The organism is Mycobacterium sp. M23085 (genome assembly GCF_045343915.1).
Taxonomy (GTDB): Bacteria; Actinomycetota; Actinomycetes; order Mycobacteriales; family Mycobacteriaceae; genus Mycobacterium.
This window is the reverse complement of record NZ_CP174280.1, coordinates 288,358-403,700: the sequence shown is the minus strand read 5'-3', so window position 1 is coordinate 403,700 and position 115,343 is coordinate 288,358. Positions and strand designations below refer to the sequence as shown.

The window sequence follows — 115,343 nt, the reverse complement described above, 5'->3', positions numbered from 1 at the left end:
CTGCCCACGGGGTGGTGAAGTGCGCGATCAGGTTGGTCAGTACCAACACCGCTACGACGACGGCGATGTCGAGGTGGATCCGGAACCGGTGCACCGTCGAAAGCTGCGACACCGCGGGGCGAATGTCGGCTGTCCCCGCGGCGTCAAACATCCGACCAGTTTACCGGTGCCCGACGGCGCGGCCGCGTCACTCGACTCTCAGTCCGACGCCTCGCTCGACCCCCAGGTCCATCCCGCGATCGCCGGGTCGTCCTCGCCGTGCTCGCGGGTGTAGGTGCGCGCGGCGAGCCGCGCGTCGGCCATGCGCTGCCGCAGCATGGCGGCCCGGCTGGCCAACCCGTCAACCCGGTCGATGACGTCCATGACCAGGTGGAAGCGATCCAGGTCGTTGAGCATCACCATGTCGAACGGCGTCGTGGTGGTGCCGCGCTCCTTGAAGCCGCGCACGTGCATATGTGCGTGATTGGTGCGGCTGTAGGTGAGCCGGTGGATCAGCCAGGGATAGCCGTGGTAGGCGAAGATCACCGGCCTGTCGCGGGTGAACAGCGCGTCGAACTCGCGGTCCGGCAGGCCGTGCGGATGCTCGGAATCCGGCTGCAGCCGCATCAGGTCCACGACGTTGATCACCCGCACGCGCAGCTCCGGCAGTTCGCGGCGCAGGATGTCGGCGGCGGCCAGCGTTTCCAGCGTGGGGACGTCGCCGGCGCAGGCCAACACCACGTCGGGTTCGTCGGTGGCCGTGCTCGCCCAGGGCCAGATGCCCAGGCCGCGGGTGCAATGCGCGATCGCGTCGTCCATGTCCAGGTAGGCCAGCGCCGGCTGTTTGCCGGCGACGATGACGTTGATGTAGTCACGGCTGCGCAGGCAGTGGTCGGCCACCGAGAGCAGCGTGTTGCCGTCCGGCGGCAGGTAGACGCGGGTCAGCTCCGGTCGCTTGTTGGCGACGAGGTCGATGAAGCCCGGGTCCTGGTGGGACGCGCCGTTGTGGTCCTGGCGCCAGACGTGCGAGCTGAGCAGGTAGTTGAGCGACGCGATCGGCCGGCGCCATGGCAGTTCCCGGCTGGTGGCAAGCCATTTCGCGTGCTGGTTGAGCATCGAGTCGACGATGTGCACGAACGCTTCGTAGCAGTTGAACAGCCCGTGCCGCCCGGTCAGCAGGTAACCCTCCAGCCAGCCCTGGCAGAGGTGCTCGGAAAGCACCTCCATCACCCGGCCGTCGGGCCCGAGATGCTCGTCGTCGGGCTCAACCTTCGAAAGCCACACCTTGTCCGTCGCACCGAACACGGCGTCGAGCCGGTTGGAGGCCGTCTCGTCGGGCCCCATCAACCGGAACCGGTCCCGGTTGCGGGCGATCACGTCGCGCAGGAACCCACCCAGCACCCGGGTGGCCTCATGCGTGGCCGTCGCCGGCCGCTCCACCGCCACGGCGTAGTCGCGAAAGTCCGGCAGGTCCAGATCGTGCAGCAGCAGCCCGCCGTTGGCGTGCGGGTTGGCGCTCATCCGCCGATCGCCGGTGGGCGCCAGCGCCCGCAATTCGTCGCGCAGCCTGCCGTTTTCGTCGAAGAGCTGCTCGGGCCCGTAGCTGCGCAGCCATTCCTCCAACTGGGCGCGGTGTTCGGGGTTGTCGTGCGTCTCGGACAGCGGCACCTGATGCGAGCGCCAGGTGCCCTCGACCTTCTTGCCGTCCACCACCTTGGGCCCGGTCCAGCCCTTGGGGGTGCGCAGGACGATCATCGGCCACACCGGTCGCTCTGCCTGACCGCCGCCGCGGGCCGCGCCCTGGATGGCCGCGATGTCGTCGAACGCGTCGTCGAGCGCGGCGGCCAACTGCTGGTGCACGTCGGCCGGGTCGTCACCGGCGACCGTGATCGGCCGGTAGCCGTAGCCGCGCAGCAGCGACTCCAGCTCCTCGTGCGGGATCCGGGCCAGCACCGTCGGGTTGGCGATCTTGTAGCCGTTGAGCGCCAGGATCGGCAGCACCGCGCCGTCGGTCACCGGGTTGAGGAACTTGTTGGAATGCCAGCTGGCGGCCAGCGGCCCGGTTTCGGCCTCGCCGTCACCGACGACGCAGGCCACCACCAGGTACGGGTTGTCCAGGGCCGCGCCGTAGGCGTGCACCAGCGCATAGCCGAGCTCGCCGCCCTCGTGGATGGATCCCGGCGTCTGGGCCGCGACGTGGCTGGGGATGCCGCCGGGGAAGGAGAACTGCCGGAACAGCTTGCGCAGCCCTTCGGTGTCCTCCTCGATGCCGGTGTACACCTCGCTGTAGGTGCCTTCCAGGTAGGCGTTGGCGACCAGCCCCGGTCCGCCGTGACCCGGTCCGGTCACATAGATGACGTCGGCGTCGCGGTCGCGGATGATGCGGTTCAGGTGCGCGTAGATGAGGTTGAGGCCCGGCGTGGTGCCCCAGTGCCCCAGCAACCGGGGTTTGATGTGCTCGCTCGACAACGGCTCGCGCAGCAGCGGGTTGTCCAGCAGGTAGATCTGCCCCACCGACAAGTAATTGGCGGCACGCCAGTACTTGTCGAGGAGAGCGACTTCGTCGTCGGAGAGCGGAGATTGCGCGGGCGCGGGGGTTCGGGTTTCTAGGCTCACTCGGCCGATTGTCCGCGCCATCGGCGAACAATGCTCGTACGGGCGATTACTCTTCGCCGCGGGCGCGCGCCTCGTACGCCTGGCGCTTCGCGACGTCGACGTCGTCGGTGAAGACGTGGTCGCCGCCGAGCATCCGGTTGAGGCCCTCGGCGAGGCGGCGCGGCCAGAACTTCTGGGACACCACCATTGCGCCCGCCGCCTTGGTGATCCGGACCCGGGGCTTGGGGTGGGCCACCAGGTTGACGATCGCGTCGGCGATCTCGGTGGGTTCGGCGTTGCGGAACCCCTTCATGCCGGGAGTCCCGGCGACCAACTCGGTGTTGACGAACGTCGGCAGCACCGTGGAGAACTTGACCCCGGCCGACCGGTACTCCAGCCGCGCCGAGTCGGTGAACGCCACCACCGCATGCTTGCTGGCGCAGTAGGTGGCGAGCCCGACGATGTGGAGCTCGCCGGCCAGCGAGGCGACGTTGATGACGTGCCCTTTGCCCCGGGGCACCATCCGCTGGGCGGCCAGTTTGCTGCCCAGCATCACGCCGTAGACGTTGATGTCCAGAATCCGCCGGGTGACCGCGTCCGGCTCGTCGACGATCCGGCCGACGGGCATGATGCCGGCATTGTTGATCAGCACGTCGATCGGCCCGAGCTGGCGCTCGACCTCGTCCAGGAAATCGGAGAACGAGTGCGGGTCGGTGACGTCGAGTTTCCCGTAGACGTCGAGGCCCAGGTCGGCGCCCGACTCCTTCACCCGCGTCTCGTCGACGTCGCCGATGGCCACCTTGGCGCCCAGGTTGTGCAGGGCGGTGGCGGTGGCCAGCCCGATGCCCCGGGCGCCGCCGGTGATCACGATGACTTTGCCTTTTAGCCGGCCGCTACCCTGCTGGCCAATCGAAGCCGTGTCTGCCATTCGGCCCCTCCAGGTTCTTGACGGGTGTCAATTGGACATCGGGCTAAGCACAGCACCCGACGTCGCCCCGCGCAACAATCCCAGACTGACCGGCGCTCGCCGGCTCAGCTCAGGGCAAACCAGACCAGGCTGGCGCCGCCGGCCAGCGCGCAGTAGATGGCGAACGGCGTCAGCGTGCGGGTCTCGAAATAGCGCGTCAGGAAGCGCACCGCGAGATAGGCGCAGACGAAGGAGGCGACGCTGCCGGCCAGCACCTGGCCACCGATCCCGGCGCCGAGCGGCCCGAATAGTTCCGGGATCTTATAGACGCCCGCGGCCAGGATGATCGGCGTCGCAAGGAGGAAGGAGAACCGGGCCGCGTCTTCGTGCGACAAGCCGCGCCACAGGCCGGCCACGATGGTGATTCCCGAGCGGCTCACGCCGGGCAGCAGCGCCAGGATTTGCGCCGCACCGATCACCACGCCGCGCGGCAGGGGGAGTTGCGCGAGCCGGTGATCCGAGGCCTCGTCACCGTGTTCGGGCTCCTGGCCGGCTTTCCCGGCCTCAGCCGGTGCGGGCGCGATGCGCCGGCGCAACACCTCGCCGACGTACAGGGCGATGCCGTTGAGCAACAAGAAGGCCGCCGCGGGGACGGGCTTGCCGAGCGTGGTACGGAACAGCTGTTCCAGCAGCAGCCCGGCCAGGCCCACCGGGATGGTGCCCGCCACGATCAGCCAGGCCAGCCGTTCGTCGGGCGTCTGGATCCGCCGATGGCGCAGCGAGGTGCAGAACCCGGTCAGGATGCGCACCCAGTCGCGCCAGAAGAACACCAGCAGGGCGGCGGCGGTGGCCACGTGCAGGCCCACGATGAACGCGAGGTACGGCGATTTGGGCGCGGACACGCTGAGGTCCTGGGCCCATCGCCCACCGACGAGCGCCGGCACCAGCACCGCGTGCCCCAGGCTGGAGACCGGGAACAGTTCGGTGACGCCTTGGAACGCGCCGACCACTATGGCCTCGACGTAGCTCAAGTGCGCGGTCATAGTGCTGCCTCCATGAGACGACGGATGGGCCTGGCGGATCGGCCTGTGACGATAGCCGACGGCGCGGAGCCGAATCAGCTTGCCCACCCGGCACTTTGGCCGACGGCTCGGGCGATGAGCGCAGGCAACGTCCGGCGCGCAGCGGCCTGACCAGGCAGGTACCGTGTCCAGATGGCCGACGGGTTGCTCGATGCCGTGCGCGTCCTCGACTTGTCGAGCGGTGGCGCCGAAGCGGTGACCCGGCTGTTCGCCGACCTGGGTGCCGACGTCCTCAAGGTGGAGCCGCCGGGCGGTGGGCTGGGCCGCGATGCGCTGCCCACGCTGCGCGGGGCCAGCATTCCGTTCGCCGTGCACAACGCCAACAAGCGCAGCGCCGTGCTCGACCCGTTCGATGACGAGGACTGCGCGCGATTCCTGGACCTGGCCGCGGAGGCCGACATCGTCGTGGACACCGGCGCCGACGAACGCGGGGCCATGTTCGGCACCTCGGGCGAGGAGCTGGCGGCCCGCTACCCGCACCTGGTGGTGCTGTCGATCACGGATTTCGGCGCGACGGGTTCACGCTCGTCCTGGCGTGCCACCGACCCGGTGTTGTACGCGATGGGTGGCGCGCTGTCGCGCTCCGGACCCACCACCGGCACTCCCGTGTTGCCGCCCGACGGTATCGCGTCGGCGACCGCCGCCGTTCAGGCAGCGTGGGCCGCGCTCGCGGCGTACTACAACCGATTGCGTTGCGGCACAGGCGATTACATCGACTTTTCTTGGTTTGATGCGGTGGTGATGGCCCTCGATCCCGCGTTCGGCGCACACGGGCAGGCCGCCGCCGGTGTCCGTCGCAGCGGGCGCTGGCGGGGCCGGCCGAAAAACCAGGACGCGTACCCGATCTATGCATGCCAGGACGGCTACGTCCGGCTGTGCGTGATGGCACCGCGGCAGTGGCGCGGGCTGCGGCGCTGGCTGGGGGAGCCGGCGGAGTTTCAGGACCCGAAATACGACGCGATCGGCGAGCGGTTCGCTGCCTGGCCCCAGATCAGCGCGCTGATTCGGGAGCTGTTCGCCGAGCAGACGATGAAGGACTTGGTGGCCGCCGGCCAGGCGAACGGGGTGCCGATCGCCGCGGTGCTGACGCCCGCACGGATCCTGGGGTCCGAACACTTCCAGTCGGTAAGCGCCATCACCGAGGCCGAACTCGTCCCCGGCGTGCGCACCACCGTGCCGACCGGCTATTTCGTCGTCGACGGCCGTCGCGCGGGTTTCCGGACACCGGCGCCGGCCACCGGGCAGGACGAACCGTACTGGCGCGGCACTCCGTCGGTGGTGCCGTCATCGTCGGGCCGGCTCGGCGACTACCCCTTCGCCGGGCTGCGGATCCTCGATCTGGGCATCATCGTCGCCGGTGGCGAGCTGAGCCGGTTGTTCGGCGACCTGGGCGCCGAAGTCATCAAAGTCGAAAGCGTCGACTACCCGGACGGGTTGCGGCAGGCCCGGGCCGGCGATGCCATGAGCGAGTCCTTCGCCTGGACGCACCGCAACAACCGGGGGCTGGGCCTGGATCTGCGCAGCGCCGAGGGCAAGAAGATCTTCGGCCGCCTGGTGGCCGAGGCCGACGCGGTGTTCGCCAACTTCAAGCCCGGAACCCTTACGGCACTGGGCTTCTCGTACGACGAGTTGCGCGCCATCAACCCGCGCATTGTGCTGGCCGAGAGCAGCGCCTTCGGCGACACCGGTCCGTGGAGCGCGCGGATGGGCTACGGGCCACTGGTCCGCGCCACCACCGGGGTGACCCGGCTCTGGACGTCCGACGATGCGGGCGAAACCGACACCGGCAGGCACGGGTTCTACGACGCGACAACGGTGTTCCCCGACCATGTGGTGGGGCGGGTCACGGCGATCGGGGCGCTGGCCGCGCTGATCCACCGCGACCGGACCGGCCGGGGAGCCCACGTGCACATCTCGCAGGCCGAAGTCGTGGTCAATCAGCTCGACACGCTGTACGTCACCGAGGCCGCGCTGGCCGCGGGCGTCGCGCAGATCCGCCTGGACACCAGCCTGCATGCGGTCTACCCCTGCGCGGGTGACGACGAATGGTGCGTCATCTCGATCCGCTCCGACGATGAATGGCGCCGCGCGGCATGGGTTTTCGATCATGCCGGGTGGGCTGACGATCCGCGCTTCGCCACCGGCGAAGCGCGACTGGCCCATCGCGGGGAACTGGTGGACCTGGTGTCCGGCTGGACCCGCACGCGCACCCCGCTGCGGGCGGCCGAACTGCTGCAGTCGGCCGGGGTGCCGGCCGGGCCGATGAACCGTCCGCCTGACGTACTCGAGGACCCGCAGCTGGTCGCGCGAAACGTCTACTGCCCGATGACGCATCCGCTCATCGACCATTCGCTGCCGGCCGAGACGGGACCGGCGCCGTACCGCCACATACCGGCGGCCCGGCAGGCGCCGGCGCCGCTGCCCGGCCAGGACACGGTGGAGATCTGCCGGGACGTGCTGGGCATGAATCCCGGGGACATCCAGCGGCTGATCGACGACGGCGTCCTGTCCGTCCCGGCCGGCACCGGGTAGCGCGCGAAACCGCGACCCTCCGCGCGGGTGCGGGCCGCTACCACGGACAGATCCGTAGCCACGCTAAATTCGTCCCATGAGCGTCGACCCCAGGACCCCGGTGCTGATCGGCTACGGCCAGGTCAACCATCGCGACGAGATCGACCCGGAGGCCCGGTCGGTCGAGCCGATGGACCTGATGGTGGCCGCGGCGCAGCAGGCCGCCGATGCCGCGGTGATCCAGGCCGTGGACTCCATCCGCATCGTGAACATCCTGTCGGCGCAGTACCGCGACCCGGGCCTGTTGCTCGGCCAGCGAATCGGCGCCTCCGACTTCAGCACCCTGTACAGCCCGGTCGGCGGCAATGTGCCGCAGTCGTTGGTCAACCAGGCCTGCCTGGACATCCAGCGGGGCAACGCCAAGGTGGTGCTGCTGGCGGGCGCCGAAACCTGGCGCACCAGGCGGGCGCTGCGGGCCAGGGGCGCCAAGCTGACGTGGACCGAACAGGACCACTCCGTCCCGATGGCCGAGATCAGCGGTGACGACGTCCCGATGGCCGGTGAGGCCGAGATCAGGATCGCCCTGGACCGGCCGGCCTACGTCTACCCGATGTTCGAGGAGGCGCTTCGTGTCGCCGGCGGGGAGTCGATCGACGACCACGTCAAGCGCATCGGAGCGCTGTGGGCGCGGTTCAACGCCGTGGCCGTGAACAACCCGAACGCCTGGATCCGCAAACCGTCGAGCGCCGAGGACATCAGCCAGGCGGGCCCGCAGAATCGGATGATCAGTTGGCCCTACACCAAGCTGATGAACTCCAACAACATGGTCGACCAGGGCGCCGCGCTGGTGCTGACCTCGGTCGGCGAGGCGTCCCGGCTGAAGGTTCCGGCCGAGCGGTGGGTCTACCCGCACGCGGGCACCGACGCCCACGACACCCCGTCCATCGCCGAGCGCCACGAGCTGCACCGGTCTACCGCGATCCGGATCGCCGGGGCGCGCGCGCTGGAGCTCGCCGGCCTGGGCATCGACGACATCGATTATGTCGACCTGTACTCCTGCTTTCCCTCGGCGGTTCAGGTGGCGGCGGCCGAACTCGGCCTGAGCGTCGACGATCCCGCCCGCCCGCTGACGGTGACCGGTGGGCTGACGTTCGCGGGCGGACCGTGGAGCAACTACGTCACGCATTCGATTGCCACCATGGCGGAATTGCTGGTGGCCAATCCCGGTCGGCGCGGCCTGATCACCGCCAACGGCGGCTACCTGACCAAACACAGCTTCGGGGTCTACAGCACCGAGCCGCCGGCCGAATTCCGTTGGGAAGACACCCAACCGGCGGTCGATCGGGAGCCGACGACGGACGCGGTGGGGGAGTGGGAAGGCGTGGGTACGGTCGAAGCCTGGACGACGCCGTTCGACCGCGAGGGACAACCCGAGAAGGCGTTTTTGGCGGTGCGCACGCCCGACGGGTCGCGCGCCCTGGCCGTTATCACCGATCGCGCCGCGGCGCAGGCATCGGTGCGTGAAGATATCGGTGGCGCCAAGGTAGCCGTCGCCGCGGACGGCAGCGCGGCGCTGCAGTAACCCCGGGCGGCGACATCACGTCAGGTCACCGAACCGTTACCGGACTAACGGTCGCGTAGCCCATGCCCGCTTGCCTATTGTTGAGTGCTGAGGGTTGGGGGAGGTGAGCCCAGGTGCACATCCTGGTTACCGACGCCACCGGCGCACTCGGGCGGCTGGTCGCCGGGCAGCTGATCGCGGCCGGGCACACGGTCAGCGGCATTGCTGAGCTCCCTCATCCGTGCCTCGACCGCAACGTCAGCCTGGTTTGCGCGCCGCTGCGCGATCCGGTGCTGCGCGAGCTGACCGACGACGCCGATGCGGTGATCCACCTGGCTCCCATCGATCCCTTTGTCCCCGGCAGCGCGGACATGGACGGCCTGGCCCGGGTGACCGATGCGGCCGCCCGCGCCGGTTCCCGGCTGCTGTTCGTGTCGCAGGCCGCCGGCCGGCCCGAGCTGTATGGACCGGCCGAGGACCTGGTGGCCTCGAGCTGGGGCCCCACCGTGGTCGTCCGGATCGCGCCACCGGTCGGTCGCCAGCTCGACTGGATGGTGTGCCGCACCGTGGCCACCCTGCTGCGCACCAAAGTCTCGACTCGGCCCATGCGGGTGCTGCATCTCGACGACCTGATGCGCTTTCTGGTTCTGGCGCTGAACACCGACCGCACCGGCATCGTCGACCTTGCGAGCCCGGACACCGTCAATCTGATCACCGCCTGGCGGATGTTGCGAGCCACCGACCCGCGTTCCCGGCTGCATCGGCTGCGCAGCTGGTCGCAGCTAATTCCTGAGATGAATGTTGCAGCGGCACAAGAGGATTGGTCGTTCGAGTTCGGCTGGCACGCGCTGGACGCGGTCGCCGACACCGCACGCGGGCTGGTCGGCCGCCGGCTCGACACCGCGGGCGCGATCAACCACGGCGGACGGTTGGCGCTGCCGGTCGAGGTGCTGGCGCACCCTCGACGCTCGGCCGACGACGCGCACAGCGCGGCACCCGAAGGCGTCGAGGGCGAATTCGACGACCAGATCGATCCCCGGTTTCCGGTCTTCAGCGGCTCCGCCCTCGACGAGGCGCTGCCCGGACCGCTCACGCCGATAACGCTGGACGTCCAGCTGAGCGGACTGCGTGCCGCGAGCCGCGTGTTGGGTCAGGCGCTCGCGCTCGGCGGCGCGGTCGATGCGGAATGGGGCAGCAGGGCCATCGCGGTGTTCGGCCATCGCCCGTACGTCGGAGTATCGGTCAACATGGTCGCCGCCTCCCAGCTACCCGGTTGGGACCAGGAGGCCGTCGCCCGCGACGCCCTGGTCGGCAGGCCCCACGTGGGGGATCCACTGCCGCTCGGTGAGCCGGCCCTGACGGTCGGAGCCCTCGGCTCGGTGGCCAAAGCGGTTGCCGCGGGGCGGTCGGTGGCCCTGCTCCGCCACCTGCGGGCCGACACCCGCGCCTACGTCGCGGCGGCCACCGCGGAGCACCTCGACGCCGGTCAGCTGGCGTTGCTGCCGGAGGCGGCACTGGAGGTTCGGCTGCGGCTGTTGCGCGACCGCATTCATCAAGGGTGGATCCTCAACGCGCTGTGGCTGATCGACGCCGGCGTCAGCGCCGCGGCGCCGGTGCGCGGCCAGGGTCGGCGCGGCGTGCCCGGGATGGGCATGATCACCGACAGCGACCTGGTCGCCGCCGAGCTCGCCGAGTTGGCGGCCGCGCTGCGGGCCGACCCGCCGTTGTGCGCGCTGGCCGAGGAGGGCAACCTCGCCAGCATTCGCGCGTTGTCACCGACGACCGCGGCCGCCGTGGATGCCGCCGTCGCGCGGATCGGGCACCGCGGCGCGGGCGAGGCCGAGCTGGCCAGCAGGACATTCGCCGACGATCCGACGATGTTGCTGATCGCCGCCGCCGCACAGCCCACACCACCGGTGGCGCCGCACGACCGGCCAGCCACCCACAGCCGAGGCTCCCGGGAGCTGGCCCACGACGCCACCATGCGGTTCACCCACGAGCTCCGAATGACGTTGCGCGCCTTGGGTTCGCTGCGAGTCGAGGCGGACCAGATCGATGACGTCGACGACGTGTACTACCTGACCTGCAACGAACTGGTCACGCTGCCCGGCGATGCGCGGCTGCGGATCAAACGCCGCCGCACCGAACGGGAACGGCTGCAGGTGCAGTGCCCGCCGGACGTCATCGACGGGACGTGGGTGCCGGTGCGGCGCAGCGCTGACGGCTCCGACGCCGCACGCACGGCAGGACTGGATCAGAACTGAGCGCTCAACCCAAAAGCTCGCGCAGGGCCAGCGCGTTGCGGACCGCGTGGCCACCCAGGTCGTTGTTGAAATACATCCACACGTCCCTGCCTTCGGCGTCCCACTCGGCGATTCGATCGGCCCAGCGCCGTAGCTCCTCGTCGGAATACGAGCCGGCGTAATTGGCGTCCGGATCCGGACCGTGCATCCGGATGTACACCAGATCGGTTGTCGCCCGGGGGATGCACTCCAGCCCGAGACCGCTCATCACCACATACGCGGCGCGCCGGCGTTCCAGTAACTCGAACACGGCGGGGTCATTCCACGACGGGTGACGCAATTCGACGGCGACGCGGATCGACTCGGGCATCAGGGCCAGGAACGAATCCAGGCGCGCGTCGTCGCGCTGCTGCTCGGGGTGCAGTTGCACGAGCAGCACCCCATGCCGATCACCGAGCAGACGCCAACAACGTTCGAACCGTTCGATCCACGGTTCGGGTGAGGCGAGCCGGCGGTAGTGCGTCAGTCCACGATGCGCCTTGACCGACATGGTGAAGCCCTCCGGCAGCTGCTTGCGCCAGCCGGTAAAGGTCGAATCCTGGGGCCAGCGGTAGAAACTCGCGTTCAGCTCCACGGTGTCGAAGACTTCGATGTAGCGGGCCAGCCGGCGCCCCGACGGCGTTCCGGTCGGGTAGAGCACATCCACCCAGTGGTTGTACGACCACCCCGAGGTACCGATGCGTATGGTCACTGTCCGCTCAGCCGGTCACCCGCCGACGCACATCGTCGTCTAGCGACACCCTGATGAGTGCGGCGGCAAGTTGCGCATTGGCTTGCGGTGCAAGTGATCCCAACTTCTTCGGTTCGGCAGGCAAGCCCAGTTGTTTGGCGGTGGCGGTGGCTCGGGCGTCGAAGTACGGACGCACCCAGGTCCATACGTCTTGGACTTCGCGCAGGAAGATGTCGGCGCCGGTGTCGCCGATTCCCTTGAATTTCTTCAACATCCGCTTGGCGGTGGCCACGTCATGCCGGCTGCGGTCGGCCAGTTGGCGCAGATCACCGGAGTAATCCTCACGAACGGTGTCGGCCATATCGGTTAGCCGGGTCGCCGAGCTCTCGTCGTAGCGAACGTAGTGCGCGCGCCCGAACGCCTCGATCATGGTCTGCCGGTCCGCCGCCAGCACGGCTTTGGGGGTCCGCAGCCCCGCCTTGAACAGTTCACGCGCGGCGGCCATGGCGATGCCCGCGTCGATCGGCTTGCTGGCGAGCATGCACAGGACCAGAAGCTGAAACAGCGGCATCGGCTTGTCGGCCATCGTGATGCGTGCCTGCGCCGCGTAAGTCGTACCGGCAACGTCGAGCAGTCGTCGCACCCGCGGGTCCATAGGCACTCGCTTACCCGCGCATCGCGCGAGCTAACCGGCGCTACTTGGGTGGCAGACCGCGCGCGTAACCGACTCCGCGGTTCACCCAACCGTGAAGCTGGCGTTTGGTTTGCACGCCGGCGGCGTCGACGTGCAGCCAGCCCCGGGCTTCCCGGCCGGCCATCACCATCGGGCTGACATGGGCACGCGCCGCGAGCTTGTCGGTGTCTTCCCGCGGCACTCGCACCAGCAGTCCGCCCTGGCCGCTGACGGCCACCGACATGTTGCCGTTGATCAGAAACGCCAGACCGCCGAACATGCGTTTCTCGTCGACACCGGGCTCGGTGCCGAGGAGTTCGCGGATGCGGTTCGCCAGATGCTCGTCGTAGGCCATCCGCCGACCCTAATCCCGGGGACCGACCGGGGCGGCGACGTCAGTCCAGGTCGACGCGGATGGTCAGCAGGTCGCTGCCCATCAACCGCACCACCGCGCTGTTCAGTCGCGGCAGGTTGCCGAGCCGCTGCACGGCGTCATCGTCGGGCAGCAGGTGCGCAGTGCCGTTGCGCCACCGGCCGCCGACCCGCACCCGGACAGCCGGATTCGCTTTGATGTTGCGGACATAGTCCGAGTGCTCGCCGTGCTCGGAAACCATCCAGAACTGGTTGTCGACCACGCGCCCACCTACCGTGGTACGCCTGGGCTTTCCGCTCTTGCGGCCGGTGGTTTCCAGCATGGTCATCGGTAGCTGGCGGCCCACCGGATTGACCACCAGCCGTTGAACGCGACGGACCACTTGCCGTTTCAGCTTCCCGAAGTCAGTCATAGCTTGGATTCTGCCGCATACGAGAACAGCCGCCACATGAGCGACGGCTGTCTCGTTATGCGGTTGTAGGTCAGCTGCCCGGCGACCTCACGCGGCCACCGTCGCGGCTTCGGCCGCCGGTTCCAGCGCCTGGGCGACGATCTCGGCGACATCGGTCATCGGCTTGACCGTCAACGCCTCCAGCACCTCGGCCGGCACGTCGTCCAGATCCGGCTCGTTACGCGCGGGGATGAAAACCGTTGACAATCCGGCACGTTGGCCCGCCAGCAGCTTCTGCTTGACGCCGCCGATGGGCAACACCCGCCCGTTCAGCGTGACCTCACCGGTCATCCCGACGTCGGAGCGGACCTGGCGTCCGGTCGCCATCGACACCAGCGCGGTCACCATGGTGACGCCGGCGGACGGCCCGTCCTTGGGCACCGCGCCCGCGGGCACGTGCACGTGGATGCGCCGGTCCAGCGCCTTGGGGTCAACGCCCAGCAGGTGAGCGTGTGAGCGCACGTAGGATAGCGCGATCTGCGCAGATTCCTTCATGACGTCACCCAGTTGACCGGTCAGCTGCAGACCCGCCTCGCCATCCGTCGAGCCCGCCTCGATGTACAGCACGTCGCCACCAAGACCGGTGACGGCCAGCCCGGTGGCCACACCCGGCACCGCCGTGCGCTCGGCCGACTCGGGCGTGAACCGCGGGCGGCCAAGGTAACCCACCAGATCCGGCTCGTCGATGGTCAGCGGTTCGGCGTTGTCCGCCAGCTTGGTGGTCGCCTTGCGCAGCGCCTTGGCCAGCAGCCGTTCGAATTGCCGCACGCCCGGTTCGCGGGTGTAGTCGGCGGCGATCTTGCGCAGCGCGGCGTCGGTCACCGTGACCTCGTCCTCGGTCAGCGCTGCCCGCTCTCGCTGCCGGGGCAACAGGTAGTCCCGGGCGATGGCGACCTTGTCGTCCTCGGTGTAGCCGTCGATCTGCACCAGTTCCATCCGGTCCAGCAGCGCCGACGGAATGTTCTCGATCACGTTGGCGGTGGCCAAAAACACCACGTCGGACAGGTCCAGATCCAGGTCCAGGTAATGGTCGCGGAAGGTGTGGTTCTGCGCGGGGTCGAGCACCTCGAGCAGCGCCGCGCTCGGGTCACCGCGATAGTCGGAACCGACCTTGTCGATTTCGTCAAGCAGCACAACGGGATTCATCGATCCCGCCTCACCGATCGCGCGCACGATCCGGCCCGGCAACGCGCCGACGTAGGTGCGACGGTGCCCACGGATCTCGGCCTCGTCGCGCACGCCGCCCAGGGCGACGCGGACGAACTTGCGGCCTAAGGCCCTTGCCACGCTTTCACCCAGCGAAGTCTTGCCGACGCCGGGAGGACCAGCCAACACCATCACCGCACCGGAACCGCGACCGCCGACGACCTGCAGCCCGCGCTGGGCGCGCCGCGCCCGCACGGCCAGGTACTCGACGATGCGGTCCTTGACGTCCTCCAGCCCGTGGTGGTCGGCGTCCAGAACTTCGCGGGCCACCTTCAGATCGGTGGAGTCTTCGGTCCTGGCGTTCCACGGCAGGTCGAGCACGGTGTCCAGCCAGGTGCGGATCCAGCCGCTTTCCGGGCTCTGGTCGCTGGAGCGTTCCAGCTTGCCGACCTCGCGCAGCGCGGCCTCGCGCACCTTCTCGGGCAACTCGGCGGCCTCGACGCGGGCCCGGTAGTCGTCCGACCCGTCCGGTTCGCCTTCGCCCAGCTCTTTGCGGATGGCGGCCAGTTGTTGGCGCAGCAGGAACTCCTTCTGCGTCTTCTCCATGCCGTCGCGGACGTCCTCGGCGATCTTGTCGCTCACCTCGACCTCGGCCAGGTGCGAGCTGGTCCAATCGATCAGCACGCGCAGCCGCTCGGCGACGTCGACGGTCTCCACCAGTTGCCTCTTCTGCGCGTTGGTCAGGTAGGAGGCGTACCCGGAGGTGTCCGCCAGCGCCGACGGATCGGTCAGCCTGTTGACGTAATCGATGATCTCCCAGGCCTCGCGGCGTTGCAGCATGGCCAGCAGCAGCTTCTTGTACTCCGCCGTCAATGCCTTGACCTCGTCGGTCGCCTCGGTGGCGGGCACCTCGATCGCCTCGACCCACAGCGCCGCACCGGGTCCGGATGCGCCGGCCCCGATCTGGGCCCTGCGCTCACCGCGCACCACCGCGGCGGTGCCGCCGCCGGCGATGCGCCCGACCTGCAGGATCTTCGCGATCACGCCGTGTGAGGGATACCGGTCCTCGAGCCGGGGGGCGACCAGCAACTGCCCCGATTCACTCGCCTGAGCGGCGTCTATCGCCGCGCGGGCGGCGTCGTCCAGGGCGATTGGCACCACCATTCCGGGCAGCACGATGGTGTCGGTGACAAACAGCACCGGCACCGACTTGGCATCAGCCATCAAAATCCTCCAAAAGTTGAGTCTGATGGACTTAACCCAGCCGGGCGCCGGTTTGTTCCCCAGCACCTGCTTTTTCGCCGGGGCGTGAGCGTGACGTTGGTTTCACGCTGGACGACGAGCGTGAAGTCAGTTGCACATTCGTCGCATGTTGGGGCAGCCAGCCGAAGTCATTCCGTAACCAGTGAGCCGTGACGCCGCGGCGTCAGGTCACTGAGTCAATGGGACCGAGCCGCTTGAGCTGGGTGACGTGCCGGGGCGACAGCTCTTCCAGGCAGGTCACGCCGAGTAGCGCCATGGTCCGCAGAATCCCGCTCGCCAGAATGTCGATCGCGCGGCTGACCCCGGCCTCGCCGCCGGCCATCAGGCCGTACAGGTAGGCCCGCCCGACCAGTGTGCATCGGGCCCCCAGCGCGACTGCGGCAACGATGTCCGCGCCGGACATGATGCCGGTGTCGACCAGGATTTCGGTGTGTTTGCCAAGCTCGCGTGCGACCGTGGGCAGCAGGTGGAAGGGCACCGGGGCCCGATCCAGTTGGCGCCCGCCATGATTGGACAACACGATGCCGTCGACGCCGCGGTCGACGACGGCGCGCGCATCATCGAGCGTTTGAATTCCCTTGACGACGAGCTTTCCGGGCCATTGCGCCTTGATCCACTCCAGGTCGTCGAAGGTGAGGCTGGGGTCGAACATGGTGCTCAGGTATTCGGCCACCGTGCCCGGCCAGCGGTCCAGCGAGGCGAACGCCAGCGGCTCGGTGGTCAGCAGATCGAACCACCACTTGGGATGCGGCACGGCATCGAGCACGGTGCGCAGCGTCAGCGTCGGCGGGATCGTCATGCCGTTGCGGTTGTCCCGCAGCCGGGCGCCGGAGACGGGAACGTCGACGGTGGCCAGCAGGGTGTCGAAGCCCGCGGCGGCGGCGCGGCTCACCAGCGCCATCGAGCGCTCGCGGTCGCGCCACATGTAGAGCTGAAACCACTTTCGGCCCTGGGGGACGGCGGTGACCAGGTCTTCGATCGAGCAGGTGCCCAGCGTGGACAGTGAGAACGGGATCCCCGCCCTGGCCGCGGCCCCCGCGCCGGCGATCTCGCCCGCGGTGTGCATCAGCCGGGTGAATCCGGTGGGCGCGATCCCGACTGGCAGGGCGACCGGCTGGCCCAGCACGTTCCAACCGGCGGTGACTTGCGAGACGTCGCGCAGGATCGTCGGATGAAATTCGATGTCGCGGAACGCCTGTCGTGCGCGTCCGATGGACAACTCGTCATCGGCGGCGCCGTCGGTGTAGTCGAACGCCGCTTTGGGGGTACGGCGTTTGGCGATGCGGCGCAGATCCTCGATGGTGTAGGCGGCGTCGAGGCGGCGCTTGGTCGCGTTGAACTGCGGTCGCTTGAATTGCATCAGCGGCGCGAGGTCGCGCACATTGGGCACTCGTCGTGGGACGGCCATATGTGCCACCGTAGTCACATGGAATCCGCGACCGACCCTTTCGATCTGAACCGGTTCGTCACCGCGCAGGCTCCGGTCTACGGCCAGGTCATCGGGGAACTGCGCGACGGACGAAAGCGCAGTCACTGGATGTGGTTTGTGTTCCCGCAACTGCGCGGTCTGGGCGGCAGCCCGACGGCGGTTCATTACGGCATTGCCTCGCTGCAGGAGGCCCGTGCTTACCTGGCCCACGACCTGCTCGGGCCGCGGCTGCGAGAATGCACCCAACTGGTCAACGACATCCAGGGCCGCTCCGTCACGCAGATCTTCGGCTCGCCCGACGACCTCAAGCTGCGCTCGTCGATGACGTTGTTCGCCCTTGCGACCGACGACCACCAGGACTTCGTCGCGGTGCTCGACAAGTATTACGACGGCGAGCAGGATCCGCTGACCCTGGCCCGACTGCAGGACTAGACGGGCTGCAGGATCCGCCAGCCGCGGGGCTCGACGTCGACGGCGTCGACGACCTCCTGCGGCGGGGCCGCCGATCCGCCGATCACCTGCGCGCGGGCCGTACCCAGCTTCGGGAGCGAAACCCGCAGCGGCTTGTCGTCGATATTGAGCACCACCAGTAACGCGTGGTCGCCGTTGCGGGTCTCGTACACGTAGTGCCGGTTTTCCAGCAGCCGCGCGGTGGTGGACGCCGCGTGTAGCCAGGGATAGCGGCGACGCAGTCCCACCAGATACTGGTGCAACCGCCAGGTCTCGACCCCGAACACATCTAATTGCAGTGGGGGAGAGCCGAACTCGGGCCGCACCGCGTCGTCGCCGCCGAACCGTTCTTCCTTCACGCCCCGGAACCCGAGCTCGTCGCCGGCGTACACGCTGGGCACCCCGCCGATGGTCAGCAGCAGCACCAGCGCGTGGGCGACGTGTTCGGGGTTTTCCAGCCGGCTCGCGATGCGGGTGACGTCGTGGTTGCCGATGAAGGTCAGCGGGGAGAAGACGGTCAAAAAGTCGTTGTGGCGCTGCAGCGCCCAATCGAGTTCGAAGAAGTTGCCGTCATTCAGGCTGCTCCAGATCGCCTTCCACAGCTCGTATTGGGTGGCCGAGTCGAAGGTGGCTTCCTTTACCACCGCGGCGTAGTCGCCGTGGATGAGTTCACCGACGAACCAGGCCTCCGGGTAGCGCTCGCGCACCCTCGGCAGGGTGGAGGCCCAGAAGTGTTGCGGCACGGCGTAAGCCGCATCGAGGCGCCAGCCGTCGGCGCCGCGCCCCAACCAGTGCGCCATCACGTCGACGGTGTAGTCGGCGACTTCGGGATTGTCGTGGTTGAGGGTGATCAGCCCGGAGTGGCCCTCGAAGGTGTGGAAACGACCGGGACGCCCGCGAAACCAGCGCGCCGCCGCGTCGTCGTTGGCCGCCTCGCGATAGCGCGCGAAGTCCTCGCCGACGTGATTGAACACCCCGTCGAGCAGCACCCGCAGGCCGCGCCGATGCGCCTCGGCGACCAGGTGGTCGAAGTCGGCGTCATCGCCCAGCCGCGGATCGATGCGGTAGTGGTCGGTGGTGTCGTAACCGTGGGTGCGCGAGGCGAAGATGGGCCCCAGCGCGATGCCGGAAGCCCCGAGTTCGATGGCGTGGTCCAACCAGTCGACGAGCCGCCGCAACCGGTGTTCCTCCGGTTGCGGCGGCTCGTTCGGCTGCGGTGTGGGAAATGCTCCCACGAACCCCAGCGGGTAGACCTGCCACCAGATCGCGTGCTGGACCCAGGCGGGTCCGGTCACGGCACTGGACACGACGGCGCGGTCAGCCGACGGTTGCCAGCGTCTGCGAGGCGATGATCGCTTGCGCCACGCCGGAGATGATCGCCGCGGCCTTCAACGCCTCTTGAATGGTTTCCCGGCTGACACCGGCCTCGCGCAGCGTGTGTTCGTGGGCGGCCACGCAGTCCGGGCACCCGTTGATCGACGACACCGCGAAGGACCACAGTTCGAAGTTCGCCTTCTCCACGCCGGGGTTGGCGATGATGTTCATCCGCAATCCCGCGCGCAGGTCGTCGTACTTGCCGTCCAGGAAGCCGCGACCACGGTAGAACACGTTGTTCATGCCCATGATCGATGCGGCTCCCAGCGCCGCGTTGTATGCCTCGGCGGACAGGATGTCGGCCGCCTCGGCCCCGATCTCGGCGAGCACCTGCGTGTTCCGGGTCGCCGCGGCGCTGGCCAGCAGCGTGCCCCACAGCTGCTCTTCGTTCAGCTCGGTAGTGCGGGTAATCGAGCCCAGGTTGAGCTTGAGGTCCTTGGCGTACTCCGGCAGCGCCTCTTTGAGGTTTTCTACGCTCATCTCGCCTCCCTAATCCGACCTTATGCGATCGAGAATCAGGCCGACTGCTTGAGCAGCTCGGTGGCGTCCAGCGTCGGGTCTCCCTTGCGCCAGTTGCAGGCGCACAGCTCGTCGGACTGCAGTGCGTCCAGGACGCGCAGCACCTCTTCGACGTTGCGGCCCACGGAACCGGCGGTGACCGAAACGAACTGGATCTCGTTGTTGGGGTCGACGAGGAAGGTCGCCCGGTCGGCCACGCCCTCGGCGTTGAGCACACCGGTGGCCAGGCTGAGCTCGCGCTTGATGTCCGAGAGCATCGGGAAGGGCAGCTTCTTCAGGTCCTCGTGCTGTGCACGCCAGTTGAAGTGGACGAATTCGCTGTCGATCGAAACGCCCAGCACCTGCGCGTCGCGGTCGGCGAATTCGTCGTTGAGCTTGCCGAACGCGGCGATCTCGGTCGGGCACACGAAGGTGAAGTCCTTGGGCCAGAAGAACACCACGCGCCACTTGCCGGCGTGGTCCTCGTTGGTGATGGTGGTGAAGTAGTCCCCAGGCTGCTTGGCGTCGACCTTGGACAGATCGCCCGCGACCAATGCAGTGAGCTCGTAGGCGGGGAACTGGTCGCCGATGGTCAGCAGAGGCATGTCGCTCCTTGTCTGGATTCACTCAAGATTAGCTTTTCCTACACCATGGTGCCGGGTAGCCTAGTTGAAGTAAAGGTGATATTTCCCACTAGACTTATAGGCATGCCCGATAAGAGTTATCAGCCCACGATCGCCGGCCTGCGCGCGTTCGTCGCCGTCGCCGAGCGGCGCCAATTCAGCGGTGCCGCAACGGCTCTCGGCGTAAGCCAGTCGACGCTGTCGCAGGCGCTGGCGGCGCTGGAAACCGGTTTGGGCACCCAGCTGGTCGAACGCTCCACCCGGCGAGTCTTCTTGACAACCGAGGGCACTCAACTGCTGCCGCGCGCCCAGGCCGTCGTCGAGGCCGCGGACGCGTTCACCGCCGCGGCCGCGGGCACGTCGGATCCGCTGCGGACCGACATGCGGCTGGGGCTGATACCCACGGTGGCGCCCTACGTGCTGCCGACGGTGCTGGCCGGGGTCGCCGAGCAGCTGCCGGGCATGACGCTGCGGGTGACCGAGGACCAGACCGAGCGATTGCTGGCGGTGCTGCGGGAAGGCGCACTGGACGCAGCCCTGATCGCCCTGCCCGCCGAAGGCGCCGGCGTCACCGCGATCCCGATCTACGACGAAGACTTCGTGCTGGCCCTACCTCCCGGCCATCCGCTGGCGGGCAAGCGCCGGGTTCCGGCGACGGCCCTGGCCGACCTGCCGCTGCTGTTGCTGGACGAGGGGCATTGCCTGCGCGATCAGGCGCTCGACGTCTGCCACAAGGCGGGCGTGCGCGCGGAGCTGGCCAACACCCGCGCCGCGTCACTGGCGACCGCGGTGCAGTGTGTGACCGGCGGCCTGGGCGTCACGCTCATTCCGCAGAGCGCGGTGCCGGTCGAGGCGTCCCGCAGCCGCCTGGGTCTGGCGCAGTTCGCGGCGCCCCGCCCGGGGCGGCGGATCGGATTGGTTTTCCGCTCGTCGAGCGGGCGCGATGAGTCCTACCGCCAGTTGGCCGGACTCATCGGCAAGTTGATCAGCAGCCAGCATCAGGTGCGGCTGGTGAAGTAGCCCTACGCGGCTGCCACCCACGGGTAGGTTCTGCCTATGGAGAAGGTGATCGCAGTGCTGAGGCGTGCCGAGCCGGATGACGCGTGGTGCGCCCGGCAGCGGGGCCACATCGCCGACGCGCTGCTGCAACTGGGCGTCGCCGGGCTGCAGATGAACGTTCGTGACGGCGCCGTGCGTCACTCGCTGATGACCTTGACGACGTTGGACCCGCCGGTGGCCGCGGTGGTGAGCATGTGGACGCAGCAATGCTACGGCGACCAAATGACTGCGGCGCTCAAATTCCTCGGCCAAGAATGCGAACAGCTTGCGGCCTATCTGGTGACCGAATCGGTACCGCTCAGTGCGCCAGCCGTCGAATCAGGCTCTCGCACACCGGGATTGGCTAATGTCGCGCTGCTGCGCCGGCCCGCCGACATGGACCAGTCGACCTGGTTGAGGCGCTGGCAGGGCGACCACACCTCGGTGGCCATCGAAACGCAGTCCACCTTCGGCTACACCCAGAACTGGGTGGTGCGGGCCCTCACCCCGGATGCGCCGGGAATCGCGGGCATCGTCGAGGAGTTGTTCCCGATCGAGGCCACCACCGACCTTCACGCTTTCTTCGGAGCCGCCGATGACGACGACCTACAGGACCGGCTGGGCCGAATGGTCGCCAGCACCAGCGCCTTTGGCGCCAACGAAAACATCGACACCGTACCGACGAGCCGGTATGTCTTCGCCACCCCGTTCAACGGATAGGGGACTCACATGACAACACTGCGCGACGCCGTGGCGTTGGCCGCGACGGAAAGCGGTCTGGCGGTGGTGTCCACCGTCCGCGCCGATGGGACGGTCCAGGCTTCATTGGTCAACGTGGGGCTGCTGGCGCACCCGGCCACCGACCAACCAGTGCTTGGCTTCACCACCTACGGCAGGGTCAAGCTGGCCAACCTGCGGGCCCGGCCGCAATTGGCCGTGACGTTCCGCAACGGGTGGCAGTGGGCGACGGTCGAGGGCCGCGCGGAGCTGGTCGGCCCCGACGACAGCCAGCCCTGGTTGACGGACGCCGACCAATTGCGATTGCTGCTGCGCGACGTGTTCATCGCCGCCGGCGGCACCCACGACAACTGGGACGAGTACGACCGGGTGATGGCCCGGGAGAGGCGCGCCGTGGTGCTGATCGCCCCAACCCGCGTCTACAGCAACGGCTAGCCTCGTTACGCTGCAGGCGTGACGCTGCAGATCGATGACGAGAACCGGGTACGCACTCTCACGCTGAACCGGCCCGAGGCGCTCAACGCGTTCAACGAAGCCCTCTACGACGCCACGGCCGAGGCGTTGCTGACCGCCGCCGAGGATCCCGAGGTGGCGGTGGTCTTGCTGACGGGCGCGGGTCGTGGCTTCAGCGCCGGGACCGACCTGGCCGAGATGCAGGCTCGTATCACCGACCCCGGCTTCACCCCGGGCAAGCACGGCTTCATCGGGCTGATCAACGCGCTCAGCGCGTTTCCCAAACCGTTGATCTGCGCCGTGAACGGCGTCGGCGTCGGAATCGGCGCCACCATTCTCGGCTATGCCGATCTGGCGTTCATGTCCTCGACCGCCCGGCTGAAGTGCCCGTTCACCAGCTTGGGCGTGGCCCCCGAGGCGGCTTCGTCATACCTGCTGCCACAGCTGGTGGGCCGGCAGAACGCGGCCTGGCTGCTGATGTCGTCGGAATGGGTCGGCGCCGACGAGGCGTTGCGAATGGGCCTGGTCTGGCGCATCTGCGAGCCGGACGAGCTGATGGCGCAGGCCCGCCGGCACGCCGAAGTCCTTGCGTCCCGGCCGATTTCGAGTCTGATGGCCGTCAAGCACACCATGATGGAACCCGTGCGTCCGGAGATCGCGGCGGCCACTGCCCGGGAAAACGCGCACTTCGCCGAGCTCATGGGCGCACAAGCCAACGCGGCGGCCCTGGCCGACTTCAATAGACGCTGACGCGGTCGCTAGACCGACGGCGCGGTCTCCAGCTTCGCCGAGGCGGCGAGAATGGCCCGCAGCGTGCGCCGGCAGCGGCCGCAATCGCCTCCCGCGCCACAGGCGGCGGCGATCTCTTTGGAGGTCGATGCGCCCCGTGCGACGACATCGCACACCGTCTGGTTGGTAGCCCCAACACAGAGGCACACGTACATCAGCGCACCTCCAGCACGTCGGCGTCCCTTCGTCGAAATGTCGATCAAGCGTCTGCGATTCGTCTGTAGGCCCCGGTCTCCCGGCGTCGTCGGCCACGATGGGGAAGGGACGAATCCGCGTGCCGCTTATTAGTGGAGTCTAACCTAAGCCCGTTAGCTCAGTCTAACCTAACCAAGGGGTGACATACTTCACTTCGGCCGCCACTGAGCGCAGCCAACCCTTGCTGGAACATTCCAATCGGCCGTGGCAAAGTGCTGCTACAGCCCGAGTCTGTGCGCTTCAGCCCGCGCGCCGCCGCGGCCCTACACGACCGCCGCTCACACCATAGGAGTGACAATGCAAGGGGATCCGGAAGTTTTGCGTCTGCTCAACGAGCAGTTGACCAGCGAGCTGACCGCGATCAACCAATACTTCCTGCACTCCAAGATGCAGGACAACTGGGGGTTCACCGAGTTAGCTGAGCACACCCGGGCCGAGTCGTTCGACGAGATGCGACACGCCGAGGCGATCACCGACCGCATCCTGTTGCTCGACGGTTTGCCCAACTATCAGCGGCTCTTCTCGCTGCGCATCGGGCAGACGCTGCGTGAGCAGTTCGAAGCCGACCTGGCGATCGAATACGAGGTGATGGAGCGGCTCAAGCCGGCGATCATCCTGTGCCGGGAGAAGCAGGACTCCACCACAGCGAACCTTTTCGAGGAGATCGTGGCCGACGAGGAAAAGCACATCGACTACCTCGAGACACAGCTCGAGCTGATGGACAAACTGGGCGTGGAGCTGTACTCGGCCCAGTGCGTGTCGCGGCCACCCAGCTGATTCTCGGCCGCCGCCCCAGGCGAGGGTTTTGGTTGCCACCGGTTGACCCTGGGCACTCATTACCATCGAACGCCGAGGGAAGGCACGCATGACGAGGGCGACACCGGCGGCGGCTCCGGCCGACCACGATTCGAATTCGCAACCCGGCAATGTCGCGGTCGACTCGCACCGACGCAATTTCATCTTCGTGGCGATCCTGCTCGGCATGCTGATGGCCGCACTGGACCAGACGATCGTGGCGACCGCGTTGCCGACCATCGTCGCCGATCTCGGGGGAGCGGGCCATCAATCGTGGGTGGTCACCAGCTACCTGCTCGCCTCGACCATCATCACCGCCCTCGTCGGCAAGTTCGGTGACCTGTTCGGCCGCAAGCGGGTGTTCCAGGCGGCCGTCGTGTTCTTTGTCGCCGGGTCCGTGCTGTGCGGGCTCTCGACTTCGATGGGCCTGCTGGTCGCGTCGCGCGCACTGCAGGGCATCGGTGGTGGCGGACTCATGGTGACCGCCATGGCCCTGATCGGCGAGGTGATCCCGCTGCGGGACCGCGGCCGCTACCAGGGAGCGATGGGAGCGGTGTTCGGTGTCACCACCGTGATCGGTCCCTTGCTCGGTGGCTACTTCACCGACCACTTCACTTGGCGGTGGGCCTTCTGGATCAACGTGCCGATCTCGGTCGTGGTCTTCTTCGTGGCGGCCGCGGCCATCCCGGCGCTGACCCAGCGCACCAAGCCGGTCATCGACTACACCGGAATCATTCTCGTCGGCCTGGGGGCCGCCGGGCTGACCCTGGCCACCAGCTGGGGCGGGACCACCTATCCCTGGGGATCGCCCACGATCATCGGCCTGTTCGTCGCCTCGGTGATCGCCTTGTGCATGTTCGCGTGGGTGGAGAGCCGCGCCGCCGCACCGATCCTGCCTATCCGGCTGTTTCGGAGTTCGGTGTTCACCGTCTGCTGTGTGCTGTCGTTCGTGGTCGGGTTCGCCATGTTGGGCGCCCTGACGTTCCTGCCGACGTACATGCAGTTCGTCGACGGTGTCTCGGCCACCACGTCGGGGCTGCGCACCTTGCCGATGGTGATCGGGATGCTGACCACCTCGATGGGCAGTGGCGTCATCGTCGGCCGCACGGGCAGATACAAAGTCTTCCCCATCGCCGGCACCGCCGTCATGGCGGTGGCGTTCTTCCTGATGTCGCGGATGGACCCGTCGACCTCCGCCGTCGTCCAATCGCTGTTCCTCGTCATCCTCGGCGCCGGGATCGGGATGTGCATGCAGACCCTGGTCCTGATCGTGCAGAACACGTCGAGCTTCGACGATCTCGGCGTGGCGACCTCCGGCGTCACCTTCTTCCGCACGATCGGCAGCTCGTTCGGAGCCGCCATCTTCGGTTCACTGTTCACAAACTTTCTGCACAGCCGGCTCGGCCCGGCGATGATGGCCAGCCACGCGCCGCCCGCGGCCGCCGCGTCGCCGGAGGCGTTGCATCGGCTGCCCCGCCAGGCGGCAGCCCCGATCGTCGCCGCCTACGCCGAGTCGCTCACCCAGGTTTTCCTGTGGGCGGTTCCGGTCGCGCTGGCGGGGTTCGTGCTGGCGTTGTTCCTGCGCGAGGTCCCGCTCCAGGAATTCCACGACAGCACAGTCGATCTCGGCGATGCGTTCGGGATGCCGACCAGTGAGACACCGGACCAGATGTTGGAGAACACGATTGCACGGATGATGCGCGGTGTTCCCGGCATGCGGTTGCGCAGCATCGCGATGCGGCCCGACTGCCGACTCGACGTCGCCGGGTTGTGGGGAGTTCTGCGGATCAATCGCTATACGCAGATGTACGGCAAAGCTCGGGTCACCGACATGGCCGACTATCTACAGGTACCGTTCGAGGTTCTCGAACCCACCTTCGCGCGGTTGGTGTCCGCGGGTTACGTGCGGCGCGACGCCGAGCAGATGTGGCTCACGCCGGCCGGGGTTCAACAAGTCGCCTACGTGCACTCGCTGCTGTTGGCCTGGCTCGTCGACAAGCTCGCCCGGTCACCGGGCTTCGAGGGCCGCCCAGACCGCCGCGCTGTGGAAGCGGCGCTGGATCGCGTTGCGCATCGCGTTCTGGCGCAACGCGATTGGCACGAAGAGCAACCGACGGTGGCGATCCCGTCGGCCGTCCACTAGCCGGTGCCGGTGGGCATCCGCCGGCATCCCCGTCGCGGGCCCCTTCCCGGGCGTACCATCACGCCATGAGTCGAATCGGAACGTTTGCTGACGACGACCTGGCCGGCTGGTTCGCGAAGTCTCCGGACATCGGCGGCGCGCTGGGCGGTTTCAGCCAGGCGGTTTACACCAAGAACCGGTTGCCGCTGCGCACCCGCGAACTGGCCCGCACGGTGATCGCCCACCACAACGAATGCGTGGTGTGCGTCAATACCCGAGACGAAGATGGGCCCGCCGCGGGCGTTGACGAGGAGTTGTACGACCACGTCCACGAGTGGCGCACCTGGCCGGGCTACAGCGAACAGGAACGGCTGGCCGCCGAGTTCGCGGACCGATTCGCCACCGACCACACCGCCCTGCGCGACGACGAAGACTTCTGGCGCCGGTGCGCCGAGCACTTCTCCGATGAGTTGCTCGCGGACCTGGCGCTGTCCTGTGCGCTGTGGGTCGGCATGGGTCGCGTGCTGCGGACCCTCGACATCGGCCAGGCTTGCAAGCTCACCATCCCCAGCCGCGCCTAGTCTCGCGCCCTGCACGCCCGGGCGACGGCGACGCGGCCCCGGGGCACAAAGGGTGGCGCGGTGATGTTGCGCTGTGGGTGAGAGAACTCAGAGGGAGGCGGCGGTGAAGATTCGCTTCGGCGTCGGCCTGGGCGCCGATACCGCCCCGGATCAGTTGGCCGCCATCGTCGATCATCTCGAGACCGCCGGGGTGGACTCGCTGTGGTTTTCCGAACTGGTGTATTCCCCGGCGGTCGATCCGGTGGTCGGCATGGCGTACGCGCTCGCGCGGACGACCCGGTTGAAGGTGGGCACGTCGGTGGCCGTGTTGCCGGGGCGGCATCCGGTGCTGGTGGCCAAACAGTTGGCGTCGCTGGCGGCCGTCGCACCGAAGCGGGTGCTGCCCGTCTTCGGCCTGCGCTCGGCCATACCGGCCGAACGCGAAGTATTCGTGGTCCCCGACGGCGAGCGCGCGGCGGTGTTCGACGAGTCGCTGCGGCTGCTGCGTGCGGCGCTGGTCGAGGAGTCGGCGACGTTCACCGGACGGTATTTCGCAGTCACCGATGTCGCCGTCGCCCCGAAACCGGCGCCGCCGCTGGACATTTGGGTGGGCGGTTCGGCGCCGGCGGCATTCCGGCGCATCGGCGCGCTGGGCGACGGCTGGCTGGGCAGCTTTCTCACCCCGGCGGAGGCGCGGGCCGGGCGTGCAGCGATCGAGCGGGCGGCCGCGCAAGCGGGCCGCACCATCGAACCCGATCACTTCGGCATCTCGTTGGCCATTGCGGACGAGGAATTACCCGCGGAGCTCGCCGCCGCGGTACGACGCCGTCGCCCGAACCGCGATCCAGGCGAGCTCGTCGCCGCCGGGTGGGACCGGCTGCACCGGCAACTCGACGCCTACATCGAGGCAGGATTGACGAAATTCGTCATAAGGCCGGTGGGCCAAGCGCCGGTCGGCGACTTTCTCGACCGGTTCGTCACCGAACTCGTCGCCCGGCAGAACTGAGCGGTGCTGTGACGCCGTTGGTCGTGCGGAGCCGTTCGGGGTTGGGAGGATGGCTGCCATGACCGGCACTCCGCTTGCCGCCGCGGCCATCGCCCAGCTTGAGGCTGGGGGCGTCGACACCGTCATCGGCACGGTGGTGAATCCCGCCGGGCTCGTCTTGGCCAAAACCGTCCCGATCCGGCGAACCAACGCGTTCGCGGATCCCGGCTTGGGGGCCAGCCCTTCCTGGCACGCGTTCACCATCGATCAGACCGGCATCGCCTTCACCGCCGACGCGGGCGTAGTGGGGGATCAACGACTCCGCATCGACTTGTCCGCGTTGCGCATCGTCGGTGACGGTCTGGCCTGGGCGCCGGCCGCATTTTTCGAACAGGACGGCGCACCGGTTCAGACCTGCAGCCGCGGAACATTGCGGCGGATCGAGGCGGCACTCACCGAAGCCGGGATCGAGGCCGCGATCGGGCACGAGATCGAATTCCTGCTGGTCGCCCCGGACGGCAGCCGGCTGCCGTCGACGTTGTGGGCCCAGTACGGCCTGGCCGGGGTGCTCGAGCACGAAGCGTTCGTGCGCGAGGTGGTCGGGTCGGCGGCGGGTGTCGGCATCGCGATCGAACAGTTTCACCCCGAATACGGCGCCAACCAGTTCGAGATCTCGCTGTCCCCCCAGCCGCCGGTGGCCGCCGCCGATCAGCTGATACTGATGCGGCTCATCATCGGCCGCGCGGCCCGCCGCCACGGGCTGCGCATCAGCCTGTCGCCGGCGCCCTTCGCCGACGGCGTCGGCTCCGGTGCCCACCAACACTTTTCGTTGACCACTCCCGAACGACCGCTGTTCTGCGACGGCACCCAAACCCGGGGGATGACCGCGGCGGGGGAGAACGCGGTCGCGGGTGTGGTTCGCGGTCTGCCGCAGGCTCAAGGCGTGCTGTGCGGGTCCATCGTCTCCGGCTTGCGGATGCGGCCCGGCAACTGGGCCGGCGCCTACGCGTGCTGGGGCACCGAAAATCGTGAGGCGGCAGTCCGATTCGTCACCGGCGGGCCGGGAAGTCCGCGTGGCGGCAACGTCGAGGTCAAGATCGTCGACCCGTCCGCGAACCCTTACCTGGCATCGGCGGCCATCCTGGGGCTGGCCCTGGACGGCATCAAGTGCCAGGCGACCCTGCCTGCGGAGATAACGGTCGACCCGGCGACCCTCTCCGATTCCGACCGTGAGCGCGACGGCGTCGTGCGCCTCACCGATTCACAAGCCGAAGCGATTGCGGCACTTGATGGTTCAGAGGAGCTGCGACGCATCCTGGGCGACCCGGTGGTCGACATGGTGGTCGCGGTTCGCCGCCTGGAACAGGAACGCTACGGTGACCTGGGCCCCGAGCAATTGGCGGACAAATTCCGCATGGCCTGGAGTCTGTGACGGCCCGGTTATGGTCTCCGACACTGGCGTCCTGGCCCAACACATCTCCGAAGTAGCACTGATCGATCAACACGTCCACGGGTGCTGGCTGACGCCCGGCGACCGGCAGCGATTCGAAAACGCGCTCAACGAGGCCAACGGCGAGCCGATCGCCCACCCGGGTTTCGACTCCCAACTCGGGTTCGCGGTGCGCGCGCATTGCGCCCCCGTCCTGGGACTGCCCAAACACGCTGATCCGCAAGCCTATTGGGAGCGTCGTAGTCAGCTCTCCGAAGACGAACTGGCGCGGTTGTTCCTGAGCGCCGCCGGGGTGAGCGACTGGCTGGTGGATACCGGAATCGGCGGCAGTGATGTGGCCGGTGTCGCGGAAATGGCTCGGCTGTCCGGCCGTCATGCGCGCGAGGTCGTCCGTCTCGAGGAGGTGGCCGAGCAGGCCGCGCGGGCGCAGGGTGATTACGCGTCGGCGTTCGCGGAGATCCTGCACCGGCGCGCAGCCGGCGCGGTCGGGACCAAATCGATCCTGGCCTACCGGGGCGGGTTCGATGGCGACCTGAGCGAACCGTCGACGGCGGAGGTCGCCGATGCGGCAGGCCGCTGGCGCGAGCGCGGCGGCACCCGGTTGCAGGACCGGATTCTGTTGCGGTTCGGGTTGTATCAGGCGCTGCGGCTGGGCAAGCCGCTGCAGTTGCACGTCGGATTCGGTGATCGTGACTGCGACCTGCACAAGGCCAATCCCCTGCTGCTGGTCGACTTTCTGCGCACCGCCGCGGACGTCCCGATCGTGCTGCTGCATTGCTATCCCTATGAGCGCGAGGCGGGTTATCTGGCCCAAGCGTTCAACAACGTCTATCTGGACGGCGGCTTGAGCATCAACCACTTGGGCGCGCGGTCACCGGCATTCCTGGCCCGATTGCTGGAGATGGCGCCCTTTTCCAAGATCCTCTACTCGTCCGACGGATTCGGGCCGGCAGAACTGCACTTCCTCGGCACGGTTTTGTGGCGCAGGGGTATCGAGCGGGTCCTGCGTGAATTTGTCGACCGCGACGACTGGAGCGAGCCAGACGCCCTCCGGGTGGTCGACCTCATCGCCCGCGAGAACGCCGCGCGCATCTACCGCGTTTGACCCCCGGCAACGCGGGGGTATGTCTCCGGCTATGGCGACCGCGAAGGGCGTCCTGGGCTGGGCCCGCGACAAGGTGGTGTCGTGGGTACCTAAGGCCGACCTCGACCAGCGGGATCCGGACTACATCCGCGACCAGCTGCCGGGAACCTGGTTGCTGGCGTCGTTCTATTTCAGGTCGGACGTGCGGGGCCTCGACCGCATTCCGGCTGAGGGCCCCGTGCTGCTGGTGGGCAACCACAGCGGCGGCAACGTGCCGCCCGACACCTTCGTGTTCACCCTCGCGTTCTGCTCTTATTTCGGCGTCGAGCGGCCCTTCTACCAGTTGGCCCACGACCTCGTCGTCTCCGCACCGCCGCTGGGCGCGTTGCGCAAATTCGGCACGGTCGCCGCCAACCCCGAGAACGCTCGCCTCGCACTCGATTCCGGCGCCGCGCTGCTGGTCTACCCCGGAGGCGACTACGAGGTGTTCCGGCCCTCATGGGAACGCCACAAGGTCGACTTCGGCGGACGCATGGGTTACGTGAAGCTGGCCCGCGAGGCCGGGGTGCCGATCGTTCCCGTCGCCAGCGTCGGTGGGCAGGAAAGCGCGCTCTTCCTCAACCGGGGGCAGTGGCTGGCCAAGTTGCTGATGGCCGACAAGTTGCTTCGGCTCAAGAGCATCCCGATATCGTTGGCGCTGCCCTGGGGCCTGAACATCAGCGACCTGGCGGGTCACATTCCGTTACCCACCAAGATCGTGATCGAGGTTCAAGACCCCATCGAGGTCGACGGCGACGATCAAGCGGTGCACGACAAGGTGATGGCCTCCCTGCAGGGGGGCGTCGACCGCTTGGCCGCCGAGCGACGATTCCCGGTGATCGGCTGATGCGCGTCGAACGCCACTGCGTCATCAACGCCGACCGCGCCGACGTGTGGAAGATCGTCAGCGACCCGGACTGCTACCCGTTGTTCATGACGAACCTGGAGCGATGGGAGTCGTCGAACGACAAAGCGGCCGGCGTCGGTGCCCGCTATACCGTGCACTGGAAGATCGGCTCCGTACCCGTCGGCGGCTTGATCGAGGTGGTCGAGTTCGACGAGGGACGCGACCTGGCCTGGGTGGGCATCACCGGCGTCACGCTGCGCGGGCGGATGCGGTTGCGCGACAGAGGCGACGGCTGCACAAAGGTGACGTTCCGGCTGTCGTATCAGGCGCCCGGCGGATTACTTGGGTACATCGCCGACCGGATCGCCGTGCGCCAGGTGGGACGCACCCTTGCGGATACGTTGAAACGCCTGCGGAAGATGGCCGAGTCGTAGCTGTTCTGGTGAACGCGACGCTTCGCCGCAACCTTGACCACCGGAACCGGTTCCGACGCGTCGAAATTCGCGGAATTCGTCCGCTATCACGTAGGAAGCGGTATCACTCTGCTTAGCTGGACCTGGCTACGAATCATCATCGGTCCGCGCAGGTCGATCACCGGATGGAGCCAGCTATGTCACTCTCGACCGCGGCGGTCTTTATGGGGTGATTGAGGAGGTGAAGGCATGCCAGGAGTGGCCGACCTCGCCCTTGGACTGGCACCGATTGCCGGTGGGATGGCGCTCGGCGCTGCGGCGGGATATTTGAAGGGTCCGGATGTTCGCCGCGCGATCAAGCAGGACATGGAACTGCTGAAGGACTTACCACCGGAACAGCTGGAGCGACGAACCGAACTCCAGCGCAGCATCGATACGCGTATCGACGACCTTATCGCGGCCACCAACCGGTACCGGTCGCTTCGCAGAGCAGCTGGCACCTACCAAGGCAGCCTGCGCGACGTACTGCTGCTCGTCTGCGCGATTCTGTTCACCGGGATCTGGTGGAGCACCGATCACCACAAGAGCAACTGGCTCCCGATGTTCGTTGTCCTCATTGTGGTTTCGGTGTGGGCGGCCGCGTATGCGCTCCGCGGTCTCCATATCGGCGTGGTCAACTTCATTCGTCGGCAGGACCGACATTCAGCGCCACCGCAACCGTGAAAAACCGGCCGCGTTGGCTGAACTACAAAGCCGCATGTCAGCGCGTTGATAACGGCCGTACAACGCGCGGCTAGGTGTTCTGACCTGACAGGTTAGGTACGCGGGTGGCGGGTGGTTGGCCGCCGAGTGCAGTGTGGCCGCGGTGGTGATTGTAGGTGTGTAGCCAGATGGGGAACTGTTCGCAGCGTTCGGTGTCGCTGGTGTAGAGGCGGGCATAGGCCCATTCGTCGGCCAAGGTCCGGTGGAATCTCTCCACTTTGCCGTTGGTTTGAGGGCGATAGGGGCGGGTCCTGCGGTGCTCGATGTCATCTAGGGCATCGCGGAATGCGTGGGATCGGTAGCAGGAACCGTTGTCTGTCAGCACTTTTCGAACAGTGATGCCGCATTGGTTGAACCAGCTGTTAGCGCGTGTCCAAAACGCGGCGGCGGTGTCTTTGCGTTCGTCGGTCAAGATCTCGCTGTAGACGAGCCGTGAGTGCCCGTCTAAGGCGGTATGCAGGAAATGGTGCCCACGCAAGGGATGACGGTGCTTACTCGATAGCCCCGAACTCTTGTCGGCCTGAGCGTTGCGGTTGCCGACGGTGCGGCCCAGCATCCGCCAGCCACCGCCGGCCGGGATCTTGCCCAGTTTCTTGACATCGACATGGACCAAATCACCGGGCTTGACGGATTCGATACGACGAATGACACGCCCAGTCGGGCGATCCAGCCAGCGCAGTTTGGCCAATCCGTAGCGGGTCAACACGCGGTGCACGGTCGAGGGGTGAATGCCCAGCAGGTAACCAATACGCGCGGGTCCCCAGCGTCGCAGGACGCGAAGTTTGATGATCCGCCGCTCGATGCGTGCAGGCGTGCGATTCGGGCTGCGGTGCGGCCGTGAGCTGCGATCAACCATCCCCGCTAAGCCGTGGTTGCGATAACGGTGGGCCCAGCGGGCCGCCGTGGTGGGCGACACCTGGAACCGCTCGGCGGCCCGGCGCAGCGGCCAACCGTCTTCGACAACACAACGGGCCAGCCTTAGTCGACCGGTTTCTGACAAGGGGGCATTACGGTGGGACACGAAGACCTCCGAAGTGAGTGGTGCGTTCCTTGACAGCTCGCACTTCACTCGGAGGTCTTCGCTATGTCACCACGCCACGCCGTCCCTAACGTCTGTGGTCAGAACAGCTAGGCTAGGCGGTTTGCCGCAAAGTGCCGCGTGCACTTCCTGTCTCGGATCACTGCCTTCCCGGTACTCGCTCTAAGACGTCGTCGAGCCCCCACCGGGCCCGCGCTATCACCATCGCAATACCTAACTTGGGCGTTCAGGCGTGCACAGCCGGCCAAAACGACCCGACTGACCGATGGGCCGGAGCAGAATTTGAATGCGTGCGGCGCAAACCCAGTGCCCATAGCTCCTCGAGGAGGAGGGAGTCATGACCACCAATATCCGCCAGTTTGCGCAAGGGATGACCCAAACCCCAACCCACAACGATTCCAACCGCTTAGGGGATTGATGTACGAGGGCAAGCCCCAACCGGGGTGTTCACAGCGAAAGAAGTTTCAGTCAGGCGAGATCGTCGTCGCCGCAGTGCACTACCACCCAGGACCAGCGATGGTATTTGGTTTATGGACGTGAATTGGATGAACGATGAAGAAAATCATAACTTGCGCTTCAGCGGTACCTTTCGGCTTCTGCGCGTTAGTCATCCTGCCGGCCGGGTCGGCTCACGCCGACCTCTGCCCGTACCCGGGCATTGGGTCCGGTGGCGGCGCTTTGTTCGCACAAGGTGGCTTCTGCGACTACCCGACCGAGATTAATGGCTCGCATATGCATTGCGAGGCAGGTGGTTTCGGCGTCAATGGCCTTATCGGTGCGTCCAACAACGGCGTGAGCGGCGGGATTGGCGGTGCCGGCATCGGCGCTCTTAGTTGTAGTTGGCGGTGTCCAGACGGCGCGATGGCACCGGCACCCAACCCGCCAGGACTGTGGAGGGAATACATGGTGGTGATGAACTCGACAAATTTTTGTAAAGACCACATGGCTCCGGAGGGTTTTTGGAGCGAGCCGGTCTTACCGACTGAGGGAATCCCGCCGGGTGGCCAACCACAGCAAGCACCGGAAGTACCGGGACCGCCACCCCCGCCAGGGCCATCCGCGCCGTTGCAAATCATCCCAGGCATTCCGGGAGCACTGACACCGGGAATACCTAATCCATAATGGTCGAGATAGTCGTTGCTTCTCATCGGAGACTGCGTGACGGTTCAACTCGGTTCTCTCTCGGTGCGAACGCCAGCTAGGTAGGTGGTGATCGTCCCAATGCGGGCCACAGAGTGAATCCGTCAGACTAATGCAGTCGCGTCGAATACCCAGCTGGTATCCCCACTTGCCAAGCCCTCGAAGTGGTTCGGGGGAGCGAAGGCCACCAGGCTGTTGAAGTCCCAATAGTCTTTCCAGACAGTCACTTTGCCGTCGACGACCTTATGGACCGTCACGAATCGCAGCACACCCTGCTCACCCGTGGCGAATGTCCATGTCTCAGAATGCTCGTAGAGCACGTCGGAGCCGTTGGACACCAGCACACCGGCGTGATTCTCGTAGCCGGCCAACCGCTCCAGACCCATCCTGAGGCGTTTGACGATGTCCTCCGGACCGCGGGCCGACAACGCCGGCACCGGCATGTCGACATAGAGGCAGTCCTCGGACAGGAAGGTCTTGATCGCTTCCCAGTCCCGCCGCGAAAGGGCTTGCCACAGCCCACGCACGACATCCTCGACCGCCACCATAGAAGCCTCTGCCATAGCGGCAAATAAAACTCCGTCGCCGTCTTGGTGTCAACAAGTGGGGCCACAGGTACGGCACGCGGCCCAGGCGCTCACACGGCGCGACGCTAGCCGTCCACCGCGGCCATCGACCGGGCCGGCCCCAGGTTCACCGGCAAGGACGACCAACCCCGCAGAACGCGGGTTTCGCGCCTGCTTCCGGCGCCCGCCGCGCGCACCTCGGGGAACCGGTCGAAAAACGTGCGCAGTCCGACTTCGCCCTCGGCGCGGGCGAGGGCCGCGCCCAGACAGAAGTGGCGACCCCCGGAAAAGGCGAGATGCCTTCCGGCGTTGTCCCTTTCGATGTCGAAGCGGTGCGGATCGGGGAACACGGCCGGATCCCGGTTGGCAGCAGCCAGATACACCACCACCAAATCACCACGCTGCAACTGCCGGCCGGCGATCTCGACATCGTTGAGCGCGATCCGCGCGGTCAGCTGTACCGGCGATTCCAGCCGCAGGATCTCTTCGACGGCGTTGGGCCACAATTCGGGACGCCGTCGTAGCGTGTCGAGGTGCTGAGGCGCGTCCAACAGCATCCCAATCCCGTTGCCGAGCAGGTTCACCGTGGTCTCGAAGCCGGCGGCCAACACCAGACCGGCGATTGCGTGAAGCTCCCTATCGTCCAGATACGTTCCCGCAGAACCGCTTTCGGCGGTCTGGATCAGCTGGCTCATCAAGTTGTCGCTGGGGTCCAGGCGCAACTGCTGCAGATGCTCATCAAGCCACGAGCTGAAGCCGGCGAGCCCACGCTGCACGCTGCGGTATTCCCGCCACGGCAACCCGATGTCGAGGCTCGGCGCGGCCAGTTCACCGAACTCCAGCACCCGCCGCCGCTCCGACTCGGGTACACCGAGGATGTCGCTGATGATCGAGACGGGAAGTTGTGAGCAATATCGGCCGACGATGTCCACCACGCCCGACTCGCCGGCCAGCCGGTCCAACAGCTCGGCGGCGGTCTGCTCGACCCGATCTCGCAGCGTGGCAACCGCCCTCGGGGTGAACACCGCCGACACGGTCTTGCGGTAGCGGGTGTGATCGGGCGGCTCGACGGCCAGCAGTGAAGGTGCGCGCAGTGGATGTAGCAGGTCGTCGCGGGTGCGGCGCTCCACCCATCGCAACGGCGCCGGCAGATTCGATCCGAAGATCAGCACCCGGAAATCATCGGACCGCAGCAGCTCATGGGCGAGTGCGTGATCGGCCGTCAGGTAGGCGACGCGGCCTTTGACCAGCTTGCCGCGGGCGCGGACTTCGTCGTAGTACCGCACCGGGTCGGCGGCCACCGCCGGATCGGCGATCAGCCTGGCCTGGACGTCACCCCGGCGGGCCCCGAGCGCCGCGGCGCCCCGGATGAAGCCATGCATGGCGAACCAGTGCAATCGTTCCTTCACCGACCCCTCCCTCGTTCAGGTGTGGTTTCGAGCCTAGGCCCCGACCACCTCGGGAGTCAGCACTGCGCGACGATTTTGAAGTCGGTGTTCACCACCTTGTTGGGGTTGCTGCTGTTGATGCCGTAGGCGCTGCCGGTGATGGTGAACGCGTCGTTGGTGAGGTCGACGTGCGCGTCCCCCACTCCGCCCTGCCAGAAGCTGCCGGTGAATCCGTCGATATTGCGGATCTTCACCCACTGCGGCATCACTCGGTAACCGCTGAGCAACACCACCGCTTCGACGGCGCCGTCGCGGTCCGGGATGCTGATGGTGCGGTACATCTGGTCTTGCCGGCACGCGGGGGGACGCGTCGTGTGAGTGGCGCCGTCGATGGTCAGACGGGCGGCCCGACGAGGTGTCGTCTGCCCCGCACTGCACCCGGCGACGCTGACGACGACGCCAGCTACAGCCAAAGCGACTGCAAGAAAACGGTTTTGCACCAGCCGACCTCCTTATTGTTGCTTCGGCATCAGCGCGGGCAGGGATTTGACGATGCTGCGTCGCACGAACTCCGGACTCAGCCCCTTGAACAAGTCGATCAAGCGAATGCTCTTCGGTACATACCAGTGCAACCGCTTCTGATGGTGATAGGCCTGCCACGCCGTCTCGGCCACGCTGCTTGCCGGCATCAACCTGAGCATGCCCTTCTTGGGCGCGGTGGCCCGCAGTTGCTCCGCTGTCATGGGCGCGCGGCCGTCGGCGGAGTGGTTGGTCGTCGTCGTGAGGATGGCGGTGTCGATCAGGCCGGGCAGCACGTCGGCGACGCGCACACCGTGTCGCTGCCATTCCACACTCAGCGCCTCGGTCAGACCCTTGACCGCGTGCTTGGTGGACGAGTAGACGGCGAGGCGGGGCATGCCGTAGGTGGCCGACGACGATGACGTCGAGAACATCAGGCTGCCGGGTGCCTTTTTGAGGTAGGGCAGCGAAAGGTACGCGCCGGTCAGTACCGCTTTGAAGTTCACGTCGACCACGCGCATCGCGGCCTCGTAGGGCACGTCCTCGAACCAGCCGGATTCGCCGATACCGGCGTTGTTCCACATCATGTCGAGTCCGCCACCGCTGTTGCCGGCGCAGAAATCGGCCAGGGCGGCTTCCAGGGCCGCCCGGTCCGTCACGTCGACGGCGCGGGTCCACAGTCGATCGCCGCCGAGTTCTTCGGTCAGCGCCGCCAGGCCATCATCGTTGCGGTCAACCGCGCCAACGCGCCAGCCCTTGCCGTGGAACAGCTTTGCTCCCTCGCGGCCCATGCCGCTGCCGGCGCCGGTGATGAAGACCGATTTCACGACCGTCAGCCCGCCTCGACCACGTCTTTGATGCGGTTCAGCGTCTTGGTCATGTCCCGGATGTTGCGGCGCTTGCGCAGAAAGCCACCGAACAACCAGTACATGGCGAGCCATGGGGCCGGGTTGAGCCGAAACGACTCGGTGACGTCGGTCCCGCCGCCGCTGGGCGCCAGGCGGTAGTGCCAGTTGTTGACCGCCCTGTCACCGAGCAGCACCGCGAACCCGAATTCGCGGCCCGGTTCGCACGCGGTGACCTTGCATGTCGTCCAGTACACCGGTCCCATCTCGTTGCGCCGGACGTGGCCGCGGAATTTCGCGCCGAGGGCCGGCCCGGTCGCACCGCCCAGCCATTCGGCTTCAAAAACTTCGGGGGAAAACTTCCCGGTGTTGCGGACGTCTGCGATCAGATCCCAGATCTTGGCCGCAGGTGCCGCCATATGAACAGTCGCCGAACCTTCCATGGGGTGATCCAAACACAGCCAGGCGCTGGGTCATAGACCACGGGCGCGTTTCATCAGTGCGGAACGGCCGCCTGGATCAGCCCGTTGATGATCTGCTTGATGCCCTGGGCCGGATGCGAGTACCAGCCGATTGGCAGACCGGATTGTGCGCCGCACTTTGGCCAGGCCTCCACCCCCTCTTCGGCGAAAACCCGGTTGGCCACAGCGATTTGCTGCTCCCTGGATGCGGCCGCGGGGTTGCCGACACCGCCATAGCGGGCCCACGTGCTCGGTTTGAATTGCAGCCCACCGTATTCGCCGTTCCCGGTGTTGGCGTGCCAATTGCCACCGGATTCGCATTGAGCGACCGCGTCCCAGTTGGGAGTGGGGTCCGCGCTCACCACACCGGTGGATGAAGCCATCGACGCTGCAACGAACCCGCCGACCGCTACGGACTTGACGAGGAGCTTGCAGAGATATTTCATGTCCAGAATTTCGGCGGGTGTAGCCAAAGCGTTACCCATTCGAAAATGGTGCGAGATATGCCGTCTATCTGCGAAAACCGCCTTTTCGGCGGCCCGAAAGAGACCGTTAGAAATTGGTGAGGAAAAAGTAAATTATTGCTGGCAGTATGACTGCGTCGCTGATGACAGGGCCCGCTGGTAGAGGCTGTCGAGCTGGCGGCCGTGGACGACACCGTCCCGCGCGGCGTCGAGCTGCCCGGCACATTCCGGCGAGTGCAGCAGGTCCCAGTTGGCCAGAATCTGAGTCAGCATTGTCTGGTTGAGGGCGTCGATCGCGGACCGCGATGCCGACAGGTCCGGCGAATCAGCCGGGGCGCTTGGAGGATTGAGCTTCCATTCCGCGAACCTGCTGTATTCGATGGCCTCGGTGGCACCGATCTGGTCGCCGAAAACGCGCGTGACGTAGTCACGGCTGATGTGTTCGGCGGCGGCCTCGTCACCGAGCCTGGCCAGTTCTTGCTGGACCCGGGTGGGGTCCTCGATGGCGCCGTGCTGGTTCCATTTGTATGCAGCGACGGGCTCGGCAACCTGCAGCCGTTGGGCGGCTGCGTCGACCAAGGGAGCCAGCGGACTTTCCGTGTCGGCTCGGGCCGGCGCCACCAGCATCGCCAGGCCGCCGACCATCACGACGCCACGGCGCACGGCCGCAGCCGGGCGCGGCAAGCGGACGCTGCGGTGCATGACGACGATTCTGGCGCGTGCGTGCGCCCGCGTTGGCCACGACGCTCCGACGCGACACGCGATTCCGCCCCAAACGCACTACTGCGCCTGACGGTGTCGTCAGGCGCAGTAGTGAACGAGCTGGGCGAAAAGGCTATCCGCCGCCGCCCGGGGTGGCGCCGAGGGTGCCCTGCAGGTCGGGCTTCATGGCGTTGAGCTGCGCTCCCCAGTACTCCCAGCTGTGGGTGCCGTTCGCATCGAAGTTGAACGTCGCGTTGTGGCCGCCGGCGCCGTTGTAGGCGTCCCGGAACTTCAGGTTGCTGCTGCGCACGAAGTTCTCCAGGAATTCGGCCGGCATGTTCGCCCCACCGAGCTCGGACGGCGTGCCGTTACCGCAGTACACCCAGAGCCGGGTGTTGTTGCCGACCAGCTTCGGGATCTGGATGGTCGGGTCATTGCGCGCCCAGGCCGGGTCGCTCGACGGTCCCCACATGTCGCTCGCCTTGTAACCGCCGGCATCTCCCATCGCCAAACCGATCAGCGACGGGCCCATGCCCTGGGACGGGTCCAGCAGAGCCGACAGCGAGCCGGCGTAAATGAACTGCGCCGGGTGGTAAGCGGCCAGGATCATCGCCGAGGAACCGGCCATCGAGATTCCGACCGCGGCGCTTCCGTTGGGCTTCACACTCTTATTGGACTGCAGGTACTGCGGCAGCTCGCTGGTCAGGAAGGTCTCCCACTTGTACGTCTGGCAGCCGGCCTTACCGCAGGCCTGGTTGTACCAGTCGCTGTAGAAGCTGGACTGGCCACCGACCGGCATGACGATCGACAGGCCCGACTGGTAGTACCACTCGAACGCCGGGGTGTTGATGTCCCAGCCGTTGTAGTCGTCTTGAGCCCGCAGACCGTCCAGCAGATACACCGCGGGAGAACCGTTGCCGCCGCTCTGGAACTGGACCTTGATGTTGCGGCCCATCCCGGCGGACGGCACCTGCAGGTATTCGACGGGCAGACCCGGTCGCGAAAACGCATGCGCTGTCGGTGCGCCGCCGGCAAGACCGATCAGGCCCGGAAGCGTGGCTGCCGCCGCTGTGCCGACCAAAAGCCGGCGCCCCCAGGCCCGGACCTTCTCGCTCAGATCTGTCATACCTGCCCCTTGTCGATGTGGTCAGTGTGATCGTGGTCTCACAGGAATTTACCGTGTGAGTTGGTCAAATGTCGATTGGGACGCGGACGCGTCTCGTTTCGGCAACGCTTTTTCACTTCGCAATTTCGCCACCCGGCACGACCGGTCGGCGCAGGCCCCGCGTACCCGCTCTGCGACAGCCCAACCCGTCGGGATGGAAAACGCCAGGCCGCGCCGCATCTCAAGGGTGGTGAGCGCCATGGGTCCCCGCGATGCGCCAGGGGATGGAAAGCACCCGAAACGAGGTCCGGCCCGGATTTCGGCGTGGGTCACCGCCAGAAGGCTGCGGGTCGCGTCTTTGACCGTTTGACGGCGCCATCGGTGCGGCGCGACAACGGCAATTATTTTCTTGCGCGATAAAAACTGCGGTGGCTTTCGCGGCCGGGGGAGCCGGACTTGCGCCGACCGCGTAGGCTCTCCGGAGCAAGCCGATGAAGACCACGCTATCCCGGGTCTGTTCCGGCTCTCTCGAATCACCGCACCTGCGGCTTCATGGTGCGCGTTGGTGCGGCTGAGGGCGTCGGAGGCGCGGGACCGATTGGGGCAAAGATTTGGACACGGTTCTGGGCCTGTCAGTGACGCCGACCACCGTTGGTTGGGTCCTCGCCGAAGGACACGGCGCGGATGGCACCATCCTGGATCACCGGGAGCTGGCGCTGCGCTCAGGCGACGGCGTGCGCGCCGTCGGTACCGCAGATCAGGTGCTCGACGAGGTATTGCGGGTCGACATCGCGGCGGCCGAGAGCGATCACCGGCTGCGTGTCATCGGTGTGACCTGGAACGACGGGTCCGCCGCCCAGGCGGCGCTGGTGTTGGAGGCGTTGACGGACGCGGGTTTTGACAACGTCGTACCGATCCGGCAGCTGGAGGCCATCGAGACGTTGGCGCAGGCTATCGCGCCCGTCATCGGCTACGAGCAGACCGCGGTCTGCATTCTGGACCATGACTTGACGACCGTGGTCATGGTCGACACGCACGACGGGGAGACCCAGACGGCGACCAAGCACGTGCGCGGCGGTTTCGATGGTCTGACCCGCTGGCTGACAGGAATGTTCGAGCGCAACGGGTGGCAGCCGGGCGGCGTTGTCGTGGTAGGTGGCCACAGCGACATCGACGGATTGTCCTGGCAACTCGAAAAGACCCTGCCGGTGCCGGTTTTCGTGCAATCGATGGCCCAGGTGACCATCGCTCGCGGTGCGGCGCTGTCCGCGGCCCGTAGCACCGAGTTCACCGACGAGCAGCTGGTGGAGTACGTCACGGAACCCGTTGCGGCGCCAGTTCAAAAGCGGCGGCTGTCCTACGCCGGAGCGGTGACCGCGCTGGCGGCCGGGGCCGTCACCTTCGTCGGCTCGGTATCACTCGCGGTGGGCATTCACGTTGGTCCGGCCAGCGCGGCCGCCGCTCCGAAGCACGCTACCCACCCGCCCACACCCCAGATCGCCGAGGCGGTCACGGCCGTCGCGCCGCTTCCGGTCGTCTCGCAGCCCAAGTCGTCTATCCCGCAGCCGAAATCGCCGGTCGGCGAACCGGTTTCGGAGCCGAACGCCCCCGACGAGCAACCGGGCGCCGTCAATGAACCGCAGTCGGACGGCGGTAACCGGCAGCCCTATTTGACCCGGGTACTGGAGCACATTCCCGGCGACACCGGCGATCCGGCGGTTGATTCAGCCCCGCGTGTCGCAACCGACGCGCAGCCCTGATTCAAGGGCACGCCGATAGCCCTCAATTGCCTTGGGCGCGAACCGCGGAGAAAGTCAGCGACACTTCGTCGGCCACCTGGACCGAGCCCATCAGCAGCGAGTAGGGCTTGATGCCGTAGTCGGACTGCCGGATGGTGGATTCGACTGACATCCGCCATGAGTCGCCGAGATCTTCGGTACGCACGTCGATCACGTGCTCTCGCGACACACCCCGGATTTCGAGCACGCCGGTCAGACGGTACCCGTCCTCGACCGGATCAATGACCTCTGCCGTATAGCGAATTTCAGGGAATCGACTGGCAGACAACGACTTCAATGCATTGGACCGCACCAGTGCTTTCTCCGTCCCGGACAGCCCCTTGACGCCGCCTTCACCGCGCAGCACGTCGAACGAATCGACGTCGACCGCAAGCTGCACCCTGACGGGCCGGGAGCCGGCCCAGCTGATGGCGGCGCGCCAACGTGTCATCGCGATGGTGAGGCGATGGCCCATCCGCGCCGCCCTGCCCGAAACGCCGGTGTGCAGCAACAATTCACCGTCAGCCGGGTCGATCTCCCACACCGAGTCTTTGTCGGAAGCCACCAACCGACTGTGTCACATCGTCAAGACGGTGCGGTAGTGCGCCCGGCCCTCGGCCAGGGCCGCGTAGCCCTCGGCGGCTTTTGCCAGCGGCACTTCCTCGATCCACGCTCGCACGCCGGACACGACCGCGAAATGCATTGTGTCCTCGACGTCCTTCGCGGTTCCGGAGGGGTGGCCGACGATGCTGATGCCAGGCGTGATCAGCTGCACCGGGCTGATCGGCAGCGGCTCGGGCGTGACCCCGATGGTGACCAGTTCACCTTGGGGGAGTATGCCGCCGACCGTGTCGGCCATGGCTTTCGAATTACCCGCGGTGGCCAGGACCACCGTCGCTCCGCCGAGGTCCTTCAGCGCCTCGGCGGGGTCGTTGGCTGTGGAGTCGATGTAGTGGTGGGCGCCCAACTTCCGGGCGTCGTCGGCCTTGCCGGCACCGCGGTTGATCGCGATGGTTTCGAAGCCCATCGCCCGGGCGAACTGCACGCCCAGGTGGCCCAGGCCGCCGACACCGAGAATCGCCACCCGATCACCGGGCAACGCCTTGGTATGCCTCAAGGCGTTGTAGGTGGTCACGCCCGCACAACCCAGCGGGGCGGCCTCGACGTCGGAAAGCTCGGCCGGGATGCGGGCCAGCGCGCTCACCGGAACGGTGACAGACTCCGCGTATCCACCGGGATACTGCCAACTCGGCACCTTGCCGTTCTCGCAGTGAATGAACAGGCCCTTACGGCATTGGTCGCAGTGGTAGCAGCATCCACCGAACCAGCCGACCGCGACGCGATCACCGACCGCGAAATCCTCTACGCCGTCCCCGATTTCGGCGACTTTCCCCGCGATTTCATGTCCGGGAGTCAGGGGCCACGACATGCCGGGAAAGCCGCCGTTGACGAAGTGCGCGTCGGTGCCGCAGATGCCGCACGCAGCGACCGTCAGCCGTACCTCGTCGCGACCCGGTGGTTTGGTTTCGGCGTCGACCAGCTCCAAAGCTGCACCTGCGGACGGGACATGGACGGCTCGATGCGTGGGCATGTCGTTAGCTTGTCACCCCTACGCCTGATGCGCGACAGGACAACTCTGAGCACCGTTGGTGTGGTAGTCCACCTGCCAGTGCTTGATCCCATTGAGCCAGCCCGACCTCAGCCGTTCGGGCTTGCCGACCGATTCCAGATCGGGCATGGCGTCGGCGATCGCATTGAACATCAGGTCGATGGTCATCCGCGCCAGGTTGGCTCCGATGCAATAGTGCGCGCCGGTGCCGCCGAATCCGACGTGCGGGTTGGGGTCACGCAGGATGTTGAAGGTGAACGGGTCGTCGAACACTTCCTCGTCGAAATTGGCTGAGCGATAGACCATTACAACGCGCTGGCCCTTTTTGATCTGAACGCCGGACAGCTCGTAGTCCTCCAGCGCGGTCCGCTGGAACGACGTCACAGGGGTGGCCCACCGGACGATCTCGTCGGCCGTTGTGGCGGGACGCTCGCGCTTGTACAGCTCCCACTGGTCGGGGAAGTCGGTGAAGGCCATCATGCCCTGCGTGATGGAGTTGCGAGTGGTCTCGTTGCCGGCCACGGCCAACAGGATGACGAAGAAACCGAACTCGTCATCGGAGAGCTTGTGCCCGTCGACGTCGGCCTCGATCAACTTGGTGACGATGTCTTCCCCGGGGTTCTGCGCCCGGTCGGCGGCCATTTGCATGGCGTAGGTGATCAATTCGACCGAGGCGCCCATCGCGTCGTTGCGCGCGAACTCGGGATCCTGGTCGCCCACCATTTCATTTGACCAGTGGAAGAGCTTCATGCGGTCTTCCTGCGGCACCCCCAGTAATCCGGCGATGGCCTGCAATGGAAGCTCGCAGGAAACCTGCTCGACGAAATCGCCGGAACCCGCGGCGGCCGCTTTCGCGACGATCTGCCGGGCGCGCTGGTTCAGGTCGTCGCGCAACCGCTCGACGGCGCGGGGGGTGAAACCGCGGGAGATGATCTTGCGAAGGTGGGTGTGCTGCGGGGCGTCCATGTTGAGCAGCACGAACTTGCCGGTGTCGCGCTGCTGTTGGATGGTGCCCTCTTTGTAGCGCGGCAGGGCGGTGTTCTGCAGGCTGGAGAACACGTCGCTGCGCAGCGAGATCTCTTTGACATCCTTGTGCTTGGACACCACCCAGAAGCCGCCGTCATCGAAACCGCCCACCCCATTCGGCTGCTCGTTCCACCAGATCGGCGCGGTCCTGCGCAGCTCGGCCAGTTCTTCGACCGGAAGTCGCTCAGCGTGGATATCCGGGTCGGTGAAATCGAAGCCGGGAGGCAGGTTGGGGACCGGCTTGGCAGTTGGCTCGACGGTTGGCTCGACGGTTGGCATTGCCCGCTCCTCGATGACGAAGTGGTCTAGTCGTCCATGTGCAAGGAAACCACTGCCGCACCTTGGTTGGGAAGCATTGAGGCAAGATCGCCGCGGGCGAATTGGAACGTGTTCTTCACCGGCGGATTCGGCCCGCGCAGCGGGTCTACGCCGGCAATCGTTGCGGTACGCCGGAACGGTCTTGTGGCTGACGGTCCGACCGATATGCTTTGGTGCAGGTCACCGGCGACGACAAGCGGGGTAGAAGATGATCCGGCAACTGCTCAGCGCCGCTTCGATAGCGGGCATCACGATCGGTTTGGCACCGTGCGCGGCCGCCGGTTATGACGGCGACGTACCGGGGATGAACTATCAGGCTTCGCTGGGCGCGCCGTGCGACAACTACGAGCGCTTCATCTTCGGGCGGGGGCCCAGCGGACAGGCCGAGGCCTGTCACTTCCCGCCGCCCAATCAGTTCCCCGCGGCCACCACCGGATATTGGGTGGCGTCTTACCCGCTGTATGGCGTCCAGCAGACCGGCGCGAAATGTCCGGGCTCCCAGGCTGCGGCGCAGACCCCGGACGGACTTCCCATGCTGTGCCTGGGAGCTCAGGGGTGGCAGCCCGGATGGTTTACCGGCGCAGGATTTTTCCCACCCAGCGGATGATCGGATGCGGCCATGAAGCGTAGCGAGCCCGGCGAATTGGCGGTGCCCCGCTGGCTGCGTTTCGTGCTGGCCTCAGATCGCGCCGGGTCGGCGTGGTACATCGGCACCGGGTTCTTCTTTGCGCCGGTGCTCGCCGTCCTCTCGCCCTGGCCCGCCGTCACCGCCGCGCTGTGGGGTGCCATCGCTCTGGCCGGTCTCTGGTTGGGATTGCTGGGCATCGCGATGGCCATCGGACTATCCCGAATAATGCGCTCCGGGGCCGAAATTCCCGAAGACTACTGGCGTTCGCTGGTGCACTACTAGGCCGCGACACCGACGAGAAACGGTGCGTGCGCCCGTCTAGAGTCGAAGCGACCGTCCTGCAATAAAAGGAGATTCGAGATGGCCTTCAACCCCAAAGATGCAGTCGACGCGGCGAGGGATATCGCGACCAACGCCGTCGAAAAAGCCTCCGACATCGTCGAACACGCCGGCGACATCATCCGCGGCGACCTCGCCGGCGGCGCCGGCGGCATCGTTCAGAATTCCATCGACATCGGCACCTACGCGTTCGACCGGACGAAGGAAGTGTTCACCGGCCGCGACGAAGCCGACGACGTCTAGCTGTGATGTCCAGGGAGGTTGGTCAGTCGAGTGACTGGTGGCTGGCCTCCGATGGCGGAGTGGGCTCGATGGTGATTATAGAAATGCAGCCAGGCTGGCAACGCGGTGTCGCGCTGTTCGGTTGAGTCATAGAGCCGGGCATAGGCCCAGCCGTCGGCCAAGGTGCGGTGGAATCGCTCGATTTTTCCGTTGGTCTGTGGGCGATAGGGACGGGTCCGCTTGGGGGTGATCTGCAGATCTGCGCAGGCATCACGCCATGCGAAGGATCTGTAGGCAGATCCGTTGTCGGATAGGACTCGCTCGACGGTGACGCCGCGCTCGGTGAACCATGCCACCGCGCGCTGCAGCACGCCTATCGCGGTGGCAGCTTTTTCGTCGGTACAAATCTCGGCGTAGGCCATGCGGGAGTGATCATCAATGACGGTGTGCACGAACGCTGTTCCGATCCTCGGGCGCCAGTTCTTGGCGCGGTCGCCGCGATTACCGGTGCGGTGAGCCGTCTGGGCGGCGTTGTGCTTGCTTTGTTGTCGACTCACGAACTTGTGGCCGCCACCGTCGGGGATGTTGCCGAACTTGGTCACGTCCACGTGAATCAGCGCTCCGGGATGGGCATGCTCATAACGGCGCAGCGGCTCACCGGTAATGCGATCGATGGCCGCCAGGCGGTTGATCCGGCATCGGGTCAGCACTGCGTGCACAGTCGAGGCCGGCATGCCCAGACGACCAGCAATCTGCACGGGACCGTATCGGTGACGCCACCGTATGCCCACGATTAGCCGAACGACCTCAGGACGGGTGCGGGTAGGGCTGGTGCGCGGTCGAGAACTGCGGTCGACCATCCCGGCCACACCTTCGGCACGGAACCGATCGGCCCACTTTTTAGCAGTTCGCGGTGCGACCATGAACATCTTGGCGGCCGCGGCGTAGGTCCAGCCGCCCTCGACGATCAACTGAGCCAGTCTCAACCGAGCACGAGGGGTCAAAGCAGCGTTAGCGTGGGACACGAAGGCCTCCTGGTTGACGAAGCGGTTCCTAGACAGCTCCACTTCACAACCGGAGGCCTTCACCTGTCACACAGGCTCACCGATACCAGACCGGACAACGTCCCTGGACATCACATCTAGCGCGCGTTACACGGAGGCGGCCTCGTTGAGCTCGTCGAGGCGGTTGGTCGCTTCCAGGTACTCCTGCACCCAGCGCTCAATGACGGTTGAGGTCTTTTCCACCTTGGTGAATTGCCCGACGACCTGGCCGACCGGGTTGAACGCCACGTCGACGGACTCGTTGGGGTACCTGTTGGTGGCCCGCACCGCCATGCCGGACACCATGTACTGCAATGGCATTCCGAGCGGCTTCGGGTTTTCCGGCGCTTCCCACGCCTCGGTCCAGTCGTTGCGCAGCATGCGCGCCGGCTTGCCGGTGAACGAGCGACTGCGGACGGTGTCGCGGCTGCCGGCCTTGACGTATGCCTCCTGCTGAACCGGGGTGTTCGAGGACTCCTCAACCATCAGCCACTGCGAACCGGTCCACGCGCCTTGCGCACCGAGCGCCAGCGCGGCCGCGATCTGCTGGCCGCTGCCGATGCCGCCGGCGGCCAGCACCGGAACCGGGGCGACCTCCTTGACCACCTGCGGCCACAGCACGATCGAGCCGACCTCGCCGCAGTGCCCGCCGGCCTCGCCGCCCTGGGCGATGATGATGTCGACGCCCGCGTCGGCATGCTTTCGAGCCTGCGAGGGCGAGCCACACAGCGCGGCCACCTTCAATCCTGCCTCGTGGATGTGCTTGATCATCTCGGCCGGCGGGGTGCCGAGCGCGTTGGCGATCATCTTCACCTTCGGGTGCTTGAGCGCCACCTCGACCTGGGGCGTGGCCGTCGCCTCCGTCCAACCGAGGAGCTGCAGGCTGTCGCCGTCGCTGTCCTCGACCGGTACACCGTGGTCGGCAAGGATCTTCTTTCCGAAGTCGAGGTGCTCCTGTGGCACCATCTTGCGCAGCGTCTCGGCCAGCTCCTCCGCGGACAGGTGTGAGTCCATGCCTTCGTACTTGTTCGGGATCACGATGTCGACGCCGTACGGGTGGTCGCCGATGTTCTCGTCAATCCAGTTGAGTTCGATCTCCAGCTGCTCGGGCGTGAAGCCGACCGCTCCGAGCACGCCGAACCCCCCGGCCTTACTGACCGCCACGACGACGTCGCGGCAGTGCGTGAAGGCGAAGATCGGGAACTCGATGCCGAGTTCATCGCAGATAGGGGTGTGCATTACAACTCCTGGGAGCTCGCCGAATTGGAACGTGTTCTAGTTTAGTACGCGGCCCACTGACGTGGCCAGCGGGTCCTGACCTGCGCCTTAGTACTACGACCCGTCACTGACGTCAGATCGCGACACTGTTCGCCACCCACAGCACGAGAAAGACGAGCATGCAGGCGGCACCGAGCAGATGGTCGCGGAAGACCGACCGCGCCAGACGCGTCTGCTCGGCGGGACTGTCCGCGCGACGGCCGAGTTGTACCGCATCGGGAACCGTGTGCGTCAACGCCAACATGGTCGGAATGCCGGCAAGCGGAGCCGAGGTCACCAGAAGCCAACCGGGGTCGTGTCCGCGCGCCGCCTGCAACACAAGCGTTCCCAATAAGGCGAGCATGACGAGCGCAATCAAGTGGCTCATCGGCCGGGACGTGGTGGTCGCGCGGTGGTAGTACGCCGCGATGGAGGCGAGCACGGACTCGGGCAGTTCAGTCGCGGCGCCGCGGTGGCGCAGAACCTGGACGTCGAAAATCAAGTCCATCCATAAGACGGCGAACAGAAACCCGCCGCAGGCCATGAGCAACGAGGCCATGGCACTCACCCACCTCTGATCCATCCCTGGCACGCGCCGCAGCGCGATGCCGCTTGGACTCATTGTTCTCGGCAGCGCAAGAGGCACCGGACCGCCGGTGGGCGCCGGTGCGCTGTGCCGGTTGAATTTACTTGTGCCACTTTTGTTCCAGTGGTTTCGAGGGTGCGCTTCTTGATGCTCCTATCTGTGTTACGACGTCAAGCGGCGTCGATGTGGTGGGTGTTGAGCCAGTGGCGGTAGTTGGCGGCGAGGGTGTCGTGGCGTTGGACTCCTCGTTCGAGTCGTGAGATGACGGTGGGCCAGACGCCGAGGTGGTGTGCGGCGCTGGTCAGGGTGATGTTGCGGGCTTGCCGTGCTGGTCTGAGATCGCTGTAGTCATCGATGGGGCAGGGTGCGGTGAGGTGTTTGAACATCTCGCGGGCGATGGCGCGTTTGAGTAGTCGCAGGACGTCTTTTTTGGATCGTCCGGCGGCGAGTTGGCGGGCGGCGTAGTCGCGGGTGCGTTCGTCGTGAGACCAGCGGACCAGTGCGATGCGGTGCAGGGCGTTGTTGGCGGCGCGGTCCCCACCGCGCGAGAGCCGATGGCGGGTGATTTTTCCTGAGGAAGCCGGGATCGGTGCGACACCGGCCAGGCGGGCGAAGGCGGCTTCTGAGCGCAGGCGGTCGGTGTTGGTTCCGGCCGTGATGAGCAGCTGTGTGGCGGTGTCGGGGCCGACGCCAAAGGCGGCTCGCAGCGCAGGGTTCAAAGCGCGGGTCATGGTGTCGAGTTGGGTGGTCAGCTCACCGATTTGGTGGTCGAGGAACTCGATGCGCTGGGCCAGGGCTTTGCAGGCGATCAGCACCGCCCCGGCGGTGATGGGGTCGTCGTGGGTGCACGGCTGGGACCGGGCCAAGGCCTCGACTAGGCGCAGGGTGGTGGCGTAGCGGCGGTAGCGCTCCCGCAGCTCTGCTGGCGCGGTGACGAGGAGGTCTTTGATCTGCTGAATGGCCGCGGTGCGGGCCTTAACTGCGCCGCGGCGGGCGATCAGCAGGGCTTTGAGTGCGCCGGTGTTGGGGTCTTTGGGCACGGCCAGGCCGTGGCCGGCCAGCACGGCGCGAGCGGCGCTGTAGGCGTCCAGTGGGTCGGATTTACCCTGGCGACGCCGGGTAGAGCGGTCGGGTCGGTTGACCTCGACAACGTGAATCCCGTTGACCTGCAATGCTTGGGTGAACCCAGCCCCATAGCTGCTCGTGCCCTCGACGCCGGCGATGAACACCTCTCCAAAGCTTTGCGCCCAGCGCCGGGCGACGTAGTAACCGGTCGGGTTGGTGCGAAACTCGGCATCGCCAAGCAGTTGACCGGTGTCGGTGATGGCCGCGAGGTGAATGGTGTCGAGATGAGTATCGACGCCGATGACGACCCGGCGTGGGGATGTCACGATGGTTGGTGTCCTCTCTGTGCAATGAACCGTGCGGTGGGTGACACCCCGGTGGGGCGGGCAGACAAGACATTGACGAGGGAACTGCCAGGCTCCTGATTAGGTCATGCCCGCCGCACTGGGGCTCTCGTGGTGGTGCTTGCCCGCTCGTCGCTGGTGAGACAGATCAATTGGAAGACAACCCAGCAGGGCATCAGTCGGTGCGAGGGTCATCACCAGCAGCGAGCGGGCAAGACCATCCTCACCCGAACCGGCTTAACAGAATCAATGTCGGCAGCCGGGTCGTAGCATTTCGAACATGCGTTCTATTCGTGCGGTGGGCCGGTTGGAGGCACTCGGGTATGAACTGGACAGCCCGTTTGCACGGCCGACTGGGCGGCGCGCATGACTGTGGTGGACCGTGCGCAGATTCAGGACGACGTGGATGCGTTGTGCGCTGTGGTTTCTCGGTTTCAGGAGCATGGCTATGCGGTGTTGACCAATCCGGAACGCTGGAGAATCTTGGCGAAACTCGAATGCGTGACACGCCAGCTGCAGGCGCCCGGTCATCAGCTGATCAATCAGCTTGGCGAGCAAGCGGATTCAAGCGAGTTGGGCGGCACGTTGTGCTGGGCGCTGGCCGAGCGGCTGCACCTGACCCGGGCCGAGGCCGGCCGGCGTATCGCCGAGGCGGCCGATCTGGGGCCGCGCCGGGCGTTGACCGGCCAGCCGTTGGCGCCGGTGTTGCCCGCGACCGCGGCGGCCCAGCGCGCCGGGGCCATCGGGGCCGATCATGTGGCGGTGATCCGGCGGTTTTTCCGCGAGTTGCCCGCCTCGGTCGATCTCAAGACGTGTGTGCACGCCGAACAACAGCTGGCGGCCAAGGCCACCGAATTTCGCTCCGATCAGCTCGCCAAGCTGGCCAAGCGCCTGATGGACTGCCTCAACCCCGACGGCACCTACACCGACGCCGACCGGGCGCGGATGCGCGGGCTGGTGCTGGGCACCCAGCAACCCGACGGCATGACCCGCCTGAGCGGATGGTTGACACCGCAAGCCAGGGCCAGCTGGGAGGCGGTGCTGGCCAAGCTGGCCGCCCCCGGCATGTGCAACCCCGAGGATGACACCCCGACCCTGGACGGCGCCCCGCCCGAAGAGGCGGTGCAGCGCGACAGCCGCAGTACCGCCCAGCGCAACCACGACGGGCTCAACGCCGCGCTGCGCGCGCTGCTGGCCAGCGGAAAACTGGGCCAGCACAACGGATTACCGGCCAGCATCATCGTCACCACCACCCTGGCCGAGCTCGAAGCCGCCGCCGGGACGGGCCTGACCGGCGGCGGCACCCTGCTACCCATGTCCGACGTGATCCGCCTGGCCCGCCACGCCCATCAATATCTGGCCATCTTCGACAAGGGCAAGGCCCTGGCGCTCTACCACACCAAGCGCCTGGCTTCGCCTGGCCAGCGAATTGTCTTGTACGCCAAGGACCGTGGGTGTACGCATCCCGGTTGCGACGTGTCGGGTTACTACTGCGAGGTCCACCACGTCCAAGACTGGGCCACGACCCACTGCACCGACATCGACCAACTCACCTTGGCCTGCGGCCCCCACCACCGGCTCCTCGAGAAGGGCTGGACCACCCGACAACGCGTCAACGGCGACACCGAATGGCTCCCGCCGCCACACCTCGACCGCGGCCAACCCCGCACCAACACCTACCACCACCCCGAAAAACTCTTGACCGATGGCGACGACGACGACCCGTAGCGGTCCGCGGGGCAAGGCAGGCGCCGGTGGTCAGTGGGTGCTGGGCACCCCGAGCTCGGGCTGAGGGCTCACCGGCGTCCGGTGGCGGGGGCGAGGTGCGCCATCCCGCGGAGAACCCACGGTGCGCGCGTCGCGATCAGCTCCACGGCGCGGTCCGAGCGGCGCATCGCGGTTCGGCGGCCGGGAGTGGGCGTCGACACCAGTTGCGCCTCAGGCGATCCCGCCCGCGGGCCGTGGCGATCGACCGCCAGCAATTGCCAACGGCCGGGCACGCCACGCAGCTCGACGCTGCCACGGTCCTGGAAGCCCGTGCCCGATCCGACGACCAGGTCGCACACGGTGCGGGACACGAGAATGTCGCCTGCTCCTGCGTGCCCGAGGATCCGCGCCGCGATGTGTACCGCGATTCCGCCGATGTCGTTGTCCAGTAGCTCGCATTCTCCAGTGTGGATGCCGATGCGGATCTGGACACCGAGGATCTCGGCGTCACCGCGCAATGCCTCGGCGCACCGGATGGCCTGCGACGGGCCGTCGAAGGTGGTGAGGTGTCCGTCGCCGGTGCTCTTGACCACCGTGCCGCCGAACCGTTCGGCGAGTTCGGCGGTGATCTCACCGAAGCGGTCCAACACCGCGCGCCACCGCTCATCGCCCGCTGCCGCGGCATGTTGAGTCGAGCCGACCATGTCGGTGAACAACACCGTGCGCAGGGCGCGATGTGACTGTGCTGGCGCGGCATGGCTGCCTGTGAGGAACTCCTCGATCCCGGTCAGGATTTTGTCGGGATCGGTCAAGAAGGGGGCATGGTCTACACCCTCGACCTCGAGGTACCGCGCGCCGGGGATGTGGTCGGCGAGATACCGGCCGCCTTGCACCGGAACCGCGGGGTCCTCACGGGCGTGGATGACCAAAGTCGGCACGCTGATCGTGGGCAGGATGGGGCGCACGTCAGTGAGAAAGGCCGCTTCGAATGACGCCCGCGCCATTCCCGGGCTCGCGCTCATGCGCTCCAACATTGCGAGCTGGCGTATCGACCGGACCGACGGCGCGCTGATGCTGGCCGCCGCACCGGTGCCCCACCGGGAGCGCACGGCGCGGCTGCCTTCCAGCCAGCGGGCGAGCTGTTCAACCGATGGCGTGTAGTTCTCACCCAGCTCGGAAAGGAAGCGCGCCCGCAGCTCGGCCGGGTCACGATCCATGTCGTCCCAGCCGCACGGGTGAAACGAGTATGTGGCACAAAGGATGAGCGCCCGCACTCGCTCCGGCCGTGCTGCCGCGAACATCATGGACGCCGGTCCACCATCGCTCAGACCGGAGATCACGGCCCGTCCGAACCCGACGGCGTCCATGACGGTCTCGATCTCGCCCACCCGATCATCCAGCGTCCGCACTTTCGGCACCGGGTCCGAAAGGCCGACCCCGGCCTTGTCGAACACAAGGACGCGACAGAACGTGGCGAGCTGCTCCATGAACGCTTTGAATTGGGGGAGAGTCCAGGCCAGCTCGATGTGGCTGACGAACGGTCCGACGACGACAAGCTCGACAGGCCCGTCGCCGAAGACCTGATACGCCAGGCTGAGGTCGCCACATGCCGCGTATGACGTTTCCGGCACTGGTTGAGCGTACTGCTGATGTCACCGCCCCGGGGGCGCCAACCGCAGTCCGCCAAATCATCTCCCCGTACTGAGCGCAGGCAGCTGCGGTGCTCGACGTCGGGATCATCGGCAGCGTGTCAACTGCGGGGTATGCCGCATCAGCGAGTGCCACGGCGGGACCTTCAAGGCAAGGGGCACAGCGTAGCTCAATCGGGCAGTCCCGGTGTGCGGGCGGCCGAACCGACGGCGTCACCGAGCGAGGCGAAGCCGCCGTCGTGCAGCCGCTGCGCGATGCCCTGGTGAATCTGCTTGGCCCACAAGCCTCCTCCGTAGATGAAGCCCGTGTAGCCCTGCAGCAGCGATGCCCCCGCAGTGATCCGCTCCCAGGCGTCGTCCGCGGTCTCGATACCCCCGACGCTGATCAGAACCAGGCGATCGCCGACACGGCCGTACAGCCGGCGCAGCACCTCGACGGCGCGGTGCGCCACCGGCGGCCCGGAGATGCCGCCCGGGCCAAGCTCGTCGACCCCCGGTGTGTTCAAGCCCTGCCGCGACACCGTGGTGTTGGTGGCGACGATGCCGGCCAGGCCCAATTCGACTGCCAGATCGGCGATCTGGTCCACATCGGAATCGGAAAGGTCCGGCGCGATCTTCACCAACACCGGTGTGGCCGTTTCGGCGAGCACGGCCGATAGGATCGGCCGCAGCGACTCGACTGCCTGCAGATCACGCAGCCCGGGCGTGTTCGGCGAGCTGACATTGACTACCAGGTAGGACGCCAGCGGGCCGACCAGCCGGGCGCTCGCCCGGTAATCGTCGACGGCCTCGTCGGCCGGCGTCACCTTCGTCTTGCCGATGTTGACCCCGATGGGCACTTCGGGCCGCTGCCGCGAAAGCCGCGCCTCCAGCGCGCCCGCACCGAGATTGTTGAAGCCCATCCGGTTCAGCAGGGCCCGGTCGGCCGGCAGCCGGAACAACCGCGGGGCGGGGTTGCCGGGTTGCGGGTTCGCGGTGACCGTTCCCACCTCGGCGTACCCGAAACCGAGCGCACCCCAGGTGAGCAGCCCCAGGCCATCCTTGTCGAAACCGGCCGCCAAGCCCAGCGGCCCGGGAAAGCGCACCCCGAACACCGTGCTGGACAACGCCGGATCGCTCGGGGCCAGCATCCGGTGCAGCAACCGGCGCGTCCAGCCGGCCGCGGTGACACCGCGGAGAAAGGCGAACACCAGCGTATGGATCCGCTCGGGCGGAACCACGAAAAACAGCTGCCGAAACAAGCGGTACATCCAATGCCCGCCCTCGCGTGGCCGGGCGGCCGTCACAGTTCCGGCTGGTCGGGCCGTCGCCCCTCGGAGCCGGCACCGTCCAAACGGGACTTCTTGCGGCGCAACAGCACTCGTCTGCTGCCATCGGTGTAAAGCCGTACCCTGGTCAACTCCCAGCCGCGGTATTCGGCCTCGATGGACAATCGGGTGGACGCGCTGACCCGGGTCACCTCTGGTGGCAGGCGCAGGGGCGCCCATTCGTATTCGTCGGACATATCGGTGTCCCAGCCCGCGGGCAGGCGGCTGCGGCGCGCCGCGGTCAACGCGTACCCGCCGCGTGCTCGATGACCTGAACTCCCGCACCGGAACCTGACGCCACGTACAGGGTGTCTGACGCTTCGTCGAAGGCCAGTGAGTTCGGTTGCTGCACGGTCGGGTAACGCACCTTTTCGACGGGAATTCCGGTGGATAGATCGTAACCAATGACGATATTGGAAACGGTCTGCGAAACCCAGGCTAACGCGTGGGAGCCGGCCAGGCCGTACGGCGCCTGCGGCACCGGGTAGGCCTGACGCAAAATCAATGGGTTTACGCCGTATACCAGCAGCTGGCCTCCGCGGGTGTCGGCGACCAGCACCCGGCCCGCCGGGTCGGCGGCCATCGTGGTGGCGCCCCGCCCCGCCCGCAGCGCCTGCTGGGTGTGGCCGTCGGCGTCGATCGTCGTCACCGACGTCTGTCCACGGTCCAGCACCACTGTCGTATTGCCTTGTGTGGCAAGCCAATCGACGCGGGCGAAGAGCTTGATGCGATTGCTGACGGTCGCGCCGGACGCGGTGCCGGGTGTCTGGGAGGCAAGGGTGTACACCGCGCCGTCGGCGCTACCCAGCACCAGCCGGCCGTCGGAACGCTGGGCCACCGCGGTGAAATCGGTCTGGGAGGCGTCGGCGACGGCCACCTGCGTGGCGCGCCCGGTGGCCAGCTCGACCGTGAAGTAGCCGCCTTGGCCGGCCAGGTAGGCGGTTCCGTGGCCGTCATCGGCCAACGCGGTCGCCGGTCCCGGCAGGTCGACCACGCGCGGCGTCACCTGCGTGTTTCCGAAGACGGCGACGCTGGCGGGTGCGGCCGGGTCGGCGCCCGGCGTCAGGACCGCCAGCTGGCGGGTGGCGCCGTCGAAGACCGCCGCCGCCGCGTGACCGGCCAGCGGACGCACCGTCCCGGCCGGCTGCTGCGACGGCGGCGGCGACACCGCGGCGTGCGCCGGTGCGATGGTCCGCGGCGCGGTGTCGAGCGGATTCGACGAACAACCCGTTAGCGCGCTCAGCAAAACCGCGAGGCCCAGCGCACCGTTGTGAGCTGCCAGTCTGTGACGAGATTGTCGGGGCAGCAATTCTTTTTCCTCATGGTTCGGCGGTGGAACACAAATTCTAAGGAACGCGTTCGGGCCTGCTAGGGCCACGCTGCCTGCGTCCGTACTCAGGGGCGAGGTATGGTCACCTCATGGCCGTCACCGCTGACCGTCATTTGACGCAGAATGAGTTTGCTGTCGAGGACATGTCTACAGGAATTTCTGCTAGCGGATACGGACAAGTCGGTGATGGGCGGAGTTTTTCGTTCCACATCGAGAACCGGTCCCTTGTCGTCGAAGTTTACCGGGCACGTCTGGCCGGGCCCGTTCCGCAGGCTGACGAGGTGGTCGCCACGGCTGTCCGCAGCCTGGTTGACATCGACCTCACCGACAAGCGCAGCCTGAGCGCTGCGGTGCGCGACTCGGTGGCGCACGCGGTGCCGGTTTCGCGCTAGTGGCGATCGCGAGCGCGGCCGTGGCGATCGCGAGCGCGGCCGTGGTGATCGCGAGCGCGGCGTAGCCGCGCGAAGCGGGTCGCCACCACAGGCGTAGCCGGGCGAAGCGGGTCGCCACCACAGGCGTAGCCGGGCGAAGCGGGTCGCCACCATTGCGCCAGTCAATCGCGGACCCGTCCACCGGGTACCGTCGTGGTCGATATGACCGTCATCCTGTTACGGCACGGCCGCTCGAGTTCGAACACGGCGGGCGAGCTCGCCGGTCGCTCCGAGGGCGTCGACCTCGATGACAAGGGCCGTGAACAAGCCGAAGGCCTGATCGATCGCATTGGTGATCTGCCGATCCGGGAGCTGGTCAGTTCGCCGCTGCTGCGCTGCCGTCGCACCCTCGAGCCGTTGGCCGACGCCCTGTGCCTGACCCCGCGCATCGACGATCGGCTCGCCGAGGTGGACTACGGGGAATGGACGGGCCGCAAAATCGGCGAGTTGGTCGGCGAGCCGCTGTGGAAGGTCGTTCAGGCCCATCCCAGCGCGGCGGTGTTCCCCGGCGGCGAGGGCCTGGCTCAGGTGCAGGCTCGGACAGTGTTCGCCGTGCGCGAGCACGACCGCCGACTCGCCGCCGAGCACGGCGGCGACGTGCTGTGGGTCGCTTGCACGCACGGTGACGTCATCAAGGCGGTCATCGCCGACGCCTACGGCATCCACCTGGACGGCTTCCAGCGCGTCACCGCCGACCCGGCGTCGGTGAGCGTGATCCGTTACACCGAGCTTCGCCCGTTTGTGTTGCACGTCAACCACACCGGCGCGCGGCTGTCGGCCGCGCTGCGGGCCGGACCCCCGGCGAAGGACGAGACGAAGCCGGAAACCGATCCCGAGTCCAACGGAGAGCCGCCGGAATCGGCCGCCGCGGTACCGTCCAGCGACGCGGTGGTCGGCGGTTCCACGGATTAATTCGACGGCTACCTCCATCGGATCGCACGGCGGTGGCAACAGCCGGTATTTTGGAAAGTGCCATGGCCCGCGCAATTCATGTCTTCCGCACACCCGACCGCTTCGTGGCCGGGACCGTCGGCCAGCCCGGAAACCGCACGTTCTACATCCAGGCTGTGCACGACGCCCGCGTGGTGTCGGTGATCCTGGAGAAGCAGCAGGTGGCGGTGCTGTCCGAACGCATCGGCGCGCTGCTGCTTGAGGTGAACCGCAGGTTCGGCACGCCCGTGCCGCCGGAGCCCGCCGAGGTGGGGGACCTCGATCCATTGGTCACCCCGGTGGATGCCGAGTTCCGGGTCGGAACCATGGGCCTGGGCTGGGATTCGGAGGCCCAGACGGTGGTGGTCGAGCTACTGGCGGTTACCGACGCCGAGTTCGACGCGTCGGTGGTGCTCGACGACACCGAGGAGGGTCCCGACGCGGTGCGGGTGTTCTTGACACCGGAGTCGGCCCGCCAGTTCGCGACTCGCTCTAATCGCGTCATCTCCGCGGGACGTCCGCCGTGTCCGTTGTGCGACGAACCGTTGGACCCGGAGGGCCATATCTGCGCACGCGCCAACGGATATCGGCGCAGTGCGCTGCTCGGGCCTGACGATGACCCCGAGGCCTGACGACCGTGAGGTGTTGCGCGACGGCGAGCTGACGGTCATCGGCCGGATCCGCTCAGCCAGCAACGGCACCTTCCTATGCGAATCGACGCTTGGTGGGTCCAGCGTGCACTGTGTCTACAAGCCGGTAGCCGGGGAGGCGCCGCTGTGGGATTTCCCGGACGGGACACTGGCCGGCCGGGAACGTGCCGCGTATCTGGTCTCGACGAAATTAGGCTGGAACATCGTGCCGTACACGATCATTCGGCACGGGCCGGCGGGTCCGGGCATGCTGCAGCGGTGGATACAACAACCTGGCGACGCGGTGGACACCGAGCCGCGGCCGGGGCCGGACCTGGTCGACCTGTTTCCGGCCGGCACCAAGCAGCCGGGGTATCTGCCGGTGCTGCGCGCCCTCGACTACGCCGGTGACGAGGTCGTCCTGATGCATGCCGACGACATTCGGTTGCGGCGAATGGCGGTGTTCGACGTGTTGATCAACAACGCCGACCGCAAGGGGGGCCATGTGCTGCGCGACATCGACGGCCACATCTTCGGGGTCGACCACGGCGTCTGCCTGCACGTCGAGGACAAGCTGCGCACGGTGCTTTGGGGATGGGCCGGCAAGCCGATCGACGACGACACCCTGGAAGCGGTCGCCGGCCTGATCGACGCGCTCGACGATCGGTTCGGCGAGGAACTGGCCGAGCAGATCACCCGGGCCGAGGTCGCCGCGCTGCGCCGGCGCGCACACGCGCTGCTGGACAACCCGGTCATGCCCGGCCCCAACCGGCATCGCCCCATTCCCTGGCCGGCTTTCTAGCGGTGATCGGTACGGGCGGCGCCGCCATCGGTGCCAGCGGTGATCGCAAGCGCGGCGTAGCCGGGCGCGGCGGGTCGCCGCCATCGGTGCCAGCGGTGATCGCAAGCGCGGCGTAGCCGGGCGCGGCGGGTCGCCGCCATCGGCGCCAGCGGTGCTGGCCGCGTCACACCATCGGCGATACTGAAGCGGTGAGCAACCGCGTGGACCATGGGACGGACGGGTCCGATGCCGCTCTGGCCGCCGATCTCGCCGCCGACGCGGGGGAGTTGTTGCTGAAAGTCCGCGACGAAGTCGGCTTCGGGTATCCCTGGGCACTGGGCGACGCGGGCGACAGCCTGGCGAACGCGCTTATTCTGCGGCGCCTGCGCGAGGAGCGGCCCGGCGATGCGGTGCTCAGCGAGGAGGCGTACGACGACCTGTCCCGCCTCCAGCACGACCGCGTGTGGATCATCGACCCGCTGGACGGCACCCGGGAGTTCTCCACGCCGGGCCGCGACGATTGGGCGGTACACGTCGCGCTGTGGCAACGCCCGAGCGATGGCGAGCGCGAAATCACCGACGCGGCCGTGTCGCTGCCGGCCCGGGGCAACATCGTGTACCGCAGCGACACCGTGACCGCCGACGCCGCACGTGTCGGTGTCACCGACACCATCCGCATCGCCGTCAGCGCCACCCGTCCGCCCTCGGTGCTGCACAGGATGCGGCAGACACTGCCCATCCAGCCCGTCGCGATCGGCTCGGCGGGAGCGAAGGCGATGGCGATCATCGACGGGGACGTCGACGCCTACGTGCACGCCGGCGGCCAATGGGAGTGGGATTCGGCGGCCCCGGCCGGCGTGGTGATGGCCGCCGGGATGCACGCATCGCGGCTCGACGGATCACCGATGCGCTACAACCAACTCGACCCATATCTGCCCGACTTCGTGATGTGTCGCGCCGAACTGGCGCCGATCCTGCTGAGCGCCATCCGCGGCGGGTGACACCGGCGCCGGGTTGATTGCGCGCCTCCTTCTCGGCCCGCCGCGCGGGCCGCATCGTCGGCGCGCTTAGGCTGATTGCCATGCAGTCGTGGTCTTCCCCCCAAGTTCCCGTGTTGTCGGGACGCGGTCCGGAGCTTCGGCTGTACGACACGTCTGACCGGCAGGTGCGTCCCGTGGCGGCCGGCTCGACCGCCACGATGTATGTCTGCGGCATTACCCCGTACGACGCCACCCATCTGGGCCATGCGGCGACCTATCTGGCGTTCGATCTGATCCACCGGCAGTGGCTGGATCTCGGCCACGACGTCCACTACGTCCAGAACGTCACCGACGTCGACGATCCGCTGCTCGAACGCGCCGAGCGCGACGGCATCGACTGGCGCGACCTGGCCGAGCGCGAGGTGTCGCTGTACCGCGAAGACATGGCGGCGCTGCGCATCCTGGCGCCCCGCGAATACGTCGGGGCGACCGAGGCCATCGCCGAGGTCGTCGAACTCGTCGAGAAGATGCTGGCCTCCGGTGCGGCCTATGTCGTCGACGGCGAATTCCCCGACGTTTACTACCGAGCTGATGCCACGCCGCAGTTCGGCTACGAGTCCGGCTATGACCGGGACACCATGCTGCGGCTGTTCGCCGAGCGCGGTGGTGACCCGCAACGGCCCGGCAAGACCGACGAGCTCGACGCCCTGCTATGGCGGGCCGCGCGGCCCGGGGAGCCCAGCTGGCCCTCGCCGTTCGGCCCCGGTCGGCCGGGTTGGCACGTCGAGTGCGCGGCGATCGCGCTCAGCCGCATCGGCAGCGGCCTGGACATTCAGGGCGGGGGCAGCGACCTGATCTTCCCGCACCACGAATTCACCGCCGCGCATGCCGAATGTGTCCGCGGCGAACGGAGATTCGCGCGTCACTATGTGCACGCCGGGATGATCGGCTGGGACGGACACAAGATGTCCAAGAGCCGCGGCAACCTGGTGCTGGTGTCCCAGCTGCGCGCCCGCGGCGTCGAGCCGGCGGCCATTCGGCTGGGTCTGCTGGCCGGACATTACCGCGGGGACCGTTACTGGAGCGATCAGGTGCTCGACGAGGCCATCGGGCGGCTGCAGCGCTGGCGGGATGCGACGTCGCTGCCGGCCGGCCCGGACGCCGCCGACGTGATCGCGCGGCTGCGCCAGTACCTGGCCGACGACCTGAACACTCCCAAAGCACTTGCCGCACTTGACGGCTGGACCACCGACGCGCTGCTATACGGTGGCCACGACTCCGAGGCGCCCAACCTGGTGGCGACCGCCATCGACGCGCTGCTGGGCGTGGCCGTCTAGCCGAACGACGGTATGCCCCCGGTCACGCCGGCAGTGCCGTCCCCATAGCGGGTCCGTTCGGGGCTATCTGTCCGGTCGCCGCCAGCGCAGCCGTCCACCATTTCGCCAGTGCCAACAGGTCGGCGGCCTCCTCGTAGAGGCTTGTCGATCGGGAGCGCACGGCCAGGGCCATGTCAGGTGTCTCGGGTTTGTCGCCGGCGATCTTCGCCTTGGCGGCCTGCGCCAACTCGAAAGCGGTTGTCGCGGAGTCCTGTTCGTCGACCGGCACGGAGTGCTCGTGGAGGAATTGGGCCAGCTGGACCGGAGCCGTACTACGCACGTAGTGGCGCAGCTGCAGGATCGCGTCGCGGATTTCGATGACGGTTTGGTGCAGCTGGAGCGTGGTCTTCTGAAATCGTCGGTGGTCATGCTCGATACTGAAACTGCTTTCCGGCACCACGGCTGTCATGCTGAGCCGCAGCGGCTGCAAACGCTTCCAGGTGCGGCTGATGCGGTCCAATCCGAAAAACGAATGCAGCCTGACGACGAGCGGCACCGCGCCGAAGAGATAGACGACGACGGCCCTCCAGAGGAACTCCGACCCATGAACCCGGCCCCGCAATTCAACGGTGTGGGTCCAGCCGAGCTGGTCGCTCACCGCCAGCACCAGCGCCTCGGTGCACGCTGCCGCCGTCACGACAACCGTGAGGATTCCGGCGGCGGCGAGCAACAATTCGCGACGCTCGGTGGCTGTTATCAGCTCAGAGCCGAACATCCAGAGCAGCCGCATCACCAAGATGACGACCATGGTCAGGTACAGGCTCAGCGCCAAGACCGCGTCCCAGCCGCCGGACACCGCAAACGTCTGCCCCGCAACGCGCGCACGGGTACCCGCACCCAGGAATGCCATCGACAGCGCGACGGCGGCCAAGCGGTAATAGCGGTGACTGCGGCGTGTTTCCTCAGGCGAAACCTTGTTCCACAGCATGGTGAACCCGACGAATTCAGTGCACGCCAAAATCATTGCGACGCAAGATAATTGCTGGGAGGTGGTCACGGTCATGAGAGCGCCTTCGGACAACACCGCTTCGATCTTGCGCTCACGCAACAGCTGGGCCAGCAGCAGCCAAGCCATCACATTGTTGAGGTAGGTCTGGTAGAGGTTGGCCCTGCACCATCGGAAACGCGCTGCGAGGACGATCGCCATGATCGTGATCACGGGCCACGCGATGATGCCCGGGACTGTGGAGGTCACTGGCGGCGGAAGAAGGCGCTACGCATCATGGAGTGACGTTCGGCGGCCTCAGCGGCGGCGATCAGCAATAGAGAAGCGAACATCTCGGCATCGCGCTCGTGCTCACTGGCGTAGTCGCCGCGTCCCAACACCGCGCGCACCGTGTCGGGATCGAGGTCGGGCAAGGCCTGGCACACTGCCGCATCGCAGGCGCGACTGACGCTTCGGCCATGACCCAGCAGGATATGCCCGATCTCGTGGCCCACAATCTGGTCGATGTGGTAGTCGGTGGTGCCGGCCTCATGCAGGATCAGGTCTTCGTCATCACAGGCCAGCCAAAGTCCGCACGGGCTGTCTGCCAGCGCCGCGGTGTCCGTCGGGATCAGCCGGATGGGCCGTCCGCGCATCTGGCCCAAGTTCTCGATGAAGACGTTTCGGTCCCAGGGCACCGGGATCGGGAGCTTGCGCGTCAGCGCAAGGATGTCAGCGTTTGATGCCGCCATCGGCCTGGCCATCTTGCGGAGAGGAAATAGGAGGCAACCGTTCAAGTTCGCGAAGGTGGTCGACTATCGCCGCCAGGCTATTGAGAGCCTGGGGGGTCAGTCCGGATGCCCGAGCCGCCAAGTCGCGCACTCCGTTGTCGCGTAAGGCTTGCAGAAGATTCAGTTGCGCGTCGATTGCCGCGTCAGTGCCGCGATCTATCAGATATGACGGCGGCACGCCGAAGAAATCGGCGATCGCCCTCAAATGCGCGACAGTGGGGTTTGTTTTGATGCCGCTTCTGAGCTGCCAGAGATAAGCCGGGCTGATCGGGACTCCGGTTTTATCGGTGATTGCCGCCGCGGCCGCGGCGTTGGACAGCGGGGGCGTGCCCGCCTTGCGCATTAGCTCGAACAGCTTGTTCAGGCGTGCTGCCAACTCGCTGTCATCCGGTCCTTTGGCTTCGACGTCGTCGTCTCCCAATGCACTCTCGTTTCATGCGATTGCCAGCGGTGTGTACCCATGTTACAGAGCCGCCGTCGCCTGCCCCGCCGACCCGCCGGGCCGCCTTGATGATGTGGTGCACTGCCGTGACGTCGCCGTCTGCGTGTGGTGAAGCGCTTCACCACGATATCCACAGGTTGGGTTGCGTTCGGTTTTACATTTTCCACAGCGTACGGTTGAATGCGTCACGTGTACTGCTGTGTACAGTTCGCCAGGTCTGGTGTGCCTCTCGAGATGGGCACCGATCGGCTCGTCCACCTGTCTCCAGGCCCGGCTTTGCTGCCGAGCGATGCGAGGGGGACCCGACCGGGTGTGACCCGCCCTCGCGCGTCGGCTTGGGAACCGATTATGGGGTTTCATCCGGTGCCGCCCCGATCTTCGCGGAGGCGAATCAACTGGCAGCGAATTGGGCCAGTATGTACGCAAGTATTCGCGAAACGCAGCAACGTCGGGTGCGCCCAGATAGACGCGAATAACCGCTATCGTCAGCGCGCACCAGGCGCCCGATTCGGATACCGAGGGGCCACCATGGGCCCGATTAATGAAGATGGCCGACGCCGCCGGCGGTGTTAGCCAGCGCTGATTCGAAGGCGTGAAATTTCCTCGCTGGTGGTTTCGGTCGGCATTCTCGGTGGCCTAACGCGGCGCACGCATGTTTGCTGGTGGCCGCTTTATGCCTCCCATGCGAATCTATGAAACACCTGTACAACCTATACATTAAATTTACACGAGTGTCTAATCCCGGTCTGGAATTCGATTTGCTGCCACCCGAGTATGGGGGTATATTTCGGGACGAATACTGGACTGAAGAAGGAGTCGAGTCCGGTGCATACCAGGAGCGAGTCGGCGCTGCCGCCAGTGGGCAGGCTGCCGCGTCGACCGCTACCTGGTGATAATCGTCGGCCACAGGGGCGTCGTGTGGCCGTTACCGCGTGGGCCGGTCGGCCCATTTGGAATTTTGGACGCTACCCACAGGGTGGGTGCCTGGCGGTACGAAACGCCACGGCGTCGATTCTTTCTCGGTAAAGCTGGGTTCCAGGTGTCAGGGCAAGTCGGGTCCGCATGGCCCGTTGTGGGGCGCGACGTGGAGTTGCGGCGGTCGATGGCGGCGCTCAGCAACGGAGATTTCTACGGGGTGGCGCTGGTCGGCGACAGTGGGGTGGGCAAGTCGACTTTGGCGCGCATGCTGGCAAAGACGGTTGAGTCCGCGGGGCGCACGGTGCGGTTCGCGTTGGGCACCCAAACGGGTTGTGCGGTGCCGCTGGGTGCGTTTTCTCGCGCGGTCAGCCTCGGGGTGGCCCATGAACCGGCGATCATGCTGGCCGCTGCGCACGAGACCTTGGGCCAGGACAAAAACCTGGTGGTGGTGGTTGACGACGCGCAATTGCTTGATCCGTTGTCGGCCACCTTGGTCAATCAGCTTGCGGCCGGCCGTAGTGCGCGGTTGATCGTGACGATCCGGTCGGGCGAGCCGGTGCTGGATGCGGTGACTGCGTTGTTGAAGGAGCGCTTGCTGCTCACCGTTCACGTCGACTCTTTCACCCGCGAGCAGACCGGCTTGTTGGCCGGCGCGGTTCTGGGTGGGCCGGTCGAATCGGAGCTGGTTGACGAGTTGTTCGAGCGCAGTGCGGGAAATCTTTTGCTACTCCGGGGATTTCTGACTGCGGGCCGGGAAAGCGGGGTGTTGGTTCGCACTCAGCGGGGCTGGCAACTTCGGGGTCCGTTGCGCGCGGATCGTGAACTTCGCGACGCCTTGGAGTTCCGGTTGCAGTCGCTGAGTCCCGAGGAGTTGGAGGTGGTGGAGATCTTGGCCACCGCCGAGCGGCTGAAGTGGGAGATCCTGCGCGACATCTGCGATGCCGCCGCGGTGGCGGCTGTGGAGCGCCGTGGTCTGATCCAGTTGGTTGCCGACGGATCCCAAACGGTGGCGCAGTTGAATCACCCCATGCTCGGTGAAGCGGCGACCCGCCGAGCCGGCATGGTGCGCGCGCGGCAACTCAACGGCAAGTTGGCGCGAGCTCTGCAAAAGCATCAGCGGGCAGCGGGCCGACCCGTGCGTCTGCCCGGCCCGCTGGCCAGGATCCGGTTGGCTCAGTTCATGATGCGTAGCGACTTGGAGCCTGACCTCGACGTGATCACCAAAGCGGCCACGGATGCGTTGGCGATGTCGAATCTGGTACTCGGCGAGGAATTGGCGAGGTTCGCGGTCGACCGTGGCGGTGGTCTGCCGGCGGCGCTGGTGCTTGCCGAGGCGGTGAGTTGGCAGGGGCGCGGCGAAGAGGCCGACGCGGTGCTGGTCGACGCCGAACCCCGGGTGGGCGACGAGGACTGCCTGATCGCGCGGTGGGGTTGTCTGCGCGCCGCAAACATGTTCTGGGGCTGCGGGGACGTTGAAGCTGCGACCCGGGCACTCGCTGACGTGAAAAAGCGGGTTCAGTCGGAGGTGAGCCTTCACCTCATCAGCACCCTAGAGTTGTCCCTCGGCTACTTCCATGGTGATGTTGCGACGACGATCGAGCTCGGGCCGGGCCTCTGTGAGTCCGATGTACTGCCGGTGGCGACCGTGTGGGCGGCATTTCCGACGTGCGGGGCCCTGGCGGCTGCCGGGCGGTTCTCCGAGGTGGGGCGCGTAGCGGACGCCGGGCTGCGCGCGACTGCACTGTGCGGACTGGGGCCGCACCGATTCAATATCGGCATGACCGAGATCATGGCCGCGACGGCCGCCGGTGATGACCGCGCTGCCGAGCGGATTTACAAGCGCTACGACGCCTTGGCCGCCGGTACGCCCGCGGCTGAGGCCATGGTTGATGCGATGCTCGGACTCGTTCGACTCACCCGTGGTGAGCTGCCGGCGGCGTGCGCCGTGTTCACCAAGGCGCTCACCGTATTCGCCGGGGGCTTTCCATCGCCTTGGTTGGTGGTGGTGGCTGCGTTGCAGGCCCAGGCCGAGGGAGCGCGGGGTAACAACGTGGCAGCCGTCGCGGCCTTGCGACGGGCGGACAAAGCCTACGGACCGCATGTCGCGGTGTTCTTGCCCGAACTCGAGCTCGCCCGCGCCTGGGAACGGGCAGCGGCCGGCGACGCGACTGGCGCGCAGAAGCATTCGATGCAATCCGCGGAAATCGCGCGAGCGGCCGGCATGCACGCGACGGAGATGCGGGCACGCCATACAGCCGTCCGCTTCGGCGACCGTTCACAGACCGCCCGGCTGGAGAAACTTGCTCGCATCTTGGACACGGCGCTTGCCGAGGCGGTCGCTCACCATGCCCGCGGTTTGGCGGAGCACGACGGAGATCGGCTCGATGCCGCGGCACACCAATTCGCTGATCTCGGTGCATTGGCTTCTGCCGCCGACGCGGCGGCGCAGGCGGCCGGCGAACATGCCCGTCACGGCGACCGCGGCAAGAAATTGAGGTCGTCGGCCTGGGCGCATGCGTTGGCCAGCCGTTGCGAATTGCGCACACCGGCGGTCGAGGCTGCGGCGTGTCCGCTTCCCTTCAGCGGCCGGGAGCGCCAGATCGTGACGTTGGTCGCGGCCGGTCTGTCCAACCGCGAGATCGCCGAGCAGTTGGTCATCTCGGTGCGCACGGTGGAGGGACACCTCTATCGCCTTTTCGCCAAACTCGAAATCAGCAACCGCGACGAACTCACCGGGCTGACGACCCGGCAGCCGTTCGTACAATGCGAATCGTTAGGCCGCGGCGACGGGTCGGTTAATTACGCAAGCAACGCTCACCCTCAGACAGGCTAAGTTTTTATTGCCAGCCTATGAAGTGTCGCGGGTGGCTACTCTATCTCGGCTCGTACACCACTCGACTTGATTGCGTAGCCCGACGGCGCACGCTCGACGGGCCATACGCTCCGGCACATGAGAGGTAGTCGGAAGCACACCATCCTAACCACTATTCCCGATATCGACCCGTCCGGACCCGCAGATCCGTTCCCGCCGTGGGAGTTTCACGCAGCCGAGGACCGGCCTCCTCGGGACCGCCCGGCCACGACCTCGGCTCCGTGTGACTCCCTCAGACTCTATTTGGCGGCCGCAAATTCAGCCGTTATGTAGTGGCAGCGAGCTCAGGCCGTCTCGTTCAGCAGCCGAGAACCGCCCTGGTTCGCGGCAGACGTCAGCGGACCGCGGCAGCCTGGCCGCCAAGTCGGCAGCCTCGCTGGAAGTGGGGAGACATCATTTGACGCAGAGGGCGAACGAGTCGCCGTGGCCCATTGTGGGGCGCGACGTGGAGTTGCGGCGGTCGATGTCGGCGCTCACCAACGGAGATTTCTACGGGGTGGCGCTGGTCGGCGACAGCGGGGTGGGCAAGTCGACCCTGGCGCGCATGCTGGCAAAGACGGTTGAGTCCGCGGGGCGCACGGTGCGGTTCGCGTTGGGCACCCAAACGGGGTGTGCGGTGCCGCTGGGTGCGTTTTCTCGCGCGGTCAGCCTCGGGGTAGGACATGAACCGGCGATCATGCTGGCCGCTGCGCACGAGACCTTGGGCCAGGACAAAAACCTGGTGGTGGTGGTTGACGACGCGCAATTGCTTGATCCGTTGTCGGCCACCTTGGTCAATCAGCTTGCGGCCAGCCGTAGTGCGCGGTTGATCGTGACGATCCGGTCGGGCGAGCCGGTGCTGGATGCGGTGACTGCGTTGTTGAAGGAGCGCTTGCTGCTCACCGTTCATGTCGACTCTTTCACCCGCGAGCAGACCGGTTTGTTGGCCGGCGCGGTTCTGGGTGGGCCGGTCGAATCGGAGCTGGTTGACGAGTTGTTCGAGCGCAGTGCGGGAAATCTTTTGCTACTGCGGGGATTCTTGACCGCGGGCCGGGAAAGCGGGGTATTGGTTCACACGGAGCGGGGCTGGCAACTTCGGGGTCCGTTGCGCCCGGACCGCGAACTTCGCGACGCCTTGGAGTTCCGGTTGCAGTCGCTGAGTCCCAAGGAGTTGGAGGTGGTGGAGATCTTGGCCACCGCCGAATTGCTGGAGTTGGAGATCCTGCGCGACATCTGCGATGCCGACGCGATGGCAAACCTGGAGCGCCGTGGACTGATCCAGTTGGTTGCCGACGGATCCCATACCGTGGCGCAGTTGAATCACCCCATGCTCGGTGAAACGGCGACCCGCCGAGCCGGGGTGGTGCGTTCGCGGCAACTCAACGGCATTTTGGCGAAAACTCTTCGACGGCATCTGCGGGCAGCGGGGCGACGCTCCCAACTGCCCGACCTTCGCAGCCGAATCCGGTTGGCCCAGTTCATGATACGCAGCGACTTGGAGCCTGACCTCGACGTGATCACCAAAGCGGCCGCGGATGCGTTGGCGATGTCGAACGTGGTGCTCGGCGAGGACTTGGCGAGGTTCGCGGTCGACCGTGCCGGTGGTCTGCCGGCGGCGCTGGTGCTTGCCGAGGCGGTGAGTTGGCAGGGGCGCGGCGAAGAGGCCGAGGCCGTCCTGATGGACGTCGACATCGACGATGCCGACGAATGGCTCATCGCGCGGTGGGGTTGTCTGCGCGCCGCGAACTTGGCGTGGGGGTGCGGTGACGCCGAAACCGCCAAGCGGGTACTCGGCGACGTGAAACAGCGTGTGGTGGTGACTAGGGGCAACCAGTTGATCGATGCCGTGGAGGTCTCGATCGGATTCTTCTGCGGCGACGTTCAGACCACGATTGCGCTGGGGCCGGGGCTGTGTGAGCCGGATGTATTGCCGATGGCAACCGTGTGGGCGGCGATCGCAACATGCGGTGCCTTGATGGCCGCCGGGCGGTTCTCCGAAGTTCGCCGCATAGCGGATGCCGGGTTACGCGCGACGGCGCTCTGCAAAGCCGGATCGCAGCGGTTCGCCATCGGGATGACCGAGGTCATGGTCGCCACTGCCGTCGGTGACTATCCGGGGGCCGAGCGGATTTACAAGCGTTATGCCGCGATGGCTGCCGGTCTTCCCGCAGCGGAGGCCATGGTAGATGCGATGCTCGGGCTCGTGCAGGTTTCCCGCGGTGAGCTGCCGTCGGCATGCGCCACCCTGGCCCGATCGATCTCCCAACTATCCCAAGGCTTTCCGTCGCCCTGGATGCTGGTGGTGGCAGCCTTGCATGCCCAAGCCGAGGGGGCGCGGGGGGACAGCGCGGCGGCCGCCGCGGCGCTGCGGCTCGCGGAAAACGCCTACGGACCGCATGTTGCGGTGTTCTTGCCCGAACTCGAGCTCGCCCGCGCCTGGGAACGGGCAGCGGCCGGCGACGCGGTTGCCGCGCAGACCCATGCGGCGCAAGCGGCGGAAACGGCGCGCACGGCCGGGATGAGCGTGGCGGAGATGCGGGCACGCCACGCCGCTATTCGCTTTGGCGACCGTTCACAGTCCGCACGGGTAGACGAGCTCGCACAGATGTTGAACTCTCCATCCGCGCAAGCGGTCGCCGACCATGCCCGCGGGCTGGCCCGACACGACGGCCACCTGCTTGATGCCGCTGCGCACAAATTCGCTGATCTCGGCGCATTGGCTTTCGCTGCCGATGCGTCGGCGCAGGCGGCCGGCGAACATGCCCGTCGCGGCGACCGGCGCAAGGAGATCGAGTCGTCGAGCTGGGCGCACTCCTTGGCCAACCAGTGCGGTGTGCGTACACCGGCGCTCGAGGCTGCGGCGCGCCCGCTTCCCTTCAGCGGCCGTGAGCGCCAGATCGTGACGCTGGTCGCGGCAGGAATGTCCAACCGCGAGATCGCCAACCGGCTGGTCATCTCGGTACGCACGGTCGAAGGGCACCTGTACCGTCTCTTCACCAAACTCGGCGTCAACCACCGCGACCAACTCGTCCAGCTGCTGAACCTGGATTTGTCCGGCCCGCAGGACGACGAACCCGACGCGTCATGACGGACGTTCCGCAGTGACCCATGGTCATCGCGCGGACGGCAGTGGCCGGCGCGAGCCGGCCGATTGCTCGTCTTCCTCCAGAGGGTGTCGGCGCCTCCTGTAGATCTTCGCGAAGCTCGGCGGCAGGGCCTCTCGAGAGGTCGAGTGCGTAACAGCCGAAGCCGGCAGTTCCGCAAAACCGCAAGTCTCACAAGGCAATCCGTGCACGCACGCTGATTTTGGGTTGAACACCGTCCCCCCGCCGGCGGGATCACCACTCTGTCGGTTTGCGCCTACCACTCTATGTGCGTGCCCTCACTACGCTACCGACTTCATAAGCCTGACAACGGGATTGAAACACACGACGCTCGGGGTCATGCACTTCGCCGAGCCCGATTCCGGGCCCAGCCCTCTACCGGCCGGTCAGAAACGACCAGTGGTACGAACCGTTCGGCTCATTCCGAAGCGAAATTTGGAGGACTTGTGACCGTCAACCCGTTCGACGATGACAGTGGCAGCTTTTTCGTCTTGATCAATGACGAAGACCAGCACAGCCTGTGGCCGGCGTTCGCCGATATCCCGGCCGGGTGGCAGATGGTTTATGGCGAAGCGGACCGCGCTGCCTGCTTGGAGTACATCGAACAGAACTGGGCCGACATACGGCCGAAGAGTCTGCGCGAGAGGCTGGCCGGTCGGTGGCTTTGATAGTTGAACCGTTCGGGCGGCCGACTGATCGGGATTACCAGGCATATCCGCTGACACGCGGACAGCTAGATATTTGGCTTGCCCAGGAAACGGGTCAACCCGGCACGGAGTGGCAGCTTGGCCTTTTCGTGAAAATCGAGGGCGCGGTTGAGCGTGATGCCCTCGAGTGGGCGATCCGGCGGGTAGTGCAGGAGGTCGAGCCGGGTAGGGCCGCCATCTGCGAGGCGGATGGCCAGGTTTTCCAACGGGTGATCGACTACCCGGATGTCGAGCTGGCCTGCTATGACCTGAGCGGCTCGCCGGATCCGGTGCACGAAGCCCATGAGATGGCCGCTTCCATCCAACGCACGCCGATGCCGCTCACTGGCCCGCTGTTCAAATTCGCTCTGTTTCGGACGCGGCCCCATGAATTCCACTTGTTCGCGTGCTGCCACCACATAGTGATAGATGGAACCGGCCTTGCGCTGGCCGGCCATCGAATCGCAGCCGTCTACTCCGCCATTGTTTCCGGCTTACCCATTCCTCCTGCCATTTTCGGCTCGCTGCAGGACTTGGTCGATTCCGAGGAAAGGTACGAAGCGTCTGACGATTATCTGGACGATCGGGCCTACTGGACTGCAAACCTTCCGGCGGAAAACGGATCACAATATCGGCTGCCCCAAGCCGCCGGCGAACACGATCCGGGTCGTCCTTCCGCGCCGGTTCGGCTGGACAGCGTAATCCTTCGCCGGGTTTATGAATTGTCCCGAGCCTGGAACGTACCTCGGTCATCCGTCCTCACCGCGGCGTGCGCACTTTTAATGCGCGGGTGGTGCGCTGAGGACTCGGAGGTGGTATTCGATTTCCCAGTCAGCAGGCGAGTAAGTCCCGATTCAAAGACGCTTCCCGGGATGCTTGCCGGGGTCGTGCCGCTGGTATTAAAGGTCTCGCCGGATTCGACCGTTGCTGATTTTTGTCAACACGTTGATACCCGGATTCGGGAAGCGTTGGAGCATCAAAGGTTTCCGGTGCAGGCCCTTGAGCGCAAAATCCATGCGCGGGGACTGGGGCAGCCAGCCGGCAGGGTGAGCGTTAATTTTCTGCCGTCCAGTTTTACCCTGTCCTTCGGTGGCGCCCGGGCGTCGGCGTCATACACCAATCTCGGCCACCGGGGCGGCTTTGGCTTGACCTTCTCGGGCGACGGTGACGCGCTCTTCCTCGGCACGGCCGGTACCGCGCAGCTGTTTTCGAATATCGACGTCTCCGACCTGGCGCGGCGGCTGCAGCGGGTATTGATGGCGATGACCGCCGACCCGGGGCGGCGGTTGTCGTCGGTGGATGTGCTGGATGCCGACGAGCCCGCCCGCTTGGAGGGCTGGGGTAATCGGGCGGTGCTGACCCGGCCCGCACCGCGGTCGGTGTCGGTTCCGGTGGTGTTCGCTGACCGGGCGGCCCGCGCCCCCGAGGCGGTGGCGATCAGTTTCGCGGGCGCCGCCCTGACGTACCGGGAACTCGAGGAGGCCGCGAACCGGTTGGCGCACTTGCTGACCGAGCGGGGTGTGGGGCCGGGGCAGTGTGTGGCGTTGCTACTGGAGCGCTCGGCGCAGGCCGTCGTGGCGATGCTGGCGGTGCTCAAGGCTGGTGCGGCGTACCTGGCGATCGACCCGGCGCTGCCGGCCGCACGCATCGGGTTCATGTTCACCGACGCCGCCCCGACCGCAGTCATCACTACCGCGGACCTACGCGGGCGGCTGGACGGGTGCGATGTGGCGGTCATCGATGTCAACGATCCTGCGGTGGACAATCAGCCCAGCGCGGCACCACCGGCGCCGGACCCGCAGGACATCGCTTACTTGATCTACACCTCGGGCACGACAGGTGTGCCCAAGGGTGTGGCGGTCACCCACCACAACTTGGTCCATTTGGCGGACTCGCCGCCCTCGGACCTGCCGTCGGTGCAGGTGTGGACGCAGTGCCATTCGTATGCTTTCGACTTTTCGGTGTGGGAGATCTGGGCGGCTTTGCTCGGTGGTGGCCGGCTGGTGGTCGTACCCGACGAGGTGGTCGGCTCGCCGGACGATTTCCACACGTTGCTGGTCGATGAACACGTCAATGTGCTCACCCAAACCCCGTCGGCGGCGGCCGCACTGTGCCCGCAGGGGTTGGAGTCGGTGGCGTTGCTGCTCGGCGGTGAGGCCTGCCCGGCCGAGGTGGTGGATGCGTGGGCACCGGGGCGGGTGGTGATCAACGCTTATGGCCCCACCGAGGCCACGGTGTACGCGTCGATGAGCGCGCCACTGGGCGCGGGCTCGGGTGTGGTGCCGATCGGCGCGCCGGTAGCGACCGCCGCGGTGTTCGTCCTCGACGGGTGGTTGCGCCCGGTGCCGCCTGGGGTCGTCGGCGAGTTGTATGTGGCCGGTCGCGGCGTGGCGTGTGGGTATGTGGGCCGGGCTGCGTTGACCGGGTCGCGGTTTGTGGCGTGCCCGTTCGCCGGGTCCGGACAGCGGATGTATCGCACCGGGGATCTGGTGTGGTGGGGTGCTGATGGGCAGCTGCAGTATCTGGGCCGCGCCGACGAGCAGGTCAAGGTCCGGGGCTATCGCATCGAGCTCGGTGAAATCCGCGCGGCACTGGCCGGGTTGGATGGGGTGGAGCAGGCGGTGGTGGTCGTCCGTGAGGACCGTCCGGGCGATAAGCGTCTGGTGGGCTATGTCGTCGGGACCGCCGACCCGGCCGAGCTGCGTAGCGCGCTGGCCGAGCGGTTGCCGGAGTATATGGTTCCGTCCGCGGTGGTGGTGCTGGACGCGCTGCCGTTGACGGTCAGCGGCAAGCTCGATGCCCGTGCGCTGCCGGCACCCGAGTACGCCTCGGGGGAAGGCTATCGCGCCCCGGGTACCGCGACCGAGGAGATCCTGGCCGGCATCTACGCCCAGGTGCTCGGGCTCGAGCGGGTCGGTGTCGACGATTCCTTCTTCGATCTGGGCGGGGATTCGTTGTCCGCGATGCGCCTGGTCGCCGCGGTCAACGCCGGCCTGGATGCCCACCTGGCGGTGCGGACCGTGTTCGAGGCGCCCACCGTGGCCCAACTAGCGCCCCACATCAACGCCGATGGAGCCGGGCGCGAGCCGTTGGTGGCCGTTGAGCGGCCTGCGGTGGTGCCGTTGTCGTTCGCCCAGCAGCGCTTGTGGTTCATCGACCAGTTGCAGGGGCCTTCGCCGATCTACAACATGGCGACGGCGTTACGCCTGAGCGGACGGCTCGATGCCGACGCGTTGAGTGCGGCATTGACCGATGTGGTTGCTCGTCACGAGAGCCTGCGCACCCTGTTCGCGGCGCCCGAGGGCATACCCCAGCAGATGGTTATTCCCATGGAGCGGGCCGACTTCGGCTGGGACGTCATCGATGCCACGGGCTGGTCGATAACACAGCTGGATGAGGCCATCGAGGCGGCGGCTTCCCACGCGTTTGATCTGACTACCGAAATCCCTTTGCGGGCAATACTTTTCCGTGTCGCCGACGACGAGCACGTGCTGGTGGCCGCGGTGCACCATATCGCTGCCGACGGCGTGTCGATGGCCCCGCTGGTGGCTGATCTCGGGGTGGCCTATGCCAGCCGGTGTGCGGGGCAAGCCCCCGGTTGGGCGCCGCTGCCGGTGCAGTATGCCGATTACACGCTGTGGCAGCGTGTGCAATTCGGTGATCTGGCCGACACCGATAGCCCGATCGCGGCCCAGCTGGCGTATTGGGAGCAGGCCCTGGCCGGGATGCCCGAGCGGCTGGCGTTGCCCACTGATCGGCCGTATCCGGCGGTGGCCGATTACCGCGGGGCCAGTGTGGTCGTGGATTGGCCGGCCGGACTGCAGCGGCAAATTCGCCGGGTGGCGCGTGAGCACAACGCGAGCAGCTTCATGGTGATCCAGGCGGCGCTGGCGGTGTTGCTGTCCAAGCTCAGCGCCAGTCCTGATGTGGCGGTGGGGTTCCCGATCGCCGGGCGTGGTGATCCCGCACTCGATGAGCTGGTGGGCTTTTTCGTCAACACCTTGGTGCTGCGCGTCGATCTGACCGGCGATCCAAGCATCGCCGAGCTGTTGGCTCAGGTGCGCGGGCGCAGCCTGGCCGCCTACGAGCACCAGGATGTGCCCTTTGAGGTGCTGGTGGAGCGACTCAACCCGACCCGGTCGCTGAATCATCATCCGCTGGTGCAGGTGATGTTGGCCTGGCAGAACTTCGCCGGGGACCCCACCGCCGGGTTGGTGTTGGGTGATGTGCAGATCAGCCCGGTGCCGGTGGACATGCGCACCGCGCGGATGGATCTGACGTTTTCGTTGGGCGAATGCTGGAGTGAGGCCGGGGAGCCCGCCGGGATCGGCGGGACGGTGGAGTTCCGCACCGACGTGTTCGACACCCGAAGCATCGAAACGCTGATCGAGCGGTTGCAGCGGGTGCTGGCGGCCTTGACCGCCGATCCCAGCCGGCGGTTGTCGGCGGTGGATGTGCTCGATACCGATGAGCATGCCCACCTGGACGACATCGGTAACCGGGCGGTGTTGGCCCGGACGGTGTCAACCGGGGCGTCAATTCCCGCGGCGTTTGCCGCCGAAGTCATGCGTGCGCCCGAAGCGCTGGCGGTGACGTTCGAAGACCACTCGATGAGCTACCGGGAGCTCGATGAGGCGTCAAACCGGTTGGCGCACCGGCTGATCGCTCTGGGCGCCGGCCCCGCGCAGTGTGTGGCGCTGTTGTTGCCGCGCTCGGCCGAGGCGGTCGTGGCGATCATGGCGGTGCTCAAAACCGGGGCGGCGTATCTGGCACTCGACCCGGCCCACCCGGCGGCGCGGATGCAGTTCATGGTTGCCGATGCCGCACCGATCGCCGCGATCACTAATGCCGAGTTGGCCGGTCGCTTGGATGAGCGCCAATTGCCGGTCATTGATCTCGATGACCCTCGCATCCTCGGCTACCCGTGCACCGGGTTGCCGGCGCCGGCGCCCGAGGAGATCGCCTACCTGATCTACACCTCGGGCACCACCGGGGTGCCCAAGGGCGTGGCCATCCCTCACCACAACGTGACTCGGCTGCTGCGGGCACTAGACGCTGATCTGGAGCTGTCGCCGCAGCAAGTGTGGTCGCAGTGTCATTCCTATGCCTTTGACTTCTCAGTGTGGGAGATCTTTGGTGCGCTGCTGCATGGCGGGCGGCTGGTGGTGGTGCCCGACGCGGTCGTTCGTTCACCGGAAGACCTGCGCGCGTTGCTGATTGCTGAGCAGGTCGGCGTATTGAGTCAGACGCCGTCGGCGTTTTACGCGCTGCAAGCCGCCGATGCTCGGGCACCGGAGTCCGACGATGGGCTCAAGCTGCAGACGGTGGTGTTCGGCGGTGAGGCGCTCGAACCCCAGCGCCTTGGCGTATGGCTGGGCAAGCACCCGGAATTTCCGCGGCTGATCAATATGTATGGCATCACCGAGACGACGGTGCATGCCTCGTTCCGCGAGATCGGCCAGGCCGACGTCGACCGCGATGTCAGCCCGATCGGGGTGCCATTGGCGCACCTGGGCTTTTTCGTGTTGGATGCGTCGTTGCATCCGGTGCCGGCCGGCGTGGTCGGGGAGCTGTATGTGGCCGGCGGCGGGCTCGCCTATGGATACGTGGGACGGGCTTCTTTGACGGCGTCTCGGTTTGTTGCGTGCCCGTTCGCCGGGGCGGCCGCGTCGGGACAGCGGATGTATCGCACCGGGGACCTCGTGACTTGGGGGGCCGACGGGCAGCTGCGGTATCTGGGTCGCGCCGACGAGCAGGTCAAGATCCGCGGCTATCGCATTGAGCTCGGCGAAATCCAGGCCGCGCTGGCCCGGCTGTCCGGTGTGGAACAGGCGGTGGTGATCGCCCGCGAGGACCGCCCCGGCGACAAACGGTTGGTGGGCTATGTGATCGGGACCGCCGATCCGGCCGGGCTGCGTAGCGCGCTGGCCGAGCGGCTTCCCACCTACATGGTCCCGGCGGCGGTGGTGGTGTTGGACGCGTTGCCGTTGACGGTCAACGGCAAACTCGATACCCGCGCGCTGCCGGCACCCGAATACACGTCGGGCGACGGCTATCGCGCCCCGGGCACCGCGACTGAGCAGATCCTGGTCGGCATCTACGCCCAGGTGCTCGGGCTCGAGCGGGTCGGTGTCGATGATTCGTTCTTCGACCTGGGCGGCGATTCGCTGTCGGCGATGCGGGTGATTGCCGCGGTCAACAGCGCCCTGGATGCTCATCTTGCGGTGCGCACCGTGTTCGAGGCGCCCACGGTGGCTCAGTTGGCTCCCCGCATTGGCGGGGATGGGGGCGGGCGCACGCCGTTGGTGGCCACCGCGCGACCGGCAGCAGTGCCGTTGTCGTTTGCCCAGCAGCGGTTGTGGTTCCTGGACCGGTTCGAGGGCGGGGTGGCGACCTACAACATGCCGACCGCGTTCCGGATCAGCGGGGAGTTGGATGTCGAGGCATTGTGCGCGGCCCTGGATGATGTGATCGCGCGTCACGAGTCGCTGCGTACCGTATTTCCCGACATCGATGGGGTGCCGTTGCAGCAGGTGCTGCCGGCCGCCGCGGGGATGTGGCGGCGTGGCGACGCGGTCGTAATGTCGTTGACCGAGCAGGATGTGGCCGCTGAGTTGGTGGCGCTGGCGGGGCACCGGTTCGATTTGTCGGCCGAGATCCCGATGCGGGCCCAGATCTATGCGGTGGGTCCCCAGCAGCATGTGGTGGGAATTGTGGTGCACCACATAGCCTTTGACGGTTGGTCACTGGCTCCGATGGCCAGGGATATCGGCCAGGCGTATCGGGCGCGCCGACAGGGCCGGGCCCCGCAGTGGGCGCCGTTGCCGGTGCAGTACGCCGATTACACACTGTGGCAACAGGGTTGGTTGGGCGTCGAGTCCGATCCCGACAGTCTGATCGCCAGCCAGCTGGCGTATTGGCGCCAGCAGTTGGCCGATCTGCCCGAGGTCGTCTCACTGCCGCCGGATCGGGCGCGCCCGCCGGTACCCAGCTACCGCGGCGATGAGGTGGACATGCACCTCGACCCCCGGCTGTGGGCGGGTATCAAGGCGTTGGCGGCGGCGCACAACGCGACCGTCTCGATGGTGTTGCAGGCGGCCATGGTCGTCGTGCTCCACCGGGCCGGGGCCGGCGAGGACGTCACGATGGGCACCCCGATCGCCGGGCGGATGGATGCGGCGCTCGATGAGCTGGTCGGGTTCTTCGTCAACACCTGGGTGTTGCGGGTGGGGGTCAACTCTGCACAGCGGTTCAGCGAGGTACTCGAGCAGGTGCGCCAAAAGGCGCTGGATGCCTACAGCAACCAGGACGTGCCGTTCGAGCTGCTGGTCGAGCAGCTCAACCCGGTGCGCTCCGCCTCGCATCATCCGCTGTTTCAGGTGGCCACCGTCCTGCAGAACAACGCGCGGCCCGATATCGCGCTGGACGGGGTTAGCGTCGAGCCGCTGATGGTCGGCACCCGCACCGCCAAATTCGACATCGATATCCAACTGAGCGAAGTGCCCGGCGAGGATGTCGGTGCGCCGATGGCCGCCGGGGTGTTGACCTATGCCACGGACCTCTACGACCGGGCCAGCATCGAGCGGTTGGTCGACTGGTTTGACCGGGTGATCGAGGCGGTTGTGGCCGATGCTTCGGTGACGGTGGGTGAGGTGTCGCTGCTGGATTGCGATGAGCGTGATCTGGTGCTGTCGGACTGGTCGGGTGCCGGGAGGACCGCGCCGGTGGGGCTGGCGCAGCACGTGTTGGCGGCGGCGGTGGCCACCGATGCCGACGCGATTGCGGTCATCGACGGTGGCCGGGCGGTGTCGTACCGCGAGCTTGATCAATGGTCGACGCGGTTGGCGCGGGTGCTGATCGAGGCCGGCGTGGGTCCCGAGCGCGCGGTGGGCGCGGCGATGGGTCGGTCTGCGGAATTGGTCGTGGCCTGGTGGGCGGTGCTCAAGGCCGGTGGGGTGTATGTGCCAGTGGATCCGACCCATCCGGTGGAGCGCATCGCGGCGGCACTCGACACGGTGGACGCGGTGTGTGTATTGACCTGCAGCGCCGACACGGTAGCCGGGGCGGGCCCGGTGCTGCGCATCGATGATCTGGACCTGACCGGGTACGGCGCGGATCCGATCACCGACGCCGACCGGCTGGCGCCCCTGAGGGTGGATAACACCGCGTACGTGATCTTCACGTCGGGGTCCACCGGCGTGCCCAAGGGGGTGGCGGTCAGCCACGCCGGCCTGCTGGGGGTCGCGGCCGCGCACCATGAGGTGTTCGGGTTGGGTGCGGACGCGCGGGTGTTGATGGTGGCCGCGCCGACCTTTGATGCCTCGATCTTTGAATGGTTGCTGGCGGCGGCGTCGGGCGCGGCCTTGGTCGTGGCGTCCGCAGACGTGTATGCCGGGGAGGCGTTGACCGCGTTGATGCACGCCGAGCGGGTCAGCGCGGCGCTGTTAACACCGACGGTGCTGTCGTCGTTGGATCGGGCCCGGCTCGACGGACTTCGGACGCTGATCACCGGCGGGGAGGCATGCCCGGGGGAGACGGTGGCGGCCTGGGCGGCGGATCGGCGGATGTTCAACGCCTATGGGCCCAGCGAGGCCACCATCTGGGTTACCTGCGCACCGCTGGTGGCGGGGGAGCCGGTGCGCATCGGTGCCCCGCTGGCCGGGGTGTGCGCGCTGGTGCTGGATGCGCGGCTGAACCCGGCCCCGATCGGGGTCGTCGGCGAGTTGTATCTTGCAGGGCCCGCGGTGGCGCACGGTTATGTGGGCCGGACCGGGCTGACCGCGGAACGGTTCGTGGCCAATCCTTTTGGCCAGCCCGGCGCGCGGATGTATCGCACCGGCGATCTGGTCCGCTGGACCGCGGAGGGCGCCCTGGATTACTTAGGCCGGGCTGACACCCAGGTGAAACTGCGCGGACAGCGCATGGAGCTGGGCGAGATCGAAAACACCCTGCTGGCCTGCCCGCAGGTCACCCAGGCCGCGGCCGTTATGCATCACGGCGACAACGGATCTCACCTGGTCGCGTACGTGACCTTCGAGCACGCCGCCTCCGCCGCCGCCGATGACGACGCCGAAATCGTGGACCAGTGGCAACACATCTACGACGACCTCTACGACGCTGAAATCGATGCGCCGGAGTTCGGCATGGATTTCCGTGGCTGGAACAGCAGCCTGACCGGTGAACCGATTCCGCTCGAAGAGATGGTGCAGTGGCGGTCGGCCACGGTGGACCGGATACTGGCTCTGCGGCCGCGGCGGGTGCTGGAGCTCGGTGTGGGTTCGGGTCTGGTGTTGTCCCAGATCGCCCCGGCGTGTGCCGAGTATTGGGGGACGGACTTTTCGGCTCCCACGATCCACAAACTGCAGGCGGCGGTGGCCGCGCAGTCGTGGGGGGATCGGGTGCGGCTGCGGGTGCAGGCCGCCGATGTGGCCGAGGGGTTGCCCGAGGGCCACTTCGATGTGGTGGTGCTCAATTCGGTGGTCCAGTACTTCCCGAGCGCGGACTATCTGCGCGACGTGATGGCCGTGGCGATGCGGCTGCTTGCCCCGGGCGGGGCGTTGTTCATCGGCGACGTGCGCAACCACAGCCTGCAGGGCGCCTTTCAGACCGGCATCGCGCTGGCCCGCACCGACGCAACCGACGCCGCTGAGATTCGTCAACGTGTTCAGCGCGCCGTGCTCGGCGAAGCCGAATTGCTGTTGGCCCCAGAGTTTTTCACCACCTGGGTCGCCGACCAGCCGTCGGTGGCCGGTCTCGACATCGAAGTCAAACGCGGAATGGCCGACAACGAACTCAACCGGTACCGCTACGACGTCAGCATCCACAAAACCCCGGCACCGGTGCGCTCAATGGCCACCGCGGACAACTGGGCGTGGGCTGACTGCGCGGGCCTGGGTGGGCTGCGCGACCGCTTGATATCTCAACGTCCCAACATTGTCCGGGTCACCGAGATCCCCCGCGCCGGCTTGATCAGCGACGTCCACATCGAACACGCCCTGGCCGCCGGGCTGCCCCTAGCTGACGCACTGGCGCATGCCGATGACGCCGATGCCGTTGTCCCCGAACAACTACACGGCCTTGGTGAGACCGCCGGATATAGCGTCGCGGTCACCTGGGGCGCGCAACCGGGCACCGTGGATGCCGTGTTCATCGCGGTAGCTTGCGCTGGGAACACCCCACCGCTGACCGATCTGTATCTGCCACCTGATGGGGTCCACCAACGCAGCACCCACGCCAATGACCCCCAGACCAACGCCAAGGTCACCGCGGTGCGTCAGCAGTTGAGCGCGTGGTTGCCCGAATACGTGGTGCCCACGCACATCGTGGTGCTCGACGAGTTCCCGATGACGTCCTCGGGCAAGATCGACCGTAAGGCCTTGCCGGCACCCGTGTATCAGGGCGCCGATCGTTATCGCGCGCCGAGTACCCCCACCGAGGAGGCCCTGGCCAGCATCTACGCCGAGGTGCTGGGGATAAACAAAGTCGGCGTCGACGACTCGTTCTTCGATTTGGGTGGGGATTCACTGTCGGCGATGCGCGTAATCGCCGCGGTCAATACGAGTTTGGATGCCGATCTTTCGGTGCGTGCGCTGTTCGAGGCGCCCACGGTGGCCCAGTTGGCGCTCCGCATCGGTCAGGGTGGCGGCCTGGAGCCGCTGGTGCCGGTGGAGCGGCCGGCGGTGGTGCCGTTGTCGTTTGCCCAGAGCCGGATGTGGTTTATCCACCAATTGCAGGGGCCCTCACCGCTTTACAACGTGGTGGTGCCGTTGCGGCTGAGCGGACCCCTGGATGCCGAGGCGCTGGCTGCGGCGCTGGCCGATGTGGTGGGCCGCCATGAGAGCTTGCGCACCGTGTTCCCCGCGGTCGAGGGGGTACCCCGACAGGTGGTGATCCCGGCAGAGCAGGCCGATTTCGGCTGGGGCGTCACTGATGCCACCGGGTGGACGGCAGACCGGCTGGGTGAAGCCGTCGGCGCCGCGGTGCACTACGAGTTTGACTTGGCGACCGAGATCCCGTTACGGGCAAGGCTTTTCCGTGTCGCCGACGACGAACACGTGCTGGTGGCCGTGGTGCATGAAATCGCCGCCGATGGCTGGTCGACGACCCGGCTGGTGCGTGACCTGGGTGTGGCCTATGCCAGCCGGTGCGCGGGGCGGGCTCCGGACTGGGCGCCATTGCCGGTGCAGTATGTCGATTACACGCTGTGGCAGCGGGCCCAGTTCGGTGATCTCGACGACAGTGACAGCCGCATCGCCGCGCAGCTGGCCTATTGGGAGCAAACGCTGGCCGGGATGCCCGAACGGACGCAGCTGCCCACCGATCGGCCCTATCCGCCTGTGGCGGATCACCGCGGCGCCAGGGTGGCGGTGGACTGGCCGGCGCACCTGCAACAGCAGATTGCCCGGGTGGGCCGCGAGCACAACGCGACCGGTTTCATGGTGACCCAGGCCGCGCTGGCGGTGCTGCTGTCCAAGCTCAGCGCCAGCACCGATGTGGCAGTGGGATTCCCGATCGCCGGGCGGCGCGATCCCGCTCTCGATGAGCTGGTGGGCTTTTTCGTCAACACCCTGGTGCTGCGCGTCGATCTGGCCGGCGATCCCACCGTGGCCGAGCTGCTGGCCCAGGTGCGAGCACGCGGCCTGGCCGCCTACGAGCACCAGGATGTGCCCTTCGAGGCGCTGGTGGAGCGGCTCAATCCCACCCGGTCGTTGGCCCATCACCCCCTGATCCAGGTGGTGTTCGCCTGGAACAACTTCCCCGGGCAAGTCGATGACTCCGAGAACGGGCTGAGTTTGGGTGATCTGCAGATCACCCCCCTGGGCGGGGACACCCAGACCGCGAAAATGGATGTGGTCTTCTTCCTCAAGGAACGCTGGACCGAGGCCGGTGAGCCCGCCGGGATCGGCGGGACGGTGGAATTCCGCACCGACGTGTTCGATACCGAAACCATCCAGGCGTTGGTTGAGCGGTTGCAGCGGGTGTTGATGGCGATGACCACCAACCCCACCCGGCGGCTCTCGTCGGTGGATCTGCTCGACGAGGGTGAGCACGCCCGGCTCGATGAGATCGGCAACCGGGCGGCGTTGACCGAGCCGGTGAGCAAGCCGGTGTCGATTCCGGTGCTGTTCGCCGCGCAGGTGGCCCGCGCCCCACAGGCGGTGGCGGTGACCTGCGACGGCCGCTCCTTGACGTATCGGGAGTTGGAGGAGGCAGCAAATCGGTTGGCGCATCTGCTGGCCGACCAGGGGGTGGGCCCGGGACATTGTGTGGCGCTGCTGTTTTCGCGGTCGGTCGAGGCGATCGTGGCGATCCTGGCGGTGCTCAAGACAGGGGCGGCCTATTTGCCCGTCGACCCGGCGGCGCCGGCGGAGCGGATCGGATTTTTGCTCGACGATGCTGGGCCGATCGCCGCGATCACCACGGCCTCCCTGCGGGCGCGGCTGGACGGGCATGAGCTGCTCGTCATCGACATCGACGATCCCAGCATGGACACCTACCCGTGCACGGGCGTGCCGGAGCCGGCCCCCGACGATATCGCCTACTTGATTTACACCTCGGGCACCACGGGGGTGCCCAAGGGCGTGGCGATCACCCATCACAACCTCACCCAGCAATTGGAATCATTGAACGCCGGCCTGCCGCCGGAACGGGTGTGGACGCAGTGCCATCCCTATGTCTTTGACTTCTCGGTCTGGGAGATCTGGGGTGCGTTGTTGCACGGTGGGCGACTGGTGGTGGTGCCTGAGTCGGTGAGCGGTTCACCGCAAGACTTTCACGCCTTGATGGTGGCTGAGCAGGTCAGCGTGTTAACCCAGACCCCGTCGGCGGTGGCGGCGTTGCCAATGGAGGGGCTGGAGTCGGTAGCCCTGCTGGTGGGTGGTGAGGCGTGTTCGGCCGAGGTGGTGGATCGGTGGGCGCCGGGTCGGGTGATGGTCAATGCCTATGGCCCGACCGAGGTCACGATATATGCGGCGATGAGCGCGCCCCTGGTAGCGGGGTCGGGTGTGGTGCCTATCGGTGCGCCGGTGGCCGGGGCGGCGCTGTTCGTGCTCGATGGCTGGTTGCACCCTGTGCCGGCCGGGGTGGTCGGGGAGTTGTATGTGGCCGGCGGGGGGCTGGCGATTGGGTATGTGGGTCGGTCGGGGTTGACCGGCTCGCGGTTTGTGGCGTGCCCGTTCGCCGGGTCCGGGCAGCGGATGTATCGCACCGGGGATCTGGTGCGGTGGGGTGCCGATGGGCAGTTGCGGTATGTGGGGCGTGCCGATGAGCAGGTCAAGATCCGCGGCTATCGCATCGAGCTCGGGGAAGTGCGCGCTGCACTGGCCGGGTTGGCCGGGGTGGAGCAGGCGGTGGTCATCGCCCGCGAGGATCGCCCCGGCGACAAGCGCCTGGTCGGCTATGTCACCGGGACCGCGCAGCCGGCCGAGCTGCGCACACAGTTGGCTGAGCGGTTGCCGGAGTATATGGTGCCGGCCGCGGTGGTGGTGCTGGACGCGCTGCCGTTGACTTCCAACGGCAAACTCGACACCCGCGCTTTGCCGGCGCCGGAGTACCAGAATGCCGGTTATCGCGCCCCGGTGAGCCCGGTCGAGGAGATTTTGGCCGGCGTGTTCGCCGAGGTACTCGGGCTCGAGCGGGTCGGGGTCGATGACTCGTTCTTCGATCTGGGTGGGGATTCGTTGTTGGCGATGCGCCTGGTCGCCGCGATCGAAACGGGTCTGGGTGCCGAGCTTGCGGTGCGTGCGGTGTTCGAGGCGCCCACAGTGTCCCAGTTGGCGCTGCGTGTGGGTGTCGATGAGGGGCGGCGTCAGCCGTTGGTGGCTCTTGAGCGGCCTGCGGTGGTGCCGTTGTCGTTTGCCCAGCAGCGGTTGTGGTTTATCGATCAGTTGCTGGGGCCCTCACCGATCTACAACATGGCGGCGGCGTTGCGGCTCAGTGGGCGCCTGGATGCCCAGGCGTTGGGTGCGGCGTTGGCCGATGTGGTGGCCCGCCAAGAAAGCCTGCGCACCCTGTTCGTCGCCCCCGACGGGATACCCCAGCAGCTGGTGCTGCCCGCCGAGCGGGCCGACTTCGGCTGGGACATCGTGGATGCCAGCGGCTGGCCGGAGTCTCGGCTGCGTGAGGTGATCGAGGCGGCAGCGCGCGACCCGTTTGACCTGACCAGTGAGATTCCGTTGCGGGCAAGGCTTTTCCGCGTCGCCGACGAGGAGCATGTGCTGGTGGCGGTGCTGCACCATATCGCCGGTGACGGCTTGTCGATGGCCCCGTTGGTGGCCGATCTGGGGGTGGCCTATGCCAGCCGCTGTGCCGGGCGAGCACCCGGTTGGGCGCCGTTGCCGGTGCAGTATGCCGATTACACGCTGTGGCAGCGCGCGCAGCTTGGGGACGTGGCCGACGCCGACAGCCCGATCGCTGCGCAGTTGGCCTATTGGGAGCAGGCGCTGGCTGGGCTGCCCGAGCGGTTGGCGTTGCCCACCGATCGGCCGTATCCGCCGGTGGCCGATTACCGCGGCGCCAGTGTGATGGTGGACTGGCCGGCCGAGCTGCAGCAGCAGGTTGCTCGGGTGGCCCGTGAGCACAACACGACCAGCTTCATGGTGGTCCAGGCCGCGCTGGCGGTGTTGTTGGCCAAGCTCAGCGACAGCTCTGATGTGGCGATCGGTTTCGCGATCGCCGGGCGTGATGATCCCGCACTTGATGGGTTGGTGGGCTTTTTCGTCAACACGCTGGTGCTGCGCGTCGATGTTGCCGGTGACCCCACGGTGGCCGAGCTGTTGGATCGGGTGCGGGGACGCAGCCTGGCCGCCTACGAGAACCAGGACGTGCCTTTCGAGGTGTTGGTGGAGCGGCTCAACCCGACCCGAAGCCTGGCCCATCACCCGCTGGTGCAGGTGTTGTTGGCCTGGCAGAACTTCGCCCTTGACGACAATGCGGCAGGGTTGGCCCTGGGTGACTTGCAGGTCACGCCCCTGTCGGCGGACACCCAGGTTGCCCGGATGGACCTGACCTTGACGTTGGGCGAACGCTGGAACCCAGCCGGCGAGGCCGCCGGAATCGGCGGATCGATCGAGTTCCGCACCGACGTGTTCGACGCGGCCAGCATCCACACGCTTATCGCGCGGTTGGAGCGGGTGTTGATGGCGGTCACCGCCGAGCCATCCCGGTTGCTGTCATCGATCAATGTGCTTGACGAAACCGAGCGGGCCCGGCTCGATGAGATCGGGAACCGGGCGGCGTTGACCGCGCCGGCAAGTACGCCGGTGTCGATTCCAGCCCTCTTCGCTGAGCGGGTGGTCCGGACACCGGATGCGGTGGCGGTGACCTTCGAAGGCCGCTCGTTGACTTATCGGGAGCTGGATGCGGCGTCGAATCGGTTGGCGCATCTGCTGGTCGATCATGGTGCGGGCCCGGGGCAGTGTGTGGCGCTGCTGTTTTCGCGTTGCGCCGAGGCGATTGTGGCGATGGTGGCGGTGCTTAAGACCGGGGCGGCGTATCTGCCGATCGACCCGGCCCATCCCGCGGCGCGGATCGGGTTCATGGTTGGTGATGCCACACCGATCGCTGCGCTGACCACCACCGAACTCGCCGGGCGGCTTGATGGGCAGCAGGTGGCGGTCATCGACGTCGACGACGCGCGCATCCAGACATATCCGGACACCGGTTTGCCGGTACCGGATGCCGGCGATATTGCGTATCTGATTTACACCTCGGGCACCACTGGGGTGCCTAAAGGGGTGGCGATCACTCACCGCAACGTCACCGAGTTGATGGGGTCGTTGGGTCCGGATCTGGTTGGGCCCGAACAGGTGTGGTCGCAGTGGCATTCCTATAGCTTCGACATTTCGGGCTGGGAGATTTATGGTGCCCTGCTGCACGGGGGGCGGCTGGTGGTGGTGCCTGAGTCGGTGGCGGCCTGCCCGCAGGACTTGCACGCTTTGCTGATCGGTGAACGGGTCAGCGTGTTGTGTCTGACCCCCTCGGCGGCGGGGATGTTGTCCCCGCAGGGGCTGGAGTCGGTGGCGCTGCTGGTAGGTGGTGAGGCGTGTCCGGCTGAGCTGGTGCAGCGGTGGGCGCCTGGGCGGGTGATGATCAATGAATACGGCCCGACCGAGACCACGATGTGGGTGGCGTTGAGCGCGCCGCTGGCGGCGGGCTCGGGTGCCCCGCCGATCGGGTCGCCGGTTCCTAAGGCGGCGTTGTTCGTGCTCGATCAGTGGCTGCAACCGGTGCCGGTCGGGGTGATCGGGGAGTTGTATGTGGCCGGTCCTCAGCTGGGGTGTGGCTATGTGCGCCGGGCGGGGTTGACCGCGTCGCGGTTTGTGGCCTGCCCATTCGCAGCACCGGGGGCCCCGGGTCAGCGGATGTATCGCACCGGGGATTTGGTGAAGTGGGGCCCCGATGGGCAGCTGCAGTATCTGGGTCGCGCCGATGAGCAGGTCAAGGTCCGCGGCTATCGCATCGAGCTCGGTGAAATCCGGGCCGCCCTGGCCGCGCTCGACGGGGTGAACCAGGCGGCGGTGATCGCCCGTGAGGACCGCCCCGGCGATAAACGCCTGATCGGCTACATCACCGGGACCGCCGACCCGGTCGCGGTGCGCGCCGCACTGGCCCAGCGGCTGCCGGCCTACATGGTCCCCGCGGCGGTGGTGGGCATCGAGGCGCTGCCGTTGACGGTCAACGGCAAACTCGACACCCGGGCCCTGCCCGCACCCGACTACCGCGAGGCCGAGCACTACCGCGCCCCGGCTACTCCCACCGAGGAGATCCTGGCCGGCATCTACGCCCAGGTACTTGGCCTCGAACAGGTCGGGGTCGAGGACTCCTTCTTCGACCTGGGCGGAGACTCCCTTTCCGCGATGCGCCTGATCGCCGCCATCAACAAAACCCTGCACACCAGCCTCGCAGTACGCACCCTGTTCGAGGCGCCCACGGTGGCCCGGCTGGCGCCGCGTATCGGAGAAGCCGGGGGTGGCCTGGAGCCGTTGGTGGCGGTAGAGCGGCCTGCGGTGGTCCCGCTGTCGTTTGCCCAGCAGCGGTTGTGGTTTATCGACCAGTTGCAGGGGCCCTCACCGATGTACAACATGCCGGCGGCGTTGCGGCTCAGTGGGCGCCTTGATGCCGAGGCGTTGGGTGCGGCGTTGGCCGATGTGGTGGCTCGCCAAGAAAGCCTGCGCACCCTGTTCCCTGCGCCTGACGGGATACCCCAGCAGGTGGTTATCCCGGCCGAGCGGGCCGACTTCGGTTGGCAGGTCGTCGATGCCACCGGATGGCCGGCAAGCCGGCTGCACGAGGCCATCGGCGCGGCGGCGCGTCACCCGTTTGACCTGGCGACCGAGATCTCTTTGCGGGCAACGCTTTTCCGCGTCGGCGACGACGAGCACGTGCTGGTGGCCGTGGTGCACCATATCGCCGCCGACGGCTTGTCGATCACCCCGCTGGTGGCTGATTTAGGGGTGGCCTATGCCAGCCGGTGTGCGGGGCAAGCCCCGGGTTGGGCGGCGTTGGCGGTGCAGTATGTCGATTACACGCTGTGGCAGCGTGCGCAGCTGGGTGATCTGGCCGATAGCCATAGCCGCATCGCCGGCCAGCTGGCCTACTGGGAGCAGGCGCTGGCCGGGCTGCCCGAGCGGCTGATGCTGCCCACCGATCGGCCGTATCCGCCGGTGGCCGATTACCGCGGGGCCAATGTGGTCGTGGACTGGCCGGCCGAGCTGCAGCAGCAGGTGGCTCGGGTGGCCCGGGCGCACAACGCGACCAGTTTCATGGTGGTCCAGGCCGCCCTGGCGGTGTTGCTGGCCAAGCTCAGCGCAAGCTCAGACGTGGCGGTCGGGTTCGCGATCGCGGGACGACGCGACCCGGCGCTGGAGGAGTTGGTGGGGGTTTTCGTCAACACCCTGGTGTTGCGAGTGGAGGTGGCCGGCGATCCCACGGTGGCTGAGCTGCTGGCTCAGGTCCGAGCGCGCAGCCTGGCCGCCTACGAGCACCAGGATGTGCCCTTCGAGGTGTTGGTGGAGCGGCTCAATCCTGCCCGAAGCCTGGCCCATCAGCCGCTGGTGCAGGTGGCCTTGGCCTGGCAGAACTTCGTCCAGGAGGGCGGCGCCCCCGCCGAGTTGGCCTTAGGTGATCTACGGGTCACGCCGCTGTCCGCGGACACCCAGGTCGCCCGCACCGACCTGACATTTTCGTTGGGCGAACGCTGGAACCAGGCCGGTGAGCCCATCGGGATCGGCGGGTCGGTGGAGTTTCGCACCGACGTGTTTGACGCGGCCAGCATCGAGGCGCTGATCGCGCGGTTGCAGCGGGTGTTGCTCGCGGTCACCGCCGACCCGTCCCGGCGGCTCTCGTCGATCGATGTGCTGGTTGCGGAGGAATATGCCCGGCTGGATGAGATTGGCAACCGGGCGGTGTTGAGCGCGCCGGTGGGTACCCCGGCGTCGATTCCGGCGGTGTTCGCCGCGCAGGTCACCCGCGTACCACAGGCGGTGGCTATCAGCTGCGGCGGTCGCTCGATGACCTACCGAGAGCTCGACGAGGCGTCGAATCGGCTGGCACATCTGCTGGCCGGCCAGGGGGTGGGCCCGGGACAGTGTGTGGCGCTGCTGTTGAACCGTTCCGCCGCTGCGATCGTGGCGATCCTGGCGGTGCTCAAGACCGGGGCGGCCTATCTGCCGATCGACCCCGCGTTGCCGGCGGCCCGGATGCGGTTGATGGTTGCCGATGCAGCCCCGACGGCTGCGATCACGAGCACCGGGTTAGCCGATCGGCTGGACGGTGGTGCGCTGCCGGTCATCGATATCGACGACCCCCGCATCGCCAGCTACCCGTGCACGGGCTTGGCGGCGCCGGCCCCCGAGGACATTGCTTACATCATCTACACCTCGGGCACCACTGGAACCCCAAAGGGGGTCGCGGTCACCCACCACAACGTCACCCAGCTGCTGACCTCAGTGAACGCGCTGGAGGCACGTCTGCCGGTGGAGGGGGCGTGGGCGCTGTGTCATTCCTATGGGTTCGACACGTCGGTCTGGGAGATTTGCGGGGCCCTGCTGCACGGTGGGCGGTTGGTGGTGGTGCCCGACTCGGTGACACGCTCGGCGGAGGACTTCCACGCCTTGCTGGTCAGCGAACGCGTCAGCATGCTCGCCCAGACCCCCTCGGCGGCGGCGATGCTCTCCCCGGAGGGGTTGGAGTCGATGGCGTTGGTGGTGGGTGGCGAGGCGTGTCCGCCCGACGTGGTGGATCAGTGGGCGCCCGGGCGGGTGATGATCAACGCCTACGGCCCGACCGAGACCACGATTGTTGTGACGTTCAGCGCGCCGCTGACACCGGGGTCGGCGGTGGTGTCGATCGGTGGGCCGGTGCCGGGGGCGGCGTTTTTCGTGCTGGACAACTGGTTGCGGCCGGTGCCCGCGGGGGTGGTCGGTGAGTTGTATGTGGCCGGTGCCGGGGTGACGTGTGGGTATGTCGGCCGGGCTGCTCTGACCGCGTCGCGGTTTGTGGCCTGCCCGTTCGCCGGTGGGGAAGCGCCGGGGACACGGATGTATCGCACCGGGGATCTGGTGCGGTGGACCGCTGATGGGCAGCTGCAATATGTGGGGCGCGCCGATGATCAGGTCAAGGTCCGCGGGTACCGCATCGAGCTCGGTGAAATCCGCGCGGCGATAGCCGCCCTCGATGGGGTGGAGCAGGCGGTCGCGGTTGCCCGCGAGGACCGCCCCGGCGACAAGCGCCTGGTGGGGTATGTGACCGGGACAGCCGATCCGGCCGAGATTCGTGCGGCGTTGGCCGAGCGGCTGCCCGCCTACATGGTGTCGGCCGCGGTGGTGGTGATCGACGCGCTGCCGTTGACGGCCCTCGGCAAAGTCGACACCCGCGCTCTGCCGGCTCCCGAATACACCGATGGTCATCGTTACCGCGCCCCGAGCACCCCCACCGAAGAGATCCTGGCCGGCATCTACGCCCAGGTGCTCGGGCTCGAGCGGGTCGGAGTCGACGACTCATTCTTCGATCTAGGTGGGGATTCGCTGTCGGCGATGCGCGTGATCGCCGCGATCAACACCTGCCTGGACACAAACCTTGCGGTGCGCACATTGTTCCACGCGCCATCCGTTAGTAGCCTGAGCCAGCAGTTGGGCCAAAAAGCCGGCGAGGTGGAAGTAGTCCCCGTTGAGTTCCTCAAGGAGGGCACGGGTGCTCCGCTGTTCTGCATTCATCCTGCGGGTGGGGTGAGTTGGCCATATCAGGCTCTGGGTAATCACTTGCACTGCCCGATCATTGGAATTCAGCAAATCCCGCAAAATGGCGAGGCTGAACCCGCGTCAATCCGCGATATGGCCGAGAACTATGCCGACAGGATCCAGGGAGTTTATCCCACCGGGCCCTACAAACTTCTCGGCTGGTCTTTCGGAGGTGCCGTCGCCCATGAAATTGCCATCGAGCTTCAGCGACGCGGATGCGTCATCACACAACTGATCCTTCTCGACGCTCAACCAAGTGCCGACGGTAGCGTCGCTCTATCGGACGTCGGCGAAGCCGAAGTGCTGCAAGACGTCTTGCGGTACTGCAATATAGAAGTTCCCTATCAGGATGAGCCGCTCACCTATGAGCGGGCAGAAGAACTACTTCGCAACCGAGGAATCGTCGAATTACCTCGCTACAAACAGCTTCTGGATTCGGGTGTGCAAAACATCAACCGCAACGCGGCATTGTATCGAGCCCACGAACCCGGAGTCTTCGACGGGGATATCATCATATTCACTGCTGTGCGGGACGGGAGCGATAGCAGTTCGCCTCTTCTGCGACGTTGGCGACCTTATGTGACCGGCGACATCAACATCTACCCGATCGATTGCGCGCATCAAGAAATGCTGAGTATCGAATCGCTCAGCCTATATGGCCCACAACTCAAAGTTTCGCTGGAAGCTTAGGGTGGATCGCTGGTGAATGGAGAGTTACCTACGGAGCCGGTGAGGTATTTTTCGTCGCCGGCCGGACGGCGAAGGGCACCGCTACCGGATCTCGTCAAGTCCGGCGTCACGACCCTCAGGCCGTCTCGCGAGGTCACATCCGCGGGAGCGCCGCAGGCGACATCTCGAAGAAAAACGCTGTCGCAGAAAGCAATTCGTGCCAGCGCGCAATTTTGTTGAGTAGTTTTCCTGTCGCTACCGGAGCCGCCACTCTGTCTACCGGCGCCCAGCACTCTATGTCCGGGCCCTGACTACGCTACCCGCTTCATAAGCCGGACAACAGGATTGAAATCCACAACGCTCTGGATCATGCACTCGACCGGGACCGTTTAGTCACCTGGTCAGAAACAGCTGGCGCACAGATGTGTCTGCCCCATGCCAAAGCGAAGTTTGGAGGACCGGTGAGTATCAATCCGTTCGACGACGGTATACGGCGCTCACCTTCGACCGATTCTCCGCCGCCGATCGGTACCACACCGGTCACTCCGGTCGCCGTGATCGGCATGGCCTGCCGGCTTCCCGGGGGCATCGACTCCCCGGAGCAGTTGTGGGAGGCGCTGTTGCGCGGCGACGACCTGGTTACCGAGATTCCGCCCGACCGCTGGGACGCCGACGAATACTACGACCCCGAACCGGGCGTGCCGGGTCGGTCGGTATCACGGTGGGGCGCATTCATCGACGACGTCGCCGGCTTCGATCCCGAGTTCTTCGGGATCAACGAGCGGGAAGCGACCGCGATGGATCCGCAGCATCGGCTGCTTTTGGAGACCTCATGGGAGGCCATGGAACACTCCGGTCTTACCCGGGAGCGGCTCGCCGATTCGCTGACCGGTGTGTTCATCGGATTGACGCATGGCGACTACCAGTTGCTGGCTGCCGACGCGCACTCGGTGGAGGGGGCGTACGGCTTTTCCGGAAGCAACTTCAGCCTGGCTTCCGGGCGCATCGCCTATGCCCTGGGTGTCCACGGTCCCGCATTGACCGTGGACACCGCATGTTCCTCCGGCCTGACCGCGATCCACCTGGCCTGCCGCAGCCTGCATGAGGGCGAAAGCGACCTTGCCCTGGCCGGCGGTGCCACGCTGGCGTTGGACCCGCGGAAATTCTCCGCCGGGTCGGCCGAGGGCATGCTGTCGCCGACCGGGCGTTGCCACGCCTTCGACGTCGCGGCCGACGGATTCGTGGGCGGCGAGGGCAGCGTCATGCTGCTACTCAAGCGGCTGTCCGACGCGCTCCGAGACGGTGATCGGATCCTGGCCGTGGTGCGGGGTACAGCCGCCAACCAGGACGGTCATACGGTGAACATCGCCACACCGTCGAAGTCCGCGCAGACGGCGGTCTATCAGGCGGCTTTAGCCGCCGCAAGTGTGGACGCCCGAACGGTCGGCATGGTCGAGGCTCACGGCCCGGGCACCCCGGTGGGTGACCCGATCGAATACGCCAGCCTGGCCAACGTCTACGGCATCGACGGCCCCTGCGTGCTGGCGTCGGTGAAGACCAACTTCGGTCATGCGCAGGCGGCCTCCGGCGCGCTCGGGATGATGAAGGCGATCCTCGCGCTGCAGCATGGTGTGGTTCCCCGGAATCTGCATTTCACCCGGCTGCCCGATGACCTTGCCAAGATTGACACGAAACTCTTTGTGCCACAACAGACTACGCCGTGGGTCACTAACGGGCACCACCCGCGAAGGGCGGCGGTGTCGTCGTACGGGCTGTCGGGAACCAACGTGCACGCCATCGTGGAACAGGCACCTGAACAGGCCCTCGAACCCGTCATGCCCGAACCTGCCTCAGTCGAATCGTCGACGAAACCACTGATGTTCCCGCTGTCGTCCACCTCGGCCGACGGACTGCGCCGCACCGCCGGCCGGTTGGCCGACTGGGTGCGAGCACATGACGATCTGGCGTTGCCCGATTTGGCCTACACCCTGGCGCGGCGGCGCACGCACCGCCCGGTACGCACCGCAGTCATTGCCGGTGACCGCGACGGGCTCATCGAGGCCTTGCAGGAAGTTGCCGACGGCGACACTCCGTATCAGTCCGCGGTCGGACAGGACGACCGCGGACCTGTCTGGGTGTTCTCCGGGCAGGGTTCGCAATGGGCGGCGATGGGAGCAGACCTGCTGGCGACCGAACCGGTGTTTGCCGACACCGTTGCGAAAGTCGAGCCGCTGATCGCCCGGGAGTCCGGATTCTCGGTTACCGCAGCGATGTCGGCGCCGCAGACGGTGGCCGGCCAAGACCGGGTCCAGCCGACGCTGTTCACCATGCAGGTCGCGCTGGCCGCCACGATGAAGGCATACGGAGTGCGCCCCGGTGCGGTCATCGGGCACTCCCTCGGCGAGGCTGCCGCAGCTGTCGTCGCCGGTGCCATATCGCTGGAAGACGGGGCGCGCGTAATCTGCCGTCGCTCGCAGCTGATGTCCCGCATCGGCGGTGCGGGTGCCACAGCATCGGTGGAACTGCCCGCGCAGCAAGTGCTTTCGGAGCTTACGGCTCGTGGCGTCAACGACGTTGTGGTGGCGGTTGTGGCCTCGCCGCAATCCACGGTGATTGCCGGTGCCGCGCACACGGTTCGCGACCTGGTGACGGCCTGGGAGCAGCGCGACGTGATGGCCCGCGAGGTCCCCACGGATGTCGCCTTCCATTCGCCTCAAGTCGATCCGATCATGGGCGAGCTGATCGAGATACTCGCCGAGATCAGCCCGATGACACCGGACGTTCCCTACTACTCGGCCACGCTGTTCGACCCGCGTGAGCAGCCGGTGTGCGATGCCCGCTATTGGGCGAACAACATGCGCCGGATGGTGCGGTTCGCCACGGCCGTCCAGGCGGCTTTGGAGGATGGCTACCGGGTCTTTGCCGAACTGGCTCCACACCCCCTACTTACCCGCGCCCTCGAGCAGACCGCCCGCAGTCGCGAGATGCCGATGGCAGCTTTGGCCGCCATCCGCCGTCAACAAGCGCTTCCCTACGGGCTGCACGGCTTTATGGCGGATCTACACAATGCGGGAGCCGCGGTCGATTTCTCGGTGCTCTACCCGAGTGGGCGGTTGGTGGACGCGCCGCTACCCACCTGGACGCACCGCCGGCTGTGGTTGAACGGCAGCGGCCCGGAATCCCCGACACCTGGTGGCTGCGCCGTTTCGGTGCATCCACTGCTGGGCTCGCACGTGCACGTGCGGGAGGAACCTGAGCGTCACTTGTGGCAGGGCGAGGTGGGCACCGCCGCTCAGCCCTGGCTCGCCGACCACCAGATCCGCAATGTGGTGGTGCTTCCGGGGGCCGCGTACTGCGAGATGGCGTTGGCGGCCGCGCGCACCGTAGTGGGCGAGGCCGCCGAGGTTCGTGACATCCGCTTCGAGCAGGCGCTGCTGCTCGACGAGCAGACCCAGGTCGGCGCGTCGGCGTCGTTGTCGTCGCCGGGCGTCGTCGACTTCACCGTGGAGTCAAATCAGCGCGGCGAACGGGCACGGCACGCTGTCGCAGTTCTCCATGCCGCAGAGGATGAGCAACCACCCGCGTACGACGTGTCCGCGCTACTCGCCGCGCATGCGAGCTCCGCCGATGGCGACGAGGTGCGCATGCGCATGGACCGTCGTGGCGTTCAGTACGGTCCCGCGTTCTCCGGGCTGGGCGCCGTCCACATCGGCGAGGAGGCGACTGACACCGTCTTGGCCGAGGTGGCACTGCCCCGCCAAATCCGTTCGCACCAAGCTCTTTACGGCGTACACCCCGCATTGCTGGATGCGTGCTTTCAGTCGGTTGAGGCCCATCCGGACGTCCAGGCCCTGGGCGAAGGGGCGCTGGGGTTGGTGTTGGGTATCCGTCGACTCCGCTGCTACGGCGCCGCCCGCAACGTCCACTACTGTTTCACCCGGGTGACCAAAGCCGACACTTCCGGGGTCGAGGCCGACATCGACGTGCTCGACGAGCACGGGGCGGTGCTGCTCACGGTAGCGGGGCTACGCGTGGGTGCCAGCGCATCCGAGAGCGGCAACAAAGACCGGGTGATGGCCGAGCGGCTGTTGACCATCGAGTGGCGGCAACGAGAATTGCCCGAGGCCGACCACACCGACGCCGGAAGCTGGCTGCTGATCGGCACTACCACCACCGCGGATGTGGCGGCCAGCGCGCTGGCCGACGCCCTGAAAAACCATGGGGTGCACTGCACCACGATGTCCTGGCCGCGGCAGGCCGACCACGCCTCCAGCGTGGAACAGCTTGGAACTCATTTGCGTACCGGTGGATTCACCGGTGTGGTGATCCTCACCGGACCGAAGAACGGCGACGTTGACGAGCAGTCTGCGCGTGTTGGCCGCGACTATGTGCAACATCTGGTGCGCGTTGCCCGCGAGTTGGCGGACTTTCCGGGCGAACCGCCGCGCATGTACGTCGTGACCCGCAACAGCCAAACCGTGGTGTCCAACGACGTGCCCGACCTGGGGCAGGCCGGGCTCCGCGGCCTGGTCCGGGTAATCGGCATGGAACACCCGCATCTGGGCGTCAGTCAGATCGATGTGGATGAGACGACCGACGTCGACCAGCTGGCACGGCAACTGCTCGGCGGGTCGGAGGAGGACGAGACGGCCTGGCGAAACGGCGCGTGGTACACCGCGCGGCTGTGCCCTGCTCCGCTGCTGCCTGAGGAGCGGCAAACCGCCGTCGCCAACCACGAGTGCGACGGCATGCGTCTGCAGATCCGTACGCCCGGTGACTTGGAGTCACTCGAACTCGTTGCCTGCGACCGTGTTCCACCGGGGCCGGGACAGATCGAGGTCGCGGTGAGCGCGTCCAGCATCAACTTCGCCGACGTTCTCGTCGCGTTCGGTCGATACCCCGCTTTCGAGGGGCGGCTACCACAGCTGGGCACTGACTTCGCCGGCGTGGTGACCGCCGTCGGGCCCGACGTGACCGACCACAAGGTGGGCGACCGTGTCGGGGGCCTGAGCGCCAACGGTTGTTGGGGTACCTTCCTCACCTGCGACGCGCGCCTGGCCGTCACGCTGCCGGCCGGCCTGGCCGACGACCAGGCGGCGGCGGTGACTACCGCGCACGCCACCGCCTATTACGGCTTGCATGAGCTGGCCCGAATCGGGGCCGGTGATCGGGTGCTGATCCACTCTGCGACCGGTGGGGTTGGGCAGGCGGCAATTGACATCGCCCGGGCCGCGGGAGCCGAGATCTTCGCCACCGCCGGCAGCGAGGACCGTCGACAATTATTGCGCGACAGGGGCATCGAGCACGTGTACGACTCGCGAAGCGTCGAGTTCGCCGACCTGATACGTCGCGACACCGACGGCTATGGCGTGGACATCGTGCTCAACTCGGTTGTCGGGGCCGCCCAGCGCGCGGGCGTCGAATTGCTGGCGTTCGGTGGACGATTCGTCGAAATCGGCAAACGCGACATCTACGGCGACACCCGACTGGGGCTCTTCCCGTTCCGGCGCAATCTGACGTTCTATGCACTCGACCTGGCGTTGATGTCGTTCAGCCACCCGGACAAGTTGCGGGACCTGCTGAACACGGTGTACCGGCTTACCGCGGACGGCTCGTTGCCGATGCCGGAGAGCACGCACTACCCGCTTGCCGATGCCGCCACCGCGATTCGGGTGATGAGTGGCGCCCAGCACACCGGCAAACTCGTGCTCGACGTCCCGCACACCGGCCGCAGCCGCGTGGTGGTGCCACCGGCGAAGGTGGGGGTCTTCCGCGGCGACGGCGCCTACATCATCACCGGCGGGCTGGGGGGCCTGGGGCTGTTCTTGGCCGAGAAGATGGCTTCTCCCGGTTCCGGGGCCGGCTGCGGGCGGATCGTGTTGTCCTCGCGTTCGCAACCAACTCCCGAGGCGCTGGCGGTGATCGAGCGCATCCGGGACACCGGTGCCGACGTCGTGGTGGAGTGCGGCGACATAGTCGAGGCCGGTACTGCGCAGCGGTTGGTGGCCACGGCGACCGCCACCGGGCTTCCAGTGCGCGGTGTGTTGCATCTGGCGGCGGTGATCGAGGATGCCACACTGACCAATATCACCGACGAGCTCGTCGAGCGTGACTGGGCGCCAAAGGTTTACGGTGCGTGGAACTTGCACGAGGCCCTTCAAGAAGCCACCGCCGAGCAGCCGTTGGACTGGTTCTGCTCGTTCTCGTCGGCCGCCGCGCTGGTGGGGTCACCCGGCCAGGGCGCCTACGCCGCGGCCAACAGTTGGCTGGATGCCTTCACCCGCTGGCGCAGGGCCCGGGGTTTGCCGGCCACCGCGATCGCGTGGGGTGCCTGGGCGCAGGTAGGACGCGGCACCGCCCTGGCCGAAGGCGCCGGCGTCGCCATAGCTCCCGACGAAGGTGCCTATGCCTTCGAAGCGCTGCTGCGCCACGACCGCGCCTGCACCGGCTATGCCCCGATGATGGGCGCACCGTGGTTGACCGCTTTCGCCCAACGCAGTCCCTTCGCCGAAGCGTTCCGCTCCGACGGGCAAAACTCCACCGGCACAAGCAAACTGCGTGCCGAACTGGATGAGCTGGCTTTGGACGAGTGGCCCACCCGGCTGCGGCGGCTGATCTCGGATCAGGTCAGCCTGATCCTGCGCCGCAACGTCGATCCCGACCGTGCGCTGTCCGAGTACGGCCTCGACTCGCTGGGCGGCCTCGAACTCCTTACCCGCATTCAGACCGAAACGGGCGTACGCGTGACGCCCGCCGACATCGCCACCATCGGCACCATTCGCGGTCTGGCGGATCTGCTGTGTGAAAAGTTGGCGCCCGCGGACGCCGCCCTGAAAGCTGAGAGGGTTTGAAAGATGGCATCTGATCACATGATCACCCGGAAGTCGGCTCCCGAAAACCGGGACTTCTTCACGGAGAAGTCGCTCGTCGATGACCCATACGACTATTACGACGCGATCCGTCGTTGCCCGGTATGGCGTGAGCCCGCGCACGGTGTGGTGATGGTGTCCGGGTACGACGAGGCTCTGGCGGTTCAACGCGACCCCGAACAGGCCTTCTCGGTCTGCAATATCGTCAGCGGACCGTGGTCGGGGATTCCGACCAAAACCGACAGCGATGACATCTCGGATCTGATTGAGCGGCATCGCCAGGGGGTCACGTTCGGCGACTACTTTCTGACGTTTGATCCTCCGAAGCACACGGCCCACCGCTCGCTGCTGAGCCGGTTGTTCACGCCGAAGCAGCTGAAGAACAACGAGGACTTCCTTTGGCGCCTGGCCGACGAGCAACTCAACCGCTTCGTCGCGAAAGGCAAGTGCGAGATGGTCATTGACTACAACTTCCCCTTTACGCTCGACGCGATCACCGACTTGCTCGACGTGCCCGAGGCCGACCGTGAGCGGTTCCGCCGCGCTGCGTATGCCAGCAGGCTCGAGGGCGACCGCAGCGGTTTCGTCGGTGTGAAAGAGGAGTGGTTCGTCGAATACGTCGAAGAGCGGAGGCGCGAGCCGCGTGACGATGTCCTCACCGAGCTTGCGCTGGCGAAGTTTCCCGATGGCACGACACCCGACGCGCTTGATGTCGCCCGCGTCGCCACCTTCATGTTCGCCGCCGGCCACGGCACGACGATCGATCTGCTGAGTCTCTCGCTGCTCACGCTGGCAGAGCGACCGGACTTGCAAGAACAACTGCGCGAGGACAATTCAAAGATCAGCGCCTTCATCGAGGAGATGCTGCGCATCGAAAGCCCGATCAAAACGAATTTCCGTCTGGCGCGGCGTACCACCAAGATCGGCGACGTCGATGTGCAAGCCGGTACCAGCGTACTGGTGATGAACGGTGCGGCAAACCGCGATCCGCGGCGGTTCGACCATCCCGACGAGTTCCGCCTCGGTCGCCCGAACATATTGCATCACATGGCATTCGGACGCGGTATTCATACGTGCCCGGGTGCCCCGATTGCGCGCGCCGAAGTGCGGGTGAGCTTGGAGCGAATCCTCAACCGGATGGCCGACATCCGGCTTTCAGAGGCCGAGCACGGCCCGCCGGGCGCTCGTCGGCTCATCTGGGACCGCACCCCACTGTTCAGGCGCCTCAAGGAATTGCACCTCGAGTTCACTCCCATTCAGGAGGTATCCAAAAATGGCCATGCCAATGTTGACTAGATTGGCTGTCGGGGCTTGCGGCCTGGCATTGTCGCTGACCGCTGGGGCCGGCCTCGCATCCGCCGATCGCGATCTGAGCCCGTTTGTCAATACAACCTGCAACTACGACCAGGTGCAAAAGGCGCTGCAGGCGGCAGATCCTCAAGCCGCCGCACAATTCAACTCGTCGCCGGAGAGCGTCTCGTTCCTGCGTCAATTCCTCGCCTCGCCGCCGGGCCAGCGCCAGCGGATGGCCGAGATGCTTGCCAGCCAGCCGGGGGCTGACCAGCAGTTCGGACTTGTCTTGCGGGTCTTCAGCACCTGCAACAACTACTGAGCACATCCGCCCCCACCTCCGACCACCGCTAACCTTTTGGAGTTCTTTGTGGCCACCCTCATCGAAGGTTTCCCGCTCGTCAGCACGCTGCGCGATGCAGTGTTCCTGTCGGCAACTGTCAGCGAGATCGAAAGGCTGACTCCAAGAATGCGCCGCATCCGGTTCAGCGGCGCACGACTGCGGGACCTGACCTGGACGCCAGGTCAGCAGGTGCGGCTGAAGGTCGAGAGTCTGCGTGAATCCTGGTCACGGCTGCACCCGTACCCCGTGGTACGCACATACTCCATTTACGATGCCGATCCCGACCTTGGCACACTCGACATCGTGATGTTCGATCACGACGGCGACCCGCAGGCCGCGACACCCGCCAGACGCTGGGCAACGGCGACCTCCCCCGGAGATCATGCCCACATCACCCGGCCCCAAGGCGATTTCGTCATACACCAGGACGCGCCCTACCACGTGTTCGCCGGCGAAGAAACCGCCTCGGTCGCGTTCGCCGCGATGCTTCGATCTATGCAACCGACCGCCGAGGTTTACGGAGTGACCGAGGCCGCCACCCACACCGACCACCTTCCCCTGGCCCGACCCCTGAGCCGGGTGGAGCGCGGCGACGCCCCGGCCGCGAACTCCGCGGTGCTCGCCGACGCCGTGCGCACCCTCCCGCTGCCGGACTATCCCGGTGTCGCCTACCTCGCGGGCGAGGCGCGCACCATCCAAACCTTGCGGAAAATACTGGTCGTCGAACGTGGTTGGGATCGGCGCCAGATACGCACCAAACCCTTTTGGACCCCCGGCCGCAGCGGCATGGAGTGATCATGGTTGAGACGTCCATTTCGGATTTGCTGTGTGAACGCGCCAGCTTGCAGCCCAATGACACGGCGTTCACCTTCATCGATTACGAGCAGGACTGGAACGGGATCGCCGAAAGCCTGACCTGGTCGCAGCTGTATCGGCGCACGGTGAATGTTGCGCGGGGGCTTCAGCAGTGCGGGTCGACGGGTGACCGCGCCGTCATAATGGCCCCGCAGGGGCTCGATTACATCGTGGCGTTTCTTGGCGCATTGCAGGCGGGACAGGTCGCGGTTCCACTTTCGGTTCCGCTGGGTGGCGTCAGCGACGAGCGCGTCACTTCGGTGCTGCGCGACGCGTCGCCGACTGTCGTTCTCACCACGTCACCCGCTGCGGAAACCGTTGCCGAGTATGTCAAGTCGGAGTCGGGCGGACCTGTTCCATCGGTCATCGAGGTTGACCTGTTGGACCTGGACGCCAGGCCAGGATCCGTCGCCGGGAACGGGAATCACACAGATCTGGCATACCTCCAGTACACGTCCGGGTCTACCCGTCAACCGGCCGGGGTCATGGTCTCGCATCGCAACCTGCTGGCCAATTTCGGGCAGGTGATGTCCGACTTCTGTGTTGATTACGGGGGAGTCGCTCCACCAGACGCGACAATCGTGTCGTGGTTGCCGTTTTACCACGACATGGGTCTGGTACTGGGAGTGTGTTTGCCCGTTCTGGGCGGAATTCGCGCTGTGCTGATGAGCCCGGTGTCGTTTCTGCAGCGGCCGGCCCGGTGGATGCAATTGCTGGCCAGGGAGAGTCACTCATTTTCGGCGGGGCCCAACTTCGCTTTCGAATTGGCGGCACGCAAGACATCGGACGAGGACATGGCCGGACTGGATCTGGGGAACGTGCTGGTTATCCTCAGCGGTAGTGAACGGGTGCATCCTGCGACGTTGCGGCGGTTCACCGACCGGTTCGCACGTTTCAATCTGCCCGAGACCGTGATTCGGCCGGGTTATGGGCTCGCAGAGGCAACGGTGTACGCGTTGACCCGCACGCCGGCGCAACCGCCCAAAATCGTCCACTTCGAATCCGAGAAGCTCGCCACCGGCACCGCGCAGCGATGCGAAAGCCCCACCGGCACACCGCTGATCAGTTACGGGACGCCGCGCTCACCGGTGATTCGTGTCGTCGACCCCGACACCAGGATTGAGTGCCCGCAGGGAACCGTCGGTGAGATCTGGGTGCACGGTGACAACGTCGCCATGGGCTATTGGCAAAAGCCCGAAGAGACCGAACGTACGTTCAGCGATCGGCTTGTCAGCCCGTCGGCCGGCACGCCCGAAGCGCCGTGGCTGCGAACCGGGGACTCAGGATTCTTCTTCGACGGCGAGCTGTTCATCATCGGCCGCATCAAGGATCTGTTGATTGTCTACGGGCGTAACCACTCACCCGACGACATCGAAGCGACGGTCCAGGAGATCACCCGGGGTCGGTGCGCGGCGATAGCGGTTCCGCAAGGGGGTACGGAAAAACTTGTCGTCATCGTCGAGGTCAAGAATCACGGCGCGTCCCACGAAGAGAAGGCGAACAAGTTCGCTGTCGTCGAGCGCGAAGTCACGTCGGCGGTGTCCAACTCGCACGGCGTCGGCGTCGCGGATCTGGTTGTGGTGGCGCCCGGTTCGATCCCGATCACCACGAGCGGCAAGGTTCGGCGAGCCGCGTGCGTCGAGCGGTACCGGCAAGGCCAGTTCGCCCGCTTGCACGCCTAGGGTCTGGCAGGCGCGATCATCCCGCCTTAGGCGTGGGTCATTGCTGAGCGAAAGCTCGATGGACGCCGTTCGCTATTCGGGTTCGTCTGTGGCCGTTTCCGCCGTGCCCCAATGCTTTCCAACTGGACGCCAGCAGAACTCATTGGTGCCCTCGCGGTGCCAGAGGTAGGTGTCGATATTACCCAAGCTGGTGCGCGTCACGAAGTTCCACACCGGATAGTCTGGTGAAGTTGCTTTTCGGCGCAGCGTACCTTCGCTTTGGGCAGCGGAATCGGTGGGCGAAGCCGGCTCGACCTCGGCCGCGCTGCGGCGGATCCCGATGGCCCTGGCCGCGATCCGTGCGCCCGCCGCACCCCGCCGCTGCATATTGGACGCAATGGCGCGTGCCGTGCTGTCCAGTTCCTGATAGTCGAGCTGATTATGTTTTTCCGGGCCAGTGGAATCGTCGACTGGCGATGGGACCGGACCGTCTTGTGTCATCCGGAGGTCCTCCGGCAACATGCTCGAGTACATGTCATGCCCGGAGCCTATGGTCGCGGCGACCGCTCTCACGGACGGTACACGCCAAGTAGAGTAGTGCGAAGGCTCAGTTAGGGTAGTAGCAATTAACCAACCAGAAAATTACCTTGCGGTTTCTTGTGTGTTGCGGGTTGGTATCCGTCCCATGGGCGCTATCCCGGCGACGATCGGCCTGTCGTCGTGGTAATGCCCCCGCCGATTGATGCCCGGGTGGGGGCGAAAGGGCAACCTCACGACGGATCACCGCGACCGGAGGTAAGTCTGGCATCAAAATACCCAGTGGTGTCACGTCCTTTCGCATTGGTGCTGAGCCCCAACGTTTTTCGACATGCGGAGCCTCCTGCGCCGCGCCGCTTTGCACGACCTGAGTGAGACCAACGATGCGGCTGACTGGACGCGTAAGAACAATCTGCGCATGCTTCGGCGACCACAGTGCCACGGCTCCCGGTGTGCAGACATCGGCAAGGTACGTTGGCGATCATGACATCGCTGCAGGACCAAGTCGTTTTCATCACCGGCGGTGCCCGGGGGATCGGGGCCGAGACCGCTCGCCGGCTGAGCGCGAAGGGCGCCAAGCTCGTGCTGACCGATCTCAACGAAGCCGACTTGAAGGCGCTCGCCGCTGAACTCGGCGAGGACCGGGTGCTGACCGCGGTCGCCGACGTGCGCGATCTGCCCGCCATGCAGGCCGCCGCCGACCGCGCCGTCGAGCGTTTCGGCGGCATCGACGTGGTAGTGGCCAACGCCGGCATCATGAGTTATGGGTCCGCGGCGCAGGTCGACCCGGACGCATTCAGGCGGGTCCTAGACATCAACGTGCTCGGCGTGTTTCACACTGCGCGAGCGACGTTGCCCGCGCTGATCGAACGCCGCGGTTACCTGCTGATCGTCTCGTCACTGGCCGCCTACACGGCTGCTCCCGGGTTGGCGCCATACAACGCTTCAAAGGCCGGTGCCGAAATGCTGGCCAACGCGCTGCGGCTGGAGGTGGCCCACCAGGGGGTGAGGGTCGGCTCGGCGCACATGTCCTGGATCGACACCGCCCTGGTCCGCGACACCCAGACCGATCTGTCCGCATTCAAACAGTTGTTGGCCAGCTTCCCATGGCCGTTGAGCAAGACGACGACCGTCGACAAATGCGCGGCCGCATTCGTCAAGGGCATCGAAGGCCGTCGCACCCGTGTCTACTGCCCGCGCTGGGTGGCGCTGTTCCGCTGGGTGAAGCCGGTGCTGTCCAGCCCGGTGGGCGAGATGCCCCTGCACAAATCCACCGCCGAGCTGTTGCCGCAGCTGGACGCCCAGGTCGCCGCTCTGGGCCGCTCCACCAGCGCCTACAACCGCGATCTCGGCGCGTCCTAGGTGGTCTGGGCCAGGCGCTGGGATGCGACCGCCGCCACCCGGTGGCGCACCAACAACCATCCGGCGCTCAGCGCCGGAATGACGAACACCACCGTCCCGATCGTGTAGGTACCGGTCTGTTTGTCGAAGGCCATCATGACCAGGACCCCGGCCAAGAAGGCCAGAGTGAGGTAACCCGAATAGGGGGCCCACGGCATCCGGAACTGCGGCCGCTCGACGAGCCCGGCCTTCGCGAGCCGGTGGAAGCGCAGCTGACACAGCACGATGGTCGCCCAGCACGCGATGATGCCCGGGGCGACGATGTTGAGCACGATCTCGAAGGCTTCGCCGGGGTTGACGGCGTTGAGGGCGATGCCGAGCAGGCAGATGGCGGCCGCCATTGCGATGCCGACGTAGGGCACCCCGTTCTTGGACATCCGGGTCGCGAACCGGGGTCCACTGCCACTGGACGCCATCGAATGCATGATCCGCCCGGTGGAATACAGCCCCGCGTTGAGGCTCGACAGGGCCGCGGTGAGCACCACGATGTTCATCAAGTCCCCGGCGCCGTGGAAGCCGATCTTGGAAAAGAAAGTGACGAAAGGACTTTCGGTGGCCTTGTAGGACGTGTACGGCAGCAGCAAGGCCAGCAGCGCCGCCGACCCGACGTAGAAGATCGCGATGCGTGCGATCACCGAATTGATCGCGCGCGGCATGACCTTCTCCGGCTCGGCGGTCTCCCCGGCGGCCGTGCCCACCAATTCGATGGCGGCATAGGCGAATACCACGCCCGAGGTGGTCAGCAGCACCGCCCACACGCCAGAGGGAAAGAGTCCGCCGTGCTCGGTCCACAGACTCAGCCCGGTGCTGTGGCCTTCGATCCGATAGCGGCCGGCCAGGAACACGATCCCGACGACCAGGAAGGCGACCAGCGCGAGAACCTTGACCAGCGCCGCCCAGAATTCCAGCTCACCGAACCACTCCACCGAGATCAGGTTCATCGATAGCACCACGACGAGGGCGAGCAGCGCCAACACCCACTGGGGGATGGATTCAAACGTGGTCCACCTGCGCAGGTAGGTGGCGATCGCGGTGGTGTCGACGATGGCCGTCATCGACCAGCCCAGGAAGTACATCCAGCCGATCGCATAGGCGGCCTTTTCACCGAAAAACTCTCGTGAATACGACACGAACGAACCCGATGACGGGCGGTGCAACACCAACTCGCCCAGCGCTCGCAGAATCAGGAAGACGACCAGGCCGCACACGGCATAGACCAAGACCATTCCGGGTCCGCCCTTGGCCAGCCGGCCGCCCGCGCCCAGGAACAGCCCGGAGCCGATCGCGCCCCCGATGCCGATCATCTGCACTTGCCGGGGCTTGAGTCCTTTGCGGTAACCGGCATCTTCACCGAAATCGCCGGCTACAGGAGTTGGGTTGCCATCATCACGCGTCGCAGCCAAGAAAACGTCCAATCGCTTGTCGATCGCCCAGCCTCGGGCAGGGTCGGACTGACCGAGACGACCGCGGTCAGCGCCCGAAGCCGGGGCGGCGGCGGCGCAGATAGCGCTCGAACTCGGCGGCCAACGCGTCGCCGTCGATCTTGCCCAGGGCGTCGTTCATGTCGACTTCGGCGTCGCCGCGTTGCTCGAGCGACTGTACGTACTCGGCGAGGTCCTCGTCCTCGGCGGTCATCTCGGTGACCGCCTGCTCCCAGTCCTCGGCATCCGTCGGCAGGTCGGCCAGCGGTACCTCGATGTCCAGCACGTCTTCGACGCGGCGCAGCAGTGCCACCGTCGCCTTGGGATTCGGTGGCTGCGAGACGTAGTGCGGCACCGCCGCCCAGAACGTCACCGCCGGGATCCCGGCGGCCACGCAGGAGTCCTGAAACACCCCGGCGATGCCGGTCGGCCCCTCGTAACGGCTTTCCTCGAGGCCGAAGCGTTTGGCCGACTCGGGGGAGTAGGCCGCGCCCGACACCGGGACCGGCCGAGTGTGTGGGGTGTCGGCCAGCAGCGCGCCCAGGATCACCACGGTGTCGACGTTGAGCTTGTCGGCGATGGCCACCAGCTCCGCGCAGAAGGTGCGCCAGCGCATGTTGGGTTCCACCCCGTGCATCAATACGACATCGCGGTCGCTGCCCGGCGGGCGGCAATGCGAGATCCGCATCGCCGGCCACACCAGTTCTCGAGTCACCCCGTCCACCTGCCGGATCACCGGACGATTCACCTGGTAGTCGTAGTACGCCTCGTCGTCGATCTCCAAGATCGGGTCGGCTTCCCAGATGGCCTCGAGGTGTTCGAGCGCGTCGCTGGCCGCGTCGCCGGCGTCGTTCCAGCCCTCGAACGCAGCCACCACGACCGTGTGGTGCAGTTCGGGCAATGCGGCCTTCTCACCAGGGAGGCCAAAAGCGGGGCCGTCGGGCGGGGTCACAGAATTAGCCTACGGCCTTCCGCTCGCCGACGATGCGGACCGGGCGCGGTCCGATGTGGGGGTCCCCCCGCTTGCGGGGGCGAGTCGGGTCGGGCAATTGGATCGAGCCGGATCTTCGGGCCGCGGTGGCCGTGGATTCTCGGCCGATTGATGCTCGGCGGTGGCTTTTGCATAGGACGACTATTCTTAATGGGGTGACCGTCGCTGACGAACACCGCTACCACATGGACATCCTCGACGCTTCGTCGCAGCGGTTGGTTGTCGGCGACAGCGCGATGGGTACGCAGTGACAGGCTGCCGACCTGGCCCGGACGACTTCGCCAACCGGCGTCGACGCGGTCAAGGCGAAATACGTCGCACTGCGAACTCGTTAACCTTGGTAACTAGGATATTGCCGACAGGATCCGCGCTCACGGGCATCGCGAGCGTCCAGCGGGTCCGGTCAAGCTGGGCGTCCAGACGTCGGATGACGACGTAGACTTTCCACCGTCGAGAGGCGTTGCAACGGTTCCGGTTCTGCCGGTAGCCGCCACGCTCGGCAGAGTCAAGGACGCCTTCCGCTACGGAAGGAACGTACGTGAACGCCGCTGAGCCGACAATCAGCTTCGAGCCGAACATCCGCCCCGACTGCACCGACGAACTGACGGCCGCTCTGCGCCAGCGCATTGTGGTGATCGACGGCGCCATGGGCACGGCGATCCAGCGCGACCGGCCGGACGAGGCCGGCTACCGCGGCGACCGGTTCACCGAATGGCCGACCGCCCTGCAGGGCAACAATGATCTGCTCAACCTGACGCAGCCGCAGATCATCGAGGGGATCCACCGCGAGTACCTCGAGGCCGGCGCCGACATCCTGGAGACCAACACGTTCAACGCGAACGCGATCTCGCTCTCCGACTACGACATGGCGGACCTGGCCTACGAGCTCAACTACGCCGGCGCGGCCCTGGCCCGCAAGGCAGCCGACGAGTTCGGCACCCCGGAGAAGCCCCGGTACGTCGCCGGCGCGATCGGGCCGACGACGCGGACCGCGTCGATCTCGCCGGACGTCAACGACCCCGGCGCCCGCAACGTCTCCTACGACCAGCTCGTCGCCGCCTACCTCGAATCCGCCAACGGGCTGGTCGACGGCGGTGCCGACCTGCTCATCATCGAGACCATCTTCGACTCGCTGAACGCCAAGGCGGCGGTGTTCGCCGTCGAGACGCTCTTCGAGGAGCGCGGACGCCGCTGGCCGGTGATCATCTCGGGCACCATCACCGACGCGTCCGGGCGGACGCTGTCCGGTCAGGTCACCGAAGCGTTCTGGAACTCGATCCGGCACGCGAAGCCGATCGCGGTCGGGCTGAACTGCGCGCTGGGCGCGCCGGAGATGAGGCCCTACATCGCCGAGGTGTCGCGGATCGCCGACACGTTCGTCTCCTGCTACCCGAACGCGGGTCTGCCCAACGCCTTTGGCGAATACGACGAGACCCCGGAGCGGCAGGCCGGCTACATCGCCGACTTCGCCGACGCCGGCCTGGTCAACCTGGTCGGCGGTTGCTGCGGAACCGCGCCGCCGCACATCGCCGAGATCGCCAAGGTCGTCGAGGGCAAACCGCCGCGCGAGGTGCCGACGATCCCGGTGGCCACCCGGCTGTCCGGCCTGGAGCCGCTCAACATCACCGACGACTCGCTGTTCGTCAACATCGGTGAGCGCACCAACATCACCGGCTCCGCCCGATTCCGCAACCTGATCAAGGCCGAGGACTACGACAGCGCCCTGTCGGTCGCCCTGCAGCAGGTCGAGGCCGGTGCCCAGGTCATCGACATCAACATGGACGAGGGCATGATCGACGGCGTCGCCGCGATGGACCGGTTCACCAAGCTGATCGCGGCCGAACCGGACATCAGTCGCGTCCCGGTGATGATCGACTCCTCCAAGTGGGAGGTCATCGAGGCGGGCCTGAAAAACGTCCAGGGCAAACCGATCGTCAACTCGATCTCCATGAAGGAGGGCGAGGAGAAGTTCGTCCGCGAGGCACGGCTGTGCCGCAAGTACGGCGCCGCCGTCGTCGTGATGGCCTTCGACGAGCAGGGACAGGCCGACAATCTGGAGCGCCGCAAGGAAATCTGCGGACGGGCCTACCGGATCCTGACCGAAGAGGTCGGCTTCCCGCCCGAGGACATCATCTTCGACCCGAACTGCTTCGCGCTGGCCACCGGCATCGAGGAGCACGCGACGTACGGGATCGACTTCATCGAGGCCTGCGCCTGGATCAAGGAGAACCTGCCGGGCGTGCACATCTCCGGCGGTATCTCCAACGTGTCGTTCTCGTTCCGGGGCAACAACCCGGTCCGCGAGGCGATCCATGCGGTGTTCCTGTTTCATGCCATCAAGGCCGGCCTGGACATGGGCATCGTCAACGCCGGTGCGCTGGTGCCCTACGACTCGATCGACCCCGAGCTGCGCGAGCGCATCGAGGACGTCGTCCTGAACCGTCGCGAGGACGCGGCCGAACGGCTGCTGGAGATCGCCGAACGATTCAACAAATCGGAGAAAAACGAAGACCCGGCCGCGGCCGAATGGCGCGGCCTGCCGGTGCGCGAGCGGATCACGCACGCCCTGGTCAAGGGCATCGACGCCCACGTCGACGACGACACCGAGGAATTGCGGGCCGAAATCGCCGCCGCCGGTGGTCGCCCGATCGAGGTGATCGAGGGCCCGCTGATGGACGGCATGAACGTCGTCGGTGACTTGTTCGGCTCGGGCAAGATGTTCCTGCCCCAGGTGGTGAAGTCGGCCCGGGTGATGAAGAAGGCCGTCGCATACCTGCTGCCGTTCATCGAGGCGGAGAAAGAAGAGTCCGGCGCTGCTGCCGGTAAGGACACCAACGGCACGATCGTGATGGCGACGGTCAAGGGTGACGTCCACGACATCGGCAAGAACATCGTCGGAGTCGTGTTGCAGTGCAACAACTTCGAAGTGATCGACCTGGGCGTGATGGTCCCAGCCGAGAAGATCTTGAACGCGGCCAAGGAGCACGACGCCGACATCATCGGGCTGTCCGGCCTGATCACCCCGTCGCTGGACGAGATGGTCAACTTCGCCGCCGAGATGGAGCGCGAGGGGATGGAAATCCCGCTGCTGATCGGTGGTGCGACGACCTCGCGCGCCCACACGGCCGTGAAGGTGGCGCCGCGTCGCAGCGGTCCGGTGGTCTGGGTCAAGGACGCGTCGCGCTCGGTGCCGGTCGCCGCCGCGCTGCTCGACGACAAGCAGCGTCCGGCGTTGTTGGAGGCCACCGAGAAGGACTACGCATCGCTGCGCGAACGGCACGCCCAGAAGAACGAGCGGCCGACGCTGACTCTGGAGAAGGCCCGGGCCAACCGGACGCCGATCGACTGGGACGGCTACACGCCGCCGGTCCCGGCCCAGGGCCTCGGAATACGCGAATTTCAGGACTACGACCTCGCCGAGTTGCGCGAATACATCGACTGGCAGCCGTTCTTCAATGCCTGGGAGATGAAGGGCCGGTTCCCCGACATCCTCAACAACCCGACCTCGGGTGAGGCGGCCCGCAAGCTTTACGACGACGCCCAGCAGATGCTCGACACCCTGATCAAGGAGAAGTGGCTGACGGCCAGCGGGGTGATCGGCTTCTTCCCGGCGAACGCGGTTGGGGACGACATTGAGGTCTACACCGACGACACCCGTGCCGAGGTGCTCACCACGCTGCACAACCTGCGCCAGCAGGGCGAGCATCGCGACGGCATCCCGAACCGGTCGCTGGGCGACTACATCGCCCCCAAAGACACCGGCCTGGCCGACTACGTCGGTGCCTTCGCCGTCACCGCGGGTCTCGGCAGCCAGGAGAAGATCGCGGAGTTCAAGGCGGCCCTCGACGACTACAGCGCGATCCTGCTGGAGTCGATCGCCGACCGGCTGGCGGAGGCATTCGCCGAACGGATGCACCAACGTGTCCGCAAGGAGTTCTGGGGATACGAGCCGGACGAGCAGCTGGACAACGAGGCACTCATCGGTGAGAAGTACAAGGGAATCCGCCCCGCCCCCGGCTACCCGGCCTGCCCGGAGCACACCGAGAAGGTGACGCTCTGGAGGTTGCTGGACGTCAAGGAGCGAACCGGCATCGAGTTGACCGAGTCGATGGCGATGTGGCCCGGTGCCGCCGTCAGCGGCTGGTATTTCTCGCACCCGCAGTCGCAGTACTTCGTGGTCGGCCGCCTGGCCCAGGACCAGGTTGCCGACTACGCCAAGCGCAAGGGCTGGACTCTGCAGGAAGCCGAACGCTGGCTCGCCCCCAACCTCGGCTACAACCCAGAGGACTGAGCCCCATCCCGGTCAACGGTTAAGCTGTCGGGAACATTCTGGGGAGGGATGTCATGCTCGAGCGGCAGTTGAACCGGATCGCCAACATCGCGGTCGACGCAGTCGACGCCACGGCCCTCCATGTTCGTCGCATGGTGGGAGCACTGTGCGCCGCGCTCGGCCGAACGAAACGAGAAGTCAGCGACTTGGCTTGGGACTACAGCGAACTGGCGGCAAGTATTGGTCGCTCGGCCAGCCGCACCGGCATCGCGACCGACCAGCAGAGGGCGGAAGGCCGGGAAATGGCCGACGTGATTTCCATCGAGCTGCGTCGCCGGCGGGCCAACTGACCCGCGCCGCGCTCAGTCCTCGACGGCCTGAAACAGGGCGGTGATCTCGGCGACCCGTGGATCGACGCGCAGCTGCTCGAGCGTCTCCGGGAGCGGTAAGCGCCAGTTCGGGTACTCGTCAACGGTGCCAGGCAAGTTCGGTTGTCGCGGCTCGGCGAGGATGTCGTACGGCGAGATCAGTTTCAACGTGCTCGGGGTCGCCGCCAAGAAGCGGTGCATCGCGACGATGATGTCGTGCTCGTCCGGGTCGGCCGGCAGCAACCCTTCAGAACGCAGCAAGGCCAGCCACTCGGCTTTCTCCTTCTCGGCCGAGGCCCGTTCGGCCGGCACGTCGTCCAGCAGGCCGAGCTCGGCCCGCACCCGTACGTGTTCTCCTCGAAAAAATCCGGCCACGGTGGGCAGGTCGTGGGTAGAGAGGCTGGCGGCTGCGCGCTGGGGCCATCGCGACGCGGGGAGCAACGGTTGTCCTGGCGCCGATTCGTCGCGGGTGAACCAGGACACCGCGCATCCCAGCATTCCGTTGTCGCCCAATGCTTCGGTGACTTCCGGCTCGACGGTGCCCAGGTCCTCACCCACCACGATCGCTCCTGCGCGCTGCGCTTCCAGCGCGAGCACGGCGAGCATGGTGTCGGCGTCGTACTGGACGTAGGTACCCCGGTCGGCAGCCTCGCCGGGCGGTATCCACCACAGCCGCCACAAGCCCGCGACGTGGTCAATCCGCAGGCCGTCGGCGTGAACCAGGATGGCGCGCAGCATGTCTCGCAGCGCGGTGTATCCAGTGGCGGCGAGCCGGTCCGGCCGCCACGGCGGCAGCCCCCAGTCCTGGCCGCGCGGCGTGAAATTGTCTGGGGGAGCACCGACATGAACTCCGGTGGCCAGCATGTCCGCCAGGGCCCACGCGTCGGCGCCGTCGGAGTCGACCCCGACCGGGAGGTCGTGTAAGACGCCCAGCGCCATCCCCGCTTTTCGCGCCGCATTCCGAACCTCGCCGAGCTGTTCAGCGCAGCGTTGTTGCACCCAGGCATGAAAAGCGATCCTGGGTGCCAGTTCCTGACGAGCCGCGGTGACGGCCGGCCCATCGACGTTACGCAGGGGTTCGGGCCATTGCGACCAGCGGCCGCCGTGTCGCTCGGCCAGCGCGCAGTAAGTGGCCCAGTCGCGCAGCGCCCTGGATGAGGGTGAGTCGTCCAGTGGGCAGGGTCGGTTATCTGCGCGCCAAAGCGTTTCCAGCGCAGCGCGTTTCGCCGACCAGACCAGATCATGGTCGATCCGCTCGGTGCGGGACGAGACGCGCAGCGCGTCGACTTCAGCGCGGGTTTGTGGATCGGCTCGATGGTAAGCGTCGAGGTCCTCGATGCGCAGCGCCAGTGGGTTGGCGAATCGTCGACTGGACGGGGTATAGGGGGAGGGTTGCACCGGATGCGTGGGTCCGGGCGCATTCAGCGGGTTGAGCAGTACTGCGCCAGCGCCGTGCGCCGCTGCGGTCCAGTCGATGAAGTCGCGGAGGTCGCCCAGATCGCCGATGCCCCATGAGCGGTCCGAGCGCAGCGCATACAGCTGCAGCATCCACCCCCAGGTAACCGGTGTTCGGCGCACCCGCGGCGGGGCCGCTACCAAGGTGACTTGCTGGCCATCCCTGATGTGCAGCCGGTACCAGCCCGGCGACAGATCGGCGGGCAACTCGTCGCGCACGTCGATCTGGTCGCCGTCCTCGCCGACCAGCGCCACCGCTCCCGGAACGCTGTGCGGCCGACCGTCGACCCGCACCGCGACCGTTGGCGCCAGGGCCCCGGCGCGCTTGCGTTCGGCCAGTTTTGCCAGTTCGCGTCGCCGGTCGGCGGCGCTGCCGGCGTCGACCTCGAGCAATGCGAGTACCCGGACCACCACGTCGGCGTCGACGTACACGGGTTCTCGTCGTTCATTGCGGTAAAAGGTAGCCACTCCGTGGGCCTCGGCCAGCTGGCGCAAGTCGTCGGGCACCGGCTTCGGTGACGCCATCAAATCGTTCTCCATGGCGGCATGGCGGGGCGGACCGGTGTGCTGGGATGGCGAGGAGGCGGACGCACTTGGGCAAAGTACCCATCCTGGGACGACTTACACGGGCGCCCACACCCTTCAGATGCGCAGCACCGGGCTCAGCGCCGACAGTGGGATGTGGGCTTGCACGGTGCCGCCGTCCATGAACCACTGCGGCAGGCCGGTGGAGAAGTTGATCGGCTCGTCGTGGCCGACCGGATAGTCGGGCATGTAGAGGATCAGCTCGTCGGGCGTCAGCGCCCACGCCTTGTACGCTCCCGAGTAGACCTTGTCAGGAGTCCAACGGTCGAGGATGAACGGGTATGTACCCGGATCATGCGGTGGCGGAGCCTGATTGAGCGCCGTATCGATGAACGGCGCAGCCAGCGGCGGGATCGCGGTCAGCGGATTGGAGGTCGTCAGATCGGCAAGCTGCACCCGTCTGCCGGCCGCCATGTCGAACGTGAACGTCCGGTAGGCGTTGTTGGGTTTGGGCCCGTCGGCGTGATAGTCCTCGTGGAACACCGCGCTGAGTAGATTGCCGTGCCGGAAGACCTCGAAATTCTCCTCGCCGTAGCTGTCGGCGGCCATGCTGCCGTTGGCGTTTCGCCAATTGTTGACCAGCGTGTGCAGGTAGTCCCGGATCACCGGGCCGGTGGTCGGGTTGTCGACGAGGTCATCGGGTACGGCGACCTTGATGTCGCGCACGGCGTTGCGTTCCGACGTCACCGAGGTGTGGCAGTACTGGCCGTCCCAGTCGCCGCCGAGGTCGCCGCAGAATGACGGCGCCGACGCGTGGGTGGTAGCGACGCCGGGAAGCGTTGCGGCCGCGGCCAATACGACCGCCGCCGACAGTCTCTTGAGCATGAGGTGGCTCCGCTTCGCTCAGAGGAGTTGGACTTTGCTGGCGCGCCAGCGACCGTCGACCTTCTCCATGGTCATCTTGATTCTGCTGCGGTCGATGCGCGGGTCGGGCGCGGCCGTATTAGTGACG

At 66.6% G+C, this 115,343-nt stretch carries 83 protein-coding genes and 1 pseudogene (2 of these 84 only partly in view); 40 read left to right on the top strand and 44 right to left on the bottom strand.

From position 1 onward, the window contains the following. From ACIUM1_RS01725 to ACIUM1_RS01710, 4 genes are all read right to left on the bottom strand, one after another. Positions 1-151, bottom strand: the 5' portion of a protein-coding gene (locus ACIUM1_RS01725; protein ID WP_406815587.1) for a lysostaphin resistance A-like protein. 611 nt of this gene lie to the left of the window's left edge; 151 of the gene's 762 nt are visible here — the first part of the coding sequence; it begins with the start codon at positions 149-151; the stop codon falls past the left edge of the window. 47 nt (positions 152-198) lie between these two features. Next, positions 199-2,595, bottom strand: coding sequence for a phosphoketolase (locus ACIUM1_RS01720; RefSeq protein ID WP_406815586.1), 2,397 nt, complete (start codon positions 2,593-2,595; stop codon positions 199-201). Between the two features lie 46 nt (positions 2,596-2,641). Further along, positions 2,642-3,502 carry an SDR family oxidoreductase gene (locus ACIUM1_RS01715; RefSeq protein WP_406815585.1) on the bottom strand — a complete coding sequence of 287 codons (861 nt, stop codon included), beginning with the start codon at positions 3,500-3,502 and terminating at the stop codon, positions 2,642-2,644. 104 nt (positions 3,503-3,606) lie between these two features. Further along, positions 3,607-4,524 carry an undecaprenyl-diphosphate phosphatase gene (locus ACIUM1_RS01710; protein ID WP_406815584.1) on the bottom strand — a complete coding sequence of 306 codons (918 nt, stop codon included), beginning with the start codon at positions 4,522-4,524 and terminating at the stop codon, positions 3,607-3,609. A 171-nt stretch (positions 4,525-4,695) separates the two neighbouring features. On the opposite strand from ACIUM1_RS01710, the gene ACIUM1_RS01705 reads away from it, so the two are divergent. The 3 genes from ACIUM1_RS01705 (at position 4,696) to ACIUM1_RS01695 (ending at position 10,899) form a co-directional block, all read left to right on the top strand. Further along, positions 4,696-7,095 carry a CoA transferase gene (locus tag ACIUM1_RS01705; RefSeq protein ID WP_406815583.1) on the top strand — a complete coding sequence of 800 codons (2,400 nt, stop codon included), beginning with the start codon at positions 4,696-4,698 and terminating at the stop codon, positions 7,093-7,095. A gap of 76 nt (positions 7,096-7,171) precedes the next feature. Continuing rightward, on the top strand, positions 7,172-8,656 hold the full coding sequence (locus tag ACIUM1_RS01700; protein ID WP_406815582.1) for an acetyl-CoA acetyltransferase: 1,485 nt from the start codon (positions 7,172-7,174) through the stop codon (positions 8,654-8,656). Positions 8,657-8,769: 113 nt separating this feature from the next. Further along, on the top strand, positions 8,770-10,899 hold the full coding sequence (locus tag ACIUM1_RS01695) for a hypothetical protein (protein WP_406815581.1): 2,130 nt from the start codon (positions 8,770-8,772) through the stop codon (positions 10,897-10,899). A 4-nt stretch (positions 10,900-10,903) separates the two neighbouring features. Here ACIUM1_RS01695 and ACIUM1_RS01690 read toward each other — a convergent pair whose 3' ends face one another. The 6 genes from ACIUM1_RS01690 to ACIUM1_RS01665 form a co-directional block, all read right to left on the bottom strand. Then, positions 10,904-11,629 (bottom strand): DUF72 domain-containing protein, encoded by a 726-nt coding sequence (locus ACIUM1_RS01690; protein WP_406815580.1) that lies wholly within the window; start codon positions 11,627-11,629, stop codon positions 10,904-10,906. 7 nt (positions 11,630-11,636) lie between these two features. After that, complete coding sequence (locus ACIUM1_RS01685; RefSeq protein WP_406815579.1) at positions 11,637-12,263, bottom strand: endonuclease; 627 nt, start codon at positions 12,261-12,263, stop codon at positions 11,637-11,639. Between the two features lie 40 nt (positions 12,264-12,303). Next, positions 12,304-12,636: a TfoX/Sxy family protein gene (locus ACIUM1_RS01680; protein WP_406815578.1), complete on the bottom strand. Its 333-nt coding sequence runs from the start codon at positions 12,634-12,636 to the stop codon at positions 12,304-12,306. Between the two features lie 40 nt (positions 12,637-12,676). Continuing rightward, a complete protein-coding gene (locus ACIUM1_RS01675) occupies positions 12,677-13,066 on the bottom strand; it encodes a nitroreductase family deazaflavin-dependent oxidoreductase (protein ID WP_406815577.1) in 390 nt (129 codons plus the stop codon). Positions 13,067-13,153: 87 nt separating this feature from the next. Beyond that, positions 13,154-15,475, bottom strand: coding sequence for an endopeptidase La (gene lon, locus ACIUM1_RS01670; protein ID WP_406815576.1), 2,322 nt, complete (start codon positions 15,473-15,475; stop codon positions 13,154-13,156). Between the two features lie 202 nt (positions 15,476-15,677). Continuing rightward, on the bottom strand, positions 15,678-16,922 hold the full coding sequence (locus ACIUM1_RS01665; RefSeq protein WP_406815575.1) for an alpha-hydroxy-acid oxidizing protein: 1,245 nt from the start codon (positions 16,920-16,922) through the stop codon (positions 15,678-15,680). Between the two features lie 18 nt (positions 16,923-16,940). On the opposite strand from ACIUM1_RS01665, the gene ACIUM1_RS01660 reads away from it, so the two are divergent. Further along, positions 16,941-17,375: a DUF1810 domain-containing protein gene (locus ACIUM1_RS01660; RefSeq protein WP_406815574.1), complete on the top strand. Its 435-nt coding sequence runs from the start codon at positions 16,941-16,943 to the stop codon at positions 17,373-17,375. Here ACIUM1_RS01660 and ACIUM1_RS01655 read toward each other — a convergent pair. From ACIUM1_RS01655 to ACIUM1_RS01645, 3 genes are read right to left on the bottom strand one after another with little or no spacing between them, the layout of a single operon-like run. Continuing rightward, positions 17,372-18,700: an alpha-amylase family protein gene (locus ACIUM1_RS01655; protein WP_406815573.1), complete on the bottom strand. Its 1,329-nt coding sequence runs from the start codon at positions 18,698-18,700 to the stop codon at positions 17,372-17,374. The two genes, ACIUM1_RS01660 and ACIUM1_RS01655, sit on opposite strands and share 4 nt — an antisense overlap. A 10-nt stretch (positions 18,701-18,710) precedes the next feature. Then, a complete protein-coding gene (locus tag ACIUM1_RS01650) occupies positions 18,711-19,247 on the bottom strand; it encodes an alkyl hydroperoxide reductase (RefSeq protein WP_066870770.1) in 537 nt (178 codons plus the stop codon). A gap of 35 nt (positions 19,248-19,282) precedes the next feature. After that, a complete protein-coding gene (locus tag ACIUM1_RS01645) occupies positions 19,283-19,870 on the bottom strand; it encodes a peroxiredoxin (protein WP_406815572.1) in 588 nt (195 codons plus the stop codon). 102 nt (positions 19,871-19,972) lie between these two features. On the opposite strand from ACIUM1_RS01645, the gene ACIUM1_RS01640 reads away from it, so the two are divergent. The 4 genes from ACIUM1_RS01640 to ACIUM1_RS01625 are packed head-to-tail and all read left to right on the top strand — an operon-like array spanning position 19,973 to position 22,867. Further along, complete coding sequence (locus ACIUM1_RS01640; RefSeq protein ID WP_406815571.1) at positions 19,973-20,908, top strand: hydrogen peroxide-inducible genes activator; 936 nt, start codon at positions 19,973-19,975, stop codon at positions 20,906-20,908. A 36-nt stretch (positions 20,909-20,944) separates the two neighbouring features. Further along, positions 20,945-21,646 carry a hypothetical protein gene (locus ACIUM1_RS01635; RefSeq protein ID WP_406815570.1) on the top strand — a complete coding sequence of 234 codons (702 nt, stop codon included), beginning with the start codon at positions 20,945-20,947 and terminating at the stop codon, positions 21,644-21,646. A 9-nt stretch (positions 21,647-21,655) separates the two neighbouring features. Then, positions 21,656-22,099 (top strand): TIGR03618 family F420-dependent PPOX class oxidoreductase, encoded by a 444-nt coding sequence (locus tag ACIUM1_RS01630; RefSeq protein ID WP_406815569.1) that lies wholly within the window; start codon positions 21,656-21,658, stop codon positions 22,097-22,099. An 18-nt stretch (positions 22,100-22,117) separates the two neighbouring features. Further along, positions 22,118-22,867, top strand: coding sequence for an enoyl-CoA hydratase/isomerase family protein (locus ACIUM1_RS01625; RefSeq protein ID WP_406815568.1), 750 nt, complete (start codon positions 22,118-22,120; stop codon positions 22,865-22,867). A gap of 8 nt (positions 22,868-22,875) precedes the next feature. On the opposite strand, the gene ACIUM1_RS01620 is transcribed toward ACIUM1_RS01625, so the two are convergent. Continuing rightward, the gene (locus tag ACIUM1_RS01620; protein ID WP_406815567.1) at positions 22,876-23,061 is read right to left on the bottom strand and encodes a bacterioferritin-associated ferredoxin; all 186 of its coding nucleotides are present in this window, start codon (positions 23,059-23,061) and stop codon (positions 22,876-22,878) included. 337 nt (positions 23,062-23,398) lie between these two features. On the opposite strand from ACIUM1_RS01620, the gene bfr reads away from it, so the two are divergent. From bfr to ACIUM1_RS01575, 9 genes are all read left to right on the top strand, one after another. Continuing rightward, positions 23,399-23,878, top strand: a complete 480-nt coding sequence (bfr, locus tag ACIUM1_RS01615; protein ID WP_406815566.1) for a bacterioferritin — start codon at positions 23,399-23,401, stop codon at positions 23,876-23,878. Positions 23,879-23,966: 88 nt separating this feature from the next. Then, positions 23,967-26,039, top strand: coding sequence for a DHA2 family efflux MFS transporter permease subunit (locus ACIUM1_RS01610; protein WP_406815565.1), 2,073 nt, complete (start codon positions 23,967-23,969; stop codon positions 26,037-26,039). A gap of 65 nt (positions 26,040-26,104) precedes the next feature. Then, positions 26,105-26,599, top strand: a complete 495-nt coding sequence (locus ACIUM1_RS01605; protein ID WP_406815564.1) for a carboxymuconolactone decarboxylase family protein — start codon at positions 26,105-26,107, stop codon at positions 26,597-26,599. 103 nt (positions 26,600-26,702) lie between these two features. After that, entirely contained in the window at positions 26,703-27,584 is an 882-nt protein-coding gene (locus ACIUM1_RS01600) for a TIGR03854 family LLM class F420-dependent oxidoreductase (protein WP_406815563.1), read from the top strand. 58 nt (positions 27,585-27,642) lie between these two features. After that, positions 27,643-28,995 (top strand): glutamine synthetase, encoded by a 1,353-nt coding sequence (locus tag ACIUM1_RS01595; protein WP_406815562.1) that lies wholly within the window; start codon positions 27,643-27,645, stop codon positions 28,993-28,995. A gap of 10 nt (positions 28,996-29,005) precedes the next feature. Next, positions 29,006-30,118 (top strand): amidohydrolase family protein, encoded by a 1,113-nt coding sequence (locus tag ACIUM1_RS01590; RefSeq protein ID WP_406815561.1) that lies wholly within the window; start codon positions 29,006-29,008, stop codon positions 30,116-30,118. Between the two features lie 31 nt (positions 30,119-30,149). Beyond that, positions 30,150-30,983, top strand: a complete 834-nt coding sequence (locus tag ACIUM1_RS01585; protein WP_406815560.1) for a lysophospholipid acyltransferase family protein — start codon at positions 30,150-30,152, stop codon at positions 30,981-30,983. Then, complete coding sequence (locus ACIUM1_RS01580) at positions 30,983-31,417, top strand: SRPBCC family protein (protein WP_406815559.1); 435 nt, start codon at positions 30,983-30,985, stop codon at positions 31,415-31,417. The genes ACIUM1_RS01585 and ACIUM1_RS01580 overlap by 1 nt, the downstream gene beginning before the upstream one ends. 228 nt (positions 31,418-31,645) lie before the next feature. Further along, positions 31,646-32,119 (top strand): hypothetical protein, encoded by a 474-nt coding sequence (locus ACIUM1_RS01575; RefSeq protein WP_406815558.1) that lies wholly within the window; start codon positions 31,646-31,648, stop codon positions 32,117-32,119. A gap of 70 nt (positions 32,120-32,189) precedes the next feature. On the opposite strand, the gene ACIUM1_RS01570 is transcribed toward ACIUM1_RS01575, so the two are convergent. From ACIUM1_RS01570 to ag85B, 9 genes are all read right to left on the bottom strand, one after another. Further along, on the bottom strand, positions 32,190-33,179 hold the full coding sequence (locus ACIUM1_RS01570; protein WP_406815557.1) for an IS481 family transposase: 990 nt from the start codon (positions 33,177-33,179) through the stop codon (positions 32,190-32,192). A gap of 1,262 nt (positions 33,180-34,441) precedes the next feature. Beyond that, positions 34,442-34,885: a nuclear transport factor 2 family protein gene (locus ACIUM1_RS01565; protein ID WP_406817899.1), complete on the bottom strand. Its 444-nt coding sequence runs from the start codon at positions 34,883-34,885 to the stop codon at positions 34,442-34,444. A 104-nt stretch (positions 34,886-34,989) separates the two neighbouring features. Next, positions 34,990-36,312: a cytochrome P450 gene (locus tag ACIUM1_RS01560; protein WP_406815556.1), complete on the bottom strand. Its 1,323-nt coding sequence runs from the start codon at positions 36,310-36,312 to the stop codon at positions 34,990-34,992. A gap of 56 nt (positions 36,313-36,368) precedes the next feature. After that, on the bottom strand, positions 36,369-36,791 hold the full coding sequence (locus tag ACIUM1_RS01555; protein WP_406815555.1) for a lipoprotein LpqH: 423 nt from the start codon (positions 36,789-36,791) through the stop codon (positions 36,369-36,371). Positions 36,792-36,803: 12 nt separating this feature from the next. Continuing rightward, positions 36,804-37,637, bottom strand: a complete 834-nt coding sequence (locus ACIUM1_RS01550; protein ID WP_406815554.1) for an SDR family oxidoreductase — start codon at positions 37,635-37,637, stop codon at positions 36,804-36,806. A 5-nt stretch (positions 37,638-37,642) separates the two neighbouring features. Next, entirely contained in the window at positions 37,643-38,116 is a 474-nt protein-coding gene (locus ACIUM1_RS01545) for an SRPBCC family protein (protein ID WP_406817898.1), read from the bottom strand. 35 nt (positions 38,117-38,151) lie between these two features. Beyond that, the gene (gene rpfC / locus ACIUM1_RS01540; RefSeq protein ID WP_406815553.1) at positions 38,152-38,601 is read right to left on the bottom strand and encodes a resuscitation-promoting factor RpfC; all 450 of its coding nucleotides are present in this window, start codon (positions 38,599-38,601) and stop codon (positions 38,152-38,154) included. A 93-nt stretch (positions 38,602-38,694) separates the two neighbouring features. Then, entirely contained in the window at positions 38,695-39,225 is a 531-nt protein-coding gene (locus ACIUM1_RS01535; protein ID WP_406817897.1) for a chorismate mutase, read from the bottom strand. A gap of 190 nt (positions 39,226-39,415) precedes the next feature. Beyond that, positions 39,416-40,408, bottom strand: coding sequence for a diacylglycerol acyltransferase/mycolyltransferase Ag85B (gene ag85B / locus ACIUM1_RS01530; RefSeq protein WP_406815552.1), 993 nt, complete (start codon positions 40,406-40,408; stop codon positions 39,416-39,418). Positions 40,409-40,998: 590 nt separating this feature from the next. Between ag85B and ACIUM1_RS01525 the strand changes: the two genes are divergently transcribed. Continuing rightward, entirely contained in the window at positions 40,999-42,147 is a 1,149-nt protein-coding gene (locus ACIUM1_RS01525; protein ID WP_406815551.1) for a hypothetical protein, read from the top strand. A 22-nt stretch (positions 42,148-42,169) separates the two neighbouring features. Here the strand turns inward: ACIUM1_RS01525 and ACIUM1_RS01520 are convergent, their stop codons facing one another. The 3 genes from ACIUM1_RS01520 to ACIUM1_RS01510 are packed head-to-tail and all read right to left on the bottom strand — an operon-like array spanning position 42,170 to position 45,079. After that, positions 42,170-42,730 (bottom strand): YceI family protein, encoded by a 561-nt coding sequence (locus tag ACIUM1_RS01520; RefSeq protein ID WP_406815550.1) that lies wholly within the window; start codon positions 42,728-42,730, stop codon positions 42,170-42,172. A gap of 12 nt (positions 42,731-42,742) precedes the next feature. Further along, complete coding sequence (locus ACIUM1_RS01515; RefSeq protein ID WP_406815549.1) at positions 42,743-43,756, bottom strand: alcohol dehydrogenase catalytic domain-containing protein; 1,014 nt, start codon at positions 43,754-43,756, stop codon at positions 42,743-42,745. An 18-nt stretch (positions 43,757-43,774) separates the two neighbouring features. Further along, positions 43,775-45,079, bottom strand: a complete 1,305-nt coding sequence (locus tag ACIUM1_RS01510) for a cytochrome P450 (protein ID WP_406815548.1) — start codon at positions 45,077-45,079, stop codon at positions 43,775-43,777. Between the two features lie 247 nt (positions 45,080-45,326). Here ACIUM1_RS01510 and ACIUM1_RS01505 point away from each other — a divergent pair, with 247 nt between their 5' ends. From ACIUM1_RS01505 to ACIUM1_RS01495, 3 genes are all read left to right on the top strand, one after another. After that, positions 45,327-45,725, top strand: a complete 399-nt coding sequence (locus tag ACIUM1_RS01505; protein ID WP_066997832.1) for a hypothetical protein — start codon at positions 45,327-45,329, stop codon at positions 45,723-45,725. Between the two features lie 12 nt (positions 45,726-45,737). Continuing rightward, on the top strand, positions 45,738-46,028 hold the full coding sequence (locus tag ACIUM1_RS01500) for a hypothetical protein (protein ID WP_406815547.1): 291 nt from the start codon (positions 45,738-45,740) through the stop codon (positions 46,026-46,028). 78 nt (positions 46,029-46,106) lie between these two features. Further along, complete coding sequence (locus ACIUM1_RS01495) at positions 46,107-46,328, top strand: hypothetical protein (protein WP_406815546.1); 222 nt, start codon at positions 46,107-46,109, stop codon at positions 46,326-46,328. Here ACIUM1_RS01495 and ACIUM1_RS01490 read toward each other — a convergent pair. The 4 genes from ACIUM1_RS01490 to ACIUM1_RS01475 all read right to left on the bottom strand — a co-directional run bounded on the left by ACIUM1_RS01490 (position 46,325) and on the right by ACIUM1_RS01475 (position 50,584). Continuing rightward, a complete protein-coding gene (locus ACIUM1_RS01490; RefSeq protein ID WP_406817655.1) occupies positions 46,325-47,332 on the bottom strand; it encodes an IS481 family transposase in 1,008 nt (335 codons plus the stop codon). The genes ACIUM1_RS01495 and ACIUM1_RS01490 overlap by 4 nt on opposite strands. 126 nt (positions 47,333-47,458) lie before the next feature. Further along, the gene (locus tag ACIUM1_RS01485) at positions 47,459-48,589 is read right to left on the bottom strand and encodes a nitronate monooxygenase (RefSeq protein ID WP_406815545.1); all 1,131 of its coding nucleotides are present in this window, start codon (positions 48,587-48,589) and stop codon (positions 47,459-47,461) included. Between the two features lie 112 nt (positions 48,590-48,701). Continuing rightward, positions 48,702-49,166, bottom strand: a complete 465-nt coding sequence (locus ACIUM1_RS01480; RefSeq protein WP_406815544.1) for a hypothetical protein — start codon at positions 49,164-49,166, stop codon at positions 48,702-48,704. 197 nt (positions 49,167-49,363) lie between these two features. Then, on the bottom strand, positions 49,364-50,584 hold the full coding sequence (locus tag ACIUM1_RS01475) for an IS110 family transposase (RefSeq protein ID WP_406815543.1): 1,221 nt from the start codon (positions 50,582-50,584) through the stop codon (positions 49,364-49,366). Between the two features lie 384 nt (positions 50,585-50,968). Here ACIUM1_RS01475 and ACIUM1_RS01470 point away from each other — a divergent pair, with 384 nt between their 5' ends. Continuing rightward, complete coding sequence (locus tag ACIUM1_RS01470; RefSeq protein WP_406815542.1) at positions 50,969-52,330, top strand: HNH endonuclease signature motif containing protein; 1,362 nt, start codon at positions 50,969-50,971, stop codon at positions 52,328-52,330. Positions 52,331-52,398: 68 nt separating this feature from the next. On the opposite strand, the gene ACIUM1_RS01465 is transcribed toward ACIUM1_RS01470, so the two are convergent. The 4 genes from ACIUM1_RS01465 to ACIUM1_RS01450 form a co-directional block, all read right to left on the bottom strand. Then, positions 52,399-53,940: an adenylate/guanylate cyclase domain-containing protein gene (locus tag ACIUM1_RS01465; protein WP_406815541.1), complete on the bottom strand. Its 1,542-nt coding sequence runs from the start codon at positions 53,938-53,940 to the stop codon at positions 52,399-52,401. Between the two features lie 188 nt (positions 53,941-54,128). Further along, on the bottom strand, positions 54,129-55,208 hold the full coding sequence (locus tag ACIUM1_RS01460) for a quinone-dependent dihydroorotate dehydrogenase (RefSeq protein WP_406815540.1): 1,080 nt from the start codon (positions 55,206-55,208) through the stop codon (positions 54,129-54,131). A 32-nt stretch (positions 55,209-55,240) separates the two neighbouring features. Further along, complete coding sequence (locus ACIUM1_RS01455; RefSeq protein ID WP_406815539.1) at positions 55,241-55,510, bottom strand: DUF5703 family protein; 270 nt, start codon at positions 55,508-55,510, stop codon at positions 55,241-55,243. After that, the gene (locus ACIUM1_RS01450; protein WP_406817896.1) at positions 55,507-56,547 is read right to left on the bottom strand and encodes a YncE family protein; all 1,041 of its coding nucleotides are present in this window, start codon (positions 56,545-56,547) and stop codon (positions 55,507-55,509) included. Before ACIUM1_RS01450 ends, ACIUM1_RS01455 begins: the two co-directional genes overlap by 4 nt. A gap of 137 nt (positions 56,548-56,684) precedes the next feature. Here ACIUM1_RS01450 and ACIUM1_RS01445 point away from each other — a divergent pair, with 137 nt between their 5' ends. The 4 genes from ACIUM1_RS01445 to ACIUM1_RS01430 all read left to right on the top strand — a co-directional run bounded on the left by ACIUM1_RS01445 (position 56,685) and on the right by ACIUM1_RS01430 (position 59,387). Then, positions 56,685-56,987: a hypothetical protein gene (locus tag ACIUM1_RS01445; protein WP_406815538.1), complete on the top strand. Its 303-nt coding sequence runs from the start codon at positions 56,685-56,687 to the stop codon at positions 56,985-56,987. A gap of 201 nt (positions 56,988-57,188) precedes the next feature. Then, positions 57,189-57,938, top strand: coding sequence for a histidine phosphatase family protein (locus ACIUM1_RS01440; protein WP_406815537.1), 750 nt, complete (start codon positions 57,189-57,191; stop codon positions 57,936-57,938). 62 nt (positions 57,939-58,000) lie between these two features. Beyond that, positions 58,001-58,588 (top strand): DUF3090 domain-containing protein, encoded by a 588-nt coding sequence (locus ACIUM1_RS01435; protein ID WP_406815536.1) that lies wholly within the window; start codon positions 58,001-58,003, stop codon positions 58,586-58,588. Further along, positions 58,572-59,387, top strand: a complete 816-nt coding sequence (locus tag ACIUM1_RS01430; protein ID WP_406815535.1) for an SCO1664 family protein — start codon at positions 58,572-58,574, stop codon at positions 59,385-59,387. The genes ACIUM1_RS01435 and ACIUM1_RS01430 overlap by 17 nt, the downstream gene beginning before the upstream one ends. Here ACIUM1_RS01430 and ACIUM1_RS01425 read toward each other — a convergent pair. After that, a pseudogene (locus ACIUM1_RS01425) lies at positions 59,386-59,492 on the bottom strand (gamma-glutamyl-gamma-aminobutyrate hydrolase family protein); the annotation flags it as partial. The gene ACIUM1_RS01430 and the pseudogene ACIUM1_RS01425 sit on opposite strands and share 2 nt — an antisense overlap. Positions 59,493-59,575: 83 nt before the next feature. Between ACIUM1_RS01425 and ACIUM1_RS01420 the strand changes: the two are divergent. Continuing rightward, positions 59,576-60,367, top strand: a complete 792-nt coding sequence (locus ACIUM1_RS01420) for a 3'(2'),5'-bisphosphate nucleotidase CysQ (protein ID WP_406815534.1) — start codon at positions 59,576-59,578, stop codon at positions 60,365-60,367. A gap of 80 nt (positions 60,368-60,447) precedes the next feature. Then, the gene (mshC, locus tag ACIUM1_RS01415; protein ID WP_406815533.1) at positions 60,448-61,683 is read left to right on the top strand and encodes a cysteine--1-D-myo-inosityl 2-amino-2-deoxy-alpha-D-glucopyranoside ligase; all 1,236 of its coding nucleotides are present in this window, start codon (positions 60,448-60,450) and stop codon (positions 61,681-61,683) included. A 22-nt stretch (positions 61,684-61,705) separates the two neighbouring features. Here mshC and ACIUM1_RS01410 read toward each other — a convergent pair whose 3' ends face one another. The 3 genes from ACIUM1_RS01410 to ACIUM1_RS01400 are packed head-to-tail and all read right to left on the bottom strand — an operon-like array spanning position 61,706 to position 63,781. After that, positions 61,706-62,917, bottom strand: coding sequence for a DUF6545 domain-containing protein (locus ACIUM1_RS01410; RefSeq protein ID WP_406815532.1), 1,212 nt, complete (start codon positions 62,915-62,917; stop codon positions 61,706-61,708). After that, positions 62,914-63,399, bottom strand: a complete 486-nt coding sequence (locus tag ACIUM1_RS01405; RefSeq protein ID WP_406815531.1) for a hypothetical protein — start codon at positions 63,397-63,399, stop codon at positions 62,914-62,916. Before ACIUM1_RS01405 ends, ACIUM1_RS01410 begins: the two co-directional genes overlap by 4 nt. Further along, the gene (locus ACIUM1_RS01400; RefSeq protein WP_406817895.1) at positions 63,380-63,781 is read right to left on the bottom strand and encodes a helix-turn-helix domain-containing protein; all 402 of its coding nucleotides are present in this window, start codon (positions 63,779-63,781) and stop codon (positions 63,380-63,382) included. Before ACIUM1_RS01400 ends, ACIUM1_RS01405 begins: the two co-directional genes overlap by 20 nt. 1,189 nt (positions 63,782-64,970) lie before the next feature. Between ACIUM1_RS01400 and ACIUM1_RS01395 the strand changes: the two genes are divergently transcribed. From ACIUM1_RS01395 to ACIUM1_RS01355, 9 genes are all read left to right on the top strand, one after another. Next, a complete protein-coding gene (locus ACIUM1_RS01395; RefSeq protein ID WP_406817894.1) occupies positions 64,971-67,631 on the top strand; it encodes a LuxR C-terminal-related transcriptional regulator in 2,661 nt (886 codons plus the stop codon). A 484-nt stretch (positions 67,632-68,115) separates the two neighbouring features. After that, a complete protein-coding gene (locus ACIUM1_RS01390; protein WP_406817893.1) occupies positions 68,116-70,737 on the top strand; it encodes a LuxR C-terminal-related transcriptional regulator in 2,622 nt (873 codons plus the stop codon). Positions 70,738-71,199: 462 nt separating this feature from the next. After that, positions 71,200-71,421, top strand: a complete 222-nt coding sequence (locus ACIUM1_RS01385) for an MbtH family protein (RefSeq protein ID WP_406815530.1) — start codon at positions 71,200-71,202, stop codon at positions 71,419-71,421. Then, entirely contained in the window at positions 71,412-92,366 is a 20,955-nt protein-coding gene (locus tag ACIUM1_RS01380) for a non-ribosomal peptide synthase/polyketide synthase (protein ID WP_406815529.1), read from the top strand. Before ACIUM1_RS01385 ends, ACIUM1_RS01380 begins: the two co-directional genes overlap by 10 nt. Before the next feature lie 542 nt (positions 92,367-92,908). Further along, positions 92,909-99,196: a sulfolipid-1 biosynthesis phthioceranic/hydroxyphthioceranic acid synthase gene (gene pks2 / locus ACIUM1_RS01375; protein ID WP_406817892.1), complete on the top strand. Its 6,288-nt coding sequence runs from the start codon at positions 92,909-92,911 to the stop codon at positions 99,194-99,196. A 3-nt stretch (positions 99,197-99,199) separates the two neighbouring features. Beyond that, positions 99,200-100,510, top strand: a complete 1,311-nt coding sequence (locus ACIUM1_RS01370) for a cytochrome P450 (protein ID WP_406815528.1) — start codon at positions 99,200-99,202, stop codon at positions 100,508-100,510. Then, positions 100,488-100,826: a hemophore-related protein gene (locus tag ACIUM1_RS01365; RefSeq protein ID WP_406815527.1), complete on the top strand. Its 339-nt coding sequence runs from the start codon at positions 100,488-100,490 to the stop codon at positions 100,824-100,826. Before ACIUM1_RS01370 ends, ACIUM1_RS01365 begins: the two co-directional genes overlap by 23 nt. Positions 100,827-100,874: 48 nt before the next feature. Further along, on the top strand, positions 100,875-101,642 hold the full coding sequence (locus ACIUM1_RS01360) for a siderophore-interacting protein (protein WP_406815526.1): 768 nt from the start codon (positions 100,875-100,877) through the stop codon (positions 101,640-101,642). Positions 101,643-101,644: 2 nt separating this feature from the next. Beyond that, on the top strand, positions 101,645-103,384 hold the full coding sequence (locus tag ACIUM1_RS01355) for an AMP-binding protein (RefSeq protein ID WP_406815525.1): 1,740 nt from the start codon (positions 101,645-101,647) through the stop codon (positions 103,382-103,384). Between the two features lie 72 nt (positions 103,385-103,456). On the opposite strand, the gene ACIUM1_RS01350 is transcribed toward ACIUM1_RS01355, so the two are convergent. Next, entirely contained in the window at positions 103,457-103,864 is a 408-nt protein-coding gene (locus ACIUM1_RS01350; RefSeq protein ID WP_406815524.1) for a hypothetical protein, read from the bottom strand. 519 nt (positions 103,865-104,383) lie between these two features. Here ACIUM1_RS01350 and ACIUM1_RS01345 point away from each other — a divergent pair. Further along, positions 104,384-105,262 (top strand): SDR family oxidoreductase, encoded by an 879-nt coding sequence (locus ACIUM1_RS01345; RefSeq protein ID WP_406815523.1) that lies wholly within the window; start codon positions 104,384-104,386, stop codon positions 105,260-105,262. On the opposite strand, the gene ACIUM1_RS01340 is transcribed toward ACIUM1_RS01345, so the two are convergent. Together ACIUM1_RS01340 and ACIUM1_RS01335 are read right to left on the bottom strand one after the other, a co-directional pair. Then, entirely contained in the window at positions 105,259-106,704 is a 1,446-nt protein-coding gene (locus ACIUM1_RS01340; protein WP_406815522.1) for an amino acid permease, read from the bottom strand. The two genes, ACIUM1_RS01345 and ACIUM1_RS01340, sit on opposite strands and share 4 nt — an antisense overlap. Positions 106,705-106,771: 67 nt before the next feature. Beyond that, positions 106,772-107,674, bottom strand: coding sequence for a PAC2 family protein (locus tag ACIUM1_RS01335; protein WP_406815521.1), 903 nt, complete (start codon positions 107,672-107,674; stop codon positions 106,772-106,774). 577 nt (positions 107,675-108,251) lie between these two features. Here ACIUM1_RS01335 and metH point away from each other — a divergent pair. Next, complete coding sequence (gene metH, locus ACIUM1_RS01330; protein ID WP_406815520.1) at positions 108,252-112,004, top strand: methionine synthase; 3,753 nt, start codon at positions 108,252-108,254, stop codon at positions 112,002-112,004. Between the two features lie 53 nt (positions 112,005-112,057). Further along, the gene (locus tag ACIUM1_RS01325; protein WP_406815519.1) at positions 112,058-112,333 is read left to right on the top strand and encodes a hypothetical protein; all 276 of its coding nucleotides are present in this window, start codon (positions 112,058-112,060) and stop codon (positions 112,331-112,333) included. 12 nt (positions 112,334-112,345) lie between these two features. Here the strand turns inward: ACIUM1_RS01325 and malQ are convergent, their stop codons facing one another. The 3 genes from malQ to ACIUM1_RS01310 form a co-directional block, all read right to left on the bottom strand. Then, positions 112,346-114,346 carry a 4-alpha-glucanotransferase gene (malQ, locus tag ACIUM1_RS01320; RefSeq protein ID WP_406815518.1) on the bottom strand — a complete coding sequence of 667 codons (2,001 nt, stop codon included), beginning with the start codon at positions 114,344-114,346 and terminating at the stop codon, positions 112,346-112,348. Between the two features lie 102 nt (positions 114,347-114,448). Continuing rightward, a complete protein-coding gene (locus ACIUM1_RS01315) occupies positions 114,449-115,216 on the bottom strand; it encodes a mannan-binding family protein (RefSeq protein ID WP_406815517.1) in 768 nt (255 codons plus the stop codon). An 18-nt stretch (positions 115,217-115,234) separates the two neighbouring features. Then, positions 115,235-115,343: the 3' end of a DUF3329 domain-containing protein gene (locus ACIUM1_RS01310; RefSeq protein ID WP_406815516.1), read on the bottom strand. The gene runs 635 nt beyond the window's last position; the window shows 109 of its 744 coding nt (coding positions 636-744); its start codon lies off the right edge, out of view; its stop codon occupies positions 115,235-115,237.

Bases quoted from the DNA above. Each gene is read 5' to 3' on its own strand.
- ACIUM1_RS01715 (WP_406815585.1), bottom strand. From the start codon at position 3,502: ATGGCAGACACGGCTTCGATTGGCCAGCAGGGTAGCGGCCGGCTAAAA.
- ACIUM1_RS01710 (WP_406815584.1), bottom strand. From the start codon at position 4,524: ATGACCGCGCACTTGAGCTACGTCGAGGCCATAGTGGTCGGCGCGTTC.
- ACIUM1_RS01705 (WP_406815583.1), top strand. From the start codon at position 4,696: ATGGCCGACGGGTTGCTCGATGCCGTGCGCGTCCTCGACTTGTCGAGC.
- ACIUM1_RS01700 (WP_406815582.1), top strand. From the start codon at position 7,172: ATGAGCGTCGACCCCAGGACCCCGGTGCTGATCGGCTACGGCCAGGTC.
- ACIUM1_RS01685 (WP_406815579.1), bottom strand. From the start codon at position 12,263: ATGGACCCGCGGGTGCGACGACTGCTCGACGTTGCCGGTACGACTTAC.
- ACIUM1_RS01680 (WP_406815578.1), bottom strand. From the start codon at position 12,636: ATGGCCTACGACGAGCATCTGGCGAACCGCATCCGCGAACTCCTCGGC.
- ACIUM1_RS01675 (WP_406815577.1), bottom strand. From the start codon at position 13,066: ATGACTGACTTCGGGAAGCTGAAACGGCAAGTGGTCCGTCGCGTTCAA.
- lon (WP_406815576.1), bottom strand. From the start codon at position 15,475: ATGGCTGATGCCAAGTCGGTGCCGGTGCTGTTTGTCACCGACACCATC.
- ACIUM1_RS01665 (WP_406815575.1), bottom strand. From the start codon at position 16,922: ATGGCCGTCCCACGACGAGTGCCCAATGTGCGCGACCTCGCGCCGCTG.
- ACIUM1_RS01660 (WP_406815574.1), top strand. From the start codon at position 16,941: ATGGAATCCGCGACCGACCCTTTCGATCTGAACCGGTTCGTCACCGCG.
- ACIUM1_RS01650 (WP_066870770.1), bottom strand. From the start codon at position 19,247: ATGAGCGTAGAAAACCTCAAAGAGGCGCTGCCGGAGTACGCCAAGGAC.
- ACIUM1_RS01645 (WP_406815572.1), bottom strand. From the start codon at position 19,870: ATGCCTCTGCTGACCATCGGCGACCAGTTCCCCGCCTACGAGCTCACT.
- ACIUM1_RS01640 (WP_406815571.1), top strand. From the start codon at position 19,973: ATGCCCGATAAGAGTTATCAGCCCACGATCGCCGGCCTGCGCGCGTTC.
- ACIUM1_RS01635 (WP_406815570.1), top strand. From the start codon at position 20,945: ATGGAGAAGGTGATCGCAGTGCTGAGGCGTGCCGAGCCGGATGACGCG.
- ACIUM1_RS01630 (WP_406815569.1), top strand. From the start codon at position 21,656: ATGACAACACTGCGCGACGCCGTGGCGTTGGCCGCGACGGAAAGCGGT.
- ACIUM1_RS01620 (WP_406815567.1), bottom strand. From the start codon at position 23,061: ATGTACGTGTGCCTCTGTGTTGGGGCTACCAACCAGACGGTGTGCGAT.
- bfr (WP_406815566.1), top strand. From the start codon at position 23,399: ATGCAAGGGGATCCGGAAGTTTTGCGTCTGCTCAACGAGCAGTTGACC.
- ACIUM1_RS01610 (WP_406815565.1), top strand. From the start codon at position 23,967: ATGACGAGGGCGACACCGGCGGCGGCTCCGGCCGACCACGATTCGAAT.
- ACIUM1_RS01605 (WP_406815564.1), top strand. From the start codon at position 26,105: ATGAGTCGAATCGGAACGTTTGCTGACGACGACCTGGCCGGCTGGTTC.
- ACIUM1_RS01595 (WP_406815562.1), top strand. From the start codon at position 27,643: ATGACCGGCACTCCGCTTGCCGCCGCGGCCATCGCCCAGCTTGAGGCT.
- ACIUM1_RS01590 (WP_406815561.1), top strand. From the start codon at position 29,006: ATGGTCTCCGACACTGGCGTCCTGGCCCAACACATCTCCGAAGTAGCA.
- ACIUM1_RS01585 (WP_406815560.1), top strand. From the start codon at position 30,150: ATGGCGACCGCGAAGGGCGTCCTGGGCTGGGCCCGCGACAAGGTGGTG.
- ACIUM1_RS01580 (WP_406815559.1), top strand. From the start codon at position 30,983: ATGCGCGTCGAACGCCACTGCGTCATCAACGCCGACCGCGCCGACGTG.
- ACIUM1_RS01575 (WP_406815558.1), top strand. From the start codon at position 31,646: ATGCCAGGAGTGGCCGACCTCGCCCTTGGACTGGCACCGATTGCCGGT.
- ACIUM1_RS01565 (WP_406817899.1), bottom strand. From the start codon at position 34,885: ATGGTGGCGGTCGAGGATGTCGTGCGTGGGCTGTGGCAAGCCCTTTCG.
- rpfC (WP_406815553.1), bottom strand. From the start codon at position 38,601: ATGGGTAACGCTTTGGCTACACCCGCCGAAATTCTGGACATGAAATAT.
- ACIUM1_RS01535 (WP_406817897.1), bottom strand. From the start codon at position 39,225: ATGGTCGGCGGCCTGGCGATGCTGGTGGCGCCGGCCCGAGCCGACACG.
- ag85B (WP_406815552.1), bottom strand. From the start codon at position 40,408: ATGACAGATCTGAGCGAGAAGGTCCGGGCCTGGGGGCGCCGGCTTTTG.
- ACIUM1_RS01515 (WP_406815549.1), bottom strand. From the start codon at position 43,756: ATGCCCACGCATCGAGCCGTCCATGTCCCGTCCGCAGGTGCAGCTTTG.
- ACIUM1_RS01510 (WP_406815548.1), bottom strand. From the start codon at position 45,079: ATGCCAACCGTCGAGCCAACCGTCGAGCCAACTGCCAAGCCGGTCCCC.
- ACIUM1_RS01505 (WP_066997832.1), top strand. From the start codon at position 45,327: ATGATCCGGCAACTGCTCAGCGCCGCTTCGATAGCGGGCATCACGATC.
- ACIUM1_RS01500 (WP_406815547.1), top strand. From the start codon at position 45,738: ATGAAGCGTAGCGAGCCCGGCGAATTGGCGGTGCCCCGCTGGCTGCGT.
- ACIUM1_RS01495 (WP_406815546.1), top strand. From the start codon at position 46,107: ATGGCCTTCAACCCCAAAGATGCAGTCGACGCGGCGAGGGATATCGCG.
- ACIUM1_RS01485 (WP_406815545.1), bottom strand. From the start codon at position 48,589: ATGCACACCCCTATCTGCGATGAACTCGGCATCGAGTTCCCGATCTTC.
- ACIUM1_RS01480 (WP_406815544.1), bottom strand. From the start codon at position 49,166: ATGGCCTCGTTGCTCATGGCCTGCGGCGGGTTTCTGTTCGCCGTCTTA.
- ACIUM1_RS01470 (WP_406815542.1), top strand. From the start codon at position 50,969: ATGACTGTGGTGGACCGTGCGCAGATTCAGGACGACGTGGATGCGTTG.
- ACIUM1_RS01460 (WP_406815540.1), bottom strand. From the start codon at position 55,208: ATGTACCGCTTGTTTCGGCAGCTGTTTTTCGTGGTTCCGCCCGAGCGG.
- ACIUM1_RS01445 (WP_406815538.1), top strand. From the start codon at position 56,685: ATGGCCGTCACCGCTGACCGTCATTTGACGCAGAATGAGTTTGCTGTC.
- ACIUM1_RS01440 (WP_406815537.1), top strand. From the start codon at position 57,189: ATGACCGTCATCCTGTTACGGCACGGCCGCTCGAGTTCGAACACGGCG.
- ACIUM1_RS01435 (WP_406815536.1), top strand. From the start codon at position 58,001: ATGGCCCGCGCAATTCATGTCTTCCGCACACCCGACCGCTTCGTGGCC.
- ACIUM1_RS01430 (WP_406815535.1), top strand. From the start codon at position 58,572: ATGACCCCGAGGCCTGACGACCGTGAGGTGTTGCGCGACGGCGAGCTG.
- mshC (WP_406815533.1), top strand. From the start codon at position 60,448: ATGCAGTCGTGGTCTTCCCCCCAAGTTCCCGTGTTGTCGGGACGCGGT.
- ACIUM1_RS01405 (WP_406815531.1), bottom strand. From the start codon at position 63,399: ATGGCGGCATCAAACGCTGACATCCTTGCGCTGACGCGCAAGCTCCCG.
- ACIUM1_RS01400 (WP_406817895.1), bottom strand. From the start codon at position 63,781: ATGCGCAAGGCGGGCACGCCCCCGCTGTCCAACGCCGCGGCCGCGGCG.
- pks2 (WP_406817892.1), top strand. From the start codon at position 92,909: ATGGCCTGCCGGCTTCCCGGGGGCATCGACTCCCCGGAGCAGTTGTGG.
- ACIUM1_RS01370 (WP_406815528.1), top strand. From the start codon at position 99,200: ATGGCATCTGATCACATGATCACCCGGAAGTCGGCTCCCGAAAACCGG.
- ACIUM1_RS01365 (WP_406815527.1), top strand. From the start codon at position 100,488: ATGGCCATGCCAATGTTGACTAGATTGGCTGTCGGGGCTTGCGGCCTG.
- ACIUM1_RS01355 (WP_406815525.1), top strand. From the start codon at position 101,645: ATGGTTGAGACGTCCATTTCGGATTTGCTGTGTGAACGCGCCAGCTTG.
- ACIUM1_RS01350 (WP_406815524.1), bottom strand. From the start codon at position 103,864: ATGACACAAGACGGTCCGGTCCCATCGCCAGTCGACGATTCCACTGGC.
- ACIUM1_RS01345 (WP_406815523.1), top strand. From the start codon at position 104,384: ATGACATCGCTGCAGGACCAAGTCGTTTTCATCACCGGCGGTGCCCGG.
- ACIUM1_RS01325 (WP_406815519.1), top strand. From the start codon at position 112,058: ATGCTCGAGCGGCAGTTGAACCGGATCGCCAACATCGCGGTCGACGCA.
- malQ (WP_406815518.1), bottom strand. From the start codon at position 114,346: ATGGAGAACGATTTGATGGCGTCACCGAAGCCGGTGCCCGACGACTTG.
- ACIUM1_RS01315 (WP_406815517.1), bottom strand. From the start codon at position 115,216: ATGCTCAAGAGACTGTCGGCGGCGGTCGTATTGGCCGCGGCCGCAACG.